Below are 115,343 nucleotides of genomic sequence, written 5' to 3'. Positions count from 1 at the left end.
TTTATCTACTTATTAGTTAGGCACTTAGGTTAAATCAAGGAATTTGTCCTTAACAGGACATTTAAAAAAAACGAATTCCTTTATCTATGCCCGAGTTAGAATTTTAATTTCCCAATGTTATGACTTATATGATAGTATCGCAACCCATGATAGACCCAAAGAAAAAAGATTATTCTGAAAGAGAAAAAGTTGCAATTTTTGACACAGAGTTTATGCCACATATAGACTCTATGTATAATTTTGCCTTTAAGCTCACATTTGATGAAGAAGATGCCAAAGATTTGGTTCAGGATACCTACTTAAAAGCATTTAGATTCATAAGTTCTTTTGAAAAAGGAACAAATGCGAAAGCTTGGCTGTTTAGGATTTTGAAGAACAGCTTCATCAACGACTACCGCAAGAAAAGCAAGCAACCAGCTAAGGTAGATTACCAGGAAGTAGAAACTTTTTACAACTCAGAAAACACAGATCAAAATATTACAATAGATTTGCGTTCTGAGACTATGCAAAACAGAATTGGTGACGAAGTTACCAATGCATTAAATTCCCTGGGAGTCGATTTTAGAATTGTAATTATTTTATGTGATCTTGAAGGTTTTACCTACGAGGAGATGGCTAAGATATTGGATATTCCAATAGGAACAGTGAGGTCCAGATTGCATAGAGCACGGAATTTACTTAAAGAAAAACTGAACAAATACGCACAATCACTGGGTTATAATTAAAACTATCAATTTAACTTATTTTGCACATGGGAAAGGATAATTCTACCAAATCAGAGGGTCAGGGATGTGGCTCACGTTTCTGTAAAGAGTTTGTAGAAATTGTTCAATTAATTTTAGATGGAGAAGCATCTAAAGAACACAAGGATAGGTTCTATGAGTATTATATGGAATGTAATGATTGCATTTCTTACTACAATATTGAATCTTCTACTATTGAATTTTTAAAGAAAAAAATCGAGGAGGAAAAGGTAACTGTACCGGTTGATCTGGCTAACGAGATCAGAACCAAACTGGGAAAAACGGCCTAATTTATTGAGATGGGTAAAGGTAAAATTGTGATTTTTTCCGCTCCTTCCGGGGCGGGAAAAACAACCATTGTCAGGCATTTATTAGACAATAATAAATGCCTGACTTTTTCTATTTCTGCTACTACCAGAGAAAGAAGACACAACGAAACAGATAAAGTCGATTATTATTTCCTTACTGTTGATGATTTCAGGGAAAAACTGGCCAGAAATGAATTCGTAGAGTATGAAGAGGTTTATGATGGACTTTACTATGGCACGCTTAGAGCGGAAATTGAAAGAATTTGGGAAGAAGGAAAGCATGTAATTGTAGATGTGGATGTAAAAGGTGGCCTTAATTTAAAAAAGGCGTTTGGAGATGAAGCGCTTGCTATTTTCGTAAAACCACCAAGTATCCAGGTTTTAATTGAAAGGCTCACTTTCAGGAAAACTGAATCTGAAGAAAGCTTAAAGAAAAGGGTAGATAAAGCCGAATACGAGTTGAGTTTCGAAAAATATTTCGATAAAGTACTGGTGAACAATTCCCTGGAATTGGCTTTTGAAAATGCTCAAAAACTGGTAGATGAATTTTTAGAATCTTAAGTTCTCTGCATCTTTGATTTTTTTAGGTTGCTCAATTGTCCCTCATATGGATTAATCATTTTGGATGAAGGTGGGCATTTGCAGGTAGTTTCCAAAAAAATTTTAATCAACCGGGAAAATTCACTAAATGAAAATAGGATTATTTTTTGGGTCTTTTAACCCTATTCATATAGGACATTTAATAATAGCTAATTCTGTAGTTGAGTATGCAAATCTCGATCAGGTTTGGTTTGTTGTTTCTCCTCAAAATCCATTCAAAAAAAGCAGTAACCTATTACATGAACAGGACCGCCTGATTATGGTGAGGCAGGCGATTGCTGATAATCCTAAAATGAATGTTACGGATATAGAGTTTGGGATGCCAAAACCAAGTTATACTATAGATACGCTCACCTATCTTACTGATAAATACCCTAAACATGATTTCAAGCTTATCATTGGAGAAGATAATTTGAAAAATTTTCCAAAATGGAAAAATGCTGAAATGATCTTGCAGCATTATGGCTTACTGGTTTATCCCAGAATGAATGCGGAAGTTTCAGGTTTGGAAGATCATCCAAATGTCCAATTTTTTGATGCCCCTCAAATTGATATTTCCGCCACTTTTATTAGGAGGATGATCAGGGAAAATAAATCGGTGAAATATCTGGTGCACGAAGATGTGGAAGCTCTTATCAAACTAAAAAAATTTTTTCAGGAGTAGCTGCAATTAAGATTGAAAATTTACCGCTGATATAAGAATTACAACCAGGCAGAACTTTTGACCGTGAAAAGTGTTTTAATATTTGCTTTTAAAATTTGAAAAAATCAGGTTGCCTTATCTAAATCAATTAAATAAGTATGTCAAAAATTGTGTTTTTGGGGATAGTAGCGCTTCTCTTTGTGGCGATCGACTATTATGTTTTTCAGGGAATAAAAACTGTTGCGCAAGATCTTTCAGATTCCAATAAAAAGATCATTAATTATATCTACTGGTCAATTACAGTAATTACTTTAGGCGCATTTTTTACTTATCATTTTCTCAGTCCCGAGTGGGTTGGCAAGAATGTAAGAACATTTATCATGGTGGGGATTTTTATGAATTATTTCTCTAAAGTTTTCATGGTTTTCTTCTTACTGATTGATGATTTGATTCGCCTGGGTCAATGGATAATCAGTAGTATTGGATCAAAAGAAACAAAGGAAAGTTTACCAGAAGTCACTAATGGAATTTCCCGATCAGAATTTCTGGCAAAAACGGGTTTAATTGTGTCGTCAGTTCCTGTGGTGGGAATGACTTATGGAATTATTTCCGGTGCACATGATTATCGGGTGAGGAAGCAAACCGTAAACCTTCCCAACCTGCCATCTTCTTTCGATGGAATTAAAATTGCACAAATTTCTGATATACATTCTGGAAGTTTTTTCAATAAAACAGCGGTGAAGGGAGGTGTGGAAATGATATTAAATCAGAAACCGGATATCATCTTTTTTACCGGTGATTTAGTGAATAATAAAGCCTCTGAAGTAAAAGACTATATTGATATTTTCGGAAAGGTTACTGCACCGTTGGGAGTTTATTCAGTATTAGGTAACCATGATTACGGTGATTATGTAAGGTGGGAATCACCCCAGGCCAAAATTAAAAACCTGGAAAACCTGAAAGCTTCTCATGGGATAATGGGTTGGAATTTATTGATGAATGAAAACAAAATTTTAGATAGAAATGGAGATAAACTTGCCATTATAGGCATTGAGAATTGGGGGGCAAAAGCCAGATTCCCTAAGCATGGAAAAATGAAAGAAGCTTGCCTGGGAACGGAAGATGTGCCAGTGAAATTGCTTTTATCTCACGATCCCAGCCATTGGGATGCAGAGGTGAGACCCCAATATCCCGATATTGATATTATGTTTGCTGGTCATACCCACGGAATGCAGTTTGGAATTGAAGTGGGAGGGTTTCAATGGAGTCCGGTAAAATATATGTATGATCAATGGGCGGGTTTGTACCAAAAAGGAGAACAATATTTATACGTGAATAGGGGGTTTGGATATCTGGGCTTTCCGGGTAGGATAGGAATGCCTCCGGAAATTACCATAATGGAATTAAAAAAAGCATAAATAAAAATCAAAAAATCCTTCTCTGATCTAAAAAGGGAAGGATTTTTTATTGATATTCCATTATTTCCTGTTTTTTCTCAACCAATCAAAAATCCACTTACGAATTTCCACATAATTGCGTTAATGGTGTGGCATTGATTTTTTCTCGGGAGAGGTCAGTACCAGGTTCATACAAAAGTGGCCAGTTTCAGCCAAAAAGGCCGCTGCTTAACCACGAATTCCATGCGCATATTTTTAAACTTATTTTTTTTATTCATTTTTTGCAGTCATACCCAAGCCCAAAACTACGAGCGAGCCTTAGAGATTTGCGAGCGATATTATGAAGAGGGGAATTATAAAAAGGCTTTTGAAAAATGTGATGCCACAATCCAGCAATTAAATAAGAGAAGAATAGGATTGGCTGTAGCAAAAGCCAATTTATATAAGGCCAAATATCTTGAAGCTTTAGGAGAGTATGGTGAATTTGAAAGTATCATTTCCGTAACCCTTAAGAAAAAAGCCTACAAGGGAAAGCATAATACTTTGTATGGTAAGGCGGTGTTGGATGCTGCCTATTTGTATCTTCTTTATTCCGATATTAAAACTGCTGAAAGTTTTCTGAAATCAGCCAGGGACATACTGGCACCAGATGGTGGAGAATTAGATAAAGACGGAAATAATTGGGATAACTATTTTACCTCCCAAATGACATTTATAGAAACTTCCATTCACATAGAAAGGGGAAATTTTGCGGAGGCAGAAAAATTAATTCCCGAATTACTGGAAGCTAAAAAAAGAAGAATTGTAAGTAAAGAAAAGTACTATAATGAAGTTTCCAACAGGTTTGAGGAAAGAAAGCTGGATCCATTTAAGGAGCGAAGAAGAAAGCGGGAATATGCAGAAGTTATGACGCTGGCTGGTGATTTACAAAGACGAATTGGAAACTATGACAAGGCTAACCAATTACTCACAGAGGCTTCTATCTGGATAAAGACACATTTGAATAATAAAGACCTGGCTTACATTAAAAATCAGCAAGCCATTGCCCTTTTAATGATTGACAGAGAGGATGATGAAACTGAAATTAGAAAATCACTTGAGAAAAATATTTTTCTTGCAGAAAGAAGGCTTGGTCTTGTGCATAAAACATTCCTGGAGATTCACGAGACCTTAATTGACCACTATATTAACATCCATAATGGGAAAAGCAGGGTTCAGCAATGGGAATTCCGTACAAATACTTCAAAATATTTTGGGAAAGATAAAACTCAACACGGAATTTCTGTAAGACTAGATGCCAAAAAGGATTATTACAACCAAAACTATGAAGCATCTTTAAATGACCTGAAGGTTTTATATGAAACTGAAGGAAAAATACCTGCTAATCACAAAGAGAAGGTAAATCTTTTGGAACAATTGTATGATGTTTCCATTGCCAATGAAAAATATGACGAAGCATATTTCTATCTGGAAAAACAACTGGAAACTGTAGAAGGGATTTATGGAGAAGAATCACTTAAGTATCAATATACCGTAATGGATTTGGCAGATTACTACCTGAATTATACTAATAAGTTTGAGCTTGTAGATAGCCTGATCGATAAAACTTTTTATGGCGTTATATCCGATAAAATCTCCGAAAACCATGTGGACTATGGAAAGTTTTTAAACCAATATGCAGGATTTTATGAATTAATCGGACAGTACGAAAAGGCAAGGAATTTAATAGAAAAATATGTAGGTATAAACGAAGGCAAATTTGGTAAATCTCACATCAACTATGCCATAAGCCTGGAACGATTGATTGATCTTGATTTAAAAGTAGGGGATTTTAAAGAGGCAGACAAAAACATCAATTTAATGCTCGAAATTTTTAAAAATGAGTATAACAGGAAAACAAAAACCTATGAATATTCTCAGGCTTTGGAAACTTCAGCCAGGTATTACGCCATGATGGGGCTATTTGATCAGGCGCAATCTTTCCTGTCTAAATCGAGCAAGTTGTATAATAAATCTATAAATGCTAAGGCGAATTCTTCAGCTGTGGACGAGCTGGCCTATTTGTATATAAAAACAGAAAGATTTAAGCAAACGGAAGAAATGCTTAATGAGGCATTGCAGGTACGACTGGAAAGATATGGGGATTCATCAAGATTTTTAATTACTCCTTATAATCAACTGGCAAGGCTGGCTCAGATCCATGGGGAGTATGTAGAAGCTGAAGAGTTGGTAAATAAAGCTCAAAAAATTGCCGAAAATATTTTTGGCGATTCCTCTTTTCAAGTGACAGAGAGTTTGTTGATAAAAGCGGTGATTGATAATGCAATTGGTGATTATGAAGGTGCTGAAGAAAATATAAAAAGAGTGATTGGTATTGAGGAAAAGCTTTTTGGGAAGCATCATATCGAACTGGCAAATTCTTATACTCAACTGGCACTTACCAAATTTTATAATGGGGAGGAACTTGATGAAATTGAGAAACTTTTAGAAAGGTCGAACAAGATCATCGCAGACAATCTGGGGGAAAACAACCCGATCTATGCCGAATCCCTTAAAAATCTGGCACTAGTAAATACGGAAAACGAGAAATTGGAACTGGCTTTTTCAAGATTAAAAACAGCAGATAATATCTGGAAACAAAAATTGGGTACTTCTCTGAATATCAATAGTGCTGAAATTGAAATGTTAATTGGAGATATTGAGATTAAGAGGGAGGATTTTAAAGGAGCAAAGGAGTACTTTGAAGACTCCAGGAAATCATTTTCCAAGATTTTCAATACCGAACATCCTTCTTACATCAAATCTACGGCAAAATTGGGCCGGTCTTATTATTTGTTAGATGATTTTAAAAAGTCCAAAAAGTATACGAATGAAGTACTGAAAAAATACAGGAATAATATCCATGAATTTTTCCCTGCATTAAGTGAAAGAGAAAAAGCCAAATACTGGCAATTAATGAAACATGATTATGACTTTTATTCCAACCTTGTTTTCTCACAATCGGAAAAAAGAAAAGGAAAAAAACTAATTGGCCAGGTTTATAATAATACGCTGGAGACCAAATCTTTGCTTTTAAGTTCTTCTATAAAAGTGAGAAATCAGATTTTGAATAGTAATGACTCCACACTAATAAAGAATTATGAATCATGGATTGATAAAAAAGAAGATCTTACAAAAGCTTTGGCGATGAACAATGACCAACTGAAAGAAGGGAGTATTGATATAAAGCACCTGGTGAAAGAAATTGAGGATGTGGAAAAAGAGCTGAGTGCCAAGTCAGGTTTTTTTGAGAAAAAGAAAAAGGAAACCACATGGGAGGATGTAAAGAAAGCTTTGAAACCGGGGGAAGCCGCTGTAGAAATTATCAGGCATCATTATTTTGATAAATCGTTCACAGATTCTGTTGTTTATTCAGCCTTAATTATTACTCCTAAAAGCAAGAGGCCTGAATTAATATCTCTTCCAAATAGTAACTTATTGGAAACTAATTACTTAAGGTATTATAGATATTGTATCATTTATAATATTAAAGACGAAAACTCTTATACCAATTACTGGAAACCCATCCATGATGCTTTACCGGAAAGCTCTAAAATTTACCTTTCAAGTGAGGGCGTTTTTAACCAGATAAATTTGGAAGCGATGGTCCATGAAGATGGAAATTTTGTAATCGATCATAATAATATTGTGCTGGTAAGTAATACCAGGGATTTGGTGAAGGAGGAGGAAAGTACTGTTGATAATGTCCAAAGTAAAGAAGTAGCGCTTTTTGGAAATCCTGTTTTTTATAAAGATTTAAAAGAAGAAGAATTTGATATTTATAATGATAGAAAAATTTCCCAGCTTCCGGGAACAATGGTTGAAGTCAAAAAACTGGAAGAATTCTTAAGGTCGGATGCAGGAGAAGTGCCAGTCTCTTATATGCACAAGCAGGCCACTGAGGAAAGGGTGAAAGAGCTGAAAAGCCCAAAAATATTTCATATTGCCACACATGGATTTTTCCTGCCAGATACTGAAGACAACAAAGAAAATATACTTGATAATCAGAAAGTGGTGAATAATCCCTTGTTAAGATCTGGATTACTATTGAAGAATGCAGGAGATCTGATGGAGGATGGAAATGTTTATAGTTTCAATAAAGAAAATGGAGTATTGACCGCATATGAAGCTATGAGTTTAAATCTGGATAATACTGAGTTGGTGATTTTAAGTGCTTGTGAAACTGGTAGAGGAGAAAATAAAGTAGGTGAGGGGGTATACGGTCTTCAAAGAGCTTTACTTGTGGCGGGGACAAATTCTATTATAATGAGCTTGTTTAAAGTTTCGGATGAGGCTACACAGAAACTGATGTTGTATTTCTACAAGAACTGGCTTGAAAAGAAAATGGATAAAAGAACCGCATTTATAGAAGCCAAGAAAGAATTGAGAAAAGAATATAAGGACCCCATATTCTGGGCGGCTTTTATTATGATTGGCTCAGTATAAAAAACTTTGATTTTAGATTATAACTCCCAATCCCTCTGAAACCAGAGGGGTTGGGAGTTCTTTTTTCCTCCATTTATCATAAGTTAATTTCTACTCTTTGATTTTGGTATTAATTATAGTTGAGTTCCAGTTCATCTATGATTAACTGGCTATCAATGGCACCCGCAAAGTTATTTCCATTAAAACTTGAAGATGCCACAAAGGTGATATGAGTAGGTAAAATGAATCCTACGGAATCTCCAGTGACATATTTTCCATTTGGTGGTTTCATAAATTCAGGGAAGGAATTATCAAGCTCACCATAGATAAATTGAACTTCTAAGTCTTCTGGGTTTTCTATTATTTCATCACTTCTGAACCAGGCTGTAGCCAGCCTTTGCACTTCATTGCTTTTGCGTACCTCCAATAAGGCATAAATATCGCATTGATCATCAAAATTCAATAAGTTCCCGTTTTTATCCTTATTTTCAGGTCCCGGCTGATAAGTATATTTTAATTTAAAACTATTTGGCCTTCCGGAAAAAGGAGTCCCAAATTCGATGGCAGCTGCAGGGTTGGAAAGGTCAATTTTATCGGGATTAAATTTTCCAGTATAGATGGAACCTGCTGAAATTGGAGCGCCAAAACTACCTGATAATTTACCGTTATCTAACGTAATCATGTTTGCGGCCAGGTTTCCATCAGAAATTTCAATTGGAGTAGTTGCCAATAATCCAAGTATATTCGTTCCCGGATTTCCTGTTCCCCAAACAGTTGTCTCTGCATTTTCTCCCGGTTCATAGTATCCCCCACTGGTTTTGTACCATACATTAAAATCACTGTTTGGAATTTGTGGAGTGGATGAAGCTACATTTGAAAAAATTTTCCAGATTGTTAAAGTTCCATCCTCTGCGGTGATATTAAAAGTAATAGAGTCATTAAGGTTGATTTCATCACCTACATTTTTATCGGATTTGGCAAAGGAAGAAAGGGTAAGTTTTTGAATGGAGACTTCTGAAATATCTACCCCTCCTGGCATTTCAATGATGATCTCCTTGGACTGGCTTTTTATAATTGCCTGGCTGGCCTGGTTTTCTATTTCTATTTCTTTTATTTCACCAAAAGAAGACAAACCAAAAAAATCTTCTTCCAAACATCCATTTAAAACAATGCTTCCGGTAATGAGGATCAAAGAAATTAATTTTACTGAAATTATTTTCGAAAAATGATTATCGCCTGTCATACTTTATTAGGAAAATGTTTATTCGAAGATTAAAAAATGAAAATACAATGAATGTTATGGTTTTTTCGCACCAAAATAATAAGCCAGTCCCAGATTTAGGGATAGAAGATTAATACTGAAATTAACATTATTTTTTGTGGTACGGGATGACTCCGTTTCATTTGTTTTTGTGTCTTGCACAGTGAGTTCATACCCAATTAAATTATTAAGTTGTACTTCAAAACAGAAGTTTTCAATAGCAAAGAAGGTAATTCCAGGGCTTAAGCCCGCAGTAAATTTAAATTCATTGGTAAAACTTTTTTCTATTACATCCTGGTTTCTAATATTTCTGGTAAGTATATTTCCGAAGCCAAAACCAAACCCTAGTTCATTAAAAAGGCTTAGCCTGTGGTTTTTAGTGAGAGGAAAATAGGTCTTAATAAGTGGTACAATTCTACCTGAACTCGAAATATTTTGTCTGGTTAAAGTATCTGTACTTTGTTGAACTACCTGTCCGGAAAATCTGTCCCGGGAATAGATGAAGTTTGCCCCCACCATTACATAGTTTCCAATGAAATAACCTCCTTTAAAAGTTAGATCATAATTTAATTCATTCCCTGCAATCACCCTTTCGAGCAGTTTTGGAGTATTATCAAATTTTTCATCTGTTAGTGAAAATGCTAAACCAACATACCAGTTTTTTTTTGCAAAAGGACTGAAGCCATGATCATAGTAGTTGGACATTAAATCATAAGGGTTTTTACTTTTTATAGAATCCTCTGATTGAGCCTGACTGAAACTTACGGATAATATAAAAATGGATAAAATTAGGTAGAAAAGTTTCATGGAATGTGGGCAACTAATTTGAAAGGGTAAAAAATTATAAAAGTATGGAGCAAAATCGACCATTCGTAGCCGAAAGGTTTAACTTTAAACAACACCATAATGTTAAATTAAAAACTTTTGATCGCAGTCCACCTTTTGGCTGTAAATTTTCTTTCTTTTAATTTTAATTCCTCCTAATGAAACTAAATTTTAAGCTGTTTTTTGTATAATCTTATTATGGAGCATTTTTAATGGCATGAATCTTCTCTTTTGCTGAAAAATATCCATGGTAAAAAATTTGTTTGGCGTTAGGCCAGTCAAAAATATGGTGGGAAAAGACCTGCTGGGGTTCTATTACAAGGTTACAGCATTTTAGTCGGTTTTCAACATTATTCCATATGGTAAGGTCAAATACTCTTTCTCCAATCTCCTTTAATCCCTTCACATTTTCAACTTCTCCATAAGGATTTACATTTACCCCAATAAGGTAATCACAATTACCCATGAGTGGCTCTACTGGCAGATTATTTAAAACTCCTCCATCCACATGGACCTGATTATTGATGGTTACCGGATTAAAAATGAGTGGAATTGCAGAAGAAGCAACTACAGGTTCAATAAAATCGCCTTCCGAAAAAATTTGAAATTTCCCTGTATTTAGGTTAGTAGTGCAGATAAACATGGGCAGGTTTAATTCTTCAAATCTGGAAATATTGAGGTGCTTTATCAACATTTTCCTCAAAAAGGTTAACTCAGACAAGCCTCCCTTTGGAAGACTGAACCCGCCAAATATTTTCACAAAACTTGTTTCGGAAACTATTTCCAGCATTTTTAAAGGAGGAATTCCGGCTGCATACATAGTCCCAACGATAGCCCCCATACTCGATCCGGAAATGATTGAAGGTTTAATACCAGCGTCTTCCAGGGCATTAAGTACTCCTATATGGGCAATCCCCCTAGCTCCACCACCACACAAACAAATTCCAATTTTCTTTTCCATTTTTTAAAAATTTGAGGATTCTATTTTGTCCCTTTTTTACAACCCTTTATAATTGCCCGAATTAATGCTTATTAAGCCAGTTGAAAAATGAAATTATACCTTATTCCTAGTCCGATTGGGGAGAATAATTCAGATTTACTTCCACCAATTGTCCATAAAATTATTGCTGAAACGAAATATTACCTGGTAGAAAATGAACGCACCACCAGACGTTTTATAAGCAGTTTAAACCTTAATCTTAATATAAGGGAATTGGTATTTTTCCGTCTGGACAAAAATACAAAAACGGCTCAAATAACAACTTACTTTAGTCAGATTCCCAAAGATGAAAATGTTGGGGTAATTTCGGAGGCAGGTTGTCCGGGTATTGCTGATCCTGGAGCGCTGGCAGTAGCGTTTGCCCATCAGCATAATATTGAAGTAGAACCTGTTACAGGCCCGTCTTCTATATTTTTGGCGTTGATGTCAGCAGGATTCTCAGGGCAGAATTTTGTTTTTCATGGCTATTTGCCAATAGAAAAAACTCCTAGAACTGCCTTCATAAAAAAGATGGAAAGTGAGGTAAACAGAAGCGGACAAAGTCAAATATTTATGGAAACTCCTTATCGCAATAATGCCTTATTTCAGCTCATGATAGAGGTGGGAAATCCATCCACAAGACTTTGCATCGCTAGTGATATTTCAGGACCACACCAATTGATCAAAACCCAGAACCTTTCTGAATGGAAAAAGGAAAAAGTTGACTTAAATAAAAAACCAACAATTTTTTTAATTGGTTAAAATCCTGGAATTACATGAAATAGAAATTAAGAAACTTTTTCTAAAGCGGAAATTTTTTCCAAATGCGCTATGTCATTTCTTTTTTCAACGGAATATTTGCCATTTTCATAATTTAATAAATACAGACAAAGATTCCGGTGTTCAAATTGGTCCATTTCTTTCAATTCAACATTAAGGAGAAGACAAAGTAAAATTCTAATGGCCCTTCCGTGCATGCATACCAGGATGTTTTTCTCATGGTCATTTTCCATTAAATACTTCCATGCGGTTTTTTGCCTCTCCTGAACTTCGGCAGGACTTTCACCTCCAATTACTTTCTGCGAATAATCACCATTCTGCCAGGCCAAGAGCATATTAATGTATTGTTCATTGTCGGAGTCAGTAATTCTTCTCCCTTCTTTATGTCCCCAGCTAATTTCATTTAGCCCCCAAAGTTGTTGCCAAGGCAATCCTTTTTGGATAAACTGATCAACCGATTGATGGGTTCTCTTTAATTTGGAAGTATAGATTTTATCAAAAGTAATATGAGCATAATGATCATAAAATGCCTTTGCCTGAGCATTTCCAAGCTGATTTAGGCTGGAATCAATCCCACTGCCCTGAACCATTCCCTTTTTATTGAAATCGGTTTCTCCGTGTCGAATTAAATATATTTTTTTGCTGGCCAATGTAATTGAATTTAAAGGGTTGAAAAGAGATTATAGACTGAATTTTTACGTAAATAACTGATTAACAACTAGCTAATTGCAAAAAATATTAGCTTAGAAGAAAAAAAAAGCAGTTATTTGCATCTCCTCGTTAAATTTTCCGCAAAAGTACTTTTTAAATATTTTATTTCTTCAGAAAGTTCTATTTATTATTAATTTTTTATAATCTGATAAACAATTTTTTAATATGTTCAATTCAAATGTTACCCTGGAATACATTAATAAAATGAAAAAAAATATGGTGACACATTTGGGTATCGAATTTACCGAGGTAGGAAAGGACTTTATTTCTGCAAAAATGCCGGTAGATCACCGAACTCAACAACCTTTTGGAATTTTACATGGGGGGGCATCTGTGGTATTAGCTGAAACCCTGGGAAGTGTGGCGGCTAACTGTTGTATTGATAATGAAACTAAAGCTGCGGTTGGTTTGGAAATTAATGCCAATCACCTCAAAAGTGTAAGGTCAGGTTTTGTGGTAGGCAAGGTTACGCCTTTTCATTTGGGAAGGAGTACACATGTCTGGCAAATTGAAATAAGAAATGAAAGTAATGACCTGGTTTGTGTAAGTAGAATTACCATTTCAATTATTGACAGAAAATAAAATGGGTTACTTTTTGGAGATTTATCAATAACTAAAGTACTGGAACTTACCATGTTAATAAATAATCAACAAGCCTGATACTATCTGTGGTACAAGGATAGTTAAAAGGATTACTAACAATATTTATATTGTATTCCACCTAATTGGTAGTGGAGCTTAGGAAAATGATAATTTGATTTATCATTTTGATTAACACATCAAGAATATATGAATTTAAAACGGGCTGCAATTTTTTCAGGTGCTTTTCTTGCGATTTTTTTTACCTGGGGAGCTTATTCCAGCTACCTTTTTCTTCAGGAAATTACTACCTATGATTCCGTCTCCTTAGAAAAAAGCAGGAATGAATTCAAAGAAAAATTTAAGGTAATTGGAGTTGGAGCACCATCCGATTATGGATTTAACAATTCTATTGAGATAAAATATAATTCTTTTGATGGAACCCAGCTTAGTGGCTGGTTGATCAAAAGCAGTAAGGTAGATGCTAAAAAGTGTATAGTATTAATTCACGATCGTGAATCGAATCGTATCGAAATGCTGAAATATCTTCAGTTAATAAAAGATATAAAATTAGAAAACGAATACCATATTGTATTGCCAGACTTAAGGAACTCGGGAAATTCTGAAGAGGGGGAAACCCTAATGGGTTATAAGTTTTCTGAAGACATCACTGCCCTGGTTGGATTGCTGAATACTCAACTGAAGATAGAAGAGGTAACTTTGTATGGAGTTGGAATGGGCGCCATTAGTGCGGCTATTGCCGTTAGAAGAAGAGATTTACAAGGTTATTTACAGGAAAAAAACGTATATGTAACCTCGTTAATTCTGGATAGTCCTTACAGCAATGTGAAGGCTCAAGTCCAGAGAAATGGAAATGCTTATGCTGAAATAATTCAGAATGTTGCTTTTTACCTTTTTGATAATCGGGTGGAGGGATATCTGGATTATATGCGCTTGGGAGCTTTGCTAGATCAAGTAGACCAGCAAGTACTGATTTTGCAAAATATAGGAGATGAAATTACTCCTACAGATTTACTGCTTTCGGAGCTCAACGAAAATAATTGGGTGAAACTGGAGCTTTTTGATGGTGATGAACATGGAAATATTTATCCTCACCCTAGTTATAAAAATAAATACCTGAAATTAGTTAAGGACTTCTTCAATGAGACAAATTAACATATTGCATGGAATGATGTTAATCTCCACCCTGGGCAACCACCAAATCACTCTCATCCCATTTGGGAATTATTATCTCTGTTAAAACCTTCGAATTTTCTACATTTGAAATGGAAAACTTTGCCTTTTGATGGTAAAGAAGATCTAATCGCTGCCTGGTACTTTTTAATCCATAGCCTTCCTTTCTTTCCATTTTCGGCTCATATTTTCCTGTATTGCGGATATTGAGAACCAGACAATCATTTTGAATTTGGGTTTCAATATCAATTTCCCCACCATTTTTAAGTTTGGCAATGCCGTGTTTTATGCCATTTTCCACCAGTGTTTGGATCATCATGGGAGGGACTTTGTATTTTGGGGAATTGACATCAATATTATACCTCACCCTTAGTCTCTCTTCATACCGAGTACTTTCAAGGGCAAGATAATCCTGTACGATTGCCAGTTCTTCATTGAAAGGAATCACCTTTTTTCTATCCATCATCATGGAATTTCTCAAAATATTTGAAAGTTGATTGATGGATTCCTTCGCTTTATCCGGGTTTTCACCAATTAGGGCTCTCACAGAATTTAGGGCATTAAAAATAAAATGCGGATTGAGCTGGGATTTTAACTGATTAAGTTCAAATTCATTAATTAATGCTTCCCATTTCAGATTTCTATTATAGCTTGAAACATAATGGTAAAGAAAATATCCTAATCCCCAAAAAAAGTAAAACATCATTAGGGATATTACATTCTGTATAATAGCACTTGAATCGAGTGAATAAGATTCCCTCCGAAAAATATAAATTGAAAGTAAATTTATCGGGGTAGCGAGAATGGAAACAATGATTGTACTGACAACAATTCTGATTAGTAATTTAAAAAACAGTAATTTCAGCCAGCTATATTTTAAAATTATGTACCTGTATAAATGGGAAACCAACATCAAGCCACCCATAGTAAAAGTTGTATCAACTACTAATGGAAAATCAATTGGGTTGTCCTGAATAGCTTCGGTGAGTATGGTGAAAATTCCAACAAATCCCCAAAAACTAAATTGACAGATCCAGTACAGAAGGTGCTTATCTATAGAAAAAGTAAATGGTAGTTTCATCATTCTAGTAGTTTTAATATTTTTCTTGGGTAAAAAACCGCCATGGAAATGGAAGAATGGTGGATCAACTTTTCTAAATCAGGATTTTTTTGGTAAAACAGATCCCAACATTTCCTACTTAATTTTAGGTTATAAATTTAGAAAAACCATCAAGTTTTTGATAAAAGGTCGCTTAGTCCCTCTAAATAAAATATTATTTTAATACACCCACAGGATATTGCATAGTGGCGCAATGGAGCGATCCTCCCTGAGTGATTAGTGCACGGCAATTAATTCCTAATACCTCTTTTTCTGGAAAGCATATTTTCAGGGTCTCAAGTGCAGGTTTATCTTCTTCCAACCCATATTGTGGAACAAAAACAGTTTGGTTGAAAATCAGGAAATTGGTATAACTTGATGGCATCCGGTTACCCTTTTTTCCCAAGCATCTTCCAAGGTAAAGCGGATACAATTTGTAGGGCTTTCCTTTAGAGGTAAGGAAAGTTTTCAGCTGATCTTCCATTTTTTTTAATTCAGCATAATGAATATCATTTTTATCCGAACAGGAAGTATAAACTATAGTGTTTTCATCAGTAAATCTCGCCAGCATATCAATGTGAGAGTCGGTATCGTCCCCTTCCAAAAATCCATAATCTACCCAATGGATTTTTTTTGCGCCAAAGTCCTCCTTTAATTTCGCTTCAATCTCTTCTTTGGATAAATGTTCATTTCTGTTGTTGGATAAAAGGCAATTTGAAGTAGTAAGAATTGTTCCTAATCCATCAGAATCGATAGCTCCTCCTTCCAATACCAAATTTATTTTCCTGTGAATACCAGGTTTGAAAAATCCGGAATTGGCTATGTTTTTGGAAATTTGGTTATCAAAATTAGCAGAAAACTTTAACCCCCAGCCGTTAAAAGTATAGTCTAAAACTACAGGATTGCTATTTTCAAAAATGGTAATACCTCCATGGTCTCTGGCCCAAATGTCATTGGTTTTCGATTCGATAAGAATAATATTTTTCCAATTACAGCTTTTTAGCTTCGTCTTCACTACATCTCTATTCTGGCAAACCAGGATTAAGTTTCCCCTTTCGCTTATCAGATGCGCAAAGTTTTGAAACCAGGCAGTTACATGCTCAAATTCCTCTTCCCAAATAGAATGATCATGTGGCCATGTTATTTGAATAGCATCTGCTTTTTCCCACTCAGCCGGAAGTCTTTTTGCTAAAGTTTTCATAATTGTTCTTCAAAAAATAAAAGCCATTCTTTGTAGAATGACTTTTTAATTTATGATTCTTTTCTGTTTTTATACCTAAACACAAATTGATTAATTTCTATTCTACTCTAATCACTACTCCATCACTTGTAGGGTGTCCTACACAGGCTAGAATGTAGCCTTCTTCAATTTCAGATTCAGATAAACCATCACTTTCTGTCATCTTCACCTCTCCTTCTAATTTTCGGCATCTACATGCAGTACATAAACCACTTTGGCAGGAAAAAGGCATATCCAAACCATCATCCAGACCAGCATCTAAAATACTCTGATCAGGTTTAACTTCAAACTTGTGCGGTTCTTCGTTAATAATTACAGTAACTTCTCTTACTTCTAAATTTCCAAGTTTTTCGAGTTCTTCCTCCGATTCATTTGAAGAGGTAAAACTTTCTTTATGAATTTTATTTTTAGGTACTTTTAATTTTTTTAAGCCTTCTTCCACTTCTTCCATCATTCCTTCCGGTCCACACATGTAGTATTCTGTTGCCTCCGGATCAAGTTTGGGTAAAAGATTAAGCGCATTTAGGGTAATTGTTCTGTCAATTCGCCCTTTATAGCCTGACCAACCATTTTCTGGTTGGCTCAAAACGTTAATAATATTGAGCTTATTACCAAACTTTTCTTTTAAAGCATCGAGGTTTTTCTTAAAAATAATGGCATCCTGTTTCCTGTTTCCGTAAATAAGTGAAACGGTACTTTCCGGCTCTCCGTTGAGTGCCGATTTTAGAATTGACATTAAAGGAGTAATTCCACTTCCGGCCCCAAATAGGACGATGTGTCGTTTGGCCTGCTTGTTTGGCTCAAATACAAAGTGGCCCATGGGTGGTAACATTTTTATACTATCGCCTGCTTTTATTTTGTCATTTAGAAAATTTGAGGCTAGCCCACCATCCACTCTTTTCACAGTTACAGCTACAGTTGGGTCCAATGAAGGAGCACTAGACATTGAGTAGGAACGGCTTACCTTTTCACCATTTATCTCAAGATTAAGAGTTAAAAACTGGCCTGATTTATATTTGACCTTTTTAAATAATGGTTGTTTGAAGTGGATGGTAACTGTATCGCTGGTTTCCTGCTCAACTTTTTTTACTTTGAGCGTAATATGATCCCTCATTAGACTTTTTTATTTTTTTGACGCAAATTTAAAATAAGATAACCAAACTTAAGAATGGATTGAATTTTTCCTTTAAAATGTCAGTTAAAAGACCGAATTTAAATCAATATTGTTTTCATGGCCTACAGAAAATATTCAAGTAAGGAAGTTTAGTCTGATAAAATATTTGAAACTCTGTATGTACCGGTATCCTGGGGCTTTGAAAACTTTTTAAATTTAAAACCAGTTTAAAAATCAAATACCTATGCGATATTATTTCAACCAAAAATACCCTTCATATGAAATGGGCTGCAGTAAGGTAGTTTAAAGGAAGCTTGATTCAGCATAAGTTTTAATATTAACGCTTTGAAATACAACCAACTTTTAAAAATAATTGCCAAAGGAGAATCCCAAACACTTGATTTTAAGAGGACAATCTCCCATAAATATAAAATTGCAAAAACCCTGGTGGCCTTTGCTAATACAAGAGGTGGACGGCTGTTAGTTGGAGTTTCCGATGATAAGCAAATTTTGGGAATAGATCCTGAAGAAGAAAAGTTTAGTTTAGATGAAGCCGCCTCCTATTTATGTAAACCTCCCATTCAATTAGAGTATTTTGAATTTGAAAATAAGGAACGGAAGGTAGTTTTAATAGTTAAAATTTCTTCCAGTAATGAAAAGCCTCATTCTGCATTGGATAAAAGTGGAAATTGGAATGTTTATGTAAGGGCAAATGATAAAAGTATTTTGGCTGGGAAGCAAACTATTAAACAATTGGATGGGATTGGTCCGGGAAGCGCTCCTAAAAATTTAACTCCAAATGAGAAAAAACTTTACGCCTATTTAAAGGAAAAGGAAAGAATTACAGTAAAGCAATTTTCCAAACTGGTAAATATTTCAGAGAGAAGGGCAAAAAGAAATTTGATTGACCTGGCTAATAAAGGCTTTTTGTTTCTCCATGATTTTCAAAAGGAAGACTTCTACAGTCTTGCTTAAGGTTTTATATAAAAAAACAGAAGGCAAAAATTATTCTACCTTCTGTTCAAACATATGATTAAATTCAATTGTATTCTAATTTTTTAGTGCTTCCAGCTCGGCATCTTTTTCCTCCATTTTTTGCTGTAAAACTGATAGTTTCTCCTCCAGGCTTTTTACCAACTTGTCTTTTGCTTCTATCTCCTTTTTAGTTTTGGCTGCCTCAGTTTTGCGAATCCTGTTCATCTCCTTTTTTGCAATTTCCAAAACACTGACTTTCTGTTGCAATTCCTTTTGAAGTCTGGTTTGACTTTCCTGTGTAGCCTGAAGTTCTTCCAGGTTTTGGCGCATCTCTTCCTCTTGTGCCCGGAGCTCTTCGCTTTGTTCCTGCTGCCTTTCCAAAAGTGTTTTGGTATGTTCGTTGGTTTTTGTACTGGAAATTGAGGAAGCAATATTTTCTCCTAATTTTTCAAGGAATTCGATTTTGTATTTATCAATAATTTCAAAGGAAGCCAGCTCAATTATACCATAAACCTCCTCATTAATTTTTAATGGAATAAGGATCAGGTTTTGTGGGTTAGATTCACCAAGTCCGGAAGTAATGTTGACATAATTATCTGGAACTTCGGTGAGGTAAATAGTCGCTCTTTCTAAAAAGCATTGGCCAATTAACCCCTGTCCTAAGCTGACAGTTTTCTCTACAAACTTTTTCCTGTCGTAAGCATAACATGCTTTCAATTCAAGGAAATTATCCTCTTCATTTTCAACCTGATCATTTAGAATGAAAAGTCCTCCCTGAACAGCTCCTATATATTTGACCAGGTTGCTCAGAATATTATTACTCAATTCTTCAAGGCTTTGATTATTTTCCCTAAGAATTTCTGCAAATTTGGCTAATCCTGTAGTAATCCATGACCTTTCCTCTTCCTTTTCTGCAATTTCTTTCATTTTATCTCTCATTCTCAAAAGGGATTGTGCGAGGCTGTTACCAAACCTGGAAAGGCCTTGATCGAGATTGTTGTATTTTATTTCTAAATTTCCATTGCCAATTTCATTTATAAACTGTTGCGCATTTTTTTCATCAAATAGCAGATCATTAAATGTCGTGGAAATTTGATTGAGTTCGTTGTTCTTGAAATTAACCGGTATGGGATCTAATTTACCTTTACTAATTTCATTAGCCTTTTGTGAGATAATTTTTAGTGAATTAAGAAATTTTGCATTAAAATACCATGCGGTAAAGCATACTATAAACATAGTCCCTGCAATGGAAATATAGGTGGTGAAATTATTTCCGTAAAATAAAGAAACAGGAACAAGTAGCAGTAAAAAAATTATTGCGCCAAATAAAAAAAATAGAGTATTATTTCTTGAATGGGGCTGTTTTGTGTGGATGATAGCATTTCTCATAGCTATTTGATAGAAATTATTTGGACTGATTAACTTTAATAATCCTCTAACGGGGTGTGTTGGGCTTAATTTTATAAATTCCCGGAAAAAAGTAAAATATTCTACAAAATGCTTTAAGGCGGCATTCCATATTTTGAAATTAACATTTATATTAAAATAAAAAAATCGGATAGACATACGGGCTTTTCCTTCAGAAAATAAAAATTAGTAAGCTTAAAATCAGGGAGTTGAGGAATGTTTTCATAAATGCAATTCAGAAAGGATTATTTATGTTATCTTGAAGTTGTTCCAAGATTTATTTTACTTTAATAATCAGAAATAGAAAGTAAAACAAGGCAATTTTGTAGACTTAAGTCCGGCATCTAAATCAGAAATTATGAAATTAATAAAGGGTGATATTACCAAACTAGAAGTGGATGCAATTGTAAATGCGGCAAACAGTTCTTTGCTAGGAGGCGGTGGTGTAGATGGTGCTATTCATAAGGCTGGTGGACCTGCCATTCTGGAAGAATGTTATGCCATAAGGGCAAAACAAGGAGGCTGCAAAACTGGAGAGGCTGTGATTACCACAGGAGGAAAATTACCCGCAAAGTTCGTGATTCACACTGTTGGTCCGGTTTGGAATGGAGGGAAAAATAATGAGTCCATGCTGTTAAAAAGCTGTTATGAGACATCTTTGGAATTAGCTATTGAGCATAAGGTAGAATCAATTGCTTTTCCAAACATTAGCACAGGAATATACCGTTTCCCCAAAAAAGAAGCTATGGAAATTGCCATTAGTACAGTTAAGAAATTTTTTAAAAAAAGGTCTGAACAGATCAGCGTAATTTTTGTTTGTTTTGATGAAGAAAATTTCCAGCTATATCAAAAGGGCCTAAGTTAATAGTATTACATGGCAATTTTTTCTGGATATAAACTATATAATCTTAGGGAATAACATGATTAACAAAGATCTTTTTCCATGATTTTTTGAATAAAATATGCCTTTCTCCATTTACAATTTGGAAAAATAAGGTTATATTTATTATATATTTGCGAATTAATTTAATAGTATCACTTTAAAGTTTAACATTATCAAAAAGTATAATAGACCTAATTCAAACGAATTACAATACCGGATAAATGAAAGGATAAAAGTGAGGGAGGTTAGACTTGTAGGGGAAAATATTGAATCCGGAATTTTTCCAACTCAGGAAGCCCTCAGACTGGCAAGAGAGGAAGGCCTGGATTTAGTAGAGATTTCTCCTACTGCAAAGCCACCTGTTTGTAAAATAATAGATTACTCTAAGTTCAAGTATGAACAAAAGAAAAAGCAGAAAGAACTAAAGGCCAAAGCTCATAAAACTGTTCTTAAAGAAATAAGATTTGGACCTAATACGGATCAGCATGATTTGGATTTCAAAACCAAACATGCAGAGAATTTCCTGAAAGAGGGGAACAAAGTGAAAGCATATGTTCAGTTTTATGGTAGAACTATTATTTACAAAGACAGAGGCAGGGCTTTACTTGAAAAATTTGCCGCCTCATTAGAGGATGTGGCTAAAATCGAACAACCTATCAAACAAGAAGGTAGAAGGATGATATTAATGTTATCTCCAAATAAATAGCCCTTTTCTATTCCCGGAAATTTTTTTTAGAAATAATTCACAGCAAGGTATCTGGAAATTATAAAAGATATTCAGTGACTTTGCTGTGATTTTTTATAATTAAATACTATTTTTGCAAACCTAAAAAATCAGAGTTGATTTTTTGGAAAATAATAGTTTATAAAAACTTTATTAAAAAATGCCAAAAGTAAAAACTAAGTCAGGGGCAAAAAAGCGATTTAAACTTACCGGTACAGGTAAAATTAAAAGAAAGCACGCTTTTAAAAGTCACATCCTGACTAAAAAAGAAACAAAACAGAAGCGAAACCTTACCAAAATGGGATTGGTTCATAAGACTGATGTTGGCAGAGTAAAGGATATGCTTAATATCTAATCTGCAAAAAAATTAATTTATTATTTACAATTTAAAACTATTTTAAGATGCCTAGATCAGTTAATCATGTTGCTTCTAGAGCCCGCAGAAAAAAAATCTTAAAGTTAGCCAAAGGTTACTGGGGGAGAAGGAAAAATGTATGGACCGTTGCAAAAAATGCAGTGGAAAAAGGGTTAGTATATTCTTACAGGGATAGAAAGCAAAAGAAAAGAAGTTTTAGAGGATTATGGATTCAAAGAATCAATGCTGCAAGTAGAGCGAATGGTTTATCCTATTCTCAATTTATTGGAAAAATTCATAAAGCTGAAATTAATCTAAACCGAAAGGTATTAGCAGATTTAGCAATGAACCATCCTGAGGCTTTTAAAGCTATTGTGGATAAAGTAAAATAAATGAAATTTTTAATTTGGGTGTAAAACGTAGAAACTATGTTTTACACTTAGATTTCTCAATATAAAAAAGCTCCATTTTTGTTAACAAAAATGGAGCTTTTTTTATTATCATTTAACTGAAGTTATACTACTTCAGTGGTTTTCTTTTCAGATTCATTTTTTGTCTTAACTTTTTCTTTGGTGTCTTTTTCATCATCCTTTGCACGAACCTCCACTTTTAGAATGAAAAAGCAAAACTGATCATCAATTGGTAAGAATTGGTATTGATATTTTTCTCCGGTTTTTCTGGCTATATCGATAATTCCCAAACCTGCACCTCCTTTGTCAGACAATCTCCCTTCCTTAATTTGCTTCATATACATTTGCTTTAATTCATCTTTAGAAGCAGCATTGACTTCTTCAATCATATTTTGAAGCATGGCAATTTTATGATTGGAAATTTTATTGGATGTAATTACGTAATAAGATTCATCTTTTTTTCCAATCATAAATAATCCTTTTCCAACATTGTCCTCAGAAATTCCATCAGAGTGTTTATTCATGTTTTGAAGTGTTTCCACCATTACATGATAAACCCTTTTCTTAGTGGATCTCTCTGTATTTTTGCGCTTCATTTCATCCTCTGCCATTGATGTAAACATCTTAGTAATCTCCTGATTAAATTCTCCTAGGTAAACCAATGAGATACCGTTAGACATCATTTCATGATAGAATGTCAGGACAGATTTAGTGATGTTAGCATTTAATGTCATAGTTGGAAAATATTTCTATAATTCTGATTAAAAAACCGGTTTAATTTCCTTAGAAGAATGGAGTGTTTTTCTCCTTTTTTGTTCTTTAACGAGAATAAGTATAGATTAATATTTTCAATGCGGAAAAAAATAGAATTTATGCAGAAACCAATGCTGTAGAAAGTTGAATTCAAGCTTATTGAACTAACAAGCTTACTACAAGATTTGCCACCTTATCTGTATTGTCTTTTGCAGAAATCACAAGGTTTTGCAGGTCCGCACTTGCATCAGATACCTGGAAGGTAATCGAATTATTTATTTCTGCTATTGACTGGTTTTCACCTATATCAATTGCAATTAAAGTATCCCTAAAACTAATGGATGCTTCCTTTAAAAACTTGCTGTTTTTAGCGCTAATTTCCCCCAAAATATTCAGTGTTTCCCCTGTATTGTATTCTGTTCCAATTTGATTGATTTTAATCAAGGGGTTAGTGTTTTTCACCATCAGACTCCAGGAATAATCTTTAGAAACATTTCCATTTTCATCATAAACTGTCATTAAATAGTCATAAGTATTTGACCTTACTGATCCTGGTATTTCAATTGTTTTAAAGGAACTTGTTGAGGTGCCTAAGATTGGTAAGGCAAAGTCTTCAATTGAAGTACTTTTACTATAAAGGAAATTTTCATCATCTTCAACAGGACTTTGGGGGGTTACCTTAAACTCAAGCCTGTCCAAAAGGACATTGTCAGAAAAAAAACCTTTTAGCACTATCTCATTTGGAGCTTCAACAGGGTCACTATTGATACCCCCTAAGTTGGTAATGATTGAATCATATTGATTCGTATTGTCATTAAATAAAAGAATTCTGAAGGTTTCTTCAGATAAAATTGGCGGAGAGGTGTCCTCACTTAATTGTTCGCAAGAAAAAAATGCGAAAATTGAAAAAATCAGATATAAATGAAATAGTTTAATCTTTCGAGTCATCCTGGTGGAATCTTTTTTTGCAAATCTAATCTAATCCTCCATAATTTTTTTATAGGCATTTCCAATATTTTTAATAATGTCACTGGCTATTAAGGAAGAAGGAAATTCTTTCTGAGAACCCAAATCTCCTGCCAAGCCATGAAGAAAAACGCCCAGAATTGTTGCTTCTTGGGAGGGATAGCCCTGGCCTAGAAGGGATAAAATTATCCCGGTTAAAACATCTCCGGAGCCCGCTGTAGCCATTCCCGGATTTCCAGTGCTGTTGAAGAAAATATCACCCTGAGGTGTTCCAATAGCCGTATGAGCACCTTTTAATACTAAAAATACCTTATATTTTTTGCAAAAATGGATAATCATACCCAGTCTTTCATAATTATTTTGGGATTTCCCAACCAGTCTTTCAAATTCCTTTGGATGGGGAGTGAAAATACTATTCTCAGGAATATCTTTGAGCAGGTTTTTATTCGCACCAATTAAATTTATGGCATCTGCATCAAATACTATTGGGAATTTTACTTCTTTAATTAATGAAGTAAGGGCTTTTAAAATTTTTTCTTCCTGTCCGATTCCCGGGCCTATTCCAATTGATGTAAAATTTTCAGGTTTAGGTATTTTTGAAATATTTGATTTATCCTTATCCAGCTGGCACATAATTTCTGGAACTGAGATCTGCACAATTTCATAGCCGCATTTTGGAATATGAAGAGAAACTAATCCTGATCCTGTTCGTAAAGCTGCTTTTCCTCCCAGTACGGCAGCGCCAATTTTTCCATAGCTCCCTGCAATCAAAAGCACATGGCCAAAAGTACCTTTATGGGAAAATTTCCTCCTTGCTTTAAATAGGTTTTTGATCTCGCTTTTTTCAACATAATGGTAGGGTGTTTTGGCCTTATTAATAAATTTTTGGTCCAAACCAATATCCACATGAAACCATTCCCCAACATACTGTTCATTTTGTGGGAGAAGGAAGGATAATTTAGGCAATTGAAAAGTAATGGTGAAATCAGCTTTTATAATATTTTTATCCTTATTGTATGAGTCGCAATATAAGCCTGAAGGAATATCTACCGAAACAGTAGTGTTTTCTGAGTTATTTAAATGCTTAACTAGCCTGGCTGTAAAACCATTTATTGGCCTGGATAATCCAGAACCAAAAATAGCATCAATGATAATTTGATTTCCACTAATTTTCGGTATTGCATTTTCATCCCTAATTTCTCTCAGTTCAGAGATTTTTTTCAATTTGGCTTCATTGATTCTGAAATCATGACTTGCATTATCAGAAAATCTAACTATGTAGCAATCAACCGAATATCCTATGTTAATTAATATTCGCCCAATTGCTAATCCATCCCCTCCATTATTCCCTGTGCCACAAAAAATCAGTATTTTGTTCGATGGGTCAAAATTATTGATAAACCAGTGCACAAATGCATTTGAGGCCCTTTCCATAAGCTCAATTGAAGGAATGGGTTCATTTTTGATGGTGTACTGATCAAGTGCTCTGATTTGGCCAGCATTAAGAATCTTCATTTTAATTTAGATTGATTACCTTTATAATTAAGAATGGAATAACTATTTTTGTAAAGATTAAAAATAACAAGTTATGAATACAATAGCATCGATATTATTATTTGGAATGCCAGGTGGCTGGGAAATGTTTATTATCATATTCGTGATCCTTCTTCTTTTTGGAGCTAAGAAAATTCCAGAACTAGCCAGAGGATTGGGAAGAGGTATTAGAGAATTTAAAGATGCCACTAAAGATATCAAGAAAGAAATCGAAGACGAGGCTGATAATATTAATAAAAGCGTAAAAAACTAATTGCAATAAGCCTTTTTAGTTATTGGATTAATTTTAAGCTTAATCCAAGAATTTTTTTCCGGGAAAAAACAAAAACAGGTCACGGGACCTGTTTTTGTTTTTCAAAAAGAATTATTTTTAAAATTAAAATGCTTTTCAATAATGTCTCCTGCTCTTATGAAGAAGTAGGCATTAGTATTTGTACAAACATTTTACTATTTGGAAATTGTGTACTCCTCAATAAAAGAAATAAAAACAGCCATTGAACAAGGGAAAACCAGCTGTGAAAAGTTAGTAAACCATTATTTAGATCAAATTGATTCCCAAAAAGACCTGAATGTTTTTTTGGAAGTTTATGCCGATGAAGCACTTTCAAGAGCTAAAACAATAGATGAAAAAATTAAAAATGGTACTGCTGGTAAACTGGCTGGTGTAGTGATAGGCATAAAGGATGTGATCTGTTATAAAGACCATGGACTTCAGGCCGCAAGCCATATTTTGGATGGCTTTGTTTCTCAGTTTTCTGCCACTGCAGTTGAAAAAATCCTGGAAGAGGACGCAATTATTATTGGTCGACAAAATTGTGATGAGTTTGCAATGGGTTCTTCCAATGAAAATTCGGCATTTGGTCCGGTAAAAAATTCTGTTGATAAAACCAGGGTTCCTGGAGGATCCTCAGGAGCTTCTGCTGTGGCTGTAGCGGCAGATATGTGTCTAATTTCTCTTGGCTCAGATACAGGAGGGTCGGTTCGTCAACCTGCTGCATTTTGTGGAGTAGTAGGAATGAAACCCACATATTCCAGAATTTCAAGATATGGCCTGATTGCTTACGCTTCTTCATTTGACACCATTGGTATTATTGCCAACAATGTAGAGGATTCCGCTTTTATTTTGGAAATTGTTTCAGGAGCAGATGACCATGATGCAACTGTATCCCATTCAGAGGTGCCATCCTATTCCAAACTTTTAACACCTAAATCTAAATACAAAATTGCTTACCTGAAAGAGACTATTGATAGTGAGGGGGTAAATAAAGAAATTAGGGAAAGTGTAAAGGGAAAAATTCAGCAATTAGAGGAGCTGGGACATCAGGTAGATGCGGTTGATTTCCCTTTCCTGGAATATGCTTTGCCTACTTATTATATATTAACCACGGCAGAAGCAAGTACCAATTTGTCCAGATTTGATGGGGTTCGTTATGGATACAGAAGCAAGGCTTCCACTGATATGCTGAGTATGTATAAAAGATCCAGGTCAGAGGGATTTGGAGAAGAAGTGAAAAGGCGGATAATGCTGGGTACTTTTGTATTAAGCGCAAGTTATTATGATGCTTATTTTACTAAAGCTCAAAAAGTAAGGAGAATTATAAAAGAACAAACTCATAAGCTTTTTGAAGAATACGACTTTATAGTATTGCCTACTACGCCTTCTACTGCATTTAAAATTGGGCGATATGATGAATCCAATTTAGTAGAATACTATTTGGCTGATTTGTGTACTGTCCAGGCTTCTGTAGCAGGAATTCCTGCTATTTCCATTCCTTGTGGTAAGGATAAAGAAGGTCTTCCTATTGGATTACAAATAATGGGAGATTCTTTTAAAGAGGCAGAATTGCTTGCCTTTTCAAAATATATAAGTGATTTGATTTAATAGAATTGATTAATAAACCGTTATTTCTACTAAAGCAGTTTTATTCGATTGCTTACTTTTTTATATTTACTGTGTCAATTTTTTTAAGTTAACTTTCTCGATAATGCTTATTAAGTATTTTATCCCATTTATTTTCCTGTTTTCAGTGGTAAATATCGCCTATTCGCAAGAGGTTTTGGACAGTAGTTATACTGTGGAGATGCCTGAGGGATATATTTTACCATGGATTGAGGATGATGAAGTGGTTACTGCACTTAATATCTCTGAGGAAGCTACCGAAAGGGTTTTAAATTTTGATACTACTGCAGCAATTGGGTTGGAGGAAATTGTTTATGATAGAGATTTCATCCCCTCGGTTTCAGATGAATTAATCAAAGACAGACTTTCTTGTATTGAAAATGAGATTCCTCTAAATTATCATGAAAGGGTAAGGTTATTTATTGATTTTTTTTCAGTTAGGAAGCGGGATTTTACACTAAGAATACTTCAAAGGAAAAATATTTATTTTCCATTATTCGAAGAAAAACTGAAAGAACACGGTTTGCCAGATGAATTGAAATACTTGTCAATTATAGAATCTGCTCTTATTCCCCATGCAAAATCAAGAGCCACTGCAGTAGGATTATGGCAGTTTATGTCATACACAGGAAAAGTTTACGGTCTGAAACAAAGCTATTATGTGGATGAGAGGATGGATCCTGAAAAATCTACTGAGGCTGCCTGTAAATATCTGAAGTATTTATATGAATATTATAATGATTGGGAGCTAGCAATAGCTGCCTATAATTGTGGCCCCGGGAATGTGAATAAGGCAAAAAGAAGAACAGGAAAATTTCATTTTTGGGATATTTATGAGCGGCTTCCCAGAGAAACCAGGTCATATTTGCCTCAGTTTGTGGCTATGATGTATGTTTTGAAATATGCTGAGGAGCATAACCTGATTCAGGATAAACCTTTTTACGAAATCCCTTCTGAGGAAATTTTTGTGAATCAGAGTGTAGATTTGAGGAAACTTGCTAAGGAACTGAATGTTTGTGAGGATGACCTGTTTCTGCTTAACCCCAAGTTTAAATACAAAATGGTGCCTGAAGGCGTGAAAAATTATCCTGTAAAAATCCCAAGTGCAAGAGTGGGTATGTATCTGGAAAATCAAAAAGACATTCTGGCCAATGTAAAAGTAACCACAAAGCCAAATCCAACTTATGCTTCCAATAGAAGTACTCCTAAAACCGGAAAGTATTTTTATACGGTGAAAAGGGGAGATGTATTGGGTACAATTGCCCAACGCAATGGAGTTAGGTTGTCTGATTTAAGGAACTGGAATAATATTTATTCAAATAAAATTTACCCAGGTCAGAAATTGGTAATATATGGTAAAGGCTCAAAACCACCGGCCAATAGTATTACTGCTTCAAACGCCCCGGCAAAACCTGTCTTAAATTCTGGTTCAACTACCAAGGTAAATCCAGCAGGAAAATTCCACACAGTGAAGTCAGGTGAAACACTTTGGGGAATTTCTCAACAATATGAGGGAATGACTGTAGAAAAAATTAAAAAACTCAACAATTTAAAATCAAGTAAATTAAAAATTGGACAAAAGTTAAAACTGGGTTGAGTCCAAATTAAACTCTACCTGAACATTACTTTTTTTCCAAAAACCTCATCGAATTTTTAATCAATTTCCAAGCAATCCCCCATTTTTCCTGACCTTTAAAACATCAGAAAAATTTCTTCACTGTTGCCCCTGCTCTTAGGTAGCTTTTAATATTAAGCCAAAAGGCCAAAGCAAGATAAACAATGATAGGAGAGCCAAAGGCAAGAAAAGAGGTATAAATAAAATACCTTCTAATGACATAAGTTGGAATCCCGAAAGTATCTCCAAGTTTTGAGCACACACCAAATGCCTGCTTCTCAAGGAAAAACTGTAATTGTTTCATATATTCAATTCTTATTTTGATTTAAATATTTCAACAAATTTCCACAAACCCTCAAGACAAAGTAAGTCGAAAATTTAGACCCACTATATTTTATAAAGATAATAAAAATTAGAAATGGAAATGTTAATATCTTGTAATTTGGTTTAAAATTTGAGGTTTTTGGGCAAAGTCCTCTGATTATATTACATTGTGATTTTTGGTGAATTATTAAAATTAATTATTAATTTCACACCATTATGCCGTGAAGAATTAGATAAAATCTAATAATTTATTGGAATAATGATTTTAGAAAAATATTTTTGCTTCAAACAAGATACTAAACTTAAGAAAACTGTTATGAATATGTACAAACGGGCATTATCTGGTGTTTTGACATCAGGTATATTGTTATTTGCAAGCTGTAATGCACTAACTCCAATGATTGAATCAGCTAAAAATGGTCAATCTACTGTGACTCCTAACCCATTAGAGTTGCACGGAGATAAAGTGGAGTTTACAGTAAAGGTTCAGGTTCCTGAAAAGGTTTTGAAACCGAAAATAATGTATGAACTAGATGTGTTCTACAAAACCGCTACTGACGAAGAAACAGCAATAGGTGGAGAAAATGGAACATTGGTGTATGATGGAGATGCTTTGGCAACTAATCCTACTCCAACTGTTGAAAAAGATTTAAGCTTTGATTATGACGAAAAATACAAAGAAGGTCAATTAGCTTTTAAAGGAAGAGCTTATAAAAAATCTAAGCCAGAAAAAGTAAAAGAAACTGAACTTTATACTATTGATAACCTTGGTAAAGGTGTTATTACTACTTCTCAGTTAGTTCAGGCTCCTTACAGTGCCAACTATGTGCCTCATGGATACGATAATTCAGAGAAATATATCCCAACTAATGTTGATTTTTACTTCCAACAAGGAAGATCTGATTTGAGATACAGCGAAAGAAGAAGTGACAGAGGAAAAGAATTAGAAAATTACGTTTCTACAAACATGCCTACCAGAACTGTAAATATCACTGGTATGCACTCTCCTGAAGGTTCAACTGAAATCAACAGTAAACTTGCCAACGATAGAGCTGCAGTTGTTGAAAAATACTACAAAACTCTTGGTAAAAAATTCGATTATGAATCTACTATGGATAGCATCAACTTTGTGTTGAAGCCAGTAGTTGAAGATTGGGATGCATTTAAAAATGCTGTTCAGGCAAGCGATAAAATTTCTGATGGTCAGAAGAGCGAAGTAATGGATATTCTTAACGGATCAGGTGATTTTGTTTCTAAAGAACTAAAATTACAAACACTTTCTTTTTATAGAGTGCTATTCAGAGATATCTATCCTCCTCTAAGAGCTGGTAAAATGGAGATTCTTCAAATCAAAGACGAGCCAACTGATGCCGAGATTGCTGTAATGACTAAGAAGCAAGCTAACGGAGAAGAAGTTGATGGTTTGAACTCAAAAATGATGGCTTATGCTGCTTCAATGACTCCAGACTTAGCAGAAAAAGAAAAAATTTACGAAGCTGCTATCAAACTTGATGACAACTATTCTGCTTACAATAACTTAGGTGCTACTTATATGGCAATGGCTATTGAGGAATCAAGTGAAAGCAAAAAAATGGATTTAGTTGACAAAGCTATTTCTAACTTCAAGTTAAGTCTTCAAAAACAAGAGTCTACTGAAGGAAAAGTTAACCTTGCAAGTGCTCAGTTAATTAAAGGAGATGTTGCCGGTGCGAAAGCTACTATGTCTGGAGTTTCTGGTGGTGCTGGTGAATTAGGTGCTACTATCAATTCATTGAATGGATACTTTGGTATTACCACTGCTGATTACGGAACTGCAATTAGTAACCTTGAGCAAGCTGGAAATGATCCTGTTGCTGCTTACAACAAGGCTCTTGCTATTCTGTTAAAAGCAAGTAAAGAAGTAAATGCAGATGATTATGCAAAAGCAAAAACTGCTTTCGCTGATGCTATTTCTGCTGACTCTAAAAATGCTTTAGCTTATTATGGTGCTGCTATTACTGCTGCCAGATTAGGAAATTCAGGTGAAGTTACTTCAAATCTGAAAAAGGCATTTGATTTAGATAATGATCTAAAAGAGAAAGCTGTAAAAGATTTAGAGTTCTTAAGTCAGCAAGCAGCTGTTACTGAAGCTACTAAATAATCTCATTTATATTAAAAAAAGCCTGCTTCATGATATAAAAATGAAGCAGGCTTTTTTTTTATATGGAAATGAAGATTATTTTTACACCAAAATTTTAAAAAGGTCAATTGTTTGGCCTGGCTTCAAAGTAAAAATAATTATTAAAAATATTTTCAGAAATAAGGCTTCTATACTGCCTGATTATTTTTGGTTAACTACTTATAATTAAAACATGAGAGAAATTCAATTTCGGGAAGCACTAAGGGAAGCAATGGTAGAGGAAATGAGAAGGGATGAAAAGGTGTATTTAATGGGTGAAGAAGTTGCAGAGTATAATGGTGCATACAAGGTAAGTCAGGGTATGTTGGATGAGTTTGGGCCGGAAAGGGTGATCGATACTCCAATTGCAGAATTGGGATTTGCCGGAATAGGTGTAGGTTCTGCAGTGAATGGTTTAAGACCAATTGTGGAATTTATGACTTTCAACTTTTCGTTGGTTGCTATTGACCAGGTGATTAATGGTGCAGCGAAAATGATGTCGATGTCTGGAGGGCAATATCCTGTGCCAATAGTATTTAGAGGACCTACTGGAAATGCTGGGATGTTAAGTTCTCAACACTCTCAGAATTTTGATTCGTGGTATGCAAATACTCCGGGATTGAAGGTGGTAGTTGTGAGTAACCCATATAATGCAAAAGGTTTATTAAAAGCTTCCATTCGGGATAATAATCCTGTTATTTTCATGGAGTCTGAATTGATGTATGGTGATAAAGGTGAAGTTCCTGAAGGAGAGTATATTTTACCTTTAGGGGTTGCTGAAGTAGTGAAAGAAGGAACTGATGTTACTATTGTTTCTTTTGGGAAGATGATGAAAGAAGTGAATATTGCTGCTGCTGAATTAGCAAAAGAAGGAATTAACGCAGAAGTAATTGATTTGCTGACTATCAGGCCAATTGATTATAAAGCTGTTGTGGATTCTGTAAAGAAAACAAACAGGTTGGTAGTGGTTGAGGAAGCATGGCCGCTGGCTTCTATTTCTTCAGAATTGGCTTATCATGTACAAAAATATGCTTTCGATTACCTGGATGCACCTGTACACAGGGTAAATAACCTTGATGTGCCGCTTCCTTATGCACCCACATTAATCGAAACCGCATTACCAAATGCCAAGAAAACTATTGATGCTGTGAAATCTACTTTATATGTGAAGTAAAAAACAGTTTCAGTGCTTGAAATAATGAAAAAGGTTAGGTAATAAATTGCCTAACCTTTTTCATTTGTATAAAAGATAGATTTTAATTCCTTGGCTTCTTCAGGCTTCATTCTTCCAGCCAGTACCAGCCTCAATTGCCTTCTTCTCAGGGCTCCGTCATAATGAAGTTTTTCTTCTTCTGTTTCTGGTTCCAACTCTGGAACGGAAATAGGGTTTCCTGCCTGATCAACAGCTACAAATGTAAAAAATGCGGCATTGGTAACTGTTTTTTTTCCGGAAGGAATGTTTTCAGAAGATACAGAAATATGAACCTCCATAGAAGAATTAAATGCTCTTGTCACTTTTGCAGTTAAGGTCACTACATCACCAAGTGCAATGGGATGTGAAAATGACACATTGTCTACCGAGGCAGTTACTACTACTCTGTTTGAATGTCTTTGGGCTGAAATTGCGGCAACAATATCCATCAAATGCATAAGCCTTCCACCCATAAGATTATTCAGGGTATTAGTATCATTGGGTAATACCATTTCGGTCATTGTGGCTAATGATTCAATTGCTTTTTTTGATTTAGAAGGCATAAATTTTAAAGTTTATTATTTGTTTAATCCCCAACCATCTTCTCCAAGTAATTTTACGAACCTAAAATTACCGAATTCTTCTTTTTTAATTTTTTTATCTTCAAGTTTAGTAATTCTTAGCATTTTTTGTTGGGATTCCGGGCCTACCGGAATTACCAATACACCATTTATTTTCAGTTGTTCGATTAAAGCTTCCGGAACGGTAGGCGCTCCTGCAGTTACTAATATCTTATCATAAGGAGCATGAAATTCCAGACCTTTCGAACCATCACCACAAATAAATGTCCCTTTATAATTGAGTTGATTTAATATTTTTTTTGACCTGTTATGAAGCTTTCTGTTGAATTCAATCGAATAAAGTTGAGCTCCGAGCTCCATTAAGATAGAACTTTGGTATCCCGACCCTGTTCCTATCTCTAAAATTTTATCATTTTTTCTTACATTGAGTAGTTGTGTTTGGAAGGCTACCGTGAAGGGTTGGGAAATTGTTTGACCTTCTCCTATGGAAAAAGCTTTATCTACATAAGCGTGATTCACAAATGCCGTTTCCAGAAAAAAGTGTCTGGGCACTTTTCCGATCACCTCCAGAACTTTATCGTCTGTAATTCCCTTCTCCCGAATTATTTTTATCAGAGATTTTCTTAATCCTTTGTGCTTATAATTATCAATCAACATGGATGTTAGAGAGGTTTAATTCAAATAAGTTGGCAAATTAGGAAATAATCCTGAAAATTTATTTGAGGATTAAGATAGAATTAATACTTTTGTGACCGATTTAAAGGTCGCGTGGCCGAGCGGCTAGGCAGAGGTCTGCAAAACCTTTTACAGCGGTTCGAATCCGCTCGCGACCTCCAAACGTACCCAGCTTTTTGGGTACGTTTTTTTTATGGCTGCATTTTTTTGCGAATTTGAGTAAAAACTTGCATTTAATAATTTAGAGTAATTCTAAATAGAAAATCAATTACTTTTTAATTCCTGTAAATAATTGTAAAACAAAAGGTTATGTTGTTGTTTTGCGGTCGGTTAAATAGATAATGAGAAGTAAAAGAAATTGGATATTTGCAGAGTCGAATATGCTATTTGATTAAAATACTTTGCATGCTAAATTTGGCCTCATAAAATCAAGAAGCATTACCTATTATTAAATACGTGGAAATCGAACCTATGAGTAAATTATTCATAAAGCTGAAGGTTAATTTAATACTTTATATCCTACCGCTCTTTCTGGCAAGCCAGTCTTTCGCACAGGAACCCGAAATTCCAACTGATGCTGCAGTAATTTCTGAGGGCGCTAAACTTTTCAAAGGTAATTGTGCCCAATGCCATAATGTGAAAACCAGATTAGTTGGTCCTGCCTTACAAAACGTTTGGGAGAGGCAACCGGTTTCATGGGTAATCAATTTTATTAAATATCCTGAAAAAACAATTACGAGTGGTGATCCTTATGCAACTGCATTATATGAAGAATATAAGCAGATGATGCCAAACCACGATTTTTTCTCTGATGAGGAAATTCTTTCAATTCTGGCTTATGTAAAGGATGAAACGAATAAAGAGGATGTTGCTGATGTTCCTACCCCAGGATCAGGAGGAGGAGGTCAAGAGGTTGAATCTTCAGTAAATTCTGATTTATTATTAGCCATCGTGGTTGGGTTGGTTATACTATTGATTATCATTCTTATAGTAATGGTATTATTAGTATCGGCTTTAACCAGATACATCAGAAAGGAAAAGGAACTCACTGAGGAAGAAAAAGAATTCTTGGATCAGAGGTTTGATGTTGGAAGTGTTTTAAAAAGCAAAGCATTTATTGGGATCGTGACCTTTATCTTTGTTGCTGTAGTTGCCCAGGGGATTGTTGATGGTCTGTTGGGTATAGGCGTGCAACAGGGATATGCACCTGACCAGCCTATTCCGTTCTCACATAAACTTCACGCAGGATATTACGAAATTGATTGTAAGTACTGCCATACCGGAGTAGAGAAAAGTAAAAATGCCAATATTCCTTCAGCGAATATTTGTATGAATTGTCACAACTCTATCAGGACAACTTCTCCTGAAATGAATAAGATATATACTGCAATTGAAAATAATGAACCTATCCAATGGGTAAGGGTTCACAATTTGCCTGATCTTGCCTATTTCAATCACTCTCAACACGTAAAAGTTGGTGGTTTGGATTGTGAAAACTGTCATGGTGATATCAAGGAGATGGAAGTTGTGCAGCAACATTCATTATTAACAATGGGATGGTGTATTGATTGCCATAGAGAAACGGATGTAAATGCCAAAGGCAATGATTATTACGATAAATTGCTTCAATTGCATGAGTCGGATTCAAAAGAACCAATGAAAGTTGAGGATATAGGCGGGTTGGAATGTTCTAAGTGCCATTACTAATATAAATTAAGCAAGAAAGTTCACAGTTATTTGACTTTAATATACATGAAAGTTAATAAAAAGACCTATTGGAAAGGAATTGAGCAGCTGAAAAATGATCCTAGTTTTGTAAAGCATGCTGATAAGGAATTTTCCGATAAATTACCTATAAAAGACGCATTTGGTGATAATTCTGAAGAGGGAAGTACCAGAAGGGATTTCCTTAAAATGATGGGATTTAGTGTTGCAGCAGTTTCGTTGGCAGCATGTGAAGCACCAGTAAGAAAGGCTATTCCATATTTGAATAAGCCGGAAAGTGTAGATCCAGGAATTCCAAATTACTATGCATCTACCTATGCTGATGGCGGAGAATATTGCTCTGTAGTTGTGAAAACAAGAGAGGGACGGCCAATTTTTGTAGAAGGAAACTCATTTTCCAAAATCACAAAGGGCGGTACCAATGCAAGGGTAAACGCTTCTGTACTTTCATTGTACGATAATGAAAAGGCTAAAGGGCCAAGTAAAGGGGGTGCAGATAGTGATTGGGCTACTGTTGACAAAGAAATTTCCAGCCAGCTTTCTAAGATTGCTACCTCAGGACAGGAAATTGCCATTGTGACCAATACCATTCTAAGTCCTTCCACTAAGAAATTAATTCAGGATTTTTCTTCTAAGTATACTTCTACTAAAGTTATTTCTTACGATTCGCAATCTGCATCGGCTTTATTAGAAGCAAATAAAAGACAATTTGGCAAAGCAGTTTTACCAACATACCATTTCAATAAAGCAGATACTATAGTAAGTATCAGTGCTGATTTCCTTGGAAGTTGGTTTAGTGGAGTAGAGCACAATGCCGGATATTCTGAAACAAGAAAAATTGGTAAAAACAAAAAGAAAATGTCAACTCATTTTCAGTTTGAACCAATAATGTCTCTTTCAGGAGCGAATGCAGATTATAGAACTCCTATAAAGGCCTCTCAGGAAGGGTTAGTTGTAGCGCAGCTATTCAATTTAATCGCAAAATCGACTGGCGGTCCAACCATTTCCGGAATTGAAAAAGTAGAAGTTAAAAATTTAGATTTAGCGGCTAAAAAATTATTAGCAAGTAAAGGAAAGTCAATTGTAATTTCAGGTACTAATGATATTGCTGTTCAATTGTTAGTGAACGGAATTAATGAAATGCTTGGAAATTATGGACAAACACTTGACCTAAATTCTCCTTCTTTCCAAAAACAGGGTAATGATGCTGAAATGGCGTCATTCGTGGGAAGATTAGAAAAAGGACAAGTTGGAGCCGTGATATTCTACAATGCAAATCCAGTTTATGATCACCCTATGGGAGACAAGATTGCTGCTGGAATTTCCAAGGCTAAACTTTCTGTTTCAACTAATGACAGATTGAATGAAACAGCCTCTCTTTGTGGGTATAATTGTCCAGACTCACATTTCCTTGAGTCATGGAATGATGCAGAACCAAGAAAAGGATTCCTAAGTCTTGCTCAGCCTACAATTTCCAAAATATTCGATACTAGACAATTCCAGGATTCATTATTGAAATGGTCTGGAAGTGAAGATACTTACTTATCAGTTATTCAGTCTTATTGGAAAGAAAGCATTTTCCCAACACAGTCTAAAGAAACTGATTTTGATAAATTCTGGCAAAGAACTTTGCATGACGGGGTTTATGATATAGAGAATGCAGAGGGATATGTGAGTCTCCATGGAGGGGAAGTAAATGCAGAGGAACTCGCTCCGGTAGATTATGCAGGGCTTTCCTCTGATATTAAAAAGAATTATAAAGCTGCAAATGCTGATTTTGAACTTGTAATTTACAGTAGTGCAGTAATGGGGTCTGGTTCTCAGGCCAATAACCCGATGTTACAGGAAACTCCTGATCCAATTTCAAGAGTTTGTTGGGGTAATTATGTAGCAGTTTCTCAATCAGCAGCTAAAGAGCTTGGATTAGCTGAGGTGTTTGAAACCAAAGTTCAGGTAGCAAAAGTGAGTGCGAACGGTGTGGAGATGGAATTGCCTGTTATCGTTCAGCCAGGTCAGGAAGCAAAGACGATTGCTATTGCTGTAGGCTATGGAAGAGATGGTGGAAAGGCAGGAAAGGTAACGGCTGAAGCTGGAGGAGCTAATGCATACAAATTATTGAGTTTTGATAAAACTGTAAAAAATGTTCAGGTAGCAGGTGTATCAATTGCTGCTACTGGTTCATCACAACATGTAGCGCAAACTCAAACTCACCATACCATTGTTGGTAGGGAAACTATTATTCAGGAGTCAACTCTTGAAGAATATAAAAGTAATCCAAGAGCCGGAAGATACGATCCACATATCTCCACCTATTCAGGATCTGATAAGCCAGGTAATATTTCTCTGTGGGATGTTCAGAGTGATGGATATAAAGATGATCCAAGAGAGAAAACTGAAAAGAAAGTTCCTGGATCATGGAATGAAGTAATGGGATTAAAAGCTGATCAGCATGCTTATAATAATCACCATTGGGGAATGAACATTGACCTGAACAGTTGTACTGGTTGTTCAGCATGTGTGGTGGCCTGTCATTTGGAAAATAATGTTCCTATTGTAGGGAAGCAGGAGGTGATTAATAGAAGGGAAATGCACTGGATTAGAATCGATAGATACTACAGTAGCCCTGCTAATGCCGAAACGGCAAAAGAATTGGAAGAGGCCGCTGAAAATCCTGAAGTTGTATTCCAGCCAATGATGTGTCAGCACTGTAATAACGCTCCTTGTGAGACAGTTTGTCCGGTAGCTGCTACAACCCACAGTTCTGAAGGTTTAAATCAAATGACTTATAACAGATGTGTTGGTACAAAGTATTGTGCGAATAACTGTCCTTATAAAGTAAGAAGGTTTAACTGGTTCAGGTATCACAACAATGAAGATTTTGATTACCATTTGAATAATGATTTAGGAAAAATGGTATTGAATCCTGATGTTACCGTAAGGTCAAGAGGGGTGATGGAAAAATGTTCTATGTGTGTACAGAGAATTCAGGCGGGTAAATTAAAAGCCAAAATGCAAGGAAGACCAATTCAGGACGGAGATGCTAGTGTGGCTTGTGCGAGTGCTTGTCCTACTAATGCAATCACATTTGGAGACCTGAACAATAAGGAAACTGAAGTAAGGAAACTTATGGAGGTTGAAATTAAAGAAAGGGCCTACAATGTATTGGACGAAATAAATGTCAGACCAAATGTTTGGTACATGACCAAGATTAGAAATAAGGATGCTGAGAACGCATAAAACTTCTTTCTTTAAATAAAAAATTGAATTTGATATTTTAATCTATTGCTGGAAATATGCAAATTGTATCACAAGTAAGAGAGCCATTAATTACAGGGGGAAAAACCTATAAAGATGTTACAGACGACATTTGTAAACCTGTAGAAGCAGCTCCCTCAAAAATTTGGCTTGCTGCCTTAACCTTGTCCCTAGTACTCCTTTTTGCCGGAGGGTACTTTTTAGGAGATATGCTGTGGAATGGAATTGGTCGATGGGGACTTAATAAAACAGTTCAGTGGGCATGGGATATCACTAACTTTGTGTGGTGGGTAGGTATTGGTCACGCAGGAACACTTATTTCTGCTATCCTGCTTCTATTCAGACAAAAATGGAGAACTTCTATTAACCGGTCTGCTGAGGCGATGACAATTTTTGCGGTAATTTGTGCTGCAATCTGGCCAATCGTTCACATGGGAAGGCCATGGCTGGGAGCTTATTGGGTATTACCCCTTCCAAATGCTTTTGGTTCATTATGGCCAAACTTTAACTCTCCTCTACTTTGGGACGTTTTTGCAATTACCACATATTTTACAGTTTCATTACTATTCTGGTTTATCGGTCTGGTACCTGACTTTGCCACACTAAGAGACAGGGCAACGTCAAAAGTAAGCAGAATTGCATACGGAATTGTGAGTTTGGGCTTTGATGGTTCAGCTAAAACCTGGATGCATTACGAATCAGTTTCATTGATTCTTGCAGGTCTTTCTACACCACTTGTACTTTCAGTACACACCATTGTAAGTTTTGACTTTGCTACCTCAGTAATTCCAGGATGGCATACTACTATTTTCCCTCCCTACTTTGTTGCTGGAGCAATTTTCTCTGGATTTGCGATGGTACTTACTCTAATGTTAATTACCAGGGTAGTTTATAAATTAGAGGACTATATCACACTTGAGCATATCGAAATGATGAACATCATTATTCTGGTAACTGGTTCAGTTGTAGGTATCGCCTATATTACAGAGTTTTTTATTGCTTGGTATTCAGGAGTGGAATATGAACAATATGCTTTCGTGAACAGAATGAGTGGGCAGTATTGGTGGGCATATTGGTCTATGATGACTTGTAATGTGATTTCGCCACAGTTATTCTATATCAAGAAAATCAGGACTAGTTTTGTTATGACATTCTTCCTGTCAATTGTAGTGAATATAGGAATGTGGTTTGAAAGATTTGTAATTATTGTAACCTCCCTACACCGTGATTATCTGCCTTCTAGCTGGTTGTATTTTACGCCTACACTTTGGGATATCATGTGTTATGTTTTCACTTTCGGATTGTTCTTTACTTTGTTCTTCCTGTTTGCAAAGGTTTGTCCGGTAATTAACATGGCTGAGGTAAAAGCGATATTGAAAGATTCTAATTCTACGGTATATAAGGGGAGAAGAACAATTCCTAACGAACTTGTTCCTGAGAAGGATAGGGTATAAAGTTTTTGATAAAAAATTGAATTTCAGATAATTAATCAGATAGATGGAAGGAAATAAGCATTTTTTAGTAGGTATATTCAATGATCAAGATATACTCCTAAAGGCTGTTAAAAAAATCAGATCAGAAGGTGTAAAAATCCATGAGGTATATACACCATACCCAGTGCACCATTTGGAAGATGCACTTGGATATAGTAGGTCCAGAATGCCTGTAGCTGCTTTCTTTTTTGGTCTTACGGGAACAATTTTGGCCATTTTAATGCAAACCTTGATGATGGGTGTGGACTGGCCAATGAACATTGGAGGTAAACCTTTTGTGGCTATTCCCGACTTTGTGCCTATTACATTTGAATTGACAGTGTTGTTGGCGGCTTATGGTATGGGGTTCACCTTCTTTATTACAAGAGGATTAGGACCAACCGCAGTTCCTACCATATTTGATATCAGAATGACTGATGACAAACACGTCATGGCCATTGATTTAGCTGAAAATAAAAAGAGTGAGGATGAAATTAAACAAATTTTATCTGATGCTAAAGCGGAGGAAGCTTATAGGAAAGATTTTACAGAGGAAGAGTTTAGTCCTACATTCGGAAAGTATTTAATTGATGTTTTAACCAACGGGGTGACGGTATCTAGCAGGAAACTGAATTGAAATTTTTCAAAAGATGATGAATATTATTAAAAATATATTAACAGTATCAATAATAAGTGCTATTGCATTAGCTTGTGGTCCTGGGGGAAATAATCCTGGTGTTGAATATGCGCCTCAAATGTATCATTCAATTCCATATGAGCCGCTCACTCAGATCACGGAGACTACTGATGGAATGATTGGAGAAGCATATTATGAGACTTTTATTAACTCTACTCCATATAATGATTATAAAGCTGCTTCACCAAGTAATTCTTTAACTCCAGTAGAGGGTACCGTTGCAAGACAGAACTACACCTCAGTTACAAATAGCAATGTGAGTTCTCCTGGGCAAAATCTTTTAATTTATAATATCCACAAGGATAGTGTGGCACAGGCTGGAAGAGAATTGAAAAATCCTTTACCAAATACTCCTGATATAGTAGCAGAAGGCAAACAGCTTTATCTTTCATATTGCTCACATTGCCATGGTAAAACTGGTGCAGGTGACGGGAAAGTAGGTGGAATATATGGTGGTGTACCTAATTATTCCTCCAGATCAGTGGCTAGTCTTCCTGAAGGACACATCTTTCATGTAATTACACATGGCATCAGAAGAATGTGGCCTCATAAATCACAATTGAACCCAGAGGAAAGATGGAAAATTGTGAGGTATGTTCAAAAATTACAAAAAGGAGAACAATAGTTTAAAAGAGATAAATGGATTGTGTTTAATAATCCAAAAGAAAGAAAATTTACTTTGCAAAAATTTAAAAGCAAAAGATGGCAACAGAAACTCACGAATTAAACCTTGAAGAAAAATTTGTTTTTTCAGATAAAGCCAAGAAAAAAATATTTTTAACCCTGGGTATTGGAATAGTTCTTTTAATTATAGGAATTATTTTAGAAATGTCAGGTGGTGGCCATGGAGAGCATGCGTTAAACCTAACTCAGGACAATCTGGCATCAATAAATTCTGATGGGACCGAGTCCGGAGGGCATGGTCATGCTTATAGCTGGACAACAAAGCTATTTGCCGGAATGTGGATCAATAACTTGTTTTTTACAGGACTTGCCTTAATCGGGGTATTTTGGGTTGCTGTTAATTATGTTGCCACAGCCGGATGGTCCGTAGGATTTAAGAGAGTTCCTGAAGCTTTTGGTAATTTTCTGCCAATTGCCGGAGTTTTGATGCTTGTAGTTTTTGTAATTGCCAACCATAGTTTATTTCACTGGACTGATACAAGTCTTTATGACGAAACCAGTGGCCATTTTGATGCGATTATCAATGGAAAGAAGGGATTCTTCTTTATGCCTGGAGCAGAAGGAGTTCCAAGTATACCAGTATTCTATTATGGAAGAATGATATTTTTCTTTTTAGGATGGGTATTATTTTATCAGTTTATAAAAAAACAATCTCATCTGGAAGATGTTAATGGAGGTACAAAGCATTATAGAAAATTAGTTACATTTTCTGCCACGTTCTTAATATTTTTTGGTGTTTCTTCTTCAATTTCAGCTTGGGATTGGGTTATGTCAATTGATACACACTGGTTCAGTACAATGTTTGGCTGGTATGTGTTTGCGAGCTGGTTTGTAAGTGGTCTTGCTGCAATTACTTTAATTGTGGTGTTTTTGAAAGAAGCAGGATATTTTTCATTTATTAATGAAAATCATCTTCATGACTTAGGAAAGTTTGTGTTTGGTTTTAGTATTTTCTGGACTTACATCTGGTTTTCCCAGTTCCTTTTAATTTACTACGCCAACATTCCTGAAGAGACTGTTTATTTTTTAGAAAGATTGCAAAGTGATAATTATAGTAAGTTTATCTTTATCAATTTGATTCTTAACTTCTTTTTCCCATTCCTTGCTTTAATGACAAGAGATGCAAAAAGAAAAATGACATTTTTGAAGATTGTTTGTACGGTGGTACTTGTAGGGCACTGGTTTGATTTTTATCTGATGGTTGCACCGGGTACTTTGAAAGAGCATGGAGGATTTGGTTTTATGGAACTAGGATTAATTATGATCTATGGGTCAGCATTTATATTTGTGGTGTTAAGCAACCTTGCAAAATCAAAACTAATTCCTGTAAATCACCCAATGTTGCAAGAGTGTGTTCATCACCATACCTGATAAAACCACATTTTTTCAACCACGAAGAATTATTGAATTGAATTATTAAAATTTGAAAAGATATTTATGGCTGCATTACTTTTAATTTCAGGAGTCGTTTTCCTGGTAGCAATACTAGCACTCATATATAGAATTTTTACTTTAGTAAGCATAGCTAAAGGTTCTACAAAGCAAAGAGTCTCTTCTAGTAATAAAATAAATGCTATTTTATTTCCTGTCCTTTTTGTGGTAGGATTTGGAGCAATTTTCATTTACTCCGGAATTGCCAGTGAGAACTTTTTACCAGCTGCTGCCTCAGCTCATGGAAGTGAAACCGATTTTTTATTTTGGTTAACCATGGCGATTATCGGGGTAGCCTTTTTTGCTACTCACTTGCTTCTATTTTGGTTCCCTTTTAAATATCAGTTTAAGGAAAGCCGAAGCGCTTATTTCCAGCCTCATAATGATACGCTTGAAATTATCTGGACTGTTGTGCCTGCTGTAGTCATGACTGGTTTAGTACTTTCTGGATGGATGGTTTGGACCGACATTACCAGTCCTGCACCAAAAGAATCTGTGGCAATTGAAATTATGGGTAAGCAGTTTAACTGGGAAGTTAGGTATTCCGGAAAGGATGGAGAGTTGGGGAAACATAACTTCCGCAAAATAGATGGTACTAATTCAATGGGTATCGATTTTAGAGATCCAAAAAGTATAGATGACTTCATTGCCAGAGATATTCATTTACCCAAAGGACAGCCTGTTCTTCTGAAAATAAGGGCGAGAGATGTTTTGCATAGCGTATTTATGCCACATTTTAGAGTGAAAATGGATGCGGTTCCGGGTATGCCTACCCAGTTTTGGTTTACACCAATAAAAACTACCGCTGAAATGAGAGAAGAACTAAGCAAGGATCCTGCATGGCAAAAAATAGATCCTGATACTGGAGAACCAAGGTATAAAAACTTTAATTATGAATTGGCTTGTACTGAGGTTTGTGGATCTGGTCATTTTGCTATGAGAAAAGTAATTATTGTAGATGAACCAGCTGATTTCAACAAATGGTATAATGAACAAGACTCTTGGGCCTCTAAAAATAAAGATTACTTATCTTCAATTGGGATAAACTTAGACCTTGCTGATAACCAATAAGAAATTTTCAAGAAATTAAATACAAATTTTTATTATGTCAACCGTAGATATAGATATACAAAGTGCTGCTGATGCTCACGGGCATGATGACCATCATGACCACCATGAGCAAGGGTTCTTTGAGAAATATGTATTCTCTCTGGATCACAAAGTAATCGCTAAACAGTTTTTGATTACTGGTATATTGTGGGCCTTTATTGGTGGATTACTATCAGCAATTTTTAGAGTTCAACTCGCTTTTCCTGATGCTGATTTAACATTCATGAAACCATTATTAGGAGATTGGATTGATGCTCAGGGAAAAATGGATACTGAGTTTTATTTGGCTGCGGTGACCATGCACGGTACCATAATGGTATTTTTCGTGTTGACAGCTGGACTTAGTGGAACATTTAGTAACTTCCTGATTCCGTTACAAATTGGAGCCAGAGATATGGCTTCAGGGTTTATGAACATGTTATCCTACTGGTTTTTCTTTTTAGCTGGGGTAATCATGTTAATTTCTTTGTTCATTTCCACAGGACCTGCAAGTGGCGGTTGGGTAATTTATCCTCCATTAAGTGCACTTCCTCAGGCGATGTCAGGATCGGGACTAGGTATGACTTTGTGGTTAACAAGTATGGCCTTCTTTATTGTATCTACCCTATTAGGCGGTATAAATTATATCACTACGGTTATTAACTTAAGAACTGAGGGCTTGTCCTTTTCAAAGTTACCATTAACTATTTGGGCATTTTTCCTTACTGCCGTAATTGGATTATTATCTTTTCCAGTTTTATTGTCAGCAGCATTATTATTAATATTTGATAGAAGTTTCGGAACTAGTTTTTACTTATCACAAATTTATATTGGTGGAGAAGCCCTTCCTAATGTGGGTGGTAGTCCTTTATTGTTCCAACACTTATTTTGGTTCTTAGGGCACCCTGAAGTTTATATTGTACTTCTACCAGCTTTAGGGATTACTTCGGAAATTATTTCTACGAATGCCAGGAAGCCTATCTTTGGATATAGAGCCATGATTGGATCTATGATAGGCATTGGATTTCTATCATTTATCGTATGGGCACACCATATGTTTGTTTCCGGCATGAATCCGTTCTTGGGCTCTGTGTTTATGTTCCTGACATTAATTATTGCAGTACCATCAGCGGTAAAAACATTTAACTACCTAACCACACTCTGGAGAGGGAATCTGGTATTTACCCCGGCTATGCTATTTTCAATTGGTTTGGTTTCCCTATTTATATCTGGAGGGGTGACAGGGATTGTGTTAGGTAACTCTGCAATTGACATTCAACTTCATGATACTTATTTTGTTGTGGCACACTTTCACCTTGTAATGGGTAGTGCTTCGTTCTTTGGTATGATGGCGGGTGTATATCATTGGTTCCCAAAAATGTTTGGACGAATGATGAATGAAAAACTAGGATATGTTCATTTCTGGTTTACGTTTATTGGGGTGTATATGGTATTTTTCCCGATGCACTATATAGGTATTGCCGGTTTCCCAAGAAGATATTATTCCTTTACTAATTTTGATGCTTTCAGTACATTTACTGACCTTCAGATTGTAATTAGCGTGGCAGCTTTCATCACGCTTGCAGCTCAATTCATATTTGCCTTCAATTTCTTCTTCAGTATATTTAAAGGAAAACTTGCTCCTTTGAACCCCTGGAGATCAAATACCCTGGAGTGGACAACACCAAGACTCCCAGGGCACGGCAACTGGCCTGGAAAGATTCCTACAGTTTACAGATGGCCTTATGATTACAGTAAGCCCGGATCAAAAGAAGATTTTATCCCTCAGCATATACCATTTTCTCAAACTCCTGAATCGAATACTGACATGGAAAATGAGCTGGGTAAGCTAGAGGAGGAAGAAAAAAAGGATTTGGGTAAAAGCAGTGAAAGTCATTAATAAAGTCTGTTTAAAAGATAAAAAATAAAACAATGGAAGGAACTACATTATTAGGTTTTATGGCATTCGTCTTTATGGCACCACCATTATTAATTTCTTTGGCTGTGGCTGTTATCACTTCAATGAAAAAAGATGATTAGTCTTTAATTGATTTAGTATTCTTGAGAAGGGAAATTCATATTTATGAATTTCCCTTTTTTCTTTTATGGGCATTGAATCTTGAAGATTTATTTTTGGAAAAAAATGAAATCCTATGGTTTCCATTTAGACCTCTATCTCCTAATTGACCTGTTTTATATTCACAATATTGGGCAATATTTAAATTCCATTCCGTTTTTTCTATATCAACTTTTATTGATTTCTCAACAGCTTTTCAGCCTCTGTATTACCTGTGTTACAGAGTCCTTTGGCGAAAGAACTCTTCACTCTTTTTCCAATGAATTTTTTGATATATTAAATAAAAATACATGCCTTATGGCCACTAGAAAATTTATTTTATTCGAACTTAATGAGGTTCCTTTTTCTGTAATAGACTATTATACAAGAAAATATCCTACTTCATTTTTAGCTAAAACATTACCAAAATGTGCTCAGATTGAGACTGTCACGGAGGATGAAGGAGAGCTTTCCCCCTGGATAACCTGGCCTACTTTCCATCGTGGAGTGACAAATGTTAAGCATAAAATCAAAGATTTCGGAGAAAACCTGGAGAAGGTAGATAAAGCTTATCCTACCATATGGAAAATTTTATCGGATAATCAGTTGCAACCTGGGGTTTTTGCTTCTATGCATACCTTCCCCATGCCTGAAAATTATACAGACTATTCCTTCTTCATCCCTGATCCTTTTGCCAGCGATAGCAAGTTGCATCCGGCTAAACTGGAACCATTCCAAAAATTTAATTTGGCCATGTCAAGGAAATCGGGTAGGAATGTGGATTCAGGTATCGATTTAAAATCAGCCTCAGAGCTGGCTATTAATTTACCCAGCATGGGAATTAAGGTAAAAACCCTTGTTGATGTTGCCGGACAAATAGTTTCTGAGCGATTAGATGGATGGAAAAAGAATAGGAGGCGTGTTTTTCAACCGGTTTTGGCTTTTGATATTTTCTCCAAGTTAATCAGAACTAAAAAGCCTACATTCGCTACATTTTTCTCCAACCATGTGGCTTCTACCATGCACAGGTATTGGGCAGCCACCTTCCCTAATGATTATAAAGAGTATAACCTAAGTGATGACTGGAAAAATAAATTTTCTGGTGAAATAGATTTTGCATTTTCCAAGTTTGAAGACTTTTTCGAAAACCTGGTAAAATTTGCGGACCAGAACCCTGAATATAAAATTGTAGTGGCCAGTAGTATGGGGCAGGAGGCAACTAAAGCGGAAAAGCTGAGCACCGAATTATACTGCAAAAACATGGATAAGTTTACCTCTTTTTTGGGGCTTCAGAAAAATGATTGGGAGCAAAAAATTGCCATGCATCCACAGTATAACCTGACGGTTACTTATGACAAAATTGATTTGTTTGCAAAGGCCTTGAAAGAAATTTTCATTAATGGAAAGCCTTTGGTGTTCAGGAAAAAAGAAGGAGGTTTTTTCAGTATAAACCTGGGACACAGAAACCTGGAAGAAGACCAAATTTCTTTCAAAGGAGTAACAGTTAAGCTTTCAGAGTTAGGCTTGGTGAATGAACAAATTGATGATGAATCGGATGGTACGGCCTATCACATCCCGGAAGGGTCTATGATAATCTATGATCCACAGGATACCTCAGTGAAAAACAGCCGGATTAGTGGAGTGAAAACCACCAGTTTTGTGCCTACAATATTAGAAAATTTCAAAATTCCAGTACCTGATTATATGGAAGAAAGTAGAATAAAGGAACTTCTAAAATAGAGGATTTTTTCTCATTAATTTTTTTGTGATTCGAACTTTTAATAACAATTCCACTAATGGAATTGTTATTTTTTTGTATTTTAAATAAATGTTTATTTCAAACCAGAAAGTTATGCCACAAAAAAACCCATTATTAATCTCAGCACTTAAAGAAACCGCAAGTCGCCTTGAAAAAGGAGCCAATTATGAATGGGGGCATATGGGTAGATGTAATTGTGGGCACTTGGTGCAAACCATCACGGATATGTCGGATAAAGAAATTGTAGAATCTATTGATTTTCAGATGGATGAATGGACGGAGCATGCCAATGATTATTGTAATAATACAGGGAGCAAAGTAGATGAAATTTTCAACCAATTAAATGAAATAGGTTTTAATTATGAGGACATCGTAAAATTAGAGTACCTGTCCGATAAATCCATTCTGGAAAAGGTGGGTGAAAACACTTATTTAAGACATAACTGTGTGGATGATGTAGTACTTTATATGAACACCATGGCCGAAATGTTAGAAGAGAGTTGAATCTCCCCAGCTCTCTTCTGATTATAAATCTCAAAATCATCCAATTTTATAGTGCCCGATTTTTTTTACCAGAGATACGCCATATTGTTTTTGGTAATTACTGTCCTGCCAAAAATAATCTTCAAAAAGAAAGATTTTTTTATTCCATTTTTCTAACTCTTTGGGTTTATCTGCTCCTGAAAACTGGTCGGAGGTATGATTGTTCAGATGAAGGTTTTTGAAATTTAGGATTAGTTCACAATAATCAAAATAATCGCAAATTTCCTTTATAAACCTTTTGGCCACCATTTGTTTGAGGTGGTTAACAGGCTTGGACAGTAAAATCAGTGTTGGTCGGTTTACTTTCATCATTTTAAGGAATTCAGGGTTTTCAATATCCCCGGTTATTTCTAATGGATTTTTCCTTTTCTCACCCATTGTTCTTTTTCCTTCCAGATTTATGGATGTCCAGCTGATTTTTCCATTATCAAAATCTTTAAAATTGATTTCTGAATTTTCACCTACAACAAGAACACTAGAGAGGGGATTTTCCCTGATAAATTCTTGAAGAATAATGCTTGTTTGCGTCTTAAAGTTTTCTGAATTTCTGGCTGAGGATGGAGAGGGGTAGTCCAATTCTTCTGATGTTAATCCCATGGGTTTTCTAGTTATAGTTATGTCAGTAAAAGTTAAAACAGACACATCATTTGAAATAATTTTTTAAGGCTTTTTAGCTTTTTGAAATTATTCTAATGAAATAGTTGTTTTGCGAAAATAACCCCACAATCAATTTGGTATTTACGTAGAAAGGATAATTTGTTACGCTAAACGGATTATTAGAGAAAGCAAAGCGGATTTAAGCCTCAGAATTCCCCAAAATTCAGAAAATACAAACCTTATCAAAACCAATTTACCACAGTTTGGGGTATTGGTCCAATTAATTATTTAGGCAGTTTGTTTTGAATGCTTTTAAGATAAAATTATCTGTAACTTACTGAAAATAAATCCGTTAAAATGACTGGAATTTTTAGGTAAAAAACCTTTCTACTAAATATTTAACCCTTATTTTAGAGTGAAATCTGCTTCCACTTTAGTTCATTGTGGAAACTGCTACAATTTCATTGATGCCTGCTACCTGACTAACAATTAGAATTTTACTGATAACTCTAGCTACCTTAGGTGAAATAACATGAAATTTTCATTACGAACAAGTGATATTGAGGAACTGATTTACGAACAGAATATTCTGGCAAACCCAGCCTGTTTTGAGGAAAATTCCAACCCAAAATTTGAACTGGACATTGGCTTTCTGAAAGGTGCAATGGAAGTGCAACTTTTTGAAGACTACTACTTTCACCAGGCCGAATTAATTTCCAACTCTGATTTAAAGTTTTATGCATCTGGAGATCAACCCTGTGTGGAAATCCATTTTCATCTTCAAGGATTTGGTAAAGGAAAATGGAAAGGATTCAAGGAGGAAACCATTATTACACAAGGTGAATGTAATATATTTTACTCCCCAGAACCGCAAGGTGTATTTGAAACAGAAGCTCATGTAACACAAAAGGTTTTTGAAGTAAACCTGATGCCGGAAAATTTTGTGAAAATGGCTAAAACCTGTGGCAATGTTTTTCATCAATTTATTGAGGATATTGAAGCGGAAAGACCCTCAATGCTTGTTAAAGGAAATATGCCGATTAGCCCAAATATGCAAATAGTACTTTTTCAGATGATGAATAGCTCATTTGAAGACCCATTAAGAACCACTTATTTCCAGGCAAAAGTTTTCGAACTATTAACCCTGATTGCAGGCGGTCTTCAACTGGAAAAACCCCAGTTTTCATTTGGAAAGGAAGACGAAGAGAAATTTTATTTTGCCAAGGAGCAATTGATAAAAAATGTGGCTAATCCTCCTTCATTAAGTGAATTGGCAAAGATGTCGGGTTTGAATGAATTCAAATTAAAGAAAGGCTTTAAAGAAATATTCGGAAATTCTGTGTTTGGGTATTTGCTTGATTTCAAGCTGGAAAAAGCCAAGCAGCTTTTGGTAAATCCTGATCTTTCAATAGGGGATGTAGCATTTCTCACTGGTTATAAAAACCAGGGGCACTTTACTACCGCATTTAAAAAGAAATATGGGGTAACACCTAATTTCATTAAACAAAACTGATAAAAAAGGCTGGACAGTTTGAAAACCATCCAGCCTTTTTCTGCATGAATATTACTTTATCAGTCGATTGAAATTAATTCTACTTCAAAAATTAAAGCAGCATTAGGTCCAATATCCTGTCCAGCTCCTCTTGGGCCATAAGCCAGGTCAGAAGGAATATATAATTTCCACTTGCTTCCCACCTTCATCAGTTGTAAAGCTTCTGTCCAACCTTTAATTACCCCACCAACAGGGAATTGGGCAGGCTCTCCTCTATCTACAGAACTATCGAATACGGTTCCGTCAATTAAAGTTCCATGGTAATGCGCAGTAATCGTATCTTCCAGTTTAGGAGATGCTCCTGAACCTTCCTCAATAACTTCGTATTGTAAACCACTTTCTAAGGTAACTATACCCTCTTTTTTACCATTTTCTTCCAAGAATTTTTGCCCTTCTTCAAGGTTTGCACTTGCAGCTTCATTGGCTTTTGCCATTTGTTCCTGTTGCTTGGCCATGAAATATTTTTGTATTGCCATTTGAGCATTTTCATCTGACACTAGGCAATCATTCTTTTTCAATACATCATTGATTCCTGCAACCACCAGGTCCATATTAAAATCTTCTTCACCAGTTTGTTGCACGAAAGACTGGGCAAAAGTCATTCCCGCACTATAGCTTAAAGAATCTCTGTCACTGTTTAAAGCCACATTAGAAGAACCTCCTAAACCACCTTTATCACATCCAATGAGTCCTATTAAACCAATAAAAGCAATAATGTTTAATTTAATTTTCATCTTTTTAATTTTTAACCATTCTCTCTTCCACAATGCCGATTGCTTTGTTTGAAATAAAGAGGAAACAGCAATTTTCTGTTTAAAAAAAATATTTACCCACAAAGATGGGAAAGAATTTCTCAACCTTATAATAATATCTTAATTTGTTGTCTGGTAAGCGCTGAAATAAATTTTGCAGGATATCAGCGCAATTCAAAATTCTCCAAAGGCATACGAAATGTGATAATTGATGTATAAAAACCTGGTCCCAAACCTCTAATTCTAATCGGATGAAAGTTTATTATTTCCTGGTAACAACCTTAGCAATTCTTTTGTTATTAAGTTGTAGCGATCGGTATGTAGTGAATTCGAAGTATAATCCTGAAGATGATTTTAGCCAATACAAAACTTTTGATTGGTCAGAGTTCCAGGAAGGGGTAAAGCCAGGGAATCCCCTGCACGACAATGATTATTTAAGGGAAATAATTAAAGAATCAATAGAGAATGAAATGGATGAAAAAGGATTTAAAAAATCTGAAGAAAATCCTGATTTATTCATCGAGTATTTTCTCAACCTGGAAGACAAACAAGCTGTGATTACTGCTCCCTTAGATTTCGGAGTGGGAACAGACCAGAAATATGAAGTCATTAAAGAAGAACTAAAAAAAGCTATGCTCATCATTCATATTGAGGATAGGTTAAATCAAAAAACACTTTGGATTGGTAGTGCTGAGAGTCTTTTAGAAGCTTCTCCAAAAAATTTAGATAAAAGGGTGGAGAAGGTAATTGATGAAATTTTTAAAAAATTTCCCGAAATTGAACTTGATCCAGACGCTATTATCCACTAATTTGTTTATGCATACCAGTGTTTTCGCTTCCTGTTTTCTACCTGCACCAGCTATCTAAGCTAATTTTGTGAACCTTTAAACAAAACAAAAGATGGAAAAAGAAAGAACTGCAATAGTTATTGGGGCCACGGGTTTAATCGGCTCATCATTAATAATTAATCTTTTAAATGAAAATATTTACAGTAAAATTCAGGTGTTTTCCAGAAGACCACTGGATGTGTTGAACGATAAAGTTCAGACCAATACCGTGGATTTTGACAGGTTGCATGTTTCAAAGGGACTGATTAAGGCCCAGGATGCCTTTTGTTGTTTGGGAACCACCATGAAGGCTGCCGGGTCCAAGGAGGCTTTTTACAAAGTGGACTTTACTTATGTTCATGATTTTGCAAAAATTTGTCTGGAGCAGGGAGTTGAAAGATTTTTCCTTGTCACTGCGCTTGGGGCCAATGCCAATTCCCTGTTTTATTACAACAGGGTAAAAGGAGAGATCGAACAGGCCATCGAAAAATTACCATTTAAAGCAGTACATATTTTTAGGCCATCTCTTTTATTGGGTGAAAGAAAAGAAAAAAGATTTGGGGAGGATTTAGCCAAAACTTTTAATACTGTTTTTCAACCGTTTATTCCCAAGAAATATCAGGGAATTGAGGGTAATATGGTAGCCTCTGCAATGATAAAGGCAGCTAAATCTGAAGAATTGGGAATTCATTATCATCTTTCCAAGGAAATAAAAGAAGAAGTTGAATCCTGAGGTATTTTTTAAAACACTCAAATTATTTTTTCGAAAAAAATAATTTTTTTCCTTTCTCTTTTGGGGGGATAGATAATAAAATGCTACATTATAAAAGAAGTCAGGGGATAATGGGCCAAAACCTGTTTTTATCCCAACCTAATTCAGAATGCACGTGTCAGGATAATGGAGTGCAAGTAATTTTTTAACTTTTTGGAATTAGCCGGCTATCTTAAATTGTAAGGGTATTTTTTTTAATACCTGAATTACCTAAACGACCAGGATCTGTATCATGATCAGCGAAGAAAAAATCATAAAAGGGTGTTGTAAGGGAGACCGAAAAGCACAACAAGCCCTGTACGCTACCTTTTCAGGGAAGATGTACACGATTTGCCTCCGTTATGCCAAGAAGCAGGAGGATGCTGATGATATTTTACAGGAAGCGTTCGTGAAGATATTCAACAATATTAAGAATTTCCGAAAAGAGTCCAGCCTTTTCTATTGGATGAAAAGGATTGTGATTAATACTGCGCTTAATTATCAACGAAGCAAACTGTACCTATATCCAATGGTAGATGTAAATGATTTGCACTACCTGGCCGATAGGGATTTTACCCTGTCGAATATCCATTTGGAGGATTTATTAAAAATGCTGCAAAAATTACCGGATGGGTGCAGAGTTATTTTCAACCTTTATGCTATTGAGGGATTTCAGCACAAAGAGATCGCTGAAATGTTAAAAATCAACATTGGAACTTCCAAATCTCAATATTCAAGGGCGAAAAGTTTGCTTAAAGAAATGATACTGACTTCTGAAAATATTTATTATGAAAGGCTCAAACAACAAGTTTAGAACTGACTTTGAAAACGCCTGGAAAGATGCTTTTGATGGGGCAGAAAGTACGCCAAACCCAGCTACCTGGGGAAAAATAGACGGAGAATTAAATAAGGCGGCTTTTGTAAAGTATAAAGGTTACTACAAAATTTATAAAGCAGTTGCAGCTGTCGCTCTTCTAATTTCAGGGACTATTTCCATCTTATATTTCAGCAAGGATGCCAATAATAATTTGTTATCTGATCAAATTAATAAGGAAGTAAATTCAGAAAACGAAAAATTAAAATCACCAGATGAAAACGCAGCAGCTGAGTTTAATTCCCCTAATGAAAGTTCAGCTCAGATTGCCAATCCGGAAAATGAATTAAATAAAGAGGAACATTCTCCTTTTAGTGGAAACGTATCAAATTCGGAGAAAAGTGAAAGTGTAATTCCCTCTCAACAAATTTCTAAAAATGAATCGGCCATAGGTGGAACCCAGGTTCAGGGAGAGGAAGTATTTTTTGGTGGTAATCATTCTGCATTAGAAAATTTATCCAAGGAACAGAAAATTGTCCTTGCCAATAAACAACAATTTAGTATTGTCAATATTCCGGTACAGCTGATTGACACAGACAAAATCACTGCAAATGATTTTCCCCTCGTCACTAAAAAAACTGCATTTCTGTGGTATAATAATTTAGAAGAAGAAGAAACAAAAGCTTCCAGAAAACAAAATGAGGTTTATGCTAATGTCAATCTGAATTCGGGCTTTTTCAATCCCAATTTTGAAGGGGGAAATATGTCCGGAACCATGCTTTCCAATGCCGCCAGTGTGATCAACACTGTCCCCAATGCTATTCCTGCTTCTGATTTGGGCATTCAAAACTCACCTGATGCTTCTTTCAGTTATGGCATAAACATGGGAATGAAACTCTCAGGAAAATGGGTGATTGAAGGCGGTGTGGCTTACGCAAATTACAATTCCACCATGCAAACAAATGTAGCATTGCAGGGAACACAGGGTGAAGCTGCAATTCCCATTACATTTCAAACCAGGACTGAAAACTTTGGATTAACCTCTCCTTCGGTGTTGGATGTAAATGCTACTCATTCCTTGAATAATTCTTTCGAATTTGCTTCCGTGCCAGTACAGGCAGGGTATGTGATTGGACAAAAAAAACTCAGCCTGATAGTGAAAGCTGGTGTGGCATCTGATTTTTTCTTAAGAAATGAAATTTCCGAAAATAGTGGTTCGGGATATTCGGTGGCCACCAATCCAGGTGATGTGGATAGCCAGTTTAGAAGGGTTTATTTCAATGGTTCTGTAGGGAATGAAGTAAATTATTCCATTCACGATAATTACAGCTTATCTGTAGAAGCGACTTACAGATTCGCCTTAAATTCCTTTACAAAACCAACAGCTAACTTCTCCAGTAATCCTGACGGATATGCCATTGGAATGGTATTCAGATATCATTTTAAAAACTAGTTATCCGGGATAAAAATATTTAAAATTTTAGTTAGATTACTATTTCCCTGAACAAAGCCGGTGAATTTCATCGGCTCTGTTTTTTTATGTAAGTTCCATTTAAAATAAATCAATTATAGCTTCCTCTCAGATTAAATATTCAGCCTCAATAGGTCGTTTGCTTCTAAATACAGTAAAAATTGTTAGGTAAAACATTAACGAATGAAAATTTTAATTGAGAAGGAAAGGGCTTCCTTACATCACCTGCCCGAGATCAACAGTGTTCTATTAACATGGAAAACGTATGCCAATCATGAGACATATAAATACATGTTTACCAAAGGTGTTGACAAGTTTTTGGAAGTAAAAGCTACCAGCTGGATTTCAGATATCAGAAATGAAGGAGTCATAAGTCCGGAATTATCAAAATGGTTGAAATCAGAGGCCATTCCAAAGGCTATTGCTGGTGGTTTAAAAAGGATAGCTGTGGTGATGGACTCGGATGTTTTTAAAAAGTTTTATGTGAAAAATGTAAAACAAGATGCTACTGAGGGAGGAATAAAGTTTATGGAATATTTTGATAATCTGGAAGATGCAAAAAAATGGATTGAAGAAATGCAGGAAGTAGCTGTTTGATCACCTCAAAAAAATAGAAATAAAAAGGTCCCGCAATTTTAATTTTTTGCGGGATCTTCTTTTTTTGCTGGTTATACCGGATTGCTGTGATTGTTAACAAAAGTTCTCTATTTCTTTGTGGGTCTTCTCTTTAGAAAGATTTTGCAAATTGGCAGAGTACTAAATTGAACACAGGGTCGCGAAAATGCAAACCCTCCAGAGACTTCCTTAAACTATTTTTTTAGGATCACTGCAAAGTGTTAGTGTTACACAAGGAATTTTAAAAGGGAAATTTTTATGGATGATTTCCCTTTTTCATTTTCTTATATTTTCCCTTATAATTTCTCAGTTTCAATCTGTTCTTTTTCCAGTTTTAAATTATCGAAGTTGTCTAAAGTAGAAACTTTCAGCTGCGAATGATAGATTTTGCCCTATGCTTCTTCAATTTTTCGCAAAATAATATCCATTATTCTCCTCAAAATTGAATCGCCTAAACCAAAATCTATTCATCCTCACTAGGAAATCCCTTACTTTAGACAACTTCATCCTATAATTCTTTCATTGAGCATCCGGAATTTATTTTTGCTGTGAATATCATTCCTATAATTTTTATAAGATATTTGTTATCAGTAAAAAGTAATTTTCAGTCCATAGAGGCCCTTGACTCGGGAATAGATATTTAATATTTTAATCCCGAAACTAAAAAAGACTACAAAAGCGATTATGTACAAAAAGTGGAAATTCAAAGAAACTCCGGATAGCGCTCAGGTAAGCTCTTTGCAGGCTGCCATCAATGTAAGTGAGCCTATTGCCCAAATCCTTTGCATGAGGGGAATTGATTCTTTGGAAAAAGCCAAACATTTTTTTCGACCAAGTCTTAGCGACTTGCACGATCCATTTCTGATGAAAGATATGGATGTGGCAGTTGACCGACTGGTAAAAGCTCTGGAAAATAAGGAGAAAATTCTTGTGTATGGAGATTATGATGTTGACGGGACTACTTCTGTAGCCTTATTCTATGGTTTTTTGAGTCGGTATTTTGATCATCTGGACTATTATATTCCCGATCGTTATCAGGAAGGTTATGGTGTTTCCCAAAGAGGGATAGCACATGCCATAAAAGAAGGTTTTTCTTTAGTGATCACCATTGACTGTGGAATAAAAGCTGTAGAAAAAGTAAGATTCGGAAAGGAAGCAGGCCTGGATTTTATTATTTGTGATCACCATAACCCCGGGGAAAATCTCCCTGAAGCTGTTGCTGTCCTGGATCCTAAAAGAAAAGATTGCCAGTATCCATTCGATGAACTTTCAGGGTGCGGAATTGCTTTCAAGTATCTTCAGGCCTATTGCAGTAGACAAGAAATTCCTGAAACGGAATTATTGGATTACCTGGATTTAGTAGCCATCAGTATAGGTTGTGATATTGTACCAATTGAAGGGGAAAACAGGATTTTGGCCAAATTTGGTCTGGATAAAGTGAGGGAAAATCCCAGAACAGGTATTCAGGCTTTAATAGATGTGGCAGAACTCCCTCAAGACCTTAATATTGGTCATCTGGTGTTTGGCATTGGCCCCAGAATAAATGCTGCAGGAAGAATAGCCCATGCCAATAAAGCTGTGCATTTATTGCTTTCGGAATCTTATGAGGAGGCCAAAACAGCGGCATATGAGGTAAATAAAAATAACATAACCAGAAGGGAATACGATGAAAGTATTACTAATGAGGCCATAGGAATGATTGAGGCAGGAGGTAGGTCATATGGAAAAACTACCGTACTTTTTAAGGATGACTGGCACAAGGGAATAATTGGTATTGTAGCCTCTCGGTGTATCGAAAAATATTACCGCCCAACCATTATTCTGACACATTCCAATGGAAAGGCCACAGGTTCTGCCAGGTCGGTTAGTGGATTTGATATCTATGAAGCCATTACCAGTTGTGAAGAACATCTCTTACAATATGGAGGACATAAATATGCTGCAGGACTTACCATGGAAATTGATGCCATTCCTGCATTTGCCAAAAAGTTTGAGGAAATTGTGGCAGCTTCTATTCAAAAGGATCAGCTTATTCCAAATGTAAATATTGACCTGGTTTTACGGATTGACCAAATCAACGAAAAGTTTTATAATATCATCAAGCAAATGGCCCCGTTTGGCCCGGCTAATATGCGTCCTATGTTTATATCGGAAGTAGTCTTTCCCCCGGGGGCAGCCAGAGTGCTGAAAGAAAAACATTTGAAACTATTGGTGAAAGATCCTGATGGAGCAAAAAAAATTGACGTAATCGGCTTTGGTTTAGGAAATTTTTATGCAGACCTGCGGCCAAATGAACCATTTTTCATTTGTTATACCATTGAGGAAAATGAATATAAAGGCATCAAAAAACTTCAACTGATGCTAAAGGACATTAAAATGAAAAGGGATTTTTAGAAAAAAAGCCCCACTAACAAGTGGGGCTTTTACTTTATCCATAGTCTAAATCCTATGTTAGTTATATTAATTAATATCCTGGGTTTTGATCAGCGTTTGACAATGCCTCATTTTGATCAATTTCCTGTTGAGGAATGGGAAATAATTCATGTTTTCCCACAGTAAACCCGGTTCCTGCTAAAACATCTTTAGCCATGTCCCATCTTAGTAGGTCATTGAAACGAACCTGTTCACCACATAATTCGACAATTCTCTCATGGACAATTGCATTAAAAACTTCTGTTTTTGAAGTCACAGGGTAAGTTCCATTCATTTCAGGAGTCCCATAGTTTGGCATACTAGTGGAAGTTCTATTCCTTATTTGATTCAGGTAATCAACAGCTCCAGTAATATTTCCAAGTTCATTTTCCACCTCTGCCATCATTAATAAAACATCAGCATATCGAATGACATTTACATTAATACCCGATTCTGTATTAGATGAGGGTTGTTTATAATATTGTTCATACTTCTTCCATGCAGCTCTTCTACCAAGTGGAATCTCAGCCGGTGTTGCTGTACCGTTTGGATCAATGATATCTCCATTCGAGTAAAAACTGTCCTGGTACCTTGGATCCCCATCCTCAAATTGATCAAGTAAATTATCGGAAGGATAAACATTAAACCAGGTTAAACCATACTCCTGACTTCTAAAAGTGACCTCGGCAACACCTGTACCAGTGGTACCCCAAGCATCAGCACCTCCGTTATTACCTGTGAAATTCACTTGAAACACAGTTTCGCTATTGTGTTCAGTTTCCTCCATGAAATTATCATAAAAATTATCAACAAGCTGGTATTCCCCACTTCCAATTACTTTTTCGAAGGCTGTTTTAGCCTCATTATAGTTTCCTAAGTATAAATGAACTTTGCCAAGTAATGCATTTGCAGCTCCAGAAGTAGCCCTTCCTGCATCTGGTTCTTCACTCTTTTTCAGTAATGAAGAAGCTGCTTCTGTTAAATCATCAATAATTAATTGGTAAATTTCAGCCTTTGGGGACCTTCCCTGACCTTCAGGTGTTACGGTAGTATATTTTGGAATATCTCCAAAACGTGTAACCAAAAAGAAATAATAAAGGGCTCTTAAAAATTTGGCTTCACCAATATTTTTCTTTGCAGTTGCTTCCGTCACTCCATCTGCTGTTTCTGCATTATCCAATACAAAATTAGCTTTGTTTATTCCTCTATAACAGTTATCCCAATATTGAAAGATTGCACCGTGGTCAGCAGGAAAAGAAAAATTTAGGTATTGAACCTTGTCTGCTTCCAGTTGAGGATTTCCTGCATTTTCATGGGCCATATTGTCCATCATAAAGAACATATGTCGGGCATAAAGTCCTCTGGTTTGCAAGTTAGCGTATATTGCATTTACGGCAGATTGGAGCTGAACCTCATTTTTAAAGAAGGTATCTGGCGAAAGCTGATTTGGGTCCACCAAGTCTAAATCAGGTTTACAGGAAACCATTAAAAAGGTGGTTATAAAAAATCCTAATATATATTGTTTTAATCTCATGATTTTTCAGGTTTTAATTAAAATGAAACTTGAATACCTCCAACAAATGATTTAGGCAAAGGGTAATTTCCACGATCAATACCAAGTTGGTAATTCCTCTGTGTTGGATCGGTTGTCACATGTGTACCGATTTCCGGATCAAGACCAGAATAATCTGTGATTGTAAGCAAGTTTTGACCACTGACGTAAACCCTAAGTTTTGAAATACTTCCATTCAGGAAGCTATCAGAAGGAATTGTATATCCTAAGGAAATATTTCTCAATCTTAAATAAGATCCCTTTTCCACAAATCGAGAAGAAACAGAAACATTTTCACCAGCACCAAGAGCCCTTGGAATTGAGTTGGAAGTACCTGGACCAGTCCACCTGTTTAAAACATCAGTTCCAGAGTTAAATAACCTTGTCATTCCCTGTAAATCATAAATGTTGGTGTTATAAACATCATTACCGGAAACACCTACAATAAACAAGTTCAAATCAAAACCTTTGTACTCTGCATTTCCAGAAAATCCATAGTTTAATTTCGGAAATGGGTTACCAATTATAGTTCTATCATCAGCGGTTATTACCCCATCAGGAACTCCTTCAGGACCACTAATGTCTCGGTATTTTACATCACCGGGTTGGGCATTTCCATGTGAAGGATTATTATCTATATCAGCTTGATCCTGATAAATTCCTATCATTTCATATCCATAGAAATGGAACATAGCTTCATCTTCTATTACTCGGGTAATGTTTTGGTTTTCGAAATTACCTCCTGCAATTTGTTCTACTCCACCAAGACTCAATACTTTATTATTTGCTGTACTTAAGTTTAAATTGGCGGACCATGTAAATTCTCCTTCAAAGTCATTATAACCTAAAGATATTTCAAATCCTGATGTTTCAACTGAACCAACGTTTTTAGGGACACTTGGACTATGGAAACCTAAGGAAGGAGTTAATGGTAGATCCATTAGTAGGTCATCACTGGTATTTTTAAAGTATTCAACTGAAAAAGTAATTTGATCAGCAAGTAGTCCTAAGTCAAGGCCTACATTGATCATTGTGGTTTCCTCCCATTTTAAGTCCGGGCTTGCAGGACCTGCTCCGGTTGTCCCTTGTGCCAAAGAACCTCCATCACCAAAATGATAATTATAATTACTTGTAAGTGCAGAACTATATCTGTAATCACCAAGTAAATCGTTACCCACAATACCCCAGCTACCCCTTAGCTTCATATTGCTAATAGCACTCATGCCCTGCATGAAGGATTCTTCACTAATTCTCCATCCAGCTGCAAATGAGGGGAAAGAACCCCATCGATTATTAGGACCAAATCTTGAGGACGCATCTCTTCTGAAAGAAGCTGCAAGTATATATTTACCATCGTAGTTATAATTTAATCTTCCTAAATAACCATATCTGCTATATTCGTATGTTCTTGAAACCAAACTTGCTTCAGTTAAATTCAACTGATTTACCTCATCGGTTACATAGTTTGAACTGGAAGCATCAATATTAGAATAGCTACTTTCCTGAGATTCAATTACTGCTAAAGCGGTGAAGTTGTGAACATCATTAAAGGTTTTTGTATAGGTTAGGCTATTGGTAAAAATGATAGACTCATTTTTCCAGGTATTTTTAGTGATTATAGCCTTTTCCTGAAAATGTTGCCCTTTAACCACATCGTTCATTGCATCATCAAAAGAAGGTACGAAATTTTCTGTTCTACCATTAGTGTAATTTAAGCCTCCCTGAGTTTTGAATTTTAAACCATCAATGATCTCGTATTCAGCGTATATTGTTCCCATTATGTTTTCAGAGCTGTTTTCTCTGGTACCATGTTCTAAGGCACGAACAGGGTTTTCAGCATCTTGATTATCTAACTGAGAAATTGGCCCTTGAAATCCACCTAAATTATTGGGATTATAAACAGGTAAATAAGGAGCCATTTTTATGGCGTGCTCAATCATTGACCGTCCACCTTGGTCATTGTAAGGGCTAGATTGATTGAATGAGGTTGTTAATGTTTCTCCAATCTTTAGTTTGCCAATTTTAAATTCACTATTTGCTCTAAAATTAAATCTTTGAAAATCAGTAGATTTTACGATTCCTTCCTGATCAAGGAAACCTGTTGAAACCATATAAGTACTATTTTCACCGCCTCCGGATACACTTACATTGTAGTTTTGCATAACACCATCCTGGAATATTTCATCCTGCCAGTTAGTATTATTTTGCAAATAAGAAGCATATTGAGGGTCTGTAATCCTTATTGGAACAGCTACAGGGTCTTGTAATTGTCCAAATTCAGTCGCATATTGAGTATACTGTTGTGTATTTAAAACATCATATCTTTTCTTCTGAGTTTGTACACCAGCCCATGCATCAAAGCTTACTTTTGCTTTCCCACTTTTACCTTTTTTAGTGGTAATCATTACAACTCCGTTTGCTCCTTTGGCCCCATAAATAGCTGTTGTTGATGCATCTTTTAAGACCTCCATTGATTCAATATCATTTGGGTTTAAATCTTGCATACTTCCACCAACAATACCGTCAATTACTATTAATGGATCGTTGTTATTTACAGTACCAAGGCCTCTGATTCTAATGGTTGGGGCTGAACCAGGATTACCATTGCTAATTACAGTAACACCTGCTGCTCTACCTTGTAGGGCCTGTTCTGAAGAAGTGATTGGGACCTCCGTAATTGCTTCAGAACTGATTGATGATATTGCACCAGTTACTTCGGCTCTTTTTTGAGTACCATAACCTACCACCACTACTTCTTCCAATTGAGCTAAATCCGGCTCCAAAATAACATTAAGTTGAGTTTGGTTCCCTACTATTACCTCCTGTGTTACAAAACCAATGTAGCTAAATTGTAAAGTGGCATCAGCTGGTACGCTTAATGAATATTTTCCATCAATATCTGTTGTAGTTCCTGTGGAAGTTCCTTTTACAATTATACTTACACCTGGAAGAGGTTCGTTGGTATCTCCGGAATTAACTGTCCCGGATACTACAGTTTGGTATACTTCAGTAGTAACTTTAGCTTTTTTACCACCAAAATCCGTTTTATCATTTAACTTCACTACATTAATACTGTAGTTTACCTGCTTGAATTTTAACCTGGAAACTCTTGAGACCTCGGTTAATAATTCTGCCACAGTAACCGTCTTTTTGTCCTGAGTAATACGGATATCCCTATCAATATTTCCCTGATCAAAAGAGAACTTAAAATCAGTCTGAGACTCGATTTTTGCAAATGTTTCTTTGAGTGTAGCGTTTTTCAACTTTATCGTAACGTACACATCTTTTACGCTTTTCTGGGCATTTCCTTCTGATGCTAATAATAGATTCAGAAACATACATTGAAGAAAGATGCCATATAGTGTGTATTTTGAAAGCATTACTATTAGGCGTATTGATTTCAATTTCATATTTTTACAATGTTTTGATGAATAAAAATTTATTGAAACAAGATTTGCTCTTTTTCAGGTGTTTGCTGAATTAGGTCCAATTAATTCTTTTTTTACCTGATTGGAGCTGAAAAAATGATAAGCCGGTAACTTTGTGCTAAAGCTGCCGGTTTTTCTTTAGGTGGAGTTTTCTGTGATAGTCATAATAAATTAGAGGTTTATAATTTAATTAATACTTCCTTCTTGTTGAGGGTAAACTCGAAGCGTTCCACAGTACTGATGCTTTCAAGTACATTCATTAAATTCTCATTATCGAACTCTCCGGTATAATCCCAGTCCTTTTCCAGTTTTCCGGAAATCTGGATATTTACACCATACCACCTTTCCAGTTTGTCCACAACTGAGTAAAGTGAAGCATGACTAAAATAAATTATCCCATCTTTCCAGGCCGTAGCGGCTTTAAGATCAAATTTACTTTCTGTTATTTCTTTGGTAAGTTTATTAAAATGCAAAGCCTTTCCGGGAATAAGAATGTTTTCCTTATTTGCTTGTTGTTCGTCCGTATTTTGGATTAAAACCTTACCCTCAGTGAGGTCAATTTCTATTTCATCCTCATCTGAAAAAGCACTTATATTAAATTCAGTTCCAAGGGCAGTAGTCGAAAGGTTGTTGGTAATTACCTTAAATGGTTTTGAAGTATCTTTTGCCACTACAAAATAAGCTTGTCCTTCCAAATACACCTCTCTGGAATTTCCGGTAAATACTTTAGGAAATTCTAATTTGCTTGATGCATTGAGCCAGATTTTGGTTCCGTCTGGAAGTGTAAATTGAGTCTTTTTGCCTTTTTCATTCTCTTTCACTATGATCTCCACAATATTTTTTTCCTCAAAATCATCCACTATGTTAATATCAGTGACTAAAAAAGTGGTACCAATTACCAAAATGAAAATTGCTGCAAACCTGGTAACAATATTTAACCTTGCCCAGGTGGTGCCAGTGCTTTTAGTGTAATCGAGAGGTTTTCTTTTTTCGTTGTATGTGTTGTTATTTATTCTTGAAAATAACCGATCATGTACCTGTTTTGCTCTCTTATTTTGAGATTCAGATCGGTTTTCCCAATATTCTTCTATAATCGAATAAGATAACTGGTGTTCTTTATTCTCCTCCAGCCAATTGTTTAGCTGGAGCAACTCTTCCGCTGTACATTCATTTGATAGTTTTTTGGCTATCAAATCCAATATTTTATTTTCTTCCATCGAAAACGACTTTGAAGTATCTTTTAAATTGTTAGACAAAGCTTTTTTCAAAAACCCCCAAAAGAATTTGAAAAAAATTAATTTAATAGTAGAAGTATAGGTAAAAGCGAGGCAATATCTGAAAGTTTGATTTGCTTTCCTTTTTTGTTAGGATGTTTATCCAGATAACTTTTTAATGTATCATTAATCTTCCCTAAGGCAATACGTAGCTGATTTTCGACAGTTTTAGTGGAAATATCCATGATTTTTGCCACCTCTTTGTATTTTAATCCATCTTCTTTTACCAGATTAAACACCATCCTGCACTTTTCGGGGAGCTGATCAATAGCTAAATCAATTTTTTGTTGTAACTCCTTGGTTAGCAGACTTTTTTCTGGGCTAATGTGGGCATCTGGAATTTGGTAGGTATTGCCACTAATAGACACAAATAGTTTGTTTTTTGGAGACTTTAAAAAATTATAAGAGTGGTTTTTTACAGCTACATAAAGATAAGTTTCCAGATTTTCTATTTGTGGCAGCCTTTCTCTTCTTTCCCATATTTTAAAGAAAACATCTTCTACAATTTCTTCGGCAGTTTCATTATTTTTTACAAAATCGTAAGCAAACCGAAAAAGTCGATGAAAATAATTGTAGAAAAGTTCTGAAAAAGCTTTTTGATCTCCTTCAGCAATTTTGTTTTTGAGTGTACTGTTAATCATTTTCATATTTGATATTTCTAGTCAAAATCATCATCACTAATTGGGCATAAAATTGTTTATGCCGCAACAATTTAAAAGTTAATGGCTAGGTGTAGTCATAAAGTGGGACTGAAATAATAACGTAAGGTAAAATTTTTTGTATTTTTTTCCAAAAATATTTTAAATCCTTATAAGAAATGAGAAAGCCTATAGGTGCATTTTTTATTTTCTTCTTTTAGAAAGATTGATTAAATTGAGCTATTTCCCTGCACTATTTGATAGTTAGTGGCTTATTTATATTACTTTAATAAAAAAATACCAGATAATTTAGCATTTTTTTAATTGTAAACTTTCTTTTTGTAAATATTGTCCTCTCTCCAACTTTCATGAAGACTTTTGGTTTATTCTGTTCGATTTTGATATGTTGCGCTTTCATTAAAATGAGTTTCATCCATCAAAAGGATCTAACTGGAAAAACTCACTGGGATGAAAATAAATCCCTGGCAGAATTGCTTCAAAAGATGGGGGATTCTTTAAAAAATTTCAAACCTGATCATCTGGATACTGAATTGATTGAAAGAGGAGAAGAAATAATCAGGTTTGGAAAAACAACAGCTCCTTCAGGGAAATCCTCAAAATATATCAGCAAATATTACAATTGTGTAAGTTGTCATAATTCTGAAATTGAAGATCCGGATTTAAAAAAAAGCGATCCCGAAGTGCGACTTGCCTTCGCCAATAGTGAAAATATTCCATTCTTACAGGCTTCTACATTTTATGGAATGGTTAATCGGGAAAGTTGGTATAATGGAGATTACATTAAGAAATATGGCGATTTGGTAATTGAAGCCAATAAGGATATTACTGCGGCTGTGCAACTTTGTGCAGTTGAATGTTCCCAGGGAAGGAAGGTGGAAGACTGGGAAATGGATGCAATTATGGCCTACCTCTGGTCATTGGAATATCGACTTGGTGATTTGGGGCTTCAGGAATCAGATTTTAAAAAATTGAATGAGGAATATGAAGATAAAGCTAACCATGATGCATTAATTAAATGGATTAAATCATTTTACCTGCAAGCTTCTCCGGCAACTTTTGCTGATCCCCCGGAAAGCAGGAAAGGAGGGTTTGAACAATTGGTTGGGAATCCTAAAAATGGGCAATTGATATTTGAAAAGAGTTGCCTGCATTGCCATGATGAAAATGGGGTCACTAAATATACGCTGGAGGATAATAAACTTTCTTTTAAAAAGCTTAAAAAGGATATGGCTAAAAGTTCACAGCTTTCGCTTTATCATGCCATTAGATATGGCACAAAGCCAGAGCCCGGACATAAACCCTATATGCCGCAATACACACTGGAAAGAATGAGCAACCAGCAAATTGAAGACTTCAGGGCCTATGTGGAAGTTATGGCTAAAGGTGAGGAAATGAATGGGAAATAAAATGGCTGACCGGTTGATCTAGAACTATTTTCTAACTTCCAGGCTCTTCCTTTTATTTTCTGAAAAATCAAATCAGTTTTCCACCTTCAATCAAATCTACCAGCAATTCTATACTTTCCTTCGAATGAGTAGGGAAATTGGCTATTCTGATCTGGGATTCCTTATTTTCTCCATAACCTTTTCCAACTTCCATTTTGTATTTACTTAATTTTTGAAGAAAATCACTGGCACTTTGCCCGATTAAGTTTCCAACAGCCACAGTTTTCGACCTGTGTTTTTTCTCCTTCACAAATGGTTCGAATAGTGAATTGGACTCGAATAAATTGTAAAGCAATGCAGCTTTGTAATTGGTTTCCTGCCTAATAACCTGCATGCCCCTTCTATTCATATCTTCACAAACTTTTCCCAATAAATAAATGCCCAGTACATTTGGTGTAGCGGGGGTTTGGTTTTTAGCCGCCATTTTCAGCAAGGACGGAATAGTGTGATAAGTGCCGATTGGTTTTTTCTGCGCAGTCATCTGATTGGCTTTATCCACCAGTTTTTCATTGAATATCCACACGCCTAATCCGGCCGGTAATCCCATCCCTTTTTGAACAGAGAAATAAAGGGAATCAATCTTATGGAAATCTATGGATAAATAAGGAACAGAGGAAACCGCATCAACCGCAATGATTTTATCGGGATACTGATTTCTTAATTGATATATATCTTCTACAGGAAAGGCTACTCCTGTACTTGTTTCATTTTGAGTAATTCCAATCATTTCAACTTCCCCGGGAATATCAACATTGCTGAGGTCAAAACCATTGCCCGGTGCCACTTCAAAAACATGTGCATTTTTACCCATCATTTTTGAAAAACTATAAAACTTTTGGGAAAATGAACCATTCACAAAGTGGTAGGATGAATTGTTTATGCAATTCTGAATTAATCTTTCCCAAATCTCTGTGGCCGAATTGGTGAAAACAATGTGGTAATTTTCCGGTACTTCCAGCAGTGTCCGGATTCCATCTACAGCAAATTTGAAAATCTTTTCAAAATCTTTGCTTCGGTGTGAAATAGAAGCCACTCCCTCCTTCATTGCAGTTTGAATATGATCTGGGACGGTAAAGTATAGCTCACTTGGACCAGGGGTCAGAAATAGTTTTTTCATCTGTTTATAAGATTTTCATTTTGTGAATCAAAATTACACACCGGTTGGGATTTAATTTACAATCTTAATCTGAAAATTTTGATTGAACCAAAAATTGGTAATTTTGGTGCTTTTTTGGAAATTGCCAATAAAAAATATGCTATGTTCCTATTCTCCATGCTAAAGAAGTTTTTGCCCTGGTTGCTGGTTTTGGTTTTATTGGTTTTCATATTATTGGAAAGGGAAAAAGACCGGTTTTTTAAAGAGGAAACCGGGAAAATTGAGGTAATGGAGGATAATTTTAACAATGTGGTGCTGGAAGAAGTAGAAGGGTTGGGAAAAATGGAGCTGGTAAAATTCAAATTTCGGGACATTATTAAATTGAAAAAGGATAATCTTTTTCCCCTTACCGATGATGAAATACTTTTAGTAGTAACCGGAGAAGCCGTAGGCTGCATAGATTTCACAAAAATAAAAGCCGAGCATGTTAATGAGGCTGGAGATACCCTGTTTGTGGATATGCCGGAACCGGAAATTTGTTATTCTAAAATAGATCATGCACAAAGCAAGGTTTATGACCTCACTTTCAGCCAGATGTTCGATAAAACAGAATTGGTGGAAGAAGCTTTTAAAAAGGCAGAAGAAAAAATTGAACGGATTGCCATTGAATCCAATTTACTGGAACAAACCAGGGCTAATGCCGAACTTACCCTGAAACCTATTTTGGAGCGGATATCCAACAAAAAAGTAGTGCTCACATTCAAGCTCTCCCCCGAATACCTCCTTTTTCATTAGATTTTTTGCAAACCAGCTGCTTTTCGGGTTACATTTGGCAGAATGTAAAAATATATTCGGATGAAATTAACCATTTGGGGAGCTGCAAAGCAGGTAACAGGAAGTGTTTTTCTATTAGAACTGGAGGATGATTTTCGGATTTTAATTGACTGCGGAATGGAAATGGGGAAGGGGCAAACTAATGATGCCTTATATCCCGGCTCTGCCTTTCCTTTTGATGCCAGCATGATTAATCTGGTGATTCTTACCCATGCACACCTGGATCATTCCGGTAGAATTCCCAACCTGTTTCGAGAAGGGTTTGAGGGGAAGATTATTTGCACTGGTCCTACCATGGAACTTGCCGAATTACTCCTGCTTGATTCTGCCAATATCAACCGGAGAAAAATCAAACATTTCCAGAAAAAACGCAGTAGAAATCCCGGCTACAAACCAGATTTTAATCCCGATGAAATTTACCTGGAAAAGGATGTAAATAAATCTTTGGAACAATTTCTTACTCTTCCATTCAACAAAAGAACTAAAGTAAAAAAAGATCTTTTACTTACTTTAATTCCTACCGGGCATTTACTTGGGGCTGCCAATGTATTGCTGGAAGTTTTTGAAAATGGGAAGTCCAAAAAAATCATGTTTTCGGGAGATGTCGGAAGGAGTAATTATCCCTTATTGCCCGACCCTCAAAAGCCTGATCAGGTAGATTATCTGGTTTGTGAAACTACTTATGGCAACAGGTTGCACCAGTCGAAAGTGGAAACGGAGGAGGAATTGCGAAATGCCATTCAGAAAACCTGTGTGGATATGGCCGGAAAATTAATCATTCCCGCTTTCAGTATTGGCAGAACCCAGGCGATTATTTATACACTGAATAAACTGTTTTCCAAAGGAAATATGCCTGCTGTTAAGATTTATGCAGATAGCCCCCTGGCAAGGAAAAGCAACAAAGTGTATGAACAAAATACGACTTACCTGAATGAAGAAGCCAGGGATTTTAAAGATGAGAAAGGAGCGCTTTTCTATCTGGATAATCTGGAATACATTGATGACCTGAAGGAAAGCATCATGATTTCCAAAAGCAATGAATCCTGTATCATCATTTCCTCATCAGGTATGCTGGAAGGTGGAAGAATTCAGAATCATATCAAGGAAAACCTGGGTAATGCCCGCTGTACTATTCTGATGGTTGGTTTCAGTGCCGAAGGAACTTTCGGACACCGATTGGTGAACTCAGGAGCTAATGTAGTGATGGGAAAAAGAACAGTTCCGGTAATGGCAAAAGTGGAGCATACCGATGCTTTCAGTGGCCATGGCGATCAGAAGGACCTGTTGCAATTTGTGGAGGCTCAATCTCCAGAGGAATTGAAAAAAATTATTCTGGTGCATGGAGAGCCTGATTCCATGGAAGACTTCAAGGAATTGCTGGAGGAAAAAGACTACCAGAATATTCATATTCCCGAGAAAGGGGAAAGTTTTGAATTGTAAAGGTTAAAAAGAACAACTTTTCTTTGCTCTGCAGAATTTGAAATTCTGAAGCCCTATCGCAGGGTTTTTAATCCAAATACACAACCTATGTATAAAGAGAGGCGGTCAATTAAGCATCAAAATAATTACATTTCCTCAATGTTTTCCAAAAACCGCTTTTCCCAGCAAGGTCTTCGGTAGTAACCTGGTGTGCCTCGAACTTCAGAGGTTTGATAGACGCAGGTTCGCAAAAACGCAAACCCTGCTGGGGCACCATTATTATAAGGCAAAGGTTACAAACTCTAACCAGAAAAAATGATTTTTAATCCGAATCCTTATCTTATCTCCTCTTCTTCCAAAAGAAATAGATTAGGAAAATAATCAACACAAAAGGAATGATCATGAAAGCGAACTTGATTAAGACGGCTACTGTGGAGGGTTGAATATCATTCATATGTTTTAAATAAAAATATTTTATAGCTTCAAATTTATCTGTTTCGCTGGACTAAGAGCATGTTTAAGTTTTGTTTTTTAAAGCGAAAAATGTCAGTTTGGGGTTATCGGGATACTAGAAAATTTTTGAATAGCAGCGTTATTTGGTAATTTTATAATGACCGAAGTTCCCTAAATGGCATTTTGAAGCCAAAAGGATAAATTTTAAACATGCTCTAATCATTTCTCTCTATTGCATGGTTTATCACAATCTATTAGATTTATGTTAAATTTCTAATATTGAATTCCCAAAGAAGTAAAAATCTTTGTTTAACTTATTACAATACTATCTTTTTTAAAATCACCAGTTTGTTGCCTCTTTTTCACCAGTATTTATCCCTTTTTTCCTAATTCCACAAAAGGGATAATGAACTAAAGACCTGTCGTCAATACATTTTAAGGCTTAAATTAAGCTATTAAACAAACAGTTTTATCATTTGTTGGTTGCAAGTGGCTGGAAATAAGTGTTTAAACCCTTCCTATTTGCGCTTGAACTAATTTTATTTTTAACTTATAAACATGTTGTCTTATAGGAGAATTTTTTACCTTATTGCATTATTTATTGTTTTTAAACACCCTTTAATAGCTCAGGAGGAAGAAAGAAGGCTTGCCGTGAAAAGGCTTGAAGGGAAAATAAAAGTGGATGGGGAATTGACAGAAGCATTTTGGGAAACAGCCCCGGTTTCTCAGCCATTTTGGGAGCAATTTCCCTACGATACCTCCTATTCCTCTACCATTTCAGAGATTAGAATGGCCTATGATGATCAATTTCTTTATTTCGGGGTCAGGTGTTTAGATCCGGTCCCCGGGGGTTATGTAACTACTTCTTTGAGAAGAGATTTCAGGGGAAAGGAGAATGATGTGATTACCGTTGTGCTTGATCCATTCGAGGATAAAACCAATGCTACCTTTTTCGGTATCAATCCTTTTGGCGTCCGGAGGGAGGGCTTAATTTCTGGAATTTCCGGAAGTGGGAGTGGAGGAACCAGCCAGGTACGAAGTGGGTTCGATTTGTCCTGGGACAACAAATGGTATGGAGAAGCTAAAATTCATGATGGCTACTGGACTGCGGAAATGGCTATTCCATTTAAAACACTAAGGTATAAAGAAGGAGCAAAAACCTGGTTTGCCAATTTTTACCGACTAGACAGTAAAACGGCTACCTCTTCCAGTTGGGGTCATATTCCCCGAAATCAGTCTATTGTTTCTCCGGCATTTGGAGGTTATCTGGATTTTGAAGAACCTTTAAAAAAGCCCGGTTCGAATATTTCTATTATTCCCTATGTTGCAGGAAATACAGGCAGAAACTTTATAGATGGTGAACCCACAACATATGGATTCGACTTAGGTGGTGATGCCAAAATAGGAATCACTCCATCTCTTAATCTTGACCTGACCATTAACCCGGACTTTTCTCAGGTGGAAGTTGATGATCAGCAGACTAACATTACCAGATTCGAATTATCTTTTCCTGAAAAAAGACAGTTTTTTCTGGAAAATGCTGATCTATTTGCCTCATTTGGTACCGACAATATTCGCCCATTTTTTTCCAGAAGAATTGGAATTGCCTTGGATAGAAATACTGGAATTAATGTGCCTGTGCCTATAACTTACGGTGCACGTTTAAGTGGCAGAATTGATAAAAACTGGCGTATTGGAGTCATGAATTTGCAGACCAAAAAGGATAATAGTATTAATTTGCCAGGTTATAATTATTCAGTTATGGCTTTGCAAAGGCAGGTTTTCTCTAGGTCAAACATTTCTGCCATATTCATTAATAAACAGTCTACTCATCAATTCTCCCAGGATTCTACCCTGGAATGGGGAATTGATAAGAGCAATTATAACCGAACTTTAGGTTTGGATTATAACCTTGCCTCAGCCGATAATAAATGGACAGGTAAGTTCTTTTACCATCATAATATTTACGAAAATGAGGAGTCAAAAAAAGATTTTGCTCACGGGGCTACTTTGGCTTATAATATCCCATGGCTTACTTTAACCTGGGATCACCAGATCGTGGGAAAATACTATGACCCTGAAGTCGGTTTTGTCCCCCGGAACAACTACAAAAGAGTAGCTCCCAGCGTAAAATTCACTTTTTATTCCGATAAAATAATTGCCAACCACGGCCCTGGAGTTTCCACGGAATATATATGGAATGATCAGGATGGGAAAACGGATCATAATTATGCCTTAAATTACAATATTGTTTTTAAAACCAATGCAGAATTTACCGGGGCTATTCAAAATCAATACACCTATCTTTTTGAAGATTTTGATCCTACCAGATCAGGAAATGGAGAGCCTTTACCCATGGGCGAATCCTACAATTATTCCAATTTACTTTTAATTTATGAGTCTGATAAAAGGAAGAAAATATTTTATGAATTAGAAGGACAGGGAGGAGGTTTTTTTAATGGAAGCCTCTACCGAATGGCTGGAAATGTCAACTACAGGTTTCAGCCTTACGGCATTGCCACACTAAATTTTTCTTACAATGATATTAATCTTCCGGAACCTTATTCTAGTGGAAAAATTTTCCTGTTTGGGCCAAGATTTGACATTACGTTTTCTCGCAAGGTTTTCTTAACAACCTATTTCCAATATAACAATCAGATTGATAATGTAAATATCAATGCGCGATTACAATACCGATATAAACCAGTTTCCGATTTCTTTTTGGTGTATACCGAAAATTATTTTCCAGACACGTTTGCCAGTAAAAACCGGGCATTGGTGGCAAAATTTACTTATTGGTTGAATTTGTAGAAGCTTTACTGAAGGTTGGTTGTAGCCAAAATTTCCTCAAAACTTTTAGGGAAATCCTCGTCATATGCATCCTGGTAGGCTTTTTTGAAATCGTTGTAAGTGTGTTTGGCCAGCTGAGTTTTATTGGAACTTATAAAATGCTGCATAAGAAAGGCCAGGGCTTCTTCATTAAAAGGATCGTAAAGAAAAATAATTTTGGTTATCTGGTTAATTTTGATTTCGTCATCTTCTGCCGGGAAGGATTTGATTAACTCCAAACAGTAATCGATGGTAAAATTGGAAACAAATTCTTTAAAAGGGTCCAACCATTCTCCTTCAATTTTTGGTAAAAACTGGCCGCTGTTTATAAATTGCAAAAACTGTTTGTAAGCAGCCTGTTCCGGTTTTTTAGTATTTAAGAACTGATCCGTTAACTGCTTGAATTCAAAATAATCGCAATAGAATGGAGACGAATATTGCAATTTGAGGAAATTCTCTGTATGCACCACTTCCAGCCCTTCAAAGTTGGCTAAAAGGGCCCTGAGCTTCTTCATGTTTACCCGTCTGTTATTGGCGGCTTTTTCCAAATCTAAGTCGGGCCAAACTTCCCGTGATAATTCTTCTACCGATATTCCCTGAGGGAATTTGGAAGAATAGAAAACCAGAAGCAAGAACAGTTGCCTCACTCTTGGTGTAAAGTCTCTGGTAATATCGTTTCCATTTTTATCAATTGCAGTGAAAATGCCAAACAATTTCACCATATTTCTTTTTGGCAAAGCAGCAGATTTGTCCTCAGGCTTGGGAGTACCCGCAATTTCCTTAGTTTGTTCAGGTTTGTGTTCTCTTTTTCTGAAATAAATTAAAGCACCAATTAATAGGATTCCTCCAACCACAAAGAAGGGAAGAAAGGGTGTATTCTTTTTTGCCAGAGAAAGGGGTTTAATTTCTTTTCCCAGATAAAGCGCCTTAATTTCCTCATCACCCAATGCGCGGTTCCAGATGGCCAAATCATCCATTTTGCCCTGAAAGTAGTCTCTTTCTTCATCGGCAGTTCTTCTTACTCCTAAATAGATTTCCCCATCTCCCTTAAATGAAGCCAGATTCCGGACCTTTTTATCTGGTTTCCCATTAATAAAAATGGCCCTTTCTCCCAGGTTTTTGTAGTAGCGCCAAACTACGTGATACCACTGCCCGGCTTTTATTTTGAAATTCCCATTGATATCATCACTATGAAAACCCATATAAGGTTTCTGATCTCTGAATATCAAATGCAACCCTTCACGAAACTTTCTTTTAAAAGTAGAAATAATGGGTTCATCTTCATCTATTAAAGTATCGGCCTTTATCCATAAACTGATGGTAAAATCCTGATCATTAAGTCCTAAAGCTTCCACCGGAGGAAGTTTTAGGAATGATTTGCCAGAAAATTCAGCTACTTTTTTTCTGGATAAATCATTTTTGATCTGGGTGTTTTCTGATTCAACTTTTTTTAAGGGTAAATTGGAAAAATTGTCAAAGTTTTCATCGAATGGGTACCAGGCCACCAGATTTTCTCCAATATTTTTGATTGTACCCTCAAAGGAAATGGTAGAGTCCTGTTTTAAATCAGTGGATTCAAAAGAAGGGGGATGGAAATCGAATCCGGGCTTTTCTGGTTTGAGATTTATCCGCTGTCCTGCAAAGTGGGGAAAGGAAAATTTTCCTCCGGTAATGGCCGGTATTTCTTTTTCCCATATAATTTCTTCTAATAATTTTTGCTGAAAATTAACCTCACCACTTACCTTTAAAATGGAATTGGTCTGATTGAGTAGTTCTGTAACAGAAAACCCAAATGGGGTAGGGGTGAAACAGACAAAATTGGGTTTTCTTCCTGTTTGTTGCCAGAAGGAAAGCACCAGCTCTATAAATTGTGTGTTTGGATTTACAAGTTCATTGTTCCAGTTTTTTTCAATGATATTGCAAAAAACCAGCTTTTCCTGCAAATCTCCATGGATACTGGTAATTCGCTGATTCTCATATTCTACATGCCAAAAGTCTTGTGCTTCAAAAAGGGAAATGAATGCATCCTGTTTTATTCCGGATTTTTCAAGTAGAGTATAGTATGTGTCTTTATTAATAGTTTTCCCAATAATGAGGATGATGTTTTGAGGTCCCAGATTATCTGGGATAGTTTGGAGGTTTTTTAAAAATACTGGGGTGGATTGGGCAGAAAGGGTTTCCAGGTAAAAGGCCCTTACACCAAGTCGAATTAAATTAGTAATAGAAGGTTCATCTTGTGGATCTGAAACTTTTGCGGTGAGGTAGGTATTATTAAAAGCAGTTTCTGTAAGGCTTTGGGCAAATCCCTGTAGAAAAAAGAATGGAAATAACAGCAAACAGAAAATACCTTTTTTAATCATGTTTTATATTAAAAAATATAATTGGAAAATCTACGCTGGTTAATGGATATTGGGTGTTCTTCCCTATAAAAATTGGATAAAGACCCTACAAATTATTCAAAATTAAAAATAAATCCTTAGGCAAAAATAAAAGGTTCTTTGCAAAAAGAACCTTTAGTTTTTATAAAGAAGGTAACTGACTTTTCCCACGGGTTTTAATTGAGTAAGAATTGTATGTGGTTGAAGTTCAGTCTGTTTACCATTTGGTTTCGACTCACTTTTTTCGTGCTAATCGCACTATCCAATTTCCGGCAATGCTACTTCTTCTTTTTCCTTATTTTTATTTTCACATTTGCTTGGATCATTTCCACAAAGTGAACACGTCACCCCATCATTTTGCAGGAAAGGGCTCTGAGAAGCACATGTTCCCTTAAATTCTCCATTTTTAAGGAAAATCAGCCTTACACTCATCAAAATGAAAAATAATCCTATAAATCCAACTCCAAGAAGTACTGTAGTCATAATAAATTTTTTATTGCTATTTATTGATGCTCAAATAGATTACACAAAATTAATACATTCAGTTATTATAACCGGAAGAAAAGGAGGAAAGTTCTTTATGGATATTGATTACAGTATGAATGTATTAACCTCTATTTTTTAATTTTTTTCACCACCGAAATTCAGGTTAAATCCAAAGAAAATTCCCACACCATTGTAGGCAAACTTCACATCATTATCAATTGTACCCTGCAGAGGAGGATCTGTGCCCTCAGAAGGGGTACCCAGATCCACCAATTGTTTGAGGTCTTTTTCCCTGCTTATGGAATACTGAATGCCAAGAATAATATTACTTGCTTTAATATTGAACTTTGCCCCACCAGTAAGGTGATAGACATCATATTCAATCCCCTGCTGGTTTCTAAAATCTGAAAATTCTTTAAAATCAAAATCCTTTCGAAAATTAAAATCAGTTCTCACTCCTCCCAGAATAACCATTTCCTCAGAAATTTCTTTTTCCAGCCCAATAGCAATATTGGTAATGGCATTTGCTCCATTTACAATGCTCAGAAATTCTTTATTGGTTAGTCTTTCATAGTTTTCTTCAGTGGTAATATTTTCATTTACTTCTGCGGTTATCATTTTATAAGGAGCAATTTTTGCAAAATATTCAATTGAGGCACTCAGAAATGTTTTGCCATTTGGCGCAGTGTAATTAAATCCTAATGCTAAAGAAAAAGGGTCTTTATAATCTGCCGGGAGTTTGGTTTGCCAGTCGGAAATAAGGAAATCCGGGATGAAAGCCTGGCCCGTAGAATCAGGAATATTGGTATAACTGATTTCCCTTAATACCTCTCCCTTGCCAGCTAAATTTATTGAAGGTAAAGTCAGGTTTAAACCCAAACCCCAGTTGTCCATTTGATACTGCATGCCAAGTTTTCCTACGAACCTGTAATTATTCAGCTTTATCCGTTCAAGCTGACGAAAAGAAGAATTGAAAGAGGCAACCGCGATATCTTCTACATACACCGTATCATTTTTTAAGGAAGCATTCACATCAACCAAAAATTTTTCTTTTAAACTTTTGACAGAAAGAAACCCACTGGCCCCAATAGTGAACCTGTCTGACAATTTGTAGGAAGCTCCTCCACCGAACCAAAGGTCTTTGTAATGATTGATGTTTTCCACTGTCCCGTTATAGAGTTCATTCCCGGGAAGAATTTCAAATACTTCCGCTTCTCTTCTTACGCCATCCAAAACATCAAATTCAGACTGATCCCTGGTAAAACTGGCAATTTCTATTTTGACTTTATCATTTTTTGATTTTACCAGAAATGAAATAAATCTGGGTTGTAAAATGAAATTTGATAAAGAAAGGGAAAGGTTGGTCCCTAAGAAATTGGTTGCGGAATAAAAATCGAGTGCCACCAAATTGGCATTAATAGAAAGTTTGGCAGTCCCAACATCGGATATAAGCGCAGGATTGTAAAAAATAGCGGTATTTCCCGCTCTTCCCCCCACAACGGCTCCACCCATTAAAGAGGCTTCGGCATTAAAATTTTGGGCCCAGTAGCGATTGGTTTGGGCAATGGACTGAAAACCTATTATTAATAAAATTAGTGAGAGACAGAAAGTAAGGGTAATTCTATAATGCATAATGAAGCCTTTAAAAAATACCTTTTGAAAGTACTAAAATTGTTTTGGTTTCCCGCACTTAAGGTAAGCAAAAAGTTAAAGTTAGTAACAAAAAAAACAGTCTTCGATAATTTTAACCAAAGACTGTTTTTTGAACTAAATTTCCTGTGGGGGTTAATGTTTCAGGGTGCCAAAACCTTCTATAATAATATTTACCTTATTGGTTTTCTTTTCTACCAGAATGCTGGTCTGGTTGGCTCCATCATCGTTATTCAGGTCCCCTTTAACCGCTTTTACAAAATAGGCCTGTGTTTTCAGTTTTTTAAATTTTATTTTACCCTTTTCGTCAGTTTTCCCTGTGTTAATGGCATTTTTATCATTCTTATAATCTTCTTCGCTTTCGTAGATTTTTACAGATGCTCCGGGTTGGATATTTCCTTTCTCATCCAGCACAGTAATTTCCAGGTTGGTTGGAAGTAATTGTGCTTTTAATGAAAATGAACTCAGCATAACCATTAAAGAAAACAAAGAAATTTTAAGGAGTTTCATCATTTTTAGTGTCATTGAATTTCGTTTAAAATTAAGATTTTATAAGTGCAAAAATCAGACTGCAAATATAAATGAAAAGCCATTCCTCACTCAAATTTGTACATTAAATATATCATTGAGGATTGTTTCTGCTTCAACCTGCAAAACTCCCTTTTGAATGAGGTCTTTCAGATCTTCAATGGCTCCTGAATTTACTTTTCCGTTCACTTCAATGTTTTTATCGCGATATTGTTTATACAAGCTTTTGCTTTTTTCAAAATGCCCCAGGTTTAATTCAGCCAGGGCAAGGTTGTACATTGCATAAAAGGCATTAGAATCAAGGGAAATGGCTTTTTTCGAAAGTTCAATACATGCTTCATATTCTCCCTGCAGATATTTTACCCAGCCTGAGTTTCCATAAGCAGATGCATAATTGGAGTCCAGTTGCATTACGATCTGGTAATCCTGATAAGCCTGCTCATATTTTCCGGCATCAGTAAAAAAATTGGCCCTGCTTAAATAGGCAAAAATATCCTTGGGAGCCAGGGAAATGGTATAACTATAGTCTTTAAGCGCCTTTTCATAGTTGCCAAACAATTCGAACCAGGCAAGGCCCCTTACCCGGTAAAAGTCAGGATCTCTGGGGTTAAGTGATATAGCCATTTCAATATCATCGAGTGCTTCCTTTTTTTTGAGGTTAATTAGGGTAATGGCTCTTAAGTAATAATTATCAGGATTGAATTCATCAGCTGCAACGGCACTGTTATAATGGACAAGTGCTTTAGCGTCATTGCCTTTCTGGCTTTCAATTCTGCCGAGATTTTGATGGGGAAAATCATGTGCAGGGTCCATTTCTATGGCCATATTGTAATAATAGGTAGCACTGTCAGTATTTCCTTTGTACTGATAGATGAGCCCAATATTGTTGTAAATGGTGGAGTATGCGGGGTAAAGCTCCAGTGCCATTTTATAATCGGCAAATGCCTTATCATATTCCCTTAGCTGGAAATGGGTCCAGCCCCTTCCATTGTAAGCCGAAGCCGAGGTGGGATCGAAGGAAATGACTTTGGAATAGGCTTCCAGTGCCTTTTCGAATTGCCTGAGTCTATTCCAGCAGTATCCAATATCCAAAAATGCTCTTCTTACATCATAACCGTACTTTGCTGCCATTTCATAATCCTCAACCGCCTGCTCAAAGTGAAACAATGCTTTGTGAATTCTGGCTCTGGTCTCATAAAATTTAGATTGTTTGGGCATCATTCCGATCACAATATTCATATCGGAAAGGGCTTCCTCATATTTCCCTTCTTCAATTTTGCGCTCGGCTCTGTCAAAATATAAGCCGGGAGAATCGGGGTTGAGCGCAATCTTGATCGATTCAATCTGGTCTTCCACTTCCTGTAAAACCTCCCGCGTGATTCCTGGTTTTTGTTCTAGCGATCCGGCAATTAATTCAAATTGTTTTTTCCTGAGTTGAGAATATTCCAATAAAAGGATGGCCTTTTTTTTAAGATCAGTGGGTAATCCCTGAATATCTCCTACTTCTTCCATCAATTGAATGTTTGCCTCATTTGCCGGAATACTGGAATTTCGGAGTAGGGAAATTCTTTCTGCTGTGGTGACTTCTTCGGGGAAATCGAAATAGCGCAAGGCTTCCTCTTCATTTGTCTGAAAAACCTCCATGCCTTCATTGTAGGCAACTGACCAATTGGAGGTAAATGCAAGAATTCCCCCACTGATACTCAGTATTAATATAGAAGGCAGGATGATATTGAATTTTTTTAATTTTGATTGAGGGTTAATGTATTCGGGCAAGTAGGCAAACCCGACCAAAATTCCTCCTATCAGCCCGCCAATATGCCCGGCATTATCAAATACCGGCACAAGAAAACCTATCATCAGACTGAAACCTATAAACAGAAGGATTTTTTTCTGAAGGTTTCGGTTCATCATCCTGTCAATAATTCCGGTAGCATTAAGGGAGAGAAAGGTACCGAATAAGCCAAAAATAGCTCCTGATGCGCCTACACTAATGGTAAAATCGTGCCACCACAAACTCAGGGAAGAACTGAAAATTCCTGACAATAAATAGGCAATTACAAATTTGGTTCTGCCTAAAAAGGCTTCCAGAAATCGGCCTATATCCTGTAATACCCACATGTTCATTGCTAAATGGAAAATTCCAAAATGCAGGAAGCAACAGGTAAGGATTCTCCACCATTGGTTTTGTAGGGTAATTTCTTTGGAACTTGCGCCAAATTTAATCAAATCATCTACTTCAGGCCATAAGAAGTCAACTCCTGAAAGCAACATAACCAAAAAAATAAGGACATTTAGAATAATGATAGTTGGGGTGATAAAATAGGATTTGGACGGGATGATAAAACCAAATGCCTGTTTTATTTTTTCTGATTCGGAAAGGGGAAATTCCAATAAATGATCCCGGCCTTCCTGTAAGTATCCTGCAATTTTAAGGTAGTCCCTGTTCAGGTCGAAACCGTCTTTTTTAGCTTTTATAGATTTAAACTCCCTGATAAAAGCATTGATATTCCTGCTGTTTTCCCCTTTATCCACTATAGCTTCTTTCAAGCTGTAGCTGCAAATTCTGTTTTCATTGGTATTGGTGCGAATTATGATTTCCTCTCCATTAGAATTTAGGCTGGGTGAAGTACGGGCTACCAGACCTTCTTCAGAATTATACAATACATTCCATTGCATATTCCAGGCTGCTTCTCTGACTATTGTCAGCACTTGCCGCTGTGTTAGTCCTGCTGAAGGAATTTCTTTTTTTATAGTTGGTGGAAATCCTATTCTTATCATTTTAATACCTCTCGCCTTAACAATTTAATGTATTCCCAGTTTCTTTTTATCCGGAATTTATGCATCATATAATCTCAATAAATATACATCATTCCATTACAATTTGGAGAAAAAGCTGGTTCAAAATTTAAGATACTTTAAGAAAATTCTTTGATTCAACTAAAGATTTAGTTGTAAAAATTTGATTAACTAAATAATTAGTTATATAATTGTAATATCATTACTAATGATGTTTCTAAAATCATATTAAACCGAAATGAGTTGGAAAAATCCTGTATTTCGGTTCACTAAAAAGTCAGACTTTAAACATGAAAAAATTAACTACCGCTGAGGAACAAATTATGCAGGTTTTATGGAAAAAGGAAAAAGCCTTTGTAAAAGATATTTTGCCCGAACTGCCTGCCGATCCTAAAACAGGGAAAAAACCCGCATACAATACAGTATCCACCATAGTAAGAATATTAGAATCCAAAGGTTTTGTAGCGCACAATGCCTATGGAAAAACTCATGAATATTACCCCTTGGTAGATAAAGACAAGTACAGCAATATGTTTCTTAAAAGTTTCATTTCCAGTTATTTCAGTGGTTCTTTCGAGAAAATGGTTTCCTTTTTCGTGAAGCAAAATGATATGGATGTGCAGGAGATGGAAGAACTGATGAAACTCCTAGAAGAGGAAAATCAAAAAGAGAAATAACGATGATAAACTATCTGATCGAGTCTACTATTTGTTTGGTAGTCTTCTATGGATTATATGTCTTCCTGTTCCGAAAGGAAACGTTTTTTCAGCGCAACAGGTATTATTTGGTTTTTGCGCCAATTCTGAGCTTTATGCTACCGCTATTTTCCTTTGCAATTACAGGTGCCAATGGGATGTCGGAGTTGACCTTACCTGAGTTTAATACCGGAGACCCAATTGCAGAGGCAGAAAATGGGTTTAACCTGTTTACGGCTATTCTTGGAGGATACGGGATTGTGTCCTTAATCTTGTTTGGTAAACTTTTGAAACAAACCAGCCAAATTCTGAGGTTGATCAAAAATGCCAGAAGAGAAGAAAAGCAGGGTTATACCTTAATATTTACAGAGGGGGAAATGCCTGCTTTCTCTTTTTTCAATTACCTTTTTTGGAACAATAAAGCCGATCTCAGTGAAGAAGAACAGGATAAAATATTGAAACACGAATTGGCACATATAAAAGACAGACATACCATTGATCTTTTTTTATTCGAATTTCTGAAAATTATTTTCTGGTTTCATCCACTGGTTTATTTGTTTAAAAGGGAATTGGTGGATCAGCACGAATTCATAGCCGATGCTTTTGTTTTAAAAAATTCAGATCAAAAATCTTATACCAGGCTCATTGTCAATAGCTTGTTTAAGGAACTGCATTTAAATGTGGTACACAGTTTTAATCAATCACCCATTAAAAAAAGAATAATTATGATTCAAAAAACGAAAACCCCGGCTTATTGGGGAATTAAAAATTTATTGATGTTGCCGGTTTTGGCCATTTTATTTGTAGCCTTTGCGTGCAATACAAATATTGGAGAGCTTTCCGATCAGGAGGAAATCGCCCTTAAAAATAAGCTGGAAGTAAAACCCGGGAAGGATGGAATTTATGACATTGTAGAAGTTAACGCCAAACCGGAAGGTGATTTTGAAGGTTTTTATTCCTTCCTTAAAACAAATATGAAATATCCTAACCAGGCGAAAAAGATGGGCATAGAAGGGAAAGTTTATGTTCAGTTTGTGATTGATGAAAATGGAAATTTAGGTGATTTTAATGTGTTAAAAGGAATAGGAGCAGGTTGTGACAAAGAAGCTGTAAGAGTTATAAAAGCATCTCCAGCCTGGACTCCGGCAATAGCGGATAATATGAGTGTAAAACAGCGAATAGTATTACCTGTAAATTTCAAGCTCCATTAAGCATAGCTGTTATGCTTACCAAATATTTATCATTAAAATTATATCTCCAGGTTTCCCTAAAAGGATAGAAATCAAAAATTTCAAAAAAAATAAAGTTCTGCTGTATCTTTTTAGTCATCCTCCATTATACCATTGTCAATCAACAAAAAGGCAAAAGTGCTGAGTTGATTTGAAAACCTTTAAAAATAATTTATAACAAAGTGTTTCTTTAATGAAATCGCTTTTGAAGTGGAAATTTCAAAAAATACAATTGTTTTTTGACTGGATATCCTTTGCCTTTTCCAAGGGCCAAAAGCGAATAGGAGGGCACTTATAAACTTTTAAATATTAAAGCTATGATTAAATTTCTTGACCTTTTAGGGATTCCCGGAGTATTGGCCTTGTTTGTGGGGTTAATTGTTGGCACAATTGGATTGCTAAGGTATGTGCTCAAACGCAATTCCGAGAAAGCACTTTTAGCCAGTAATAATTCAGATGTACTTAGCAAAAAATCGGGCCTTGTTGATGTAAATAAGTACCGTGGGCTTATTGGAAATGTGGGTTTAATGCTTAGTTTGGGTTTGGTACTTTCTGCTTTTGAATTTCCAGACTTTGGGGAACAAACCCTGGTGGATATGGGAAATCTACAGGTAGATTTGGAGGAGATGATGGAGATTCCTCCTACCGAACAACAGCAACCCAAGCCGCCTAAAATACAGGCCCCGCAAATTATTGAGGTGGAAGATGAGGAAATTGAAGAAGATATTGAAGTAGATCTGGATATGGAAGCCGATGAGGATGTAATCATTGAAGAAGTAATGGTGGAAGAAGAACCTGAAAAAGAAGAAGTGGCTCCTGCTTTTTTTGATATTGTGGAAGAATCTGCTGCACCTAAAGGGGGCATGAATGCATTCTATAAATACATTAAGAAAAATATTAAATATCCCAATCAGGCCAAAAGAATGGGTGTGGAGGGAAAAGTTTTTGTAAGATTTATCATTGATACAGATGGCTCAATTACCAATGTGGAAGTCATGAAAGGAATTGGAGCAGGTTGTGATGAAGAAGCCATCAGGATTTTGCAAAATGCACCAAACTGGAATCCTGGTAAACAAAGAGGAGTTCCTGTTAGGCAAAGAATGGTGTTCCCACTGAGCTTTGTATTGGGAAACTAATTGGTTGAATTTCTCCATGGCCGTAAGGTTATTTTTTACTAGCGAGGAGCTAAAAGCCCCTCGCTAGTGAAAATTCAAAAAAGCAGATGGCTTAAGTATCAAGCGAAGCGATTACTTGAGCCAATTTATAAAGAAAAGTTTGCAACTTTTCGGTTTAATGGAATACAATTCCCCTTCAAAATCCCAGATACTAAATTATTCACATTTTCCAATTTTAAAATCCTCCTTACCATGATCAATATGCTATCAAACCTGGGTATTCTAGGAGTATTGGCAGTATTTGTCGTACTAATTTTGGGTACCATTTTAATTTTCAAATCCATTCTAAAAAAGAATTCGGAAAAGGCATTAACCGCCAGCTATGAAATACCTGAACTAAGCAAAAAATCCAGTCTGGTAGATATCAATAAATTTAGCGGGCTGCTGGGAAATATTGGGCTGATGCTTAGTTTGCTAATCGTATTATCTGCATTTGAGTTTCCAGATTTTGAGGAAAGAGTATTAATTCCCATTGGAGAATTAATGGCAGATCCCGAGAAAAACATTGAAATCCCCATAACAGAAATGCCACCTCCACCACCCCCAAAGAAAATTCCTATTCCTATCGTGACAGAAGCAAAGGAAGATGAGTTAGAGGATGAGATTGAGTTTGAGGCGGAACCTGTGGAAGAAACGATAATAGAAGAGATAAATCTTCCTAAAGAACCAGAACCGGAAGAAGTAGTGAATGATTTTGTGGTTATTGCTGAGGTGAATGCTGAGCCAGCAAATGGTTGGAGTAAGTTTTACAAATACATCAAAAAGACCATTAAATATCCCAATCAGGCCAGGAAGATTGGAGTGGAAGGGAAGGTATATGTGCAATTTATAGTTAACACTGATGGTACATTATCAGATATCCACATTTTGAGAGGAATAGGGGCTGGTTGTGATGAAGAGGCCATTCGGATTTTAGAAAATTCCCCAAAATGGAATCCGGGCAAACAAAGAGGCCGGCCTGTAAGGCAAAGAATGGTTTTTCCCTTGCATTTTAAGTTGGGGAGGTGAAAAAATGAAAGCAAGGTCTTCGCCAGAGGCCTTGCTTTTTCCATAATACCAATATTCAAAAAAAGAATAGTTAAAAAGAAATCCTGCTGGGAACAGGGAGGTAAATAAAACCTGGAAAATCACTTTTGAAAATGCTTGAGCTTTATTAATTCTTTTTCCGAAAGGAATCTCCATTTTCCCCTTGGCAGGTCAATTTTGGTGAGCCCGGCAAAAACAGTTCTATCCAGCTTTACTACTTCATAACCAAAATGCTCGAACATTCTTCTCACAATTCTGTTCCGACCAGAATGTAATTCCACCCCGAGTTTTTTTCTATCGTTATGTAAAATATTAATCCCGTCAAGGTCCACAGGGCCATCCTCTAATTCAAATTTTTTATGTACAATAGTATCAAAATCCTCTTCTGAAATGGCACGGTTCAGTTCCACATGGTAAATTTTCTGGGTTTTGCCAGAGGGATGGGCCAGCTTTTTAGCGAATTCTCCATCATTGGTAAAAAGCAATAAGCCAGTGGTGTCCCTATCAAGTCGGCCCACAGGGTAAATTCTTTCTTCACAGGCTTTGGATACTAAATCCATTACCGTTTTTCTGCCATGCGTATCTTCCATGGTCGTGATAAATCCTTTTGGCTTATTCAAAAGCAGGTAAACCAGTTTTTCCCTTCTCAGTAATTTCCCTTTGTAAGATACTTTATCTCCCGGCTGGACTTTATAACCCATTTCCTGTTTTACCTCACCATTTACTTTTATCTCTCCATTGGCAATCAGTTGGTCTGCCTCTCTTCTAGAGCATACTCCTGCGTTGGCAATAAACCTGTTCAGTCGAAAAAGTGCTGGTGCATCACTCTTCGCGGTCTTTTCTTTTTTGAAAACCTTTTCGCTATAGGTGGGGGCAGTTACCGGAGTGTTTCTTTGTCTTCTGGTAAATTTTGTAGCTTTTTCTTCAGAATTTTCTTTTTTAAACACTCCCTTCTTTTTGCCTTTAGGAAACCCTTTATCCTCATTTTTCTTAAATGAATTTCTTTTATTATTCCGAGAGTTATTTCTTCCTGGTTTCATTTTTTGTAAGCCTTTAGCGCCTAAATTAAATTTAAATAAAGTAATAAAGGGGTTTGATTTCCTTCGTGGTGGACAAGCATATGGCAATAGTACCCATTTTGCCTGAATGCAAAGTTAGGGAAAAGATTTTAACACTTTCTGATAAGCAACCCTGAATTATAATTCCTTCAGGGTAATCATTTTGTCTTTTTCAGGATCCCAAAGTTTTAGCCGGAAACATCGGTAAATTTCCATCGGGTTCCAGGAAGTGGTTGGTGGGTTTTGAAGTTCAGGCATTTTGGCCATAACTTCTCTTAACCTGTAAAATGGAATCCTTGAATTCATGTGGTGCACATGATGAAAACCGATATCACCCGTAAACCAGTGCATAATGGGATTCATTTCCATAAAACTTGTGGAAGAAAGAGCGGCATTGTCATAAGTCCAATCATGATTTTCCCTGAATTTTGCTTTGGGAAAATTATGCTGACAATAGAATAGATAGGAGCCAATTCCAAAAGCCAGAAAGAAAGGTGCAAACCACCCAATAAAATAAATTTCAGGTCCGAAAATCATAAAAACCATTATGCTCAAAGCCAGATGAATAAGCAGGGCAGCTAAAGAATCCAGGTGTTTCTTAGGACTTTGTACGAATGATTTTACATTAAGCCAGTAAATGAACAGCGTTACATAACCAAATATGATGGTTAGCGGATGTCTGTTGATTAAATAAATTCTTTTTTGCTTTTTGGAGAGTTTCTGGAATCTGTCTTTACAAATGGTAGGGTAAGATCCTATGCCTGAGATAGAAAGTTTTGAATTGTTATTGTGATGATGATCGTGCGATCTTTTCCAAATTCTTCTGGGGGCAAGCAGATAAATACCAAAGCCCGTCATGATCCATTCTGCTAATTTCGACTTTTGTAATATTGTATGATGCTGGTAATCATGATAAATGACAAACATTCTCACATACAACAAGCCACAGATTACTGAAGCTATTAATTTAGTCCAAAGAGGGGTATTTAAAAATGGCATAGGAAATACGACTAATACAAAAAATATAGTGATAAAAACTTCAAACCAGCTTTTCTTCCTATCTTCTTTGGCGAAAACTTTAGTTGCTAAAATTAATTCCTTTCCGGTTCTCATAAGGTTTAATATAGGAGCTTTTTAGGCTCTTGCCCTTTTTTGGGGGACAAAGGTAAACAAATCAGATGATTAAGTGACAACATAAAAAAATATCGGTTAAGGTTTTCGGATTGTTCCACATTAGGTCAGGTTAATAAGCAGTATAAAGTAGCAAAAGTATTACAATTATGATGTTCATCTTCAGGAATTATTGCTTTTTTCCTTCTTTTTTTCTGGTCTTTTATGTTTCCACCTTTTATGGGACCAGAGCCATGGTGTTGGTTCTTCTAAAATGTCTTTTTCAAGAATTTTGGTAAAAGCTTCCATAATTTCATTATCTGCGGTGTCTTTTGGGTTCTCGAATAATAAATGAGGAGTAACTTCATAAAATCCCCTTTTTGGCTTCAGGACTTGCATGTAAACTACGGGATAATTGAATTTCTTGGCAATTTTCTCCGGACCGGTAAAAACAGCTGTGTCCTGGTTCAGGAAATTGGTCCAGTAAGCATTTTCCGGAGAAGCGGTCTGATCAGCAATAAAAGCAGTGGCAGTAATTCTTTTTCGGTTGGCTACCATGTCTTTCAAAGTTCTGTTTACAGGAGAAATTTCAGTATTGAATTTGGTGCGCATGCCACACATCATTTTTTCGAAATAAGGATTGGAAAGTGGTCTGTAAATTACGACCAGTTGAAAGTCATTGTTGAGGGTAAAAGAAGGACCTGCCCACTCCCAGTTTCCATAATGCCCCATCACGATAAGGATGCTTTGATGCTTTTCGTAAAGTTTGTCAAGCCATTCTTTTTTATGAAAAACACATCTGGTAACAGCTTCCTTTCTGGTCATTCGAAGGGTTTTTAGGGTTTCCAGAATCAGGTCGCACAAGTAGCGGAAGTAATGATTACTAATTTTGATGATTTCCTTTTCGGATTTATTGGGAAAGGAATTTCTGAGGTTTTGTCGCACCACCTCTTTTCTATAGCCAGTCAATTTTAATAGGTAAAATAAAAAATCTGAAAAGGCATAGAGTAGGGAAAAAGGCAAAGAGGCAACCAAAAAAATGATTGGATAAAGTAAGTAGAAAAAAAAGCCCTGCATTATTGAGTTGTTTGTCAATTGATTGTGAACTTAATTGGGTAAATATACTGCTGAAAAACGAGGCTTAAAAAGACTTATCTAAGAAACTTTTTTTTCAAAAAGGGTAAACTTTTGCTTGTGCCTTAAAATGTGTTCAGCCTTTCCCTACATTCCAAAAATACTGCGAGCGGATGTTCAGATAAATAGTCCGAATGGAGACTATTGGAGAATTAAATTCAATTTCATTAATCATCCCAAATAATTTCCCTCGAAACTACAGAATAAATGGCTTTTAAAATTATCTATATTTGTTTACAAATTTATTAAACTAATTCCTCTATAAATAAATGAAAATCAATATTATAATCCAGCTGTTTCTTTTAAGTGGATGTCTTATGTCCTGTGCCTCTCCCAAATATTCCACATCTTCATCCCCTCAACCGGAGATGACTAACAATGAGAAGTTTCCTTCAGAAAGAATCATGCTTTATTCAGTTGATATGGAGCTTATTGTTGAGGTTCCGGATTCTACTAAAAAGGATATTGAGAACCTCGTCAAAGTCTATAATGGATATGTTTTAGAAACGAGTAGCAATAGGGTTGTGCTGAGAATTGAAAGTGGGAAGTTTGAAAATATAATTATTGAAATTTCTAAAATGGGAAAAGTTCAATCTATGGAAAAATCTGGAACAGATGTAACAGATGATTATGTAGACTATAATATTAGATTGGAAAATGCCCAAAAAACAAGGTCCAGATATTTAGAACTACTAGGAAAGGCTCAGCGTGTAGATGAAATGCTTGAAATTGAACGGGAGTTGGAAAGAGTAAATGAGAATATTGAACTGCTAAAAGGGAAAATTAATCGTCTTGATCATCTTAAAGCATATGCTACAATTACAGTTGAAATAAAAGAAAAAATTAAACCTGGATTACTCGGATATATTGGTCTGGGGGTTTATTATCCTATTAAATGGCTTTTTGTAAGAAACTAATTTAACAGTTTCCTTCCTGAATTTTCAAAAATATTCTCTCAGAATTTGCATTTTTAATCATCATATTCTAATATTGCAATATGGGAATAACAAAAACAGAAGGTTTCTCTGAAGAAACCAATAAAATGGCAGAAGTATTAAAAGCCCTTGGTCATCCAGCTCGGTTATCCATTATGGAATACCTGGCCAAATCACCCTCTTGTGTTTGCGGTGAAATTGTAGACGAATTGCCACTGGCACAACCCACTATTTCCCGCCATCTATCCGAACTGAAAAAAGTAGGATTGATTAAGGGAAATATTGATGGAAAAAATATTTGCTATTGTATTAATGAGGAAGGCTGGAATGGTGTAAAGGATTTTGTGGCCAATCTTTCCGGTATTCTGGAAAGCAAGAATAGTTGCTGCAAATAGCAAAGATCTTAAAAATGGAATTATTACCATTTTTATCCTCCAATATATTTATAGAATACCTTTGCTGAATAGTTAAAAACTGAAATCAAAATCAAATCAACCTATAAATTTTAAAATCAATTAATTATGGAAGCAAAATCAATTTTCCCCAGGATGCACGTATCCTATTACGTGAGTGATTTGGAAAAATCTGTGGCATTTTACGATGCTTTTTTCAACAAACCTGCCGATAAAATAAAAGCAGGGTATGCCAAATACATCCTTGAGCAACCTGCTTTAGTGATTTCCTTTATAGAAAATAAAGAAAGGGTGAACGCCAACTTTGGCCACCTTGGCATTCAGGTAGAAACAAAAGCGGAGTTAGAGCAATATTTACAATTGGCCAAAGAAAAAGGATTGGTAGAAAAGGAAGAAATCGGTACTGCCTGTTGCTATGCCATTCAGGACAAATTTTGGGTAAACGATCCGGATGGAGTACAATGGGAAGTGTATTATTTTCATGAAGATGCCGAATTCAATGACCCTCAATATGAAACTAAATCTGCTGAGGTTTGCTGTACACCGGGGGAACCGGCTCAAAAAGCTGAATTAAATGTAGCAGGAGTTCAGGAAGAAGCCTGCTGTGAGCCAGGTTCAGGATGTTGCTAAATTTCAGTATAATTTGATATTGAGAAACATTCTTGCATTATCATAATGTAGTGGCAATTTTGTCAAGTGATTTCATTAAAATAAATCTATTATTATTCCTGGCATACTCAGGTAAAGTGAGCAAATGTAAGCCTCATTTTACCTGAGTTTTTTTGGTGTTTTTATTAACCAGGAATAAGTAAGAAAATAATTTTTTGCCTGAAAGGCCCTTTAAAGCCTCCATGAAATGAGAATTTTTTGGAGGTTTTTTCATTTTCGGGAAGAAATGTCAAGTCCGGGGGAAATTTAGTCATTTCCCGGCTACCGGTTTTACTGCAACTTTGTATTGTTCAATCAAAACACAAAAACAAAATCATTTATTAATCTTAAAATTTTTAAAATCATGAAAACAATTCAAGTTCCAAACAGAGACCAGGTAGATGCAGCTTCACAAGGTATATTTGATAACCTGAAAAAAGCGTTGGGTACCGTTCCTAATTTGTATGCAACAATCGGTTATTCTTCTAATGCCCTTGGTGCATATCTTACTTATTCCCAGGCTACTGACAATGGTGCATTTAATAAGAAAGAAGCTGAAGCAATTAAACTTGCTGTATCGGAAGTAAATGAATGTGCGTACTGTTTAGCCGCTCATACAGCATTAGCTAAATTGAATGGATTTACAGAAGAAGAAACTTTAGCCTTAAGAGCAGCTTCTATTTCCGATCAGAAATTAAAAGTGATCACCCAGCTGGCAAAGGAAATCGCTCAGGAAAAGGGAAAAGCCAGTGAAGAAGCCAAACAGGCCTTTTTTGAGGCAGGATATGATGAAAAAGCACTGATTGACCTTCTGGCTATTGTAGTGGATATCACTTTTACTAACTTTGCCCACAGATTAACACAAGTACCGGTTGATTTTCCAACCGCCAAACCACTTGGAACTGAAGTTGCAGTTTAATTGTATTGAATTACAACAATCTAAAAATGGGCCTGATAAAGGTCCTTTTTTATTTTCCAAATTTCAAAGGCATGTGAAAAATTTTATGCTTTGAAAAGGTGTTTGTAAATTGAATTAAGAGCATGTTTATATTTTCAACTAGCTCGCAACTATCAGATTTTTTATCCAATTGTAAAATCCTTAATTATGTCGTTAAAAACACAACTTGAGAACCACAAACAATCATTTTTACAAAAGGCAGATTCTAAGGTAATAAAAGCCTATGATGCTGGAGTAGATGCTGTTCGCAAAAGTGGAATTCTTGAAAATGCTTTAAAAAAAGGTGATAAAGCCAAAGATTTTTTATTGAAAAATGCCCTATACGAACCAGCTCAACTTTCTGAGTACTTATCCCGGGGACCGGTTGTGCTGATCTGGTATAGAGGGGGCTGGTGCCCTTATTGTAATCTGGAATTGAAAGCTTTCCAGGATGTTTTACCCGAAATAAAAGCATTGGGGGCAAATCTTCTGGCACTCACGCCTGAATTGCCGGACAAGTCGCTTTCTACCAAGGAAAAGCATTCGCTCGAATTTGAAGTATTGTCGGATGTGGGAAACAGAATTGCCTGGGATTATGGGCTTGTGTTCAAATTACCGGAAGATGTTGCTGAAATTTATGCCAAAAACTTTAGCCTTCAGGAATACAATGGGGATAGTTCAAATGAATTGCCCATTGCAGCTACTTATGTAATTGATAAAAAAGGCATTATTCAATATGCATTTTTAGATGCAGAATACAGAAACAGGGCGGAACCCGAGGAAATAATTAAGGTTTTGAAAAGGCTTTGAATTAAAGGAAGTAATAGCAAAAGTATATCTTCAATGCCGTCAACTTAAGAAGTTAATAATAAGAGCTTATTAACTGATTTTTCGCGCATTGAAAATTTGCTTAATTAAATTTAATTATAATATGGTTAAGAATCGGATTTTCTTTCCCAAAAACCTTTTTACAAAATTATAAGCTATGCAAGATGATGAAACCTTTGATACTTTTCCATTCGATGAAAAGTACGGCAGCGGCCGACCGCCCAAAAATCTCTGCCTTCAAAAAGGTTTTCCGGGAAAGAAAAGCAGGTATCTGTAATATTTTCCCACCTGGGACTTGAAAAAAATTACCAATATCTGGTAACCTTTCCCACACTAATTTTGAAGGCATTTTTACGGTCCATTAAATTAGTTCAATAATGCAAATTTATTCTAAGAGAAAGGTCAGTTATTAATATAAGAAAATAGGGAGGGTTGTCAGAAAGGCGGGGAGGTGTGAAGGGTTTTGAAGGAGGAAGCATCTTTCTGACTAGACTTTTTTTGCCTCCTTTTTTGTGGCAATGACAAAAAAGGAGCCGTGCTTGCGTTCAAGTCGGGTTGAAGGGCGGACAGCCCTTGGGATGGGCAATGGATAGATGACGCAGGGTCGCGAAAATGCAGACCCTGCTGCGACAAACATTTTCTCTAAATTGGGAGATGCAAATTTTTTTACTACTGTAGTTTTCTATTAAGCACGAATTTCAGTATTATAATTATCCCTTTTTTCCCCCATCATTTCCCTTTCCAAAGTAGCATTTCTGGCATTTGCATAAAGCAATCGGAATTCCTGGTCAATTTCTTCCAGATAGACATCCAGCGTAATACCTCCTTTTATCAAAACCTTTCTATGGAAAAACCAAACCAGTAAGGAGGTTCCTGAAGTGAAAATATGATGACCGAGCTTCAGGAAAAAGTTTTGAATTCCCGATCTTTTATCCATAAAAATACTTTTGGTATAGGCCTGAAAGGCCAGGTGCATGGCTTCATCTTTTAATATCTGCTGGCAGATTGTTCTCAGGATAGGAGAGCTGGTGGCCCTTTTCAGCCCTTTATAATAAACCGCTGAGATGATTTCCGCTGTGGCCAAAATGGTGATGGAAAGTTCCAGTCCCATGAGTTTGCGGATGTACCGGAAAATGTCATCTATCCAGTGTTCTTTTATTTTTGGGATGTTTTCCTGCGCCATAAATCTTCCTAAAACCATGGCATGGCGCTGTTCTTCCTTTATGAAATGTTTTATAGTATTGGCATATTCTCCATGTTCGGGAAATTTTTTTGCAAAACCTTTGGCAAACTTCATCAGGTTTTTGCCCTCTGAATATTCTCCCTTTTGGAATTGTTGAATAGACCGCTCTACCACCATCCTTTCATAGGGCGTAAGTGGTTGGCATTGAAGCCAGTCAATATGATCAAAATGATCCTGGTTATATTGGAAATATTGTGTCCAGAAATTAAAGTTCATAGTTTGTTTTTTTTATGAATTTTTGATTAGAAGCTATAAAATACTCTTCCCACTATGTCTCACTCCATAAAAATTGAATAACAGAAAACATGGGAACCCTGTAAGCTGGTAGTTGCATCCTACATGAGTTTTTTTGTACAGGGTCCCATGCCTGTTCTGGTAATCTCCGATTTCAGAAAGAAATGGTAATTAGTGTTAGTCGATTGGATAAAAAGAAGTTGAATTAATTATTTGGTTTAATTGTAACTATTTGATAATGAGTTAAAAATATTCAGTAATTGTTGAATAGCGCTGGTCCTTAAAGTTTTTATAATTGATTAATCATTATTGAATGAAAACCTTATCTTATTTCCTTGTGAATAAGTAGAAGTGTCCTCTACAGGTTGTTCCTGTTGCCCAAGCTCCACAAAGCTTCTGATCATAAGGTAAGCCATAAAAATGAACATTGCATATGCTATGGACATATTCCAGGCATGCAGATTATTCCATTGTGAAAGGCAATCCAAAAGCAATTCCCAGGGCCTGGTGATGATATCCCAGCTGTTGTACCGCAAATCTCTGCCCAGGTAAATCCCAAATCCCGAAAGAAAAATGGTGGAAGAAATAAATGTCCATCCGAATCCCTTGCCATAGATTTTGCTCACACTTTTTTGAACTATAAATAACGAGAGTAGCCCTACATTTAGGCCAATGGTCGCAAAGCCAAAAATGATGAGTGCATCGAGCCATACCAATTGTACACTTTTACGCATGTGGATAATATCGGAAATGATATAGGGCGCATTGGGGAAAAAAAGAAGCCATACGAAAGTGAGTAATATCAATACCCATTTCTTGGGGTTTTCACTGGATGTGAATATTTTTTGATAAAGCATTAGGGAAATAAAAAGGGGAATCCAGGCAAGGAAAAGATTCCAGATCAGGAAGAATCCTCTAAACCTGCTTAATTCAATGATTTTGAATCCCAATAAAAATGTGCAGGTTATGGAAAATAAAGCCAAAACGCCCACAAGTTTTAAGATGGGGTTTTGATTGAAAATGTTGGTTACTTTTGTCATGGTTTATTTTTTATTTTAATAAATCAATAATTTTTAAAGAACTTTGTGTTTCAAAGTGAGTGGATAAAAAAATATTAAATCCTATTTTTTTGCTTTTATAATTTCTTCCAGTGCATCAATATGTTCCTGAAAGGCCTGCTTTCCAGCTTTGGAAGCGGCATACGAAGTATTTGGTTTCTTGCCAATAAACTGCTTTTTTACTTCAATAAAAGCCAGTTTTTCCAGGGAAGCCAGATGACTGGCTAAATTCCCGTCTGTTACCTGAAGTGTTTCTTTCAGGTAATTAAAATCAACCCAGTCATTAATCACCAGAATGGACATTACCCCCAACCTAATTCTGTTTTCAAATGCCTTATTTAATCTGGTAAAGATGTTCTTCATTTATATCCTTTAATGTGCTTACACTGCTGTTTTGTAATTTTTAGCTATTTATTTCACAATGTTGTTGATTCAAAATCCCTTTAAAAAGTCAAAATTAACATTGCATTTTATTTTTCACCTTCTTATTCCAAAGAAATCAGTTTTTCTCCTTTTTTCTCTCATACTTATTATACATGACCAGGCCATAAAATATATGCAATAACCCAAAACCGATTGCCCAGAAAAGGAGTCCGTAACCCAGGAAAATACTGGCGATTAATCCAAGTACAATTTCCAGATAGCCAAGATATTGAATATCTCCAATGACATATTTACTTGCATTTACAAGACTCAGTCCGTAGAAAATTAAAGTAATCGGGGCTACCATCCCCGGAAATCCCCAGTAAATTAAAATAAGGGAAAAACAACCTCCGGTGGCCAATGGAATGAGCAAATGAGTAATCATCATTTTAGATGATTTGTCCCAGATTTTCTGATTGTTTTTAGCGGCTCTTCTGGCGGTGAAATAAATTCCGGTGGCCAGGGCAAGTGCCAGAACTACCACACCATCCAAAATCAATAGCCATGATACTTCGGTAAATCCCGTTTCAATTTCCCTTCGGTAGAGCCATTTTCCATCCAAATAAGCAATTTCATAGGCTACATATGCGCCAATGAGTGCATAAATGCCGGCAAAAACACCCGTAAGTCCACTTAATGATATAAACCTGGAAGACCGCTCCATAATAGAGCGAATTTCCGAAATGTCTTTTAAGTAATCAGTTTCCTGTTTCATTCATGTATAAGATGCAATTGAAAGAACTTTGTGATGCAAAGTTAATTGAAAAATCCAATTGTGCAACTTTAAAATTGTAAAGTAATGTTAAATCTAATATTTATCAATATTAATTTTTGGAAAATAAGGTAAACGAATTGTTTAATTCTGGTTTTTAAGCTCATATAATATGTTAATAACTGATAAATAATACTCCTCAAAAAAAGAATAAATATATTATTTGTAAGTGATTGAAAATTAGGCGTATACGAGTTTTGTTTTTTTAATTAAAGGTTATAGAAATAACAGAAACACTGGAAAATTTATAACTAAAAAATAAATAAGGCGTAAGTCGAATTATCATACCTAAAAAATCTGAATACCTTCCAATACGGGCAATAAAATATTTTTTTTTAAGGGTTTGTAGCTACAAAATTTTCACCCTTTCCTTATTTTTTGTTCAACTCAAACTTTTTTTATATCATGAAAATTAAAAAAGCTTTTCCTGGATTTTTGATTTGTTTATTGTTCAATTTTGCATTTATTTATTCTGCTTTTAGTCAAAATAATACATCATATGGAGCAGGGGCAGGGAGTTCGCTTTCTACTGGTAGTTCGAATGCAATGTTTGGAATAAATAGTGGTAAATCTACTACAGTAGGAAGCAATAATACCTTTTTGGGGACTGGTAGTGGAATCAATAATACATCAGGATCAGATAACGTATCCATTGGCCTATACAGTGGTGGTGGAAATACTACTGGAAATAAAAATGTATCAATAGGAAATTTTAGTGGGTATTTAGCCCAAACAGCAAACTACAATGTTTCAATTGGGTTTCATGCAGGTCAATCTAATGTTTCGGGAAAATCAAATGTATGTATAGGTTATTTTGCAGGTCTTGAAAACACAGCAGCATTTAACACCTTTTTAGGAACATTGAGTGGAAAGAATAATTCCACAGGTTCTAAAAATACATTTTTAGGAAAATCTTCAGGAGAAAGTAATACTACAGGCTCATTTAATACCTTTTCGGGATACTATTCAGGTTTTGATAACACCATTGGTTATGGCAATACCTTCTCTGGCTATGCTAGTGGTAGAAATAACAAATATGGTAATTATAATACTTTTTTGGGGTATCATAGTGGTTATTGGAATCAAAATGGAAGTTACAATGTATGTTTGGGATACGGTGCAGGTTTAAATGAATTAGGTTCTAACAAACTGTACATTGCTAAAGGGGCCGATCCTTTAATCTATGGTAACTTTGTGAATAAAACTGTGAGTATCAATACAAAATATACAGGCTCACTTTATGCGCTAAGTGTGGCAGGTACAATTCATTGTGACGGGTTAGTAGAAACGTCAGATGAACGATTTAAGCAAAATATTCATGAGATTGATAGTAGCTTGATTAAACTGCAACAGCTAAAAGGAGTATCCTATCAATTTAAAAGGGAGGCGTACCAGGAAAGGAAATTGCCGAAAGGGGACAAGATTGGGTTACTTGCTCAGGATGTTAGAAAAGTATTCCCCCAATTGGTAATAGAGGATGAAGAGGGATATTTAGCGGTGAATTATACTGGAATGATTCCTGTTTTAGTTGAGGCGGTGAAAGCACTTTCATCAAAACAGGATAGCATTGGTAATTATCAAAAAAGAATTGAAAAACTGGAGAGTGAGATAGCAGAATTGAAGGTTTTAATGTTGCAAATGAATACTTCCTCTAATAAAAGAATGGGAAATTTAACTTCAGAAAGTGAATTCAGTTTAGGTCAGAATAGCCCAAATCCATTTAATGGCCAAACTACCATTAATTTCCAAACCCCTATAGAAAGCTCTAGTATAGCTATTGTAATGTATAATCAAAATGGAGAGGTTGTAATGCAATTTAATAATTTGCAGACAGGAAAAGGGCAGGTGGAAGTGGATATCAGCCACCTTACTAAAGGAGTTTATTTGTACTCTTTAATTGTGAATGGCGAAAAAGTGGAAACAAAAAGGATGTTGTTAGAGAAGTAGATTTTTTAGCTTAAAAAAAGAATAGTCGCAATTCTTACCTTCAAAAAAGAATTGCGACTTTTTTAATTTGTTTTTCCAATTGAAGGCAAATGGTTAACTTGAGTTTAGATTATTTAAAAAAAATATTAAAACCATGTCATACATAATGGTTGATATAGAATCGGATGGACCAATTCCCGGCATATATTCCATGGTGAGCTTTGGGGCTGTGGTAGTAGAAGAAAGTCTTCAAAAAACTTTTTTTGCCCAGTTGAAACCCATTTCCGAAAACTGGATCGAAGAGGCCCTCCAGGTATCAGGTTATTCAAGAAAAGAATGTATGGATTTTGAGGAGCCGAAGCAGGTTATGGAAAATTTTGAAAACTGGATAATGGAAAATTCAAAAGGCAAGCACATTTTCATTAGCGATAACAATGGTTTCGACTGGATGTTTGTCTGCTGGTATTTCCATAAATTCCTTAAAAGAAACCCCTTTGGTTTTAGCTCTCAAAATTTAGGTAGTTTGTATAAAGGAATGGAAAAAGATGTTTTCAAAAACTTCAAACACCTGAGGAAAACCAAACACACCCACCATCCGGTAGACGATGCCAGGGGAAATGCCGAAGCTTTATTAGCCATGAAAAAAGAACTGGGCCTGAAGATTAAATTGGAGTAGTAGAGGAGGCCCTTCGGAATTTGAAATTCCGAAGCAATATCGTAGGATTTGTAATCCGGCTGGTATAATCGGATTACAAATCCTATGATAGTGATTCGTCTTTGCAAAAGTCGAGTAGCGATAATATGTACATCATCTCAACTGCGCATTAAAAAACTCCAAAGTATCCTCCAAATGTTTTTGCCAATAATCCCAGGAATGTTCTCCTCCAAATTCTTCATATTTATGAGGAATATTTGCCTTTTCCAATTGCTGATGCAAAAGTCTGTTGTGTTCAATTAGCAAATCATTTTTCCCACAATCAAATCGGATAGGTGGGAGTTGGTTTTGGTTGCTTTGCATGGTTTTGAAAACATCCTCATCAATTGCATTATCCTGTTTGTAATCGGAAAGTGGTTCCTCTACAAACAGCTTCATTTGTTCCAGAGCAGTGATGGAAGAATGTCCGGAAATTGCCCGGAATTTTTCAGGGTATTTTGCTCCGATTCTCAAGGCTCCAAAGCCACCCATAGATAGGCCGGAAATAAAAAGTAGAGATTTACCAGTAACTAAAGGAATATTTTCTTTTACTGCGGCAGGCACATCTTCCGAAATCCATTTTTCAAAATTACGGGAATGATGTGTCAGGTAGCCGGAACCATCACCCCAAAGTCCATCGGAAGGCATTGCTACCACCATGGGTTTAATTTTTCCTTCTGAAATCAATCGTTGGGCAGTAAGATGTGCGCCTCCTTTCATAGCCCAGCACCAGGCACTTCCATAAACACCATGCATTAAAATGACTAATGGCAGATCAGAAATTGAGGTTTCGATTTCCGGAACAAAAAGACAGATGTCGCCCCGGCCTTTTAAATGTGGAGTTTTTACGGTAATAAAACGCAATCCATTTTGCTCAAACTGCGGATCGGATATTTCGGTCGTTCTGAATTTTGATGGCATAAGTAGATTTAGATATTTTAGAAAACCTCCCCCTGGCCCCCCCGCTGAGGGGGAAAATCATTTTTACCAATGCTGGTTAAAGTTTGCAACTTTAGCCTTAAAAATATGAGGCAGTTTGTAACTGCCAGGGCATAGTAGTATTAGGGGGAAAAGTTACAAACTTTCCAAGATTTTTAGGTTTAAGTAGTCGCTTTGCTTATACTTAAACCAGGTATTGTAATAAAGGGTAAAATTTTTAGTATTTCAATCAAAAACAATCACTCCTTTGGCATTTTTTCCTGCCAGCATATCATCAATGGCAATTTGTAAATTTTCCAATGGATAAGTTTTAGTTACCAGTTCATCCAAAAGTAATTTACCTTCCTCAAACCAATTGACCAGCTTTGGAAAATCCTTTTGTGGCTGGCACTGGCCATAAAGTGGATTGATGTATTTTTTATCCCATTCAAAAAGTCGCATATCGATGGTAATTTCCTCCTCAATTCCACTTACCTGAATGGCAGTACCTGCATTTCTGACCATTGCCAGTGGTGCAGCTCCCAATGCGGGAATGGCTGTGCATTCAAAAGCATAATCCGCACCTCTGCCTTCAGTCATACTTTTTACTTTTTCTGAAGCATGGATTAATCCTTTATCATTCCTGGAAGCCAGAATTAAATCAGTTGCCCCAAATTGTGTTGCCATATTCAGCCTGTTTTCATTTACATCAATGGCAATGATTTTTCCAGCCTTGGCGATTTTAGCTCCCTGAATTACATTCAATCCAACTCCACCACAACCTAAAACAACCACTGAGGCCCCTGCTTCAATTTTTCCGGTATTTATCACAGAGCCAACTCCTGTCATTACCCCGCAGGAAATGATACTTGCCGCAGGATAGGATAAGTTTTCACTGTTAATTTTTACCACTGCTGAGGCTTTCACCAAAGCATACTCAGCAAGAGTGCCCAGATTGAATGATCTTTCTATACTTTTTCCTTGCCATTGGGTACTTTCCAAAGTTGCATGGCCAGGTGTATACCCATTTCCACCAGCTACCACCGGTGAATTATTTTCACAAATATGCTGATTGCCTGCATGACACTGAAAACATTTTTCACAGGGTGTCGCCCAATTGAGGATTACACCATCTCCCACTTTTACATGGGAAATATTTTCACCCACTCCCGAAACAATTCCGGCTCCTTCATGTCCCATTACAATGGGTTTTCCCCAGCTTAAAGAATCGTAATCGGTGTGGCAAAGACCAGCTGCTTTCATTTTTACCAATACCTCATCAGGAGCAGGTTGTGCTACCTGTATGTCATCAATGAGGAAGCTGCCATCACCCTGGGCAATGGCAGCTTTGCTAATTGTAGTCATGTTGGCTTATATGTCTTTTGGGTCAAATAAAAGTGGAAAAAACTGACCTTCCATTTTATTTCCTTTGGTGATGACTGGTACTCCTTTTAGCAATTCCTCATTGGTGTTGGATGTTGTGCCATCGGCAAAAACATTAAGTACAAATGCTCTTCGGGAAATAGGAGAACGGTTTTCATAAGAGCCATGTACCATCAGCGGATGGTGAAATGATCCATGTCCTTTTTTCATTTCGATGGCTACTTTTTTATCGTATTGTTTGGCCTGTTCTTCTGTAAGGAATTTGCTCAATCCATCCATATCGCCTGCCAGGGAAGTTTTGTCCAGCAAATTCCATTTGTGGCTTTTCGGGATATAGTGCAGACAGCCATTATCTGTAGTGGCATCGTCCAGGCCAATCCAGCAGGTAAGGTGTTGCATGGGAGAAGTTCTGGTCCAGTAGGAATAATCCTGATGCCAGGCGACTACACCGCCATGGTGGGCAGGTTTACAAAACAACTGATCGTGCCAGAACCTTACTGCTTTTCCTCCCAGTAACTGGCAGGCTGCTACTACAAAAGCCGGGCTCCAAAGCACGTCATGAAAGCCTGGGGTTACTCTCCAATGGCCAAGGGAATGAAATAAAGTAGCATTGGGGTCTTCCGATTCGTTGGAATGGAATTCATAAAACAAATGGTGTTTGGGGTGATTGGGATCGGTAATTTCAGCCAATTCATTATTGAGCTGGTCCACCTGCGATTCTTCCAGAATTTTGATGTTATGGAGGTAGCCATTTTCATTAAAGAATTCAATCTGATCATCTGTTAATTTGTATTTCTCCCAGGCTTCTGCTGCGGAATATTCCGGGAAAAATTCGCTCACCATTTTATGAACTAAGGAAAGGTCTTGTGCCTGATTCATGATATTTAGATTAAAATAAGAATTTCATATTTCACAAATCTGGGAAGAATATGGATGATATTCTTATACTATATTGATTATTGAATGGCTTATTTTGATATTTGATTAATATGGTAATGGTTTTATGTTTAAATATTTTGTTCATAGGCCAACTAGCTCTTTGGAATTTGACATTCCGAAGCTAAATCACATATCAAGAGCTGGATTACAAATCCAGGGATAGGGATTCCACATTGCAAATGTGGAATAGCGGGGGAGTGGTTAAGTTGAGGGATAACCGGTAAAATTATTTTAATCCTATATTACTATCTTCCTGAACAAAATTTTTCCTAAGTGCTTTTACTTGAAATTCGTTCAGTATTTTAATATTGGATATGGTATTTAAATAATCTTTTTGTTTTGAAATTTCGTTCTCCATTATTTCATAACTAAGAAGAATTTCCTCGTAATCAGGGTGGAAATCATCAATGTAGCCAAATTTTTCATAAATATATTTTAGTACAGTCTCGATAGATACCAAGGAAATCTTTATTATTAAATCATCCTCTTTATTTTGATAATACCTGAGCAAATCATAAACTGAAATTATAGAATCCTGAGCCCAGTTTGCAAACATGGACTCTGAGGAATCGGGGACTATATGTGAAGTCTCTAATTTTTTAAGACATTTATATACTTCTTCTGAAAAAGGGATTGACTTTTTTTCTAGGCAAAACCAACTTTTATTTAAAAGGATTCTCAAAAATTCTGGGTTTCCAAACTTTTGTGCTTTTGCATAAAATAGGTAGTTAGGCAAAACTCTTTCACAACAAAGGTTTATAAAAGCTACTTTTTGCCAAAAACTAAAATTGATAATTTCCTTACGAACAAAACTTTTCCAAGTTTCAAAGAAATTTTTTGAATTCACCTTAATGACAATTTAATTTTTGATTAGGCATTTCCTTACATCAATTCTTTCAAAGCCGCATCCAGTTCTTCGTAGGTTATGCCATTGGGGATGAATTTGCTTTTTTTCTTCGCATTGTTGAAAATGATGGTGATGGGAATGGAGCCATCCCAATTTTTATTCAGATGGGAGATCCAGGAATCATCTCCTTCGGGGTCGAGTAAAACTACTTTTGTTTTCAGTCCTTTTTTGGCTACAAATGGTTTTACTTTTTTTTCTAATAATTGAGGGAAATCTATACTTACAAAAGTAAATTCCACATTTTTATCCTGATATTCCTGATTGGCTTTTTCGAAGTAAGGCATTTCCTTAATACATGGCGCACACCAGGTCGCCCAGAAATTAATCACCTGCCATTTGTCTTCCTGATTAGACAGCATACCGTCCAAATCTTCTACAGAAATTACTTCTACTTCTTGTGCCTGTGCAACTGAAGCGGAATAAAGGAATAAGGTAAAAACTAATAATTTTAATATTTTCATATTGTTGAAATGTTCATGATCAGGCTAAAATAAGCAAATTGAGGATTTAAAAATAAAATGAATAACTGTTTTTCCCTCCCTTAGCCTCCTCAATTCAGGGGAGAATTCACTTTTTCCCTCTGGAATGGTTCAGTATTCCGAGAATACAGGGGAAATTTTTAGCTTTAATAATTAAAATCAAGCAAGTTGAAATTCTGGTGAAACCTTTCCAATATAGAATTGTAGAAAGATCTGATTTTCAGATATCATCTGGTTTTTAGCCTTTCTCAGTAAGTTCTATTTTCCTTCCATCTGGGTCGGCAATTACAGCAAAATATCCCCATTCTGAGTGGGCTGGTTCGGTCAGGATATTGATGTTTTCCTGTTTCAATTTTGCGATTAGTTCATCCAGGTTCTTGACAGTAAAACCTAATCTCAATGTTTTGTCGGCTTCCTGCTGAGATTTGGTAAAGGGGTAAATTTCAAAAACAGTTTTGCCCAATGATGTGGCATAATGAAAAGGACCATTGCCATGTTGGTGGTATTCAAATTGTAGCCCTATTTTCTCATAAAATTCAGCAAGTAACCGGGGATTTTTAGTTCTGATGACCAATAAGTTTAATTCCATATCATAATTTAAAATTAAGTGAAAGTAAAAAAGCCAGACCTTCTATGGAGGACCTGGCTGGTAATTATTTTAAATTCTAAATTCCTGGCAGGGTTTCTTCAGAATCCTGCAGTTTGGATTAATTGATTATCAATCTTCTGGTTACAGGACCTTTATTTCCGGAGAATTTCAAAATATATACCCCCTGTGCCAATTGGCTTAAGTCCATTTGGAAATTTCCATTGTTGGGTAAATTTTGGGTACTAACTAATCGGCCAGAAGAATTGAAAACAGATAAACCTGAAAATTGCAGACTGGTATTAGGATAATTGATATTGATAATGCCATTGCCTGGGTTTGGGTAGACTTCTAACAAGTTAGCCGGATTTTCATCTTCAATACCCAAAACCTCTACAATCACATTGATTGACTCAGAAGTGTACCAATTCCCATTTTCATCCTGGCCTTTTACAAACAGCGTGAATATACCAATTTCTTCTAAAGCAAAAGTATTTTCGAATGGATAAGTCGCATCCTCTCCAATTTTCTCATCACCCAGATAGAATTCTACCATTTGGAAATCAGCATTTTCGATTTCCACCTTCACATTTAGTTCCGACTGATGAGAAACTACGGTATCCTCTACTGGGTTGGATAAATTCAAAGTTGGGGGTAATAATACGGGCTCTTCGGGTACTTCAGCTTCTTTTACTGTAAATACAATTTCCTCACTTATTGTAAAATCTCCATGATTATCAAAAGCTTTTATCTGAAAGGTATAAGTTCCAGGTTCTTCTGCTAACCATCCATGAATAATATTTTCTTTTTCTGCTTCTAATATTTTCTCATTATTGATATAATATTCTACCCGTGCTATTTCTCCATCATGATCGGTGGCTTTTGCTTCCAGTGCTATTTTTGAGTTTTGGATGAATTCTGTATTGTGCTCTGGAAAAAGAATATTAGCCACAGGAGGCTTATTTTCCTCTGTTGGAGTGGTAGGTTCCGTATTAGAAACCACATTTACAGTAACTTTTTTAGAGAAACTTATTCCCCCATGATCATCAACAGCTTTTGCCTGAATGGCATGTTTTCCGGCATATTTAAAATCATAATCAAATTTGAATAATTCCAGGGAATCGCTTCCTGGGATACTTCCAATAATGGTATCATTTATAAGATAGAAGATTTCCTCAATAGAACCATCTTCATCGCTGGCAATGACTTCAATGGTAACTGGTTTTAAAATCTCAAATTTTTCACTGGAAATCGGATTAATAATTTCCACTTCTGGTAATTTGGGAATTACCGGCTCAGGAATCTCTTTTAAAATTTCAATTTCCAAAGTATCTGAATAAGAGGTAAAGCCATTTTCATCTAAACTTTCAGCTATAATTTTATACTCCCCGTTGGCAAGGCTATCGGTAGTAAATTCAAAAGGTGCTGAGAAAACAGTGGCCAGGGAATCACCATTAATATGATAAGTAATGGAAGTTGTTTTACCAGTGACAAAGTTTACTGAAGCCTGAAGTGAAATGGCAGTAGAGTCTTCATTAAAATTGGAAACCAATTGAATATCATTACCCTTTGTGCTGGTGAAAAGCGTGACCCAGTCTGACAAAGAATCTGTTGGGGACTGGCCAATCAAAACAGAGTCTGAAACAGAAACCATAATTGTGGTATCTGCATATTCTCCTGTTTGTGGGTTAAACCATCTTTGCAAAAATGTTCCTTCTGCCTCACTAAGATTTAAATAAGTACTGTCCAAAGTGCCATTTAAGTAAAGAACATAAATATCTCCCTCTTTGGCAAGGCAATATTTTCCATTTTCATCGGAAGTATTTCCAATCAAATCATTGCGATTCTTCATTTCCCAGAATGGCAGATTCTGATTGAAAAAGGTTAGGGCATAGCGGGTATAATCCCACATTCTGGATCGGCTGCTCCAGTCATCGCAACTCACATCAGACTCGGGCAGCATATAACCAAAATAATATTCTACACCAGCACCACCAGCCATCAGGTTGCCCCAAAGTACATTACTTCTGGCATCGTTATGTGTGATGACAACTGGTAAATTGGTATATTTTTCAGGGCTGTAACCATCATGGGGCATACCAATCATCTGGTCGCCCTGTTCGTCATTGGCCACCACCCATTTTTTTCCTACACTATCCGATTTACTCACCCAGTTTTTGGTTTCCTTATGAACATCGTAATGATATAATTGCATGGATGTTCCGGTAAGTTCCGAAGAATCCCCTAACATGTTGAGGTAAACTCGGTCCAGTTGCTCCCGGGTTGTTAGGGAATGAGCTACAATATTATGATGGTAGGGATCATTTTGATGGAAATAATCCGCCATTTCAATTAATTTATCTACATGCTGCTCATTTTCTTCTCCTAAATTCCAGTTTAATGCCAGATGATGGCTAAACCTGGCAATCAATTCTCTGAAATACAATTTTCTTTCCATGCCTAATTCTCCATTATCCAGCAAATTGAAATTTTCCCTTTCCATTAATTTAAAGTGCAGGTACATTCCTTTTTTGTCGGCATGTTGAAAAACCCTTTCCCACTGATCCAGCTTAGAACAATCGAAACGTAACCTGTCATCCTGAGGGGAGGTTTTCCCATTGTAGTTTACATAAGGAAACACGTTGCGGTCATCCCCGTTAATATTCATCGTTAAAAATGAAAAGGCATTCATACCCTGGTCGGATAAATAGTTCAAAGCGCCCATAATGGCCTTGCCTTTTTCCTCTTTCCAAAGCAAGGTGGTATCTCCTTCAGTCCAGTGTTGTAAATGAGGTGCCCATGATTTTCTGTAATTGTTATAATTTGGCGTATTATCAAAATCTTCGTAGGCTAAAAAATTTTCCGGAGCATCGGCTCCACCTTTAAGGAAAAATTCCCCACTTTCCTGAAACTGTAGAAAATGTTCCCCAACATACTGTAGACGTCCTTTCCCTCTATGGTCTCTTCCGATTTTGTCAGTTGCAGCAATTTCGAAGCTCCCGCTAGCTCCATCAAAAAATACAGATTCGCCCCAATTCACTGAATCGGAAACCGCTATATTTTCCCCTTTCTTGAAGGATACTGAATAGGTCCATTTGCCTATTTTATTCGGGGCAAAGTGTACTCTCCATTTATCCCCGGAATCTGCGCTGGTTTCACCTGCAAGGCCATTTGCAGCATAATATCCCGGTACAATGTAAGTTTGGTTTTCGTGTTGAAAAGTTACGTCCAGCCTGTAATTCAGGAAAGGGTTTTCAGTGGCGTTTTCCGCTGTTTCAGGCCCCTGAAATGTAAGTGTAACTTTATGCCATTTCTTTAATTCTCCAGTGAGCGCAACCAGAGAATCATTTTGGGCAAAAAGTGGTCTGATATCCAAATAAACACATGAAAATGAAATTAAATACAGTAAAATGTATTTCTTAACTTGGGGAGATTTCATAGCTGGTAAAAATTGTTAGTATTTTTAGCTTTTTAAGTTTAAATAAATTGACTTTTAGTATTTTAAAAAATAAATACTATTGTTAGTTGAAAAAATCAGTATTTGTTAAGGTGAAAAGGTGATGAGCCGAAATAAAAAATCAATAAATGCTTAAAAAATTATTGTTACCCTTCGACTATGTACTTTCTAAGGAATTAAACGGCAAATTTGTAGAATATTATTCTAATATTTTATTAGAAATAATATTCTTAATACCTGTAACTACAAATTGAATTCCAGTTTTTTTCGAAGCGCCCAAAGATATAAAATTATTGTTTAGGAAGGCCATTAAACGGAGGGTGGGAAAGTGGAATTCAGGACAAAATCCGGAAAGTTTTTAGCTCAGTTTTTATTGGATTTGGATGATTTCTCCGATTGATAAAGTTCCAGGAACTTTAAAACCAGTTCAATTCCACAACCACTGATCACCATTTTATGCTTATTGTTCGGGATTAATTTTTGAGACCAATCTACAAGTCCCCCATCTGCCAGGTCGATTTTATTTTCTTCTATTTGCAGAAAAACTTTGAACTGGATGTCCTGATAATATTTATTATCCTCTTCAGGCCTTTCATATTTTATTTGCGCTATGGTATTTAAATCAACTAAAAGCCTGGCTAAGGCTGATTTTAATTGAACGGCTTTATCCTTAAAATAAACCTTTACTGATAATCTGGAGGGATCGAAGTATTGACAAAGGTTTTGGTAATGGAAATGAATATGCTCATAAAGGGACTGGGCTTCCCATTCATAATTACCTCTGTCGTATGCTCCGGAGGCCATACAGAATATGGCAAAATGAGCAGTGAAGGCAGGATTGTCGAAAAACTGGGCTCTTACATGCTGGTGGGTGGTCACATATTTAGCTTGTAATGTCTTATCCTGATTTTTTCGGAAATCTTTGGCTATTTGCAAAGCCAACATATTGGTGGCATCAGCTAATACTTCAGTGCCCCTTGAAGCACTGATTATTTTATTTTGACTTACGGTTCCTACCGCTGCACAACTTCCCAGTGGGGCCAGTGGAGAAAGCAAAATGGGATTAAACCCAATTTCTTTGGCTTTTGACAACCATTCAAGTTCAAAAGATTTGGCCTTTAAGGGATCGAGGGAGGAAGGTTTTACAAAGCGGTTTTCCTCAAATTGTTTCATCAAATCTGTAGGGGTAATCTGAGCAGTTCTTTGCCGAAAAATATCAATCAATAGAGAATTAAATTCACTTCCGGTGAGATTTCTGGTAATTTTTGAGAATATTTTCTCTCCACCGATTTTTACTTTTATTTTATTAATTAATTTACCCATGGGTTTTTACATTTTCAATTCTTGCCTTTTTTACAAATTTTTAATCTCTACTAATTTCTATAACTTTCAGTGTAAATTATAAGCCGATTAAAGAAAATTTTAATATTCCCTTTTGTATACTGCTAATTTGACTTTGAAAATGAATAAATAAAAAGCACGACTTTTCTTCTGTATGGGAAAATATTTTGAACTTTTGGTTAATGAGATTAATTAGATAAGGGATTACTGGCTAAAAATCCAGGAGATTTACCAATTTCAAAGATGAAAAAGCAACTTTTTATTTTCACACCGCTTGTTATCATTACAATTCTGATGGGCTATCTTTTGATTTCAGGAAAAGGGATAAATGATATTGCCCTTTCCGGACTTCAAACCTTTAAGTCCCTGAAAGGCGATCGGGTGACTACCACTAATTTCAATCTTCATGAATCTCAACCTATTAGCCACAAGATTTGGGATAAACTGCTCAAAAAGCATGTTGCTTCAAACGGATTAGTGAATTACGAAGGTTTTCTTACAGATCAGAAAACATTAGATGATTATCTTGATTTGTTAAGTAAAAATCCTCCGGGAGAAAATTGGGACAAGTCAGCCGCTTTGGCCTATTGGATAAATGCCTATAATGCATTTACCATCAAATTAATTTTAGATAATTATCCGGTTGGAAGCATTAAAGATATTGCAGGAAGTATTACTATGGTAAATTCTCCCTGGGATATTAAATTCTTTAAAATTGGAGGTGTAGATTTTGACCTGAATACGATAGAGCATGAAATTTTAAGGAAAAAATTTGATGAACCCAGAATTCATTTTGCCATCAATTGTGCTTCTATTTCCTGCCCTGATCTTCGAAAAGAAGCCTATATTGGTCAGGAAATTGACCGCCAACTGGAAGAACAAACAAGGATTTTCCTGAGAAATGAAAGCAAAAATCAACTTTCCGTGAATGAATTAAAACTTTCAAAAATATTTGATTGGTTCAAAAGTGATTTTACCAGGCATGGATCTTTAGTCGATTTTTTAAAACTTTATACCAAATTGGAAATAAACCCGGAAGCTTCAATTGAATACCTGGATTATGACTGGGGGCTAAATCATGGATCACTTTAAATCTTTTTTGGGTGCTTTCAAAATCATAGTTTACTTTTGCCCAGCCTGCTGACTAACCTGCTGAGGCCACTTTTGTGGCTTGAAAAATCCATTTTTATACCCTAATTCTATCATTAAATTTCATTCAACCTGCAGATAAAATATCCGGAACAAATTCTATTATTAACTGGTTGAGTGACTAACTACATTATAACTATTTTTAGAACAAATACTTTTTCACATAAAAATGATTGACTTAATAAAACAACCCTGGCCCTGGTACGTATCCGGGCCGTTAATTGCCCTGGTAATGGGTACTTTGCTTTATTTTGGGAAGACTTTTGGGGTTTCATCTAATTTGCGCACTATGTGTTCGATAATGGGGGCTGGTAAAAAAGTTGAATTTTTCAATTTTAACTGGAAAGAAAACATCTGGAACCTGCTTTTTATATTCGGTTCGGTGATTGGGGGCTTTATCGGTCATTTCTTTTTAAGTACTTCAGAACCAGTGGCCATTTCAACAGAAACTGTTCAGGATCTGGCAGGGCTGGGAATTGCCAATTCAGGTACTTATGTGCCAACAGACCTTTTTAGTTGGTCAAGTTTATTTACCTTAAAAGGTGCCATCATGCTAATTGGAGGTGGCTTTTTAATTGGATTTGGAACAAGATATGCCGGGGGGTGCACTTCGGGTCATGCGATCACAGGTTTATCCAATCTGCAACTTCCCTCTTTAATTGCAGTTGTGGGCTTTTTTATTGGCGGTCTTTTAATGACTCATATATTAATGCCGATCATTTTAAGTCTGTAGCCTTTAAAAATTCCCTTCAGTTCAATTCAAGTAATTACACCTTTTAATAGATTTAGAAATGGCACCAAAGGTTTTAGAAAAGAAAAAAACATCAACTGTAAATCAGCAATTACTTAAAGGGACAAAATTTGTCGTTTTAGGAATTTTATTTGGCATAATTATGACAAAATCTGAAGCCGTTTCCTGGTACAGAATTCAGGAAATGTTCAGGTTTCAGTCTTTTCATATGTATGGTATTATTGGCTCTGCTTTAGGCTTGGGCGTAATCATTATGCAATTCATCAAAAGAAGGGCATTGATTGATTATTCTGGTCAGCCCATCAATTTGCCTACAAAGCCCAAAGGTTTTACCAATTATATTTTAGGAGGAACAATTTTCGGTTTGGGCTGGGCTTTAACAGGAGCCTGCCCGGGACCTGTATTTGTGTTAATCGGGAATGGATTTACGGTTTTCCTTGTAGTATTGGCCAGTGCGGTTTTAGGGACTTTTGTTTATGGTGTTCTTCGGAATAAACTGCCGCATTAGAGTACTATAACCTGTAATTTGAGGAGAGGACACAAATATTTCATTTGGACGGGCAGATTAAATATTAAAACCCTTTCCTTTCAATTTTCCAGAATTCGAAAACACTTTTCCTTCTTTCTTTAGGCGGTTTTTCATTGCTGAAACCTACGCTGTGTTTTACTCCACTCAAGGCCGATTTGGCCCAATAATTAAATATTGATCTTCTTGGATCTCTTTCGTGATAAATCTTCCCTTTTTTCAGAAATAAAAACCGGGGGTTTTTCGATTTTACCACCACATTGGCAAACATGGTAATGAAACTTTTGATTTTACCTTCCTTCTTAGGCTGTTTTTTCAAAACCTGTACATTCAGGTTCTTATAATACATTCTCATCATACCATCAGCATATTCCTTGTCAGCCCTGATATTAAATTTCAGACTTTTCAAATCACCGGAATTAATTTTTAAACCGGCAGCATTCACCATCATTTCATTTAAAGCGGTCATGTCCATGGGTTCAAGTTCCCCCTGATAAGTAAAGGCATTGTTTGGGTGATTGAGTGGAAAGATAAATGCTACATTTAATTGTCCTTCGCCCATGAGTTTGGTATTGGCAAAAATCTGGGTATTAATTCCCTCATTGAGCAATGCAGTATCATTGGTAAAATTATACCCATAGGCATTCAGGTTGTCAAGGTAAATTCTTCCCGGAGCTTTTCCATCAATAGAAAGTTCTTCGTAGGTAATTTTTGAATTATAAATATTGACAGTATCTATTTTCAGGTAAGTTTTCAGCTCTCTCAAGGCATCCTGAGGCATTTTTGTTTTTCTGTTTTCCGGGAAGGGAGGACGTTTATCCCGAAATACAAAAATATCGAATCCATCAAAATTGAGTTGGTTGGATTTGACATCCCCTGAAGCTAAAAAATCATCAATATTAAAACCGGCCAATTCAAATCTTTTTCCCTTAAAATGTATCCAGTCAATCTCATGCCCGGTAATTTCGGCTATGGCGTATTTATCTACCTTCGGCTGGATATCAATATTATCCATGTAAATAAGTGACTTTCCGGTGGAGATACCTATTTCTCCCACCTTCATTTTATTTAGGCTGTCGGGTAAATCCAGCTCAAAATCTCTTATGGCCATATGCACATCATCGGCATTGAGCAAGCGGTCATCCACATTCCTGAGCGTAGAGTCTACATGAAAATTGGTAACGGAAGTATAGAAATTATCAATCGAATAGGTTTCTGAAGATAATTTATCATGGTTGGTTACTTCAATACTGGCTTCATCAATATCGAAATGTTTAACTACTACCTGGTGAAAGATGTTCCTGAATAAGGGGAAAAGATCTCTATAGGATAGCGTATCCAAAAGATTTGTTTCCTTTTCTTCTTTTTTGTTGTAGTTTACCACCCTGATCATGGGTTTGGTAACTGAAACTTCATTGATCAAAAGATGCTCATTAGCCATGAGATCGAACACCTTTATTCCGTTTAATTTTACCTCAGGAGTATAAATATCGAAAAGGTTTTGCTCCTCCTCTGTACGTGAAGTAAAATTTGGATCGGCCCAATTCTTAGGCGCCAGGTGGATCAGGGAAAAATAAATTTCCGATTTTGCAGAAGAAAACCCGGCTTCACTTATACGCAGAGTATGCCAGTTATCGGGAAACTGGTGAATATAATTTCTGAATTTCAGGTTGATATCCTTGGTGAAAAATATTTTATCATTGGACATTCTGGTGGTGGAATCAATTTTCAGCTGATTAATATCCAATTGTACCTTATTTATTTTTACATAGTCGGATTCTCCCTCCAAATTGGTTTTGGAAAAGGCAAGTTGACCCTGATCAAAGGAAATATCATCAATTTGAATGAGTTTGAAAACCGAGGCAATTTTTAAGTGTAAATCTGAAAGATTAACTCCTTTGTTTTTTGTGATCTTTTTTTCCTGTTCAAATAATTTAAGATTTCCATCGGGATTTTGAATCGTCAGTTTTTTGGCGACCAACTCATTTTGGTCATAAATTCTTCTCAGGTCTATTTCTTCCAGCGAAATTTTAGGAATACTTACATTGTAGTTTTGGGTTTGCCTTCTGTTTCGGTACTGGGGTAATGGAGCAATGGTGAGGTTGTAACCATAAATGGAGGAACTGGATAAAGACAAACTAAAGTCCTTTCCTTCCACGGTATGTACACTGTCTGGGAGGAGAAAAGCGTAATTTTGAGCGAAAACTTCCAAATCGTAAACTTCAAACTTTACCTCATCATTTAGAATGGCTGTGGTATCCATCAAAAGGCTTTTTCCACAAACCGAAATATTATTGGCATTGAGGACATTATAGGACGCATTTCCCAATTTTACAAGAGAATAAAATCCTTCCTGAACATTAATATCCTTTACACTTAAATATTTAATATAGTCAACCAGTTTGGCAGGAACTGGCTCTTGAGTTTCGAGATTAATGGGTATGGAATCTTTCCGGACTTTCTTTCTTTCATCGGATGTAAAATGTGTGACATAGGGCCGCTGAATCTGAAAGTTTTTAAAACTATATTCCTGATGTTCAACAAGCGACTTCAGGTCGAAACCACTGAGTAATAATTCGTTTAATTTAAGGTCAAAAATATCAGCTTTAGTTTCTACATTTTCCCTTACAAAGCTCCTTTCCCTGCTAATTGGTCCAAAATTAATCCGCCTGGCCAGCAACAGCGAATCCCTGGATGAAAATTCAAATTCACCGGCCTGCACAAAATGCAAACTATCGGGCATGTAATACTGAAAGTTTTTGAAACTCCATTCAATATTATCTGAAAATAAAACTTTTGCCGAGTCCAGATGGACTAAGGGATTTAAAGTGAATTTTTCCAGATTAATTTTCAGGTCATCCAGTTTTATCCTCTCCAGTGTATCAGAGTCTATTTCGGTTAGGGAGAAAAGGCCTTCTTCCAAATTGAATTGTCCAATATTTATCCTTCTAAAAGTATTGGAAACCATAGGATAAATACTTGCCAGCAATAAGGAATCCTGATCTAATAAAAATAAAGAATCCAACTCGTAATCTTCTTCCTGAGCCAGTAAAACAGAATCCGACTCGGGGAAAAGAGAGTCTTTCATATTTTCCGACAAATAGTCGGATATAGATTTCAGATTCAGGTAACTGTAATTATTCTCCAAAACGATAACTTCTTCAATAGGAAGGGTCATTACGTTTGAATCCCATTTTACCCTCGTCTTTTCAGAAATAGAGTCTTCAATTAATTGAGAAAATTGGGTATTAACCGGCAGTGGATTCACCTGAATGTTATCTGCTTCAACCAGCTGAACAGAATCTGAAGTGACGTCTGCCAATAAGGAATCAGGAAGTATCAGGGTAGAATCCATCGGTATAAGGAGGGAGTCTGGCGGGAGTTCTATTGTGGTAGTATCAATTAGTCCCTGGGAAAGAGAGTCGAGTCTTTTTAAAGAATCGGCTTTTTCTTTTACCCTCAGGTATTTGTTGATTTCAATTCTTGGCCGTTTAATATTAAATCTTCCTGATGATAATGTTTTATTTTTAATGGCATTCCAGAGGTTGATTCCCAAAAACTCTACCCTGGAAAGATAGATTTTCATCAATTTATCCTTTTCCCTTGCCTGAAGCTGATAAAGAGGATT

Annotated in this window: 96 protein-coding genes and 1 tRNA gene (1 of these 97 running past the window's edge); 55 read left to right on the top strand and 42 right to left on the bottom strand. The window is 36.0% G+C overall.

What is annotated here, in order from left to right:
• The first annotated feature begins 146 nt into the window (after positions 1-146).
• The 6 genes from A3EM_RS0132310 to A3EM_RS0132280 all read left to right on the top strand — a co-directional run bounded on the left by A3EM_RS0132310 (position 147) and on the right by A3EM_RS0132280 (position 8,176).
• On the top strand, positions 147-725 hold the full coding sequence (locus tag A3EM_RS0132310; RefSeq protein ID WP_026210715.1) for a sigma-70 family RNA polymerase sigma factor: 579 nt from the start codon (positions 147-149) through the stop codon (positions 723-725).
• 26 nt (positions 726-751) lie between these two features.
• Positions 752-1,033 carry a hypothetical protein gene (locus A3EM_RS0132305; protein WP_020532409.1) on the top strand — a complete coding sequence of 94 codons (282 nt, stop codon included), beginning with the start codon at positions 752-754 and terminating at the stop codon, positions 1,031-1,033.
• 9 nt (positions 1,034-1,042) lie between these two features.
• Positions 1,043-1,612: a guanylate kinase gene (gmk, locus tag A3EM_RS0132300; RefSeq protein WP_020532408.1), complete on the top strand. Its 570-nt coding sequence runs from the start codon at positions 1,043-1,045 to the stop codon at positions 1,610-1,612.
• A gap of 127 nt (positions 1,613-1,739) precedes the next feature.
• Entirely contained in the window at positions 1,740-2,315 is a 576-nt protein-coding gene (gene nadD / locus A3EM_RS0132290) for a nicotinate (nicotinamide) nucleotide adenylyltransferase (RefSeq protein WP_020532406.1), read from the top strand.
• Between the two features lie 137 nt (positions 2,316-2,452).
• Positions 2,453-3,712: a metallophosphoesterase gene (locus tag A3EM_RS0132285; protein WP_020532405.1), complete on the top strand. Its 1,260-nt coding sequence runs from the start codon at positions 2,453-2,455 to the stop codon at positions 3,710-3,712.
• Positions 3,713-3,934: 222 nt separating this feature from the next.
• On the top strand, positions 3,935-8,176 hold the full coding sequence (locus A3EM_RS0132280; RefSeq protein WP_157638193.1) for a CHAT domain-containing protein: 4,242 nt from the start codon (positions 3,935-3,937) through the stop codon (positions 8,174-8,176).
• Between the two features lie 109 nt (positions 8,177-8,285).
• Here the strand turns inward: A3EM_RS0132280 and A3EM_RS0132275 are convergent, their stop codons facing one another.
• The 3 genes from A3EM_RS0132275 to A3EM_RS0132265 form a co-directional block, all read right to left on the bottom strand.
• Positions 8,286-9,398: a PCMD domain-containing protein gene (locus tag A3EM_RS0132275; RefSeq protein WP_020532403.1), complete on the bottom strand. Its 1,113-nt coding sequence runs from the start codon at positions 9,396-9,398 to the stop codon at positions 8,286-8,288.
• Positions 9,399-9,452: 54 nt separating this feature from the next.
• Positions 9,453-10,223, bottom strand: a complete 771-nt coding sequence (locus A3EM_RS0132270) for a hypothetical protein (RefSeq protein ID WP_020532402.1) — start codon at positions 10,221-10,223, stop codon at positions 9,453-9,455.
• A 214-nt stretch (positions 10,224-10,437) separates the two neighbouring features.
• The gene (locus tag A3EM_RS0132265; protein ID WP_020532401.1) at positions 10,438-11,202 is read right to left on the bottom strand and encodes a patatin-like phospholipase family protein; all 765 of its coding nucleotides are present in this window, start codon (positions 11,200-11,202) and stop codon (positions 10,438-10,440) included.
• An 87-nt stretch (positions 11,203-11,289) separates the two neighbouring features.
• Between A3EM_RS0132265 and A3EM_RS0132260 the strand changes: the two genes are divergently transcribed.
• Positions 11,290-11,982, top strand: coding sequence for an SAM-dependent methyltransferase (locus A3EM_RS0132260; RefSeq protein ID WP_020532400.1), 693 nt, complete (start codon positions 11,290-11,292; stop codon positions 11,980-11,982).
• Positions 11,983-12,008: 26 nt separating this feature from the next.
• Here A3EM_RS0132260 and A3EM_RS0132255 read toward each other — a convergent pair whose 3' ends face one another.
• Entirely contained in the window at positions 12,009-12,650 is a 642-nt protein-coding gene (locus A3EM_RS0132255) for a histidine phosphatase family protein (protein WP_020532399.1), read from the bottom strand.
• Positions 12,651-12,876: 226 nt separating this feature from the next.
• Here A3EM_RS0132255 and A3EM_RS0132250 point away from each other — a divergent pair, with 226 nt between their 5' ends.
• The gene (locus A3EM_RS0132250; protein WP_020532398.1) at positions 12,877-13,293 is read left to right on the top strand and encodes a hotdog fold thioesterase; all 417 of its coding nucleotides are present in this window, start codon (positions 12,877-12,879) and stop codon (positions 13,291-13,293) included.
• Positions 13,294-13,500: 207 nt separating this feature from the next.
• Positions 13,501-14,466, top strand: coding sequence for an alpha/beta hydrolase (locus A3EM_RS0132245; protein ID WP_020532397.1), 966 nt, complete (start codon positions 13,501-13,503; stop codon positions 14,464-14,466).
• A gap of 19 nt (positions 14,467-14,485) precedes the next feature.
• Here A3EM_RS0132245 and A3EM_RS0132240 read toward each other — a convergent pair whose 3' ends face one another.
• The 3 genes from A3EM_RS0132240 to A3EM_RS0132225 all read right to left on the bottom strand — a co-directional run bounded on the left by A3EM_RS0132240 (position 14,486) and on the right by A3EM_RS0132225 (position 17,937).
• Positions 14,486-15,568: a sensor histidine kinase gene (locus A3EM_RS0132240; protein ID WP_052323401.1), complete on the bottom strand. Its 1,083-nt coding sequence runs from the start codon at positions 15,566-15,568 to the stop codon at positions 14,486-14,488.
• A gap of 190 nt (positions 15,569-15,758) precedes the next feature.
• Positions 15,759-16,784 carry an agmatine deiminase family protein gene (locus tag A3EM_RS0132230; protein WP_020532394.1) on the bottom strand — a complete coding sequence of 342 codons (1,026 nt, stop codon included), beginning with the start codon at positions 16,782-16,784 and terminating at the stop codon, positions 15,759-15,761.
• 97 nt (positions 16,785-16,881) lie between these two features.
• Positions 16,882-17,937 (bottom strand): ferredoxin--NADP reductase, encoded by a 1,056-nt coding sequence (locus A3EM_RS0132225; RefSeq protein WP_020532393.1) that lies wholly within the window; start codon positions 17,935-17,937, stop codon positions 16,882-16,884.
• A 345-nt stretch (positions 17,938-18,282) separates the two neighbouring features.
• Between A3EM_RS0132225 and A3EM_RS0132220 the strand changes: the two genes are divergently transcribed.
• Complete coding sequence (locus A3EM_RS0132220) at positions 18,283-18,912, top strand: AlbA family DNA-binding domain-containing protein (protein WP_020532392.1); 630 nt, start codon at positions 18,283-18,285, stop codon at positions 18,910-18,912.
• A 75-nt stretch (positions 18,913-18,987) separates the two neighbouring features.
• On the opposite strand, the gene A3EM_RS46505 is transcribed toward A3EM_RS0132220, so the two are convergent.
• Positions 18,988-20,301, bottom strand: a complete 1,314-nt coding sequence (locus A3EM_RS46505; protein ID WP_157638192.1) for a GAF domain-containing protein — start codon at positions 20,299-20,301, stop codon at positions 18,988-18,990.
• Between the two features lie 376 nt (positions 20,302-20,677).
• Here A3EM_RS46505 and A3EM_RS0132210 point away from each other — a divergent pair, with 376 nt between their 5' ends.
• The 4 genes from A3EM_RS0132210 to rplT all read left to right on the top strand — a co-directional run bounded on the left by A3EM_RS0132210 (position 20,678) and on the right by rplT (position 22,673).
• Positions 20,678-21,184, top strand: a complete 507-nt coding sequence (locus A3EM_RS0132210) for an O-acetyl-ADP-ribose deacetylase (RefSeq protein ID WP_020532390.1) — start codon at positions 20,678-20,680, stop codon at positions 21,182-21,184.
• Between the two features lie 187 nt (positions 21,185-21,371).
• The gene (gene infC / locus A3EM_RS0132205) at positions 21,372-21,908 is read left to right on the top strand and encodes a translation initiation factor IF-3 (protein WP_083925341.1); all 537 of its coding nucleotides are present in this window, start codon (positions 21,372-21,374) and stop codon (positions 21,906-21,908) included.
• A 178-nt stretch (positions 21,909-22,086) separates the two neighbouring features.
• Positions 22,087-22,281, top strand: a complete 195-nt coding sequence (gene rpmI, locus A3EM_RS0132200) for a 50S ribosomal protein L35 (RefSeq protein WP_020532388.1) — start codon at positions 22,087-22,089, stop codon at positions 22,279-22,281.
• A gap of 47 nt (positions 22,282-22,328) precedes the next feature.
• A complete protein-coding gene (gene rplT / locus A3EM_RS0132195; protein ID WP_020532387.1) occupies positions 22,329-22,673 on the top strand; it encodes a 50S ribosomal protein L20 in 345 nt (114 codons plus the stop codon).
• Positions 22,674-22,795: 122 nt separating this feature from the next.
• Here the strand turns inward: rplT and A3EM_RS0132190 are convergent, their stop codons facing one another.
• The 3 genes from A3EM_RS0132190 to A3EM_RS0132180 all read right to left on the bottom strand — a co-directional run bounded on the left by A3EM_RS0132190 (position 22,796) and on the right by A3EM_RS0132180 (position 25,925).
• Positions 22,796-23,425, bottom strand: coding sequence for a SiaB family protein kinase (locus A3EM_RS0132190; RefSeq protein ID WP_020532386.1), 630 nt, complete (start codon positions 23,423-23,425; stop codon positions 22,796-22,798).
• Positions 23,426-23,600: 175 nt separating this feature from the next.
• On the bottom strand, positions 23,601-24,392 hold the full coding sequence (locus tag A3EM_RS0132185) for a hypothetical protein (RefSeq protein WP_020532385.1): 792 nt from the start codon (positions 24,390-24,392) through the stop codon (positions 23,601-23,603).
• A 30-nt stretch (positions 24,393-24,422) separates the two neighbouring features.
• Positions 24,423-25,925: a bifunctional ADP-dependent NAD(P)H-hydrate dehydratase/NAD(P)H-hydrate epimerase gene (locus tag A3EM_RS0132180; protein WP_020532384.1), complete on the bottom strand. Its 1,503-nt coding sequence runs from the start codon at positions 25,923-25,925 to the stop codon at positions 24,423-24,425.
• 73 nt (positions 25,926-25,998) lie between these two features.
• Between A3EM_RS0132180 and A3EM_RS0132175 the strand changes: the two genes are divergently transcribed.
• The 3 genes from A3EM_RS0132175 to A3EM_RS0132165 all read left to right on the top strand — a co-directional run bounded on the left by A3EM_RS0132175 (position 25,999) and on the right by A3EM_RS0132165 (position 29,461).
• A complete protein-coding gene (locus A3EM_RS0132175) occupies positions 25,999-26,217 on the top strand; it encodes a Sec-independent protein translocase subunit TatA/TatB (RefSeq protein WP_020532383.1) in 219 nt (72 codons plus the stop codon).
• A gap of 198 nt (positions 26,218-26,415) precedes the next feature.
• Positions 26,416-27,846 (top strand): Asp-tRNA(Asn)/Glu-tRNA(Gln) amidotransferase subunit GatA, encoded by a 1,431-nt coding sequence (gene gatA, locus A3EM_RS0132170; RefSeq protein ID WP_020532382.1) that lies wholly within the window; start codon positions 26,416-26,418, stop codon positions 27,844-27,846.
• Positions 27,847-27,949: 103 nt separating this feature from the next.
• Positions 27,950-29,461 carry a lytic transglycosylase domain-containing protein gene (locus tag A3EM_RS0132165; protein ID WP_020532381.1) on the top strand — a complete coding sequence of 504 codons (1,512 nt, stop codon included), beginning with the start codon at positions 27,950-27,952 and terminating at the stop codon, positions 29,459-29,461.
• 103 nt (positions 29,462-29,564) lie between these two features.
• Here the strand turns inward: A3EM_RS0132165 and A3EM_RS0132160 are convergent, their stop codons facing one another.
• Positions 29,565-29,783, bottom strand: coding sequence for a PspC domain-containing protein (locus tag A3EM_RS0132160; RefSeq protein WP_020532380.1), 219 nt, complete (start codon positions 29,781-29,783; stop codon positions 29,565-29,567).
• A gap of 279 nt (positions 29,784-30,062) precedes the next feature.
• Here A3EM_RS0132160 and A3EM_RS0132155 point away from each other — a divergent pair, with 279 nt between their 5' ends.
• Together A3EM_RS0132155 and A3EM_RS0132145 are read left to right on the top strand one after the other, a co-directional pair.
• Positions 30,063-31,943: a tetratricopeptide repeat protein gene (locus A3EM_RS0132155; RefSeq protein WP_020532379.1), complete on the top strand. Its 1,881-nt coding sequence runs from the start codon at positions 30,063-30,065 to the stop codon at positions 31,941-31,943.
• A gap of 211 nt (positions 31,944-32,154) precedes the next feature.
• Positions 32,155-33,135, top strand: a complete 981-nt coding sequence (locus A3EM_RS0132145; protein ID WP_020532377.1) for a pyruvate dehydrogenase complex E1 component subunit beta — start codon at positions 32,155-32,157, stop codon at positions 33,133-33,135.
• Positions 33,136-33,185: 50 nt separating this feature from the next.
• Here the strand turns inward: A3EM_RS0132145 and A3EM_RS0132140 are convergent, their stop codons facing one another.
• The gene (locus A3EM_RS0132140; RefSeq protein ID WP_020532376.1) at positions 33,186-33,716 is read right to left on the bottom strand and encodes an acyl-CoA thioesterase; all 531 of its coding nucleotides are present in this window, start codon (positions 33,714-33,716) and stop codon (positions 33,186-33,188) included.
• Between the two features lie 15 nt (positions 33,717-33,731).
• Positions 33,732-34,391: a protein-L-isoaspartate(D-aspartate) O-methyltransferase gene (locus tag A3EM_RS0132135; protein WP_020532375.1), complete on the bottom strand. Its 660-nt coding sequence runs from the start codon at positions 34,389-34,391 to the stop codon at positions 33,732-33,734.
• Positions 34,392-34,496: 105 nt separating this feature from the next.
• On the opposite strand from A3EM_RS0132135, the gene A3EM_RS0132130 reads away from it, so the two are divergent.
• The 11 genes from A3EM_RS0132130 (at position 34,497) to A3EM_RS0132075 (ending at position 49,081) form a co-directional block, all read left to right on the top strand.
• Positions 34,497-34,570: transfer RNA gene (locus tag A3EM_RS0132130), tRNA-Cys, on the top strand.
• Positions 34,571-34,880: 310 nt separating this feature from the next.
• Positions 34,881-36,116: a cytochrome c3 family protein gene (locus A3EM_RS0132125; RefSeq protein WP_020532374.1), complete on the top strand. Its 1,236-nt coding sequence runs from the start codon at positions 34,881-34,883 to the stop codon at positions 36,114-36,116.
• Positions 36,117-36,161: 45 nt separating this feature from the next.
• Entirely contained in the window at positions 36,162-39,371 is a 3,210-nt protein-coding gene (locus A3EM_RS0132120) for a TAT-variant-translocated molybdopterin oxidoreductase (protein WP_020532373.1), read from the top strand.
• A 56-nt stretch (positions 39,372-39,427) separates the two neighbouring features.
• Entirely contained in the window at positions 39,428-40,843 is a 1,416-nt protein-coding gene (nrfD, locus tag A3EM_RS0132115; RefSeq protein WP_020532372.1) for an NrfD/PsrC family molybdoenzyme membrane anchor subunit, read from the top strand.
• A 43-nt stretch (positions 40,844-40,886) separates the two neighbouring features.
• Positions 40,887-41,498 (top strand): DUF3341 domain-containing protein, encoded by a 612-nt coding sequence (locus tag A3EM_RS0132110; RefSeq protein ID WP_020532371.1) that lies wholly within the window; start codon positions 40,887-40,889, stop codon positions 41,496-41,498.
• Positions 41,499-41,511: 13 nt separating this feature from the next.
• Positions 41,512-42,183: a c-type cytochrome gene (locus A3EM_RS0132105; protein WP_020532370.1), complete on the top strand. Its 672-nt coding sequence runs from the start codon at positions 41,512-41,514 to the stop codon at positions 42,181-42,183.
• 77 nt (positions 42,184-42,260) lie between these two features.
• Positions 42,261-43,613, top strand: coding sequence for an HAD family hydrolase (locus A3EM_RS0132100; RefSeq protein ID WP_020532369.1), 1,353 nt, complete (start codon positions 42,261-42,263; stop codon positions 43,611-43,613).
• A gap of 66 nt (positions 43,614-43,679) precedes the next feature.
• Positions 43,680-44,744, top strand: a complete 1,065-nt coding sequence (locus A3EM_RS0132095) for a cytochrome c oxidase subunit II (protein ID WP_020532368.1) — start codon at positions 43,680-43,682, stop codon at positions 44,742-44,744.
• A gap of 34 nt (positions 44,745-44,778) precedes the next feature.
• A complete protein-coding gene (locus A3EM_RS0132090; RefSeq protein WP_020532367.1) occupies positions 44,779-46,662 on the top strand; it encodes a cytochrome c oxidase subunit I in 1,884 nt (627 codons plus the stop codon).
• Between the two features lie 474 nt (positions 46,663-47,136).
• Entirely contained in the window at positions 47,137-48,558 is a 1,422-nt protein-coding gene (locus tag A3EM_RS0132080; protein ID WP_157638191.1) for a hypothetical protein, read from the top strand.
• A gap of 112 nt (positions 48,559-48,670) precedes the next feature.
• A complete protein-coding gene (locus tag A3EM_RS0132075) occupies positions 48,671-49,081 on the top strand; it encodes a hypothetical protein (RefSeq protein WP_026210708.1) in 411 nt (136 codons plus the stop codon).
• 36 nt (positions 49,082-49,117) lie between these two features.
• Here A3EM_RS0132075 and A3EM_RS0132070 read toward each other — a convergent pair whose 3' ends face one another.
• Entirely contained in the window at positions 49,118-49,717 is a 600-nt protein-coding gene (locus tag A3EM_RS0132070) for a hypothetical protein (protein ID WP_020532363.1), read from the bottom strand.
• A gap of 532 nt (positions 49,718-50,249) precedes the next feature.
• On the opposite strand from A3EM_RS0132070, the gene A3EM_RS46500 reads away from it, so the two are divergent.
• On the top strand, positions 50,250-51,230 hold the full coding sequence (locus tag A3EM_RS46500) for a helix-turn-helix transcriptional regulator (protein WP_020532362.1): 981 nt from the start codon (positions 50,250-50,252) through the stop codon (positions 51,228-51,230).
• Positions 51,231-51,289: 59 nt separating this feature from the next.
• On the opposite strand, the gene bamJ is transcribed toward A3EM_RS46500, so the two are convergent.
• Positions 51,290-52,003 carry a BamJ family beta-barrel-assembly machinery protein gene (gene bamJ / locus A3EM_RS0132060; RefSeq protein WP_157638190.1) on the bottom strand — a complete coding sequence of 238 codons (714 nt, stop codon included), beginning with the start codon at positions 52,001-52,003 and terminating at the stop codon, positions 51,290-51,292.
• Between the two features lie 269 nt (positions 52,004-52,272).
• On the opposite strand from bamJ, the gene A3EM_RS0132055 reads away from it, so the two are divergent.
• From A3EM_RS0132055 to recJ, 6 genes are all read left to right on the top strand, one after another.
• A complete protein-coding gene (locus tag A3EM_RS0132055) occupies positions 52,273-52,830 on the top strand; it encodes a DUF4136 domain-containing protein (protein WP_020532360.1) in 558 nt (185 codons plus the stop codon).
• Between the two features lie 91 nt (positions 52,831-52,921).
• Positions 52,922-53,581 carry a Rossmann-fold NAD(P)-binding domain-containing protein gene (locus A3EM_RS0132050; RefSeq protein WP_020532359.1) on the top strand — a complete coding sequence of 220 codons (660 nt, stop codon included), beginning with the start codon at positions 52,922-52,924 and terminating at the stop codon, positions 53,579-53,581.
• 271 nt (positions 53,582-53,852) lie between these two features.
• The gene (locus A3EM_RS0132045) at positions 53,853-54,413 is read left to right on the top strand and encodes an RNA polymerase sigma factor (protein WP_020532358.1); all 561 of its coding nucleotides are present in this window, start codon (positions 53,853-53,855) and stop codon (positions 54,411-54,413) included.
• On the top strand, positions 54,388-55,866 hold the full coding sequence (locus tag A3EM_RS0132040; RefSeq protein ID WP_020532357.1) for a hypothetical protein: 1,479 nt from the start codon (positions 54,388-54,390) through the stop codon (positions 55,864-55,866). Before A3EM_RS0132045 ends, A3EM_RS0132040 begins: the two co-directional genes overlap by 26 nt.
• A 201-nt stretch (positions 55,867-56,067) precedes the next feature.
• On the top strand, positions 56,068-56,481 hold the full coding sequence (locus A3EM_RS0132035) for an STAS/SEC14 domain-containing protein (RefSeq protein WP_020532356.1): 414 nt from the start codon (positions 56,068-56,070) through the stop codon (positions 56,479-56,481).
• A 702-nt stretch (positions 56,482-57,183) separates the two neighbouring features.
• On the top strand, positions 57,184-58,893 hold the full coding sequence (recJ, locus tag A3EM_RS0132030) for a single-stranded-DNA-specific exonuclease RecJ (RefSeq protein ID WP_020532355.1): 1,710 nt from the start codon (positions 57,184-57,186) through the stop codon (positions 58,891-58,893).
• A 70-nt stretch (positions 58,894-58,963) separates the two neighbouring features.
• Here the strand turns inward: recJ and A3EM_RS0132025 are convergent, their stop codons facing one another.
• The 4 genes from A3EM_RS0132025 to A3EM_RS44255 all read right to left on the bottom strand — a co-directional run bounded on the left by A3EM_RS0132025 (position 58,964) and on the right by A3EM_RS44255 (position 65,812).
• On the bottom strand, positions 58,964-60,445 hold the full coding sequence (locus A3EM_RS0132025) for a RagB/SusD family nutrient uptake outer membrane protein (protein ID WP_020532354.1): 1,482 nt from the start codon (positions 60,443-60,445) through the stop codon (positions 58,964-58,966).
• A gap of 17 nt (positions 60,446-60,462) precedes the next feature.
• On the bottom strand, positions 60,463-63,873 hold the full coding sequence (locus A3EM_RS0132020) for a SusC/RagA family TonB-linked outer membrane protein (RefSeq protein WP_211212030.1): 3,411 nt from the start codon (positions 63,871-63,873) through the stop codon (positions 60,463-60,465).
• A gap of 197 nt (positions 63,874-64,070) precedes the next feature.
• Positions 64,071-65,108, bottom strand: coding sequence for a FecR family protein (locus A3EM_RS46495; RefSeq protein ID WP_020532352.1), 1,038 nt, complete (start codon positions 65,106-65,108; stop codon positions 64,071-64,073).
• A 77-nt stretch (positions 65,109-65,185) separates the two neighbouring features.
• Positions 65,186-65,812, bottom strand: a complete 627-nt coding sequence (locus A3EM_RS44255) for an RNA polymerase sigma factor (RefSeq protein WP_020532350.1) — start codon at positions 65,810-65,812, stop codon at positions 65,186-65,188.
• Positions 65,813-66,225: 413 nt separating this feature from the next.
• Here A3EM_RS44255 and A3EM_RS0132000 point away from each other — a divergent pair, with 413 nt between their 5' ends.
• A complete protein-coding gene (locus tag A3EM_RS0132000; RefSeq protein ID WP_020532348.1) occupies positions 66,226-67,230 on the top strand; it encodes a c-type cytochrome in 1,005 nt (334 codons plus the stop codon).
• A gap of 67 nt (positions 67,231-67,297) precedes the next feature.
• On the opposite strand, the gene A3EM_RS0131995 is transcribed toward A3EM_RS0132000, so the two are convergent.
• Positions 67,298-68,386: an aminotransferase class V-fold PLP-dependent enzyme gene (locus A3EM_RS0131995; protein ID WP_020532347.1), complete on the bottom strand. Its 1,089-nt coding sequence runs from the start codon at positions 68,384-68,386 to the stop codon at positions 67,298-67,300.
• Positions 68,387-68,464: 78 nt separating this feature from the next.
• Between A3EM_RS0131995 and A3EM_RS0131990 the strand changes: the two genes are divergently transcribed.
• From A3EM_RS0131990 to A3EM_RS0131975, 3 genes are all read left to right on the top strand, one after another.
• Positions 68,465-69,160 (top strand): DUF4230 domain-containing protein, encoded by a 696-nt coding sequence (locus A3EM_RS0131990; RefSeq protein ID WP_020532346.1) that lies wholly within the window; start codon positions 68,465-68,467, stop codon positions 69,158-69,160.
• Between the two features lie 60 nt (positions 69,161-69,220).
• Positions 69,221-70,639 carry an MBL fold metallo-hydrolase RNA specificity domain-containing protein gene (locus A3EM_RS0131985; RefSeq protein ID WP_020532345.1) on the top strand — a complete coding sequence of 473 codons (1,419 nt, stop codon included), beginning with the start codon at positions 69,221-69,223 and terminating at the stop codon, positions 70,637-70,639.
• A 990-nt stretch (positions 70,640-71,629) separates the two neighbouring features.
• On the top strand, positions 71,630-73,882 hold the full coding sequence (locus A3EM_RS0131975; RefSeq protein ID WP_020532343.1) for a DUF5916 domain-containing protein: 2,253 nt from the start codon (positions 71,630-71,632) through the stop codon (positions 73,880-73,882).
• Positions 73,883-73,887: 5 nt separating this feature from the next.
• On the opposite strand, the gene A3EM_RS0131970 is transcribed toward A3EM_RS0131975, so the two are convergent.
• From A3EM_RS0131970 to A3EM_RS46490, 5 genes are all read right to left on the bottom strand, one after another.
• Positions 73,888-76,260, bottom strand: coding sequence for a LamG-like jellyroll fold domain-containing protein (locus tag A3EM_RS0131970; RefSeq protein ID WP_020532342.1), 2,373 nt, complete (start codon positions 76,258-76,260; stop codon positions 73,888-73,890).
• Positions 76,261-76,536: 276 nt separating this feature from the next.
• A complete protein-coding gene (locus A3EM_RS0131965) occupies positions 76,537-76,761 on the bottom strand; it encodes a hypothetical protein (RefSeq protein ID WP_026210705.1) in 225 nt (74 codons plus the stop codon).
• A gap of 138 nt (positions 76,762-76,899) precedes the next feature.
• Entirely contained in the window at positions 76,900-78,396 is a 1,497-nt protein-coding gene (locus A3EM_RS0131955) for a hypothetical protein (RefSeq protein ID WP_020532339.1), read from the bottom strand.
• Positions 78,397-78,549: 153 nt separating this feature from the next.
• Positions 78,550-78,927, bottom strand: coding sequence for a SpaA isopeptide-forming pilin-related protein (locus tag A3EM_RS44250; protein ID WP_020532338.1), 378 nt, complete (start codon positions 78,925-78,927; stop codon positions 78,550-78,552).
• An 87-nt stretch (positions 78,928-79,014) separates the two neighbouring features.
• On the bottom strand, positions 79,015-81,723 hold the full coding sequence (locus A3EM_RS46490; protein WP_020532337.1) for a rhomboid family intramembrane serine protease: 2,709 nt from the start codon (positions 81,721-81,723) through the stop codon (positions 79,015-79,017).
• A gap of 308 nt (positions 81,724-82,031) precedes the next feature.
• Here A3EM_RS46490 and A3EM_RS0131940 point away from each other — a divergent pair, with 308 nt between their 5' ends.
• From A3EM_RS0131940 to A3EM_RS0131920, 4 genes are all read left to right on the top strand, one after another.
• Positions 82,032-82,418 carry a BlaI/MecI/CopY family transcriptional regulator gene (locus A3EM_RS0131940; RefSeq protein ID WP_020532336.1) on the top strand — a complete coding sequence of 129 codons (387 nt, stop codon included), beginning with the start codon at positions 82,032-82,034 and terminating at the stop codon, positions 82,416-82,418.
• Between the two features lie 2 nt (positions 82,419-82,420).
• The gene (locus A3EM_RS0131935) at positions 82,421-83,647 is read left to right on the top strand and encodes a M56 family metallopeptidase (RefSeq protein WP_083925340.1); all 1,227 of its coding nucleotides are present in this window, start codon (positions 82,421-82,423) and stop codon (positions 83,645-83,647) included.
• 335 nt (positions 83,648-83,982) lie between these two features.
• On the top strand, positions 83,983-84,801 hold the full coding sequence (locus A3EM_RS0131925; RefSeq protein ID WP_020532333.1) for an energy transducer TonB: 819 nt from the start codon (positions 83,983-83,985) through the stop codon (positions 84,799-84,801).
• 231 nt (positions 84,802-85,032) lie between these two features.
• Positions 85,033-85,848, top strand: a complete 816-nt coding sequence (locus A3EM_RS0131920; protein ID WP_052323403.1) for an energy transducer TonB — start codon at positions 85,033-85,035, stop codon at positions 85,846-85,848.
• 119 nt (positions 85,849-85,967) lie between these two features.
• Here the strand turns inward: A3EM_RS0131920 and A3EM_RS0131915 are convergent, their stop codons facing one another.
• The 3 genes from A3EM_RS0131915 to A3EM_RS0131905 all read right to left on the bottom strand — a co-directional run bounded on the left by A3EM_RS0131915 (position 85,968) and on the right by A3EM_RS0131905 (position 89,111).
• A complete protein-coding gene (locus A3EM_RS0131915) occupies positions 85,968-86,906 on the bottom strand; it encodes a pseudouridine synthase (RefSeq protein ID WP_020532331.1) in 939 nt (312 codons plus the stop codon).
• A 156-nt stretch (positions 86,907-87,062) separates the two neighbouring features.
• The gene (locus A3EM_RS0131910; protein ID WP_020532330.1) at positions 87,063-88,037 is read right to left on the bottom strand and encodes a fatty acid desaturase family protein; all 975 of its coding nucleotides are present in this window, start codon (positions 88,035-88,037) and stop codon (positions 87,063-87,065) included.
• Positions 88,038-88,217: 180 nt separating this feature from the next.
• Positions 88,218-89,111, bottom strand: a complete 894-nt coding sequence (locus tag A3EM_RS0131905) for a lysophospholipid acyltransferase family protein (RefSeq protein ID WP_020532329.1) — start codon at positions 89,109-89,111, stop codon at positions 88,218-88,220.
• 326 nt (positions 89,112-89,437) lie between these two features.
• Here A3EM_RS0131905 and A3EM_RS0131900 point away from each other — a divergent pair, with 326 nt between their 5' ends.
• From A3EM_RS0131900 to A3EM_RS0131870, 5 genes are all read left to right on the top strand, one after another.
• Complete coding sequence (locus A3EM_RS0131900; RefSeq protein ID WP_020532328.1) at positions 89,438-90,085, top strand: DUF4349 domain-containing protein; 648 nt, start codon at positions 89,438-89,440, stop codon at positions 90,083-90,085.
• An 80-nt stretch (positions 90,086-90,165) separates the two neighbouring features.
• Positions 90,166-90,498, top strand: a complete 333-nt coding sequence (locus A3EM_RS0131895) for an ArsR/SmtB family transcription factor (protein WP_020532327.1) — start codon at positions 90,166-90,168, stop codon at positions 90,496-90,498.
• 126 nt (positions 90,499-90,624) lie between these two features.
• Positions 90,625-91,146: an ArsI/CadI family heavy metal resistance metalloenzyme gene (locus A3EM_RS44240; protein ID WP_020532326.1), complete on the top strand. Its 522-nt coding sequence runs from the start codon at positions 90,625-90,627 to the stop codon at positions 91,144-91,146.
• Positions 91,147-91,528: 382 nt separating this feature from the next.
• Positions 91,529-92,083 carry a carboxymuconolactone decarboxylase family protein gene (locus A3EM_RS0131880; RefSeq protein WP_020532324.1) on the top strand — a complete coding sequence of 185 codons (555 nt, stop codon included), beginning with the start codon at positions 91,529-91,531 and terminating at the stop codon, positions 92,081-92,083.
• Positions 92,084-92,269: 186 nt separating this feature from the next.
• Positions 92,270-92,911 carry a peroxiredoxin-like family protein gene (locus tag A3EM_RS0131870; protein WP_020532322.1) on the top strand — a complete coding sequence of 214 codons (642 nt, stop codon included), beginning with the start codon at positions 92,270-92,272 and terminating at the stop codon, positions 92,909-92,911.
• Positions 92,912-93,614: 703 nt separating this feature from the next.
• Here the strand turns inward: A3EM_RS0131870 and A3EM_RS44235 are convergent.
• The 4 genes from A3EM_RS44235 to A3EM_RS0131845 form a co-directional block, all read right to left on the bottom strand.
• On the bottom strand, positions 93,615-94,388 hold the full coding sequence (locus A3EM_RS44235; RefSeq protein ID WP_020532320.1) for a ferritin-like domain-containing protein: 774 nt from the start codon (positions 94,386-94,388) through the stop codon (positions 93,615-93,617).
• Positions 94,389-94,705: 317 nt separating this feature from the next.
• The gene (locus A3EM_RS46485) at positions 94,706-95,446 is read right to left on the bottom strand and encodes a DUF1361 domain-containing protein (protein WP_020532319.1); all 741 of its coding nucleotides are present in this window, start codon (positions 95,444-95,446) and stop codon (positions 94,706-94,708) included.
• Between the two features lie 81 nt (positions 95,447-95,527).
• Positions 95,528-95,827 carry a winged helix-turn-helix domain-containing protein gene (locus A3EM_RS0131850; protein ID WP_020532318.1) on the bottom strand — a complete coding sequence of 100 codons (300 nt, stop codon included), beginning with the start codon at positions 95,825-95,827 and terminating at the stop codon, positions 95,528-95,530.
• Between the two features lie 136 nt (positions 95,828-95,963).
• A complete protein-coding gene (locus A3EM_RS0131845) occupies positions 95,964-96,602 on the bottom strand; it encodes a hypothetical protein (RefSeq protein WP_020532317.1) in 639 nt (212 codons plus the stop codon).
• 462 nt (positions 96,603-97,064) lie between these two features.
• On the opposite strand from A3EM_RS0131845, the gene A3EM_RS46480 reads away from it, so the two are divergent.
• Positions 97,065-98,606, top strand: coding sequence for a tail fiber domain-containing protein (locus A3EM_RS46480; protein ID WP_020532316.1), 1,542 nt, complete (start codon positions 97,065-97,067; stop codon positions 98,604-98,606).
• A 133-nt stretch (positions 98,607-98,739) separates the two neighbouring features.
• Positions 98,740-99,261 carry a 3'-5' exoribonuclease domain-containing protein gene (locus A3EM_RS0131835; protein ID WP_026210703.1) on the top strand — a complete coding sequence of 174 codons (522 nt, stop codon included), beginning with the start codon at positions 98,740-98,742 and terminating at the stop codon, positions 99,259-99,261.
• Positions 99,262-99,393: 132 nt separating this feature from the next.
• Here A3EM_RS0131835 and A3EM_RS0131830 read toward each other — a convergent pair whose 3' ends face one another.
• From A3EM_RS0131830 to A3EM_RS0131790, 8 genes are all read right to left on the bottom strand, one after another.
• Positions 99,394-100,200: an alpha/beta hydrolase gene (locus A3EM_RS0131830; RefSeq protein WP_020532314.1), complete on the bottom strand. Its 807-nt coding sequence runs from the start codon at positions 100,198-100,200 to the stop codon at positions 99,394-99,396.
• 243 nt (positions 100,201-100,443) lie between these two features.
• Complete coding sequence (locus tag A3EM_RS0131825) at positions 100,444-101,562, bottom strand: alcohol dehydrogenase catalytic domain-containing protein (protein ID WP_020532313.1); 1,119 nt, start codon at positions 101,560-101,562, stop codon at positions 100,444-100,446.
• 6 nt (positions 101,563-101,568) lie between these two features.
• Positions 101,569-102,459 carry a phytanoyl-CoA dioxygenase family protein gene (locus A3EM_RS0131820; protein ID WP_020532312.1) on the bottom strand — a complete coding sequence of 297 codons (891 nt, stop codon included), beginning with the start codon at positions 102,457-102,459 and terminating at the stop codon, positions 101,569-101,571.
• A 286-nt stretch (positions 102,460-102,745) separates the two neighbouring features.
• Positions 102,746-103,366, bottom strand: a complete 621-nt coding sequence (locus A3EM_RS0131815; protein WP_020532311.1) for a DUF416 family protein — start codon at positions 103,364-103,366, stop codon at positions 102,746-102,748.
• Between the two features lie 35 nt (positions 103,367-103,401).
• Positions 103,402-103,887: a TlpA disulfide reductase family protein gene (locus A3EM_RS0131810; RefSeq protein WP_020532310.1), complete on the bottom strand. Its 486-nt coding sequence runs from the start codon at positions 103,885-103,887 to the stop codon at positions 103,402-103,404.
• A gap of 256 nt (positions 103,888-104,143) precedes the next feature.
• On the bottom strand, positions 104,144-104,494 hold the full coding sequence (locus tag A3EM_RS0131805) for a VOC family protein (RefSeq protein WP_020532309.1): 351 nt from the start codon (positions 104,492-104,494) through the stop codon (positions 104,144-104,146).
• 118 nt (positions 104,495-104,612) lie between these two features.
• Positions 104,613-107,930 (bottom strand): Ig-like domain-containing protein, encoded by a 3,318-nt coding sequence (locus A3EM_RS47375; RefSeq protein WP_020532307.1) that lies wholly within the window; start codon positions 107,928-107,930, stop codon positions 104,613-104,615.
• 381 nt (positions 107,931-108,311) lie between these two features.
• On the bottom strand, positions 108,312-109,271 hold the full coding sequence (locus A3EM_RS0131790; protein WP_020532306.1) for a hypothetical protein: 960 nt from the start codon (positions 109,269-109,271) through the stop codon (positions 108,312-108,314).
• Between the two features lie 261 nt (positions 109,272-109,532).
• On the opposite strand from A3EM_RS0131790, the gene A3EM_RS0131785 reads away from it, so the two are divergent.
• From A3EM_RS0131785 to A3EM_RS0131770, 3 genes are all read left to right on the top strand, one after another.
• Positions 109,533-110,381, top strand: coding sequence for a DUF547 domain-containing protein (locus A3EM_RS0131785; RefSeq protein WP_020532305.1), 849 nt, complete (start codon positions 109,533-109,535; stop codon positions 110,379-110,381).
• A 226-nt stretch (positions 110,382-110,607) separates the two neighbouring features.
• On the top strand, positions 110,608-111,171 hold the full coding sequence (locus tag A3EM_RS0131775; RefSeq protein WP_020532304.1) for a YeeE/YedE family protein: 564 nt from the start codon (positions 110,608-110,610) through the stop codon (positions 111,169-111,171).
• A gap of 58 nt (positions 111,172-111,229) precedes the next feature.
• Positions 111,230-111,697 (top strand): YeeE/YedE family protein, encoded by a 468-nt coding sequence (locus tag A3EM_RS0131770; RefSeq protein ID WP_020532303.1) that lies wholly within the window; start codon positions 111,230-111,232, stop codon positions 111,695-111,697.
• A 64-nt stretch (positions 111,698-111,761) separates the two neighbouring features.
• Here A3EM_RS0131770 and A3EM_RS0131765 read toward each other — a convergent pair whose 3' ends face one another.
• Positions 111,762-115,343, bottom strand: the 3' portion of a protein-coding gene (locus A3EM_RS0131765; RefSeq protein ID WP_020532302.1) for a hypothetical protein. 1,374 nt of this gene lie beyond the right edge of the window; the window shows 3,582 of its 4,956 coding nt (coding positions 1,375-4,956); its start codon lies beyond the right edge, outside the window; it ends in the stop codon at positions 111,762-111,764.

Source organism: Flexithrix dorotheae DSM 6795, assembly GCF_000379765.1.
Lineage (GTDB): Bacteria > Bacteroidota > Bacteroidia > Cytophagales > Flammeovirgaceae > Flexithrix > Flexithrix dorotheae.
This window is presented reverse-complemented; position numbering and strand designations above follow the sequence as displayed.

Coding starts and splice junctions, on each gene's coding strand:
- A3EM_RS0132100 (WP_020532369.1), top strand. CDS start 42,261: ATGGCAACAGAAACTCACGAATTAAACCTTGAAGAAAAATTTGTTTTT.
- A3EM_RS44250 (WP_020532338.1), bottom strand. CDS start 78,927: ATGATGAAACTCCTTAAAATTTCTTTGTTTTCTTTAATGGTTATGCTG.
- recJ (WP_020532355.1), top strand. CDS start 57,184: ATGTACAAAAAGTGGAAATTCAAAGAAACTCCGGATAGCGCTCAGGTA.
- A3EM_RS0131850 (WP_020532318.1), bottom strand. CDS start 95,827: ATGAAGAACATCTTTACCAGATTAAATAAGGCATTTGAAAACAGAATT.
- A3EM_RS0132265 (WP_020532401.1), bottom strand. CDS start 11,202: ATGGAAAAGAAAATTGGAATTTGTTTGTGTGGTGGTGGAGCTAGGGGG.
- A3EM_RS0131820 (WP_020532312.1), bottom strand. CDS start 102,459: ATGAATCAGGCACAAGACCTTTCCTTAGTTCATAAAATGGTGAGCGAA.
- A3EM_RS0132245 (WP_020532397.1), top strand. CDS start 13,501: ATGAATTTAAAACGGGCTGCAATTTTTTCAGGTGCTTTTCTTGCGATT.
- A3EM_RS0131835 (WP_026210703.1), top strand. CDS start 98,740: ATGTCATACATAATGGTTGATATAGAATCGGATGGACCAATTCCCGGC.
- A3EM_RS0132035 (WP_020532356.1), top strand. CDS start 56,068: ATGAAAATTTTAATTGAGAAGGAAAGGGCTTCCTTACATCACCTGCCC.
- A3EM_RS46500 (WP_020532362.1), top strand. CDS start 50,250: ATGAAATTTTCATTACGAACAAGTGATATTGAGGAACTGATTTACGAA.
- A3EM_RS0131880 (WP_020532324.1), top strand. CDS start 91,529: ATGAAAACAATTCAAGTTCCAAACAGAGACCAGGTAGATGCAGCTTCA.
- A3EM_RS0131920 (WP_052323403.1), top strand. CDS start 85,033: ATGATCAATATGCTATCAAACCTGGGTATTCTAGGAGTATTGGCAGTA.
- A3EM_RS0132305 (WP_020532409.1), top strand. CDS start 752: ATGGGAAAGGATAATTCTACCAAATCAGAGGGTCAGGGATGTGGCTCA.
- A3EM_RS0131985 (WP_020532345.1), top strand. CDS start 69,221: ATGAAATTAACCATTTGGGGAGCTGCAAAGCAGGTAACAGGAAGTGTT.
- A3EM_RS0132185 (WP_020532385.1), bottom strand. CDS start 24,392: ATGACTCGAAAGATTAAACTATTTCATTTATATCTGATTTTTTCAATT.
- A3EM_RS0132020 (WP_211212030.1), bottom strand. CDS start 63,873: ATGAAATTGAAATCAATACGCCTAATAGTAATGCTTTCAAAATACACA.
- A3EM_RS47375 (WP_020532307.1), bottom strand. CDS start 107,930: ATGAAATCTCCCCAAGTTAAGAAATACATTTTACTGTATTTAATTTCA.
- A3EM_RS0132270 (WP_020532402.1), bottom strand. CDS start 10,223: ATGAAACTTTTCTACCTAATTTTATCCATTTTTATATTATCCGTAAGT.
- A3EM_RS0132240 (WP_052323401.1), bottom strand. CDS start 15,568: ATGATGAAACTACCATTTACTTTTTCTATAGATAAGCACCTTCTGTAC.
- A3EM_RS0132110 (WP_020532371.1), top strand. CDS start 40,887: ATGGAAGGAAATAAGCATTTTTTAGTAGGTATATTCAATGATCAAGAT.
- rpmI (WP_020532388.1), top strand. CDS start 22,087: ATGCCAAAAGTAAAAACTAAGTCAGGGGCAAAAAAGCGATTTAAACTT.
- A3EM_RS0132045 (WP_020532358.1), top strand. CDS start 53,853: ATGATCAGCGAAGAAAAAATCATAAAAGGGTGTTGTAAGGGAGACCGA.
- A3EM_RS0132210 (WP_020532390.1), top strand. CDS start 20,678: ATGAAATTAATAAAGGGTGATATTACCAAACTAGAAGTGGATGCAATT.
- A3EM_RS0132275 (WP_020532403.1), bottom strand. CDS start 9,398: ATGACAGGCGATAATCATTTTTCGAAAATAATTTCAGTAAAATTAATT.
- A3EM_RS0132225 (WP_020532393.1), bottom strand. CDS start 17,937: ATGAGGGATCATATTACGCTCAAAGTAAAAAAAGTTGAGCAGGAAACC.
- A3EM_RS0131910 (WP_020532330.1), bottom strand. CDS start 88,037: ATGAGAACCGGAAAGGAATTAATTTTAGCAACTAAAGTTTTCGCCAAA.
- A3EM_RS0132075 (WP_026210708.1), top strand. CDS start 48,671: ATGCCACAAAAAAACCCATTATTAATCTCAGCACTTAAAGAAACCGCA.
- A3EM_RS0132140 (WP_020532376.1), bottom strand. CDS start 33,716: ATGCCTTCTAAATCAAAAAAAGCAATTGAATCATTAGCCACAATGACC.
- A3EM_RS0131915 (WP_020532331.1), bottom strand. CDS start 86,906: ATGAAACCAGGAAGAAATAACTCTCGGAATAATAAAAGAAATTCATTT.
- A3EM_RS0132155 (WP_020532379.1), top strand. CDS start 30,063: ATGATTTTAGAAAAATATTTTTGCTTCAAACAAGATACTAAACTTAAG.
- A3EM_RS0132285 (WP_020532405.1), top strand. CDS start 2,453: ATGTCAAAAATTGTGTTTTTGGGGATAGTAGCGCTTCTCTTTGTGGCG.
- A3EM_RS44235 (WP_020532320.1), bottom strand. CDS start 94,388: ATGAACTTTAATTTCTGGACACAATATTTCCAATATAACCAGGATCAT.
- nadD (WP_020532406.1), top strand. CDS start 1,740: ATGAAAATAGGATTATTTTTTGGGTCTTTTAACCCTATTCATATAGGA.
- A3EM_RS0132280 (WP_157638193.1), top strand. CDS start 3,935: ATGCGCATATTTTTAAACTTATTTTTTTTATTCATTTTTTGCAGTCAT.
- A3EM_RS0132080 (WP_157638191.1), top strand. CDS start 47,137: ATGGCCACTAGAAAATTTATTTTATTCGAACTTAATGAGGTTCCTTTT.
- A3EM_RS0131785 (WP_020532305.1), top strand. CDS start 109,533: ATGAAAAAGCAACTTTTTATTTTCACACCGCTTGTTATCATTACAATT.
- A3EM_RS0131970 (WP_020532342.1), bottom strand. CDS start 76,260: ATGATTAAAAAAGGTATTTTCTGTTTGCTGTTATTTCCATTCTTTTTT.
- A3EM_RS0132250 (WP_020532398.1), top strand. CDS start 12,877: ATGTTCAATTCAAATGTTACCCTGGAATACATTAATAAAATGAAAAAA.
- A3EM_RS0132310 (WP_026210715.1), top strand. CDS start 147: ATGATAGACCCAAAGAAAAAAGATTATTCTGAAAGAGAAAAAGTTGCA.
- A3EM_RS0131895 (WP_020532327.1), top strand. CDS start 90,166: ATGGGAATAACAAAAACAGAAGGTTTCTCTGAAGAAACCAATAAAATG.
- A3EM_RS0131805 (WP_020532309.1), bottom strand. CDS start 104,494: ATGGAATTAAACTTATTGGTCATCAGAACTAAAAATCCCCGGTTACTT.
- A3EM_RS0132095 (WP_020532368.1), top strand. CDS start 43,680: ATGGCTGCATTACTTTTAATTTCAGGAGTCGTTTTCCTGGTAGCAATA.
- A3EM_RS0131900 (WP_020532328.1), top strand. CDS start 89,438: ATGAAAATCAATATTATAATCCAGCTGTTTCTTTTAAGTGGATGTCTT.
- A3EM_RS0131905 (WP_020532329.1), bottom strand. CDS start 89,111: ATGCAGGGCTTTTTTTTCTACTTACTTTATCCAATCATTTTTTTGGTT.
- A3EM_RS46505 (WP_157638192.1), bottom strand. CDS start 20,301: ATGAGAAATGCTATCATCCACACAAAACAGCCCCATTCAAGAAATAAT.
- A3EM_RS0132105 (WP_020532370.1), top strand. CDS start 41,512: ATGATGAATATTATTAAAAATATATTAACAGTATCAATAATAAGTGCT.
- A3EM_RS46480 (WP_020532316.1), top strand. CDS start 97,065: ATGAAAATTAAAAAAGCTTTTCCTGGATTTTTGATTTGTTTATTGTTC.
- A3EM_RS0132175 (WP_020532383.1), top strand. CDS start 25,999: ATGAATACAATAGCATCGATATTATTATTTGGAATGCCAGGTGGCTGG.
- A3EM_RS46485 (WP_020532319.1), bottom strand. CDS start 95,446: ATGACAAAAGTAACCAACATTTTCAATCAAAACCCCATCTTAAAACTT.
- A3EM_RS44240 (WP_020532326.1), top strand. CDS start 90,625: ATGGAAGCAAAATCAATTTTCCCCAGGATGCACGTATCCTATTACGTG.
- A3EM_RS0131845 (WP_020532317.1), bottom strand. CDS start 96,602: ATGAAACAGGAAACTGATTACTTAAAAGACATTTCGGAAATTCGCTCT.
- gmk (WP_020532408.1), top strand. CDS start 1,043: ATGGGTAAAGGTAAAATTGTGATTTTTTCCGCTCCTTCCGGGGCGGGA.
- A3EM_RS0132025 (WP_020532354.1), bottom strand. CDS start 60,445: ATGAGATTAAAACAATATATATTAGGATTTTTTATAACCACCTTTTTA.
- A3EM_RS0132040 (WP_020532357.1), top strand. CDS start 54,388: ATGAAAGGCTCAAACAACAAGTTTAGAACTGACTTTGAAAACGCCTGG.
- A3EM_RS0132145 (WP_020532377.1), top strand. CDS start 32,155: ATGAGAGAAATTCAATTTCGGGAAGCACTAAGGGAAGCAATGGTAGAG.
- A3EM_RS0132125 (WP_020532374.1), top strand. CDS start 34,881: ATGAGTAAATTATTCATAAAGCTGAAGGTTAATTTAATACTTTATATC.
- A3EM_RS0131995 (WP_020532347.1), bottom strand. CDS start 68,386: ATGAAAAAACTATTTCTGACCCCTGGTCCAAGTGAGCTATACTTTACC.
- A3EM_RS0131965 (WP_026210705.1), bottom strand. CDS start 76,761: ATGACTACAGTACTTCTTGGAGTTGGATTTATAGGATTATTTTTCATT.
- A3EM_RS46490 (WP_020532337.1), bottom strand. CDS start 81,723: ATGATAAGAATAGGATTTCCACCAACTATAAAAAAAGAAATTCCTTCA.
- A3EM_RS0132190 (WP_020532386.1), bottom strand. CDS start 23,425: ATGACATTAAATGCTAACATCACTAAATCTGTCCTGACATTCTATCAT.
- A3EM_RS0131935 (WP_083925340.1), top strand. CDS start 82,421: ATGATAAACTATCTGATCGAGTCTACTATTTGTTTGGTAGTCTTCTAT.
- A3EM_RS0132090 (WP_020532367.1), top strand. CDS start 44,779: ATGTCAACCGTAGATATAGATATACAAAGTGCTGCTGATGCTCACGGG.
- rplT (WP_020532387.1), top strand. CDS start 22,329: ATGCCTAGATCAGTTAATCATGTTGCTTCTAGAGCCCGCAGAAAAAAA.
- A3EM_RS0132135 (WP_020532375.1), bottom strand. CDS start 34,391: ATGTTGATTGATAATTATAAGCACAAAGGATTAAGAAAATCTCTGATA.
- bamJ (WP_157638190.1), bottom strand. CDS start 52,003: ATGAAAATTAAATTAAACATTATTGCTTTTATTGGTTTAATAGGACTC.
- A3EM_RS0132000 (WP_020532348.1), top strand. CDS start 66,226: ATGAGTTTCATCCATCAAAAGGATCTAACTGGAAAAACTCACTGGGAT.
- A3EM_RS0132120 (WP_020532373.1), top strand. CDS start 36,162: ATGAAAGTTAATAAAAAGACCTATTGGAAAGGAATTGAGCAGCTGAAA.
- A3EM_RS0131975 (WP_020532343.1), top strand. CDS start 71,630: ATGTTGTCTTATAGGAGAATTTTTTACCTTATTGCATTATTTATTGTT.
- A3EM_RS0131810 (WP_020532310.1), bottom strand. CDS start 103,887: ATGAAAATATTAAAATTATTAGTTTTTACCTTATTCCTTTATTCCGCT.
- A3EM_RS0131825 (WP_020532313.1), bottom strand. CDS start 101,562: ATGACTACAATTAGCAAAGCTGCCATTGCCCAGGGTGATGGCAGCTTC.
- A3EM_RS0132260 (WP_020532400.1), top strand. CDS start 11,290: ATGAAATTATACCTTATTCCTAGTCCGATTGGGGAGAATAATTCAGAT.
- A3EM_RS0132055 (WP_020532360.1), top strand. CDS start 52,273: ATGAAAGTTTATTATTTCCTGGTAACAACCTTAGCAATTCTTTTGTTA.
- A3EM_RS0132070 (WP_020532363.1), bottom strand. CDS start 49,717: ATGGGATTAACATCAGAAGAATTGGACTACCCCTCTCCATCCTCAGCC.
- A3EM_RS44255 (WP_020532350.1), bottom strand. CDS start 65,812: ATGAAAATGATTAACAGTACACTCAAAAACAAAATTGCTGAAGGAGAT.
- A3EM_RS0131870 (WP_020532322.1), top strand. CDS start 92,270: ATGTCGTTAAAAACACAACTTGAGAACCACAAACAATCATTTTTACAA.
- A3EM_RS46495 (WP_020532352.1), bottom strand. CDS start 65,108: ATGGAAGAAAATAAAATATTGGATTTGATAGCCAAAAAACTATCAAAT.
- A3EM_RS0132050 (WP_020532359.1), top strand. CDS start 52,922: ATGGAAAAAGAAAGAACTGCAATAGTTATTGGGGCCACGGGTTTAATC.
- A3EM_RS0132230 (WP_020532394.1), bottom strand. CDS start 16,784: ATGAAAACTTTAGCAAAAAGACTTCCGGCTGAGTGGGAAAAAGCAGAT.
- A3EM_RS0131925 (WP_020532333.1), top strand. CDS start 83,983: ATGATTAAATTTCTTGACCTTTTAGGGATTCCCGGAGTATTGGCCTTG.
- A3EM_RS0132180 (WP_020532384.1), bottom strand. CDS start 25,925: ATGAAGATTCTTAATGCTGGCCAAATCAGAGCACTTGATCAGTACACC.
- A3EM_RS0131955 (WP_020532339.1), bottom strand. CDS start 78,396: ATGCATTATAGAATTACCCTTACTTTCTGTCTCTCACTAATTTTATTA.
- A3EM_RS0131830 (WP_020532314.1), bottom strand. CDS start 100,200: ATGCCATCAAAATTCAGAACGACCGAAATATCCGATCCGCAGTTTGAG.
- A3EM_RS0131790 (WP_020532306.1), bottom strand. CDS start 109,271: ATGGGTAAATTAATTAATAAAATAAAAGTAAAAATCGGTGGAGAGAAA.
- A3EM_RS0131775 (WP_020532304.1), top strand. CDS start 110,608: ATGATTGACTTAATAAAACAACCCTGGCCCTGGTACGTATCCGGGCCG.
- A3EM_RS0131940 (WP_020532336.1), top strand. CDS start 82,032: ATGAAAAAATTAACTACCGCTGAGGAACAAATTATGCAGGTTTTATGG.
- A3EM_RS0132160 (WP_020532380.1), bottom strand. CDS start 29,783: ATGAAACAATTACAGTTTTTCCTTGAGAAGCAGGCATTTGGTGTGTGC.
- A3EM_RS0131770 (WP_020532303.1), top strand. CDS start 111,230: ATGGCACCAAAGGTTTTAGAAAAGAAAAAAACATCAACTGTAAATCAG.
- A3EM_RS0132165 (WP_020532381.1), top strand. CDS start 27,950: ATGCTTATTAAGTATTTTATCCCATTTATTTTCCTGTTTTCAGTGGTA.
- nrfD (WP_020532372.1), top strand. CDS start 39,428: ATGCAAATTGTATCACAAGTAAGAGAGCCATTAATTACAGGGGGAAAA.